This is a genomic window from Bradyrhizobium sp. 521_C7_N1_3, assembly GCF_052075975.1.
GTDB classification, from domain to species: Bacteria; Pseudomonadota; Alphaproteobacteria; order Rhizobiales; family Xanthobacteraceae; genus Bradyrhizobium; species Bradyrhizobium japonicum.
This window is the reverse complement of record NZ_CP197232.1, coordinates 6,916,846-7,029,085: the sequence shown is the minus strand read 5'-3', so window position 1 is coordinate 7,029,085 and position 112,240 is coordinate 6,916,846. Positions and strand designations below refer to the sequence as shown.

Sequence of the window (112,240 nt, the reverse complement as noted above, 5' to 3'; positions counted from 1 at the left end):
GGTATCGATGCGCTGGTGGTCCCGACCGCACCGCGGCCGTTCACACTGGAGGAGATGGATCGCGATCCGATCACCCTCAACAATCGCCTCGGCTACTACTCGTACTTTGCCAATCTGCTCGATCTCTGCGGCGTGGCGGTTCCGAACGCGACATTGCCGAACGGCATGCCCATGGGCGTGACCCTGCTGGCGCCGGCTTGGCATGATCGCGCGCTGATCGGACTGGCGCGGCGGTTCGAGGCCAGTGCAGGCCGAGCGGCGTTCGAATTGAAGTCTAGCGGCTGAAGGCGGAATCTATTCCATCTCTTGCTCGAGCATCGAAAGATTCAGGATCGAGATCACGGATCTGTCGTACCTGATCACGCCTTCCTCTTGGAGCCGTGCGAGCTGTACTGTCACCCATTGGCGGGTGGATCCGATGAGATTGGCGAGATCGCCGTGGGTAAACGGCATCCCGATGACGATCTCGCCGCCGCGCTTCACGCCGTAGACGTGCGACAGGAAGATCAGCAGGCTATGCAGCCGCTCGGTCACCGAGCGCGTCCCGAGCATCTGGGCCATCGCCGAATAGCATCGCGCCTTGAATGCCAGGGCATCCAGCAAGGCGACGGCGATCGCCGGCGATTCCAGCGCAAGCCGCCGCAGCGCCAGTCCCGGCATGAACGTCAACAGGCTGGGTTCGGCCGCAACCGATGACCACATGTGCGGGCCCGTTCCGAATATATCGGGGCCGCCGACGAAGTTGCCGGGAAACCAGTAGGCGAGCGTGACCTCGCGCCCCGACGGCGCCGCATAGTAGCTGCGTATGCGTCCCTCGCTGATCAGGTAGATCCCAGCCTGTGTGTCGCCCTGAGACCAAACCAGTTGGCCGGCTTCCAGGGCCTTCTCGCGTCCGATCGCACGCAACCGATTGCAATCAGCCCGGTTGAGACCGTCCAGCAAGCCGGGCAGCGGCCTGACGAGATTGTCCGACTCCGCCAGCATCACGCCTGCCGCTATCGCGCTATTGGCCCTGTGCATCGCCGGCTCCACTGTGAGACCCGGCATCGATTATTCAAGAACCATGCCAGCGTGCTGCGGGCTGCTTCTCGATTTCCAAGTTCTGGGCGATCAGCTCACGTCCGACTGATTGAATGCCCGCAACCCTTCTGCGCGGATGACGTCGAGACAATCCTTCTTGAGGGAAAGATAGGTTGGCTCGACCATGACAGAACTCGACCGCGGGCGCGGCAGCTTGACCGCGACTTCGCGCAGGATGCGGCCGGGCCCCGCGCTCATGATGAGAACGCGGTCGGCCAGCACGATGGCTTCATCGATGTCATGCGTGACGAACACGATCGTCGCCTTGATCCGGTCGCGCAGCTCGAGCAGGTTGTCCTGCATCACCGCCCGGGTCTGCGCATCGAGGGCCCCGAAGGGCTCGTCCATCAGCAGCACGCGGGGCTGATTGGCCAACGCTCGCGCGATCGCTACGCGCTGTTGCATGCCCCCGGACAGCGTGTTCGGATAGGCGTCGGCGAAACGCTTGAGACCGACCATCGCGATCAGATCGTCGGCGATGGCATTCGCTTCCATCCTGGACTTCCCAAGCATCCTGGGGCCATGGGCGATGTTCCTGCGGACCGACTTCCAGGGGAAAAGATGCGGCTGCTGGAACACCATGCCGACATCGGGGCGCGGGCTGTAGACACGCGAGCCCTCTACCAGGATGTCGCCTTCAAACGGTACTTCCAGTCCGGCGATCGTATTGAGCACCGTCGATTTGCCGCAGCCGGAGGGCCCGACGATGCAAACGAACTCGCCGGGCGCCACGTCAAAGGACACGCGATCCACCGCGATGGTCTGCCCGCGGCGGGTGTCAAAAACGATGCTCAGGTTTGAGACTTGAATGGCCGGTTGTTTCCGCGCCGGTTCGACGGAGGCCGGCGAACTTGCCAGAGCCAGTTTCATGATCGATCGAGCTCCCGACATCAACGCCACCAGACAGTACGTTCCGCAAGAGCCGAAAACAGCCGGTCGGCAGCGAACGAAATCAACCCGAGCGCTGCGAGCCCGCCCATGACCTGGCCGGTTTGCAAATTCTGCTGCGCGATCTCGATCCTGTAGACAATGCCAGCGAAAGCGCCTGCGAGTTCGGCCGCGACAAGCGTGTAAAACGAGATGCTGACGGCGGTGCGCAACCCGACCACGATGTATGGAAGCGCGCCCAGCAGCACGATCTCCTGGAGCATCTGCCGCCGGGGCGTGCCGAGCATCAACGCCGCCCGGATCAGGCCGCGGTCGACCTTCTGCACGCCGATGTGGGTCGAAAGCCAAACCGTGAAGAACACGCCCCATACGACCAGGAACAGTTTTCCTGCCTCCGACAGGCCGAACCAAAGGATGACGATCGGCACGAAAGCAATCGGTGGAATTGGCCGCAGGATATGGAATAGCGGGGACAGCAAGCTCGAAACAACAGGGAATTGGCCGGTGAGGATACCGAGCAGGATACCGAGCGCGCCGCCCAGGATGAACCCCGTGGTGACGCGAAAGAGGCTGGCCAGCAGATCGCCAAGGAACTGTCCGCTTCGTATCCACTCAAGGACCGCCGCAGCAACCACCGTCGGCGGCGGAAACAGCACCATGTTGACGGCCCCGGAACGGGAGACCAGTTCCCAGAGGCCGACGAACAGCGGAAGCGAAAGCGCCCCGACCAGAATATTGAGGCGGCGTAGACGAGCTGAATCCGGCCGCCGACCGCGACCGCCAGTGCGGAGGGCAATCTCCTGTCCTGCTGAAGCGCCGTCCTGCATGGCCGTGCGGGTGCCTATTTCCACGAGAGCGTGACGCGTGCGGGGTCGACCTTCTTCAGCGGCTCGGCGACGACGACCTTGCTGAAGTCGGGCATCACCGCTCCCGGAGGATGGTTGCCGCTCTCAAGGCGCCATGCGGAGTGGGTCTTGAGAATCTCGATCAGCCGGTCGTCGAGACGCACCCGGTAAACATAGTCGGCCCAGATCGGAGCGAGGTCGTCCCGCTTCATGCCGACCGCTTCCGCCACGACCGTGATCGCTTCATCCTGGTGTGCCTTCATCCAGACCTCGGCGTCGATCAGCGCGGCGATGAACTTCCCAACCAGCGCCGGGTTGGCATCCAGATAGGTCCTCATGACAACGATGTTGAACGTTTCGGAGTAAGTGCCCTTTGTATCGAGTTCAGCGGCGGCTTCGCCGAGGGCCTTCTTGGCGTTGGCGATGTGGGGTTCCCAAGTGTCGATTGCGTCGATGCTTCCGGCTGCAAGCGCCGGCAGCATCTCCTGCGGCCGCAGATTGACGAGGGTGACATCCTTGGGAGTCAATCCAGCCGACTTCAGCAACGTCGCCGTGTAGACCTCGCTGCCGGTGCCGGCAGTGAATCCGATTCGCTTGCCGCGCAGGTCTGCCTTGGTCTTGACGCCGGCCTTGGCCGCGACGACCGTCTTGAGGTCGGAATATTCCATGCCGGCGACGAAGGCGATGGGCTGGTTTGCCATCGCCGAAGCGGTGACCGGCGCCTCCGCCGTTGTCGCGATGTCGGCGCCGCCCCCGATCACGGTGTCCAGGCATTGCTTGCCGGACGTGAAGTTCGAGACCGTGATGTCCAGTCCGTGCTTTTCAAAAATCCCCTTGGATTTGGCGATGATCGCAAGGCCGGAGATCGGCGCGAGGTTTTGCGCAAGCCGGGCTTTGAGCAATTCCGCGGCCGCGGCGCAGCCCGGACTGATGGCAAGGCAGCAAAGCGCGGCATAGCCGGCAATTGCCGCAATTGGGCGGACGGTGTTCCAGTGCATGACGATCTCCCCTCGCGCCGCGCCCGGCGGCAGCCCCGATGTGATCGCGGATGCCGCCCTGAACGGCCCCACAGCAGACTCCCGCGTCCTCTCCTAGGCGATCTCTTGAGGATCGGCCCCACGTTGGTATGCTCGCCCGGCGCTACGGTCTCGGGAAGCAATTAATCGACATGGCCCTCGGGGCGACCGGTCGTGCGCCGCCGCTCGAGCTGATGCGCGTGCGGCGGATGGCCGCTGGAATAATGTCTGTCGCGACGGGTTCATGTCAGCGGATCAAAGACCGTCCAGCCAGGCGCAATCGCAGGAACAATCGGGAGGATAGGATGAGCATTATTGCCAGGGTCATCGTGCCAGCAGGCGTTGCGCTCGCGGTCTTCGCAAGTCCATCGGTGCGGGCGCAGTCAGCCGACATGACGTTCTTCGTGACCTCGAGCGGCCCGGGCAAGGGCGCCGACCTCGGCGGCCTGGAGGGAGCCGATGCGCAGTGCCAGAAGCTGGCGCAGGCCGGCGGCGCCGGCGCCAAAACCTGGCGCGCCTATCTCTCGGTGCAGGCCGCTGACGGCAAGCCTGCCGTCAATGCCAAGGACCGCATTGGCAAGGGACCGTGGCAGAATGCCAAGGGTGCGGTGATTGCCAAGGACGTTGCCGACCTGCACGGCGCGGCCAATAATCTCACCAAGCAGACCGCGCTCAGCGAGAAGGGCGAGGTCATCAACGGCGCCGGCGACACGCCGAACCGGCACGATATCCTCACGGGATCGCAACCGGACGGCACCGCTTTTGCCGCGGGTGACGACAAGACTTGCAGGAACTGGACGTCGAGCACGCAGGGCGCGGCGGTCGTCGGCCATGCCGATCGCAAGGGCCTGCGCGACGACGAGCCGTCAAAGTCCTGGAACAGCTCTCACCCCTCGCGCGGTCCCGACGGTGGCTGCTCGCAGGCCGATCTGAAGAGCACGGGCGGCGACGGCCTGCTGTATTGTTTCGCGGCGAATTGAGTTAGGGCGCGCAGCTCTCTCCCCGCGTCATTGCGAGCGTAGCGAAGCAATCCAGACTGTCTCCGCGGAAAGATTCCGGATTGCTTCGCTACGCTCGCAATGACGGAGTATGTGTGCCGCCGTTCCGTCTCGCTCTCACGGAATCTTCGGCCGCATGCTACATTGGTCCGACCGCTTCCACGCTCACGGACCCCTCCCATGAAATACGAGCTCTACTACTGGCCCGAGATCCAGGGCCGCGGCGAATATGTGCGGCTGGCGCTGGAGGAGGCGGGGGCGGCTTATGTCGACGTCGCGCGGGGGGCGCGCGGAACAGCTGCCATGATGAAGATGATGGACGCGCATGGCGGCACACCGCCTTTTGCGCCGCCGTTCCTGAAGGCGGGCAAGCTCGTCATCGGCCAGACCGCCAACATCCTGCTCTATCTCGGCGCCCGTCATGGGCTCGCGCCGAAGACGGAAGCGGGCAAGCTTTGGGTGCACCAGCTTCAGCTCACCATCACCGATCTCGTGGGCGAGATCCACGACACCCATCATCCGCTCGGGCCTTCGATGTACTATGAAGATCAGAAGGCACCGGCGAAGAAGCGCACGGCCGAGTTTTGGGACGAGCGCGTGCCGAAATATCTCGGCTATTTCGAAGAGCTTCTCGCCGATAATGGCGGTGTCTATGTCACCGGTCGCAGGCTGACTTACGTCGATCTCTCGCTGTTCCAGATCGTCGCCGGGCTGCGCTACGCCTTCCCCAAGCGCATGAAGGCGTTCGAGGGAAATATCCCGGGCCTCGTCGATCTGCATGACCGCATCGCCGCGCGGCCGAACATCAAGGCCTATCTGGCGAGCGCGCGCCGGATCCCCTTCAACGAGCAGGGCATCTTCCGCCGCTATCGCGAGCTCGATGGCTAGAGCGTTTTCGAGCGAAGTGGATACCGGTTCGCGTGAAGCAAACGCGTCGAAATAAGAAACTCTAGCCGGTCCGGACGGAGGCTGGCGGCAGCCCCCGTTCCCGACCGGCCGTTTCAGGCGCGATCAATCGCCCGAACGCGTCGTGGCTCCCGAGCGGCGCTAAAGGCCTCGGAGCCACTCGATCGTCTGAAGAGTCGGAAACGAGAGCGAGATCAAGCTCGTCGGGGCAGGGGGGCTTGCAGAACACCGTCGCGTCTCCCGTAGTGGCTGCGGGGCTCCCTCTAGCGAGGTTCGGTTGCGGCGACGTCAGTCGATCGGAGGAGAGAAAACGCTTTTCCGTGCAGGGCCGAAGGGAGTGATGCCCTCACCACACGCCGGGTAGCAGGCGATAGCGCACGCGCGTCATATAGTTGGAATAGCCCGGCAGGCCCTCGCGCAGCGTGCGCTCCTCGATGCCGATGCGGACAGCAAACAAAACGACGATGACCGGCGCCATCACGAGGCCCCACCACGAGCCCAGCAGCAGCGGCACGCCTGCGAAGAACAGGATCATGCCGCTGTACATGGGATGGCGCACATGCGCGTAAGGCCCCGTCGAGACCACGCGTTGCGCGCGGTCGGCCTGGAGCTTCACCACGGGCGCGGCGAACGAGTTCTCGCGGAACACCCACAGGATGAACAGCGTCGACAGGACGAACAGCACGAGACCGAGCGCCTGGAATGCGACGGGCATATCGGAGAATTGCGTGCGCCGGTCGAGCCCCATCGCAGCCAGCCAAGCCAGCATCGCAATGACGAAGACGATCATGAAGGCCTTGTCGGCGGCAGGCTGGTCCTTTTGCAGGACCGGCCGCAGACGTTCGGCGAGCAGCGCCGGATCGACCCGATAAAGCCACCAGCCGCAGAGCGGGCCGAGCAGGGCGCAGGTGGCGAGGAACACCCAGGCCGAAGGCCAATGCATCGTCCCGGCGCAAGCGAACAGCAGCGCGCCCATACCGGCGGTGGTGATCGTGTTCTGCAACAGCAGTTTTGCGATCATGTTCGATCTGGTTCAGTCATACGCCGGTGCATTGACAACATTGTTCGGGCAAACATGCGGCCGGTGCGACAGGATTGGCTTCAGATCTTGATGGGCGATGTAAAGGCCGCCACCAGCCGAACCAGATCCGCCTGTCGTTTGGTTCCCGTCTTCGTGAAGATCCTGGTGAGATGGGTCTTGATCGTCGTTTCGGCGATGCCCATGCTTCTCGCCACGTCGGGAACCCCGCCGATTTCGACGATGGCCAGGAAGACGCGCAGCTCGGCCGGCGTCAGCTTGAAGAGCTTCCGGATGAGGTCAGGCGCGACGATCGTCTCGAGCGCTGCCTTGCTGACGAACAGGACGGCACAGGCCTCATAGCTGGCCCCGAACATTTGCCGGCGTCCAGCGGTGAGCGGCAGGAGATTCCCGACATAATGCGAGCCGTTGCGGGCCGTCAGATGCAGTGGGATGTTCGCGCGCATCATCGACCGGTCGCCGAGAGCCGTGCCCGCCAGTGCCTGCCGCAGCATCCGATCTGCATTCAGGTCCGACGTCACGAGCCGGCCATGAACCGAACGAAGGACGTCGGCCTCGTCCAGAATCTCTCTCGCGCTTGCATTGGCGTGCGTGACATGACCGTCGGCATCGAGCAGCAGAACGGCGGTGCGCAGAGCGTCGAGCGTGCGGACCGACGTCATCTCCAATGCATTCTGCTGCTGCAGCTTCTGTCTGACGAGCATGGCCCGTTGCATGTGTGGCGTGAGGTGAGAGATGGTCTGATACATTCTGCGATCGACCGGACCGCCGCCCTTCATGATCGAGAGGCGGGATATTCCCTCGACAGACTTGCCGATCAGGATGTTGGCGGCGTCCTCGAGCCCCTGCGGCCGCGCCCATTCGTTGTAGAATGTGGTCGTCCGGAATTCGTCGACGTCGATCCAGTCCCTGATCGTCTGGATTTGGCCGACCGCGGCGTGGAGCACGCTGCGCGACGGATCGAATGGCTCGTAGGTTTCGATGTAGGACTGAACATAGGCGGGTTCGACACCGACGGCATGCGAGATCACTGCCTCGCCGGCTGCCCCGATCCAGACCAGACCGCCACTCTGGCCGCCCGCAAGGTCGACGATGCTGCCAAGTGTCGCCGTCCATCGGGAATCGTCGAGCGCTGCATCGCAAATGTCCGCCACCAGCGAGAGCAGCTTTTCATTCAGTTCCATAGGCGTGTCCATGAACGGATGGATGGGCTCGTTCGGCCCCACAGATGAGCACGCCGGATGTGGAAATTTGATGAGCCGGATCACATTTGAAGACGCTCTCGCAGCCTTGGCGGGCGCTGAGCGAGGTGCCGGGAGGAACGAGCCGGACGGAAGTGGCGCGGTCAGGCCGAAGGCCAGTGCATCGTTCCGGCGGAAGCGAACAGCAGCGCGCCCATGGCCGCGGCGGTGATCGTGTTCTGCAACGGCAATTTTGCGATCATGCGCAGGTCAACCGCGCACGATATTGGTCCCGCTATCCGGCGAAGATGCGGCCGGACACGCGAAAAGCCCGATCGACCGGATCGGGCGTTTCATCTTTGACCGGCCCTGATCAGGCGAGCTGATCGATCCGCGTGCCCTGACCCGGCGGCAGCGGCGCGGGCGGCGGCGGCTTGTAGGTCGGGTCGTTGTCCTTGGTCGTCTGGTCGTCCTGCTGCTTGGTCGTGTCGTAGCTCGGCACCACGATCGCGATCGGCGGCGGCGCAACGGTAGAGACGCTCATCCACAAATCCTCACACATGGAAACAATCGACCTTGCGCTGCGAGGAGCGAAGCTTCCGTCAAGCCAATCGTTAAAATGCGAGGGAGTTGGTGCGGTGGGATGCGGTTCCTGGTCCCGCGAATGCGCGATCTGAGAGGACCGCGGCTCTCTCATCATTGCGAGCGCGGCGAAGCAATCCAGACCGTCACCGCGGAGGGATTCTGGATTGCTTCGCTTCGCTCGCAATGATGGAGCGCGTGGAAAGAGTGAGTGTCGTCTACTCGTCCTTGCCGCGCGTGATCGCGATGGACGCATCCGTCTTGGTACGGGTGCATTCCATGTTGAGCCGGCGGTAGCGCATGACGATCTTGTCGCCGCGCAACAGTCCCATCCGCTTCAGGCAGCGTGTCGCGCCCGTCGTGGTGTCGTCCTTCGTGACGGTGAAGACGATCGCCGCCATCGACCCCACGAGTGAAAAGAACTCCGGCGTCGGTTTGCGATCGCCCTTGGCATAGAGCTCGATGGAATATTTGTCGCCGCGGCAACCCACGGACAGCTCCTTGGCCGCGGGGTGCGAGAGGTAGACGATGTTGGCGGCCCGGAAATTCACCTTGAGGCGCTCGACCTGGTTGGCCAGCTCCTTGGCGCTGTCGTCGCAGCGATCCGCGCGGGCAGGCGAGGCGAGGGTCACAAGGCCGGTGATGGCGGCGGCGACCAGGATCGCGCCGCGGACGTTCAGTTTGAAAATCATGATGAAAAGCCCCTTAGGCCGCGCATTCAACCTTCGTCGCGCGCCGAGCGCAAGGGGTGCACCCAGCGCCTGCCGGGGACGGTCATCGCCACCTGGCTTCCGGCCGACGCCAACCAAAAAGGGCCGTTGTGACGCCGAATCGGGATGCCTCGGCCGCGCCAGAACGCCTTCCATTCGCGGCAAAAAAGCTTAGAACGCTTCTACGCTTAGAGGCCCGCGAGGGCTCCAAAACCCCGAGATTTGCCCATGAACGCTCCCACCGCCTTCCCCGATCCCGCAAAACCCGTTCCGCCCTACAAGCACACCCCGCTGTTCCCGTTGGGCAAGGACGAGACGCCCTACAAGAAGATCACGGCCGAGGGTATCAGGGTCGAGAAGGTCCTGGGGAAGGACATGCTGGTGGTGTCGCGCGAGGCGCTGCGGGCGCTGTCGGAGGCGGCTTTCGGCGACATCAACCACTATCTGCGCCCCGGCCATCTGAAGCAGCTCCGCGCCATCCTGGAGGACGGCGAGGCGAGCCCGAACGACAAGTTCGTCGCGCTCGACTTCCTGAAGAACGCCAACATCGCTGCCGGCGGCGTGCTGCCGATGTGCCAGGACACCGGCACCGCGATCATCATGGGCAAGAAGGGCTGCAACGTCATCACCGACGGTGACGACGAGGCGGCGCTGTCGGAAGGCGCGCGCGACGCTTACCTGCGCCGCAATCTGCGCTACTCGCAGGTCGCGCCCTTGTCGATGTACGAGGAGAAGAACACCGCCAACAACATGCCGGCGCAGTGCGAGATCTACGCCGAGGGCGACGACGCCTACAAGTTCATGTTCATGGCGAAGGGCGGCGGCTCTGCCAATAAGAGCTTCCTGTTCCAGGCCACGCCCTCGGTGCTGACCAAGGACCGGCTGCTCGCCTTCCTGAAGGAGAAGATCCTGACGCTGGGCACCGCGGCGTGCCCGCCCTATCACCTCGCCATCGTGATCGGCGGCACCTCGGCCGAGCTCTGCATGAAGACGGTGAAGCTCGCCTCGGCCCGCTATCTCGACGCGCTGCCGACCCACGGCTCGCCCGACGGCAACGCCTTCCGCGATGTCGAGATGGAGCAGGAAATCCACAAGATGACGCAGTCACTCGGCGTCGGCGCGCAGTTCGGTGGGAAGTATTTCTGCCACGACGTGCGCGTGATCCGGATGCCGCGCCACGGCGCCTCGCTGCCGATCGGGCTCGGCGTGTCCTGCTCGGCCGACCGCCAGGTGCTCGGCAAGATCACCAAAGACGGCGTCTATCTCGAAGAGCTCGAGCACAATCCGGCGCAATATCTGCCGCAGGTCGAGCAGTCGCTCGGCGGCGAGGTCGTCAAGATCGACCTCAACCAGCCGATGAAGGACATCCTGGCGACGTTCTCGAAGTACCCGACCAAGACGCGGGTCTCGATGACCGGCACCATGATCGTCGCGCGCGATAGCGCGCATGCCAAGCTGCGCGAGCGCCTCGAGAGGGGCGAGCCGCTGCCGGACTATTTCAAGAACCATCCGGTCTACTACGCCGGTCCCGCCAAGACGCCCGAGGGCTACGCCTCCGGCGCGTTCGGCCCGACCACCGCGGGCCGCATGGATTCCTTCGTCGACCAGTTCCAGGCCGCCGGCGGCTCGATGGTGATGGTGGCCAAGGGCAACCGTGCGCCTGCCGTGCGCGAGGCCTGCAAGAAGTATGGCGGCTTCTATCTCGGCTCGATCGGCGGTGCGGCTGCGAACCTCGCCGAGCACTGCATCAAGAAGGTCGAGGTGCTCGAATATCCCGAGCTCGGCATGGAAGCGATCTGGCGCATCGAAGTCGTCGATTTCCCGGCGTTCATCATCATCGACGACAAGGGGAATGACTTCTTCAAGGAATTGAATCTGGGCTAATCAAGCTCGCCCACCGTCCGCCGGTCCCGGACCGGCGGATGGTGAGGGCGCAGGCTCAGCGCTTTATCTTGAACGACCGGGCACCGCCATTTTCGACGCTGTCGAACATGACGAGGACGCGGATGCTGGTTGCGTCTTCCTCGAGCGGAAGCAGAATTTCCGCCTTGGCGCCTTCCTTGACCTTGCTCAGGTCGAGCGTCGCCAGGGGCTTGGCGGCAGTCTCGTTGCTGCCGTCCCACAGCCAGACGGTATAGGGAACGTCTTCGTCGCGCGTCGGGCCTGCGAGTATCAATATGCCGTCCTTGACGACGGCAAGGTCCCGGATCCCGGTATTCTTCCCGAGTTCGAGCGATGCGGTGTCAGGCTTGAGATCGCCGTGTTTGGTGAAGAGCGCATCAGCGTTGATGCTGAGCACGTAGGCGCGACGCTTCACCGAAGGTCCTCGCAGTCCGAAATACATGCGGCCGTTCCTGACCGCTATCCCTTCGATGTTGACACCGCCCTCTGCCAGCGGCTCGTTGAAATACGCTTCGACGTCGTCGTCGTTCTTAAGCACCTTGCGCAGCCGCGAGCTCGACTCCACGCCATCGACGTTCCCAGCGTTAGGTTTGGTCTTGGGAGCCCCGGTTCGCGAATCCACGGCAATCCGAAACACGACGTAACTCGATAGATTTTTCTTGTCACTGTGACGGCTTCGGCCATGCGAGCCGGTCACATAGAAGAAGCCGTCGTCATAAGCGACGCCCTCGGCATCGGGGTCCTTGTCTTCATCCGAAAGCAGAACGACGTCCCGCGGAACGAGCATCTTGTCTTCGATCGAGAAGAACTGCGCATATTTCTGCTGGTCATTGGCAATCAGGCACGATGTGAATTTCGGCGTGGTCGGTACGCAAGCGGCACCGCTCAGGTTGATGCGCGGCTGATCCTTGAATGTCTCGCCCTTCTCATTCTCCTTGAAGATCGAGGCGGGCTTCCAGGTCGTTGCCTCCGGAGCAACCTTCGGCGGCAATGGTTCGCCGCGCGCGGCCGACATTGTTGCTGCCAGCAGAATGCAAACGAACGCGGCCGTCAGTGATCGGTGAGATACGCGCGTGATGCTGTCGGGCATGCTTTCCTCCCGGGCGCCATCCTCAAATACAATCCTGAATTGTGAGGAAGGCAAGGGTGAGAATGTCGCGGAGCACGGTCTCCCGTCAGCTGCAGTTCGTAACCTGGTTCGAGCACAGCGAGCGCCACCAGCCGCGGACGCCGTCCTGGCTCTCGACGAGGCCCCAAAGGCCGCTGCAGGCGAGCAGGCGCTTCGGGCCGCCGTCGGTGTCGATTGGGGCCGCCGAGCTCGCGCTGGGCCGGCATCCATTTCGCATCGACGAACGGCGCCTGGAAAAGTCCGCCCATGCGTGTCGCGCCATTGGCATAGGACGCGCCGACCTTGTTGGACGCGACCCAGCCGCGCCCCGCATAGGGTTTTGGCGCGCTGCGTGGATATCTCTTCTCGTCCTCGTAATCCTTGCCCGGCGGCTTGGCGCCTTCGATCAGGAACCAGCCGTCCTTGAAGCCGATGATGCGGAATTCGGTGAGCCAGCCGCCATCGGGCGTGTTCTCGGCGCCGCCGAGCTTCGGCCGATAGGGCGGCGGCAGCGTGCCGAGCACGCGCGCCTTCACCGAGGGCTCGGCACGCACGTTGAGGCCATCAGGATCCTTGTCGATGGACCAGGCGCCGAGATCGCACGGCTCGGTGCCATCGGGCAGCGTCGCGCGCCTGGCGGCGAGATCGGCGTGGAGCTTTGCGAAATCGGTATCGTCGTTGTCAGGATCCGGCCCGCTGCGCGGCTTCAATTCGGCCGAGACCGCGCGCGTCGCATCCGGCGTCAGCGTGACGACGAGGGCCTGGCGCGCAGCGAACACGCTTGCCGATGTCTTCGGATCGTTCGACGAGGCCGGATAGACCGCGAGGTAGCCGGTCGATCCTTCGGTCCGGTAGGCCGTGCCGGCGACATAACCCGCCGGCACCATGGCGAGCGCACTTGCGCGCCACGCCGGTTCGGTGTCATCCGCGCGCGCCGCTTGCGTCGCGACACACAGGATCGTTGCCGCGATGAGACGGAGCGCGCGCACGGTTCGCAACGAGCCTATGTGCGCGCGCCCGTGAACGGAAAGCTGCCCATCGGGCCGATGCCCATCTCGCCGCTCATGCTGTCGCCGGACACCGTTCCGATGAACTCGAGCGTCAAAGGCATCGGATTGGTGATCGAGACTTTCCAGTTGACGGCGTCGCCGCTGATGGCGCCGTCGAAGATCTCGGCCGAATTGCCGTCGGCGCCCTGCGTTCCGGTCAGCGTGCCGCCGGAGCTCAGCAAGGTCAGCGTGGCCTTGCGCTCGCCCATGGGCGTCGTCATGGTCAGAGTCCAGTTGCCGTCCACGGCCATTCGTGTCTCCCAGAAATCCCGGCGGGCAGCGACGATCCGCGACCCTTCCCTGACCGAGCGTATAGCGCAACTCGCAGCAGCTGCCTAACCCTCACTTGGAGGCATTTAGGCGCGGGCGGCTGCACGGCGCCGGCTGGTGACAATGAGGCGAAGCACGACATACTGCACGGCAAAGGCGAGGATCTTGGCGCCGCCTGCGACCACCGTGATGTAGAACGCCCATAGTTTCAGATCGCCAGTGGAGGCGACCGCGATCATGCCGGCGCCGATCACGAACATCAGCAACGCCCAGGCATAGCCCGCGGCCGTGACATATTCCGGAACGGTCTCGACGACGATCGGCGGCATGTAGCGCAGCATCCAGCCGCGCTTGAGCATGATGGCGCCGATGGCGAAATGCGCGATCGAGGGCTTTGCCAGCATGAAGCGGGGATCATTGGTCAGCAGGGTGACGGTGCCCAGCACGACGACGAGCGCGAGGCTCGCATAGGTCATGTAATTGAGCTGCTGCCGCTTCACGCGCGCGTAGATCACCTGCGCGATCGCTCCGGCAATCGCCACCGACGTGGCCAGGACGACGTTGTCGGTGATGAGGTAGATGACCAGGAAAACGATGGCGGAGAGGAAGTCGGAGGCGAGGCGGGCGAATACGTCCTTCATCGTCTGTCCTGTTCAGCGGGTGTTGGGCATTGCGCTGGCCGGCGCACCGTACTTGATCTGGCGATACTCGGGATACCATTTTGTGAAGTAGATCGCGCTGTTGCGGGCGGCGAAGGCGACCGCAAGGCCCGACCAGAGCGGCAGGCCGGGGACGTAGAGCAGCGCGATGTTGGCGGCCATCATCAACAGCGCGGCGGCGGTCCAGGCGCCGGTAATGACGTAATTGGCGGTGAGGAATCCGGGCATCGCCGCCGTCTCGGCCGGGACCGTTTCAACCGCATATTGCAACGTGAACGGGTGGCGGACCAGCATCGAGCCGAGCGAGATGACGAAGATGCCGATGTCGACCGACAGCTTGACGCCCAGCGTGCCGAGCTTCGGGTCGATCAGCGCGAGGTAGAGGCCGATTGCGGCGAATACGATTGCCGAGCCCATCGCCAGGATCTTCACGGAGCGGCCGCGTGCGACATCGATTGTGATGGTGGCAAGGCAGATTGCAGACGCGGCGAACACGCTGATCGTGGCCGACGTCACCAGCATCAGGAAAGTGTAGGCGCCATAGGGCGCGAGGATCAGGAAAATCGCCATGAGCCGCCTCGGTCTGGCTTATCTTTACGATGTAAAGATAAGTAAATCAGGAGCGATGCCGGGTCAAGCGAAATCTTTACAGTGTCAAAATAACGTAGGTAACTTCCAAAAAATGAAGTGCTGCAATGGCTTGGTCGGATGCCTCGTCGGCGAATTCCGCCCAGGGCAGGCGTGACAGGATCGGCAGCGCGGCGGCGAGCAGGAGGCCGACCGAGAGCAAGATGCCTCCGTTGAAGATGACATGGCCGCTCCGTCGCAGCCGGATCATCCGGAGTGCAAGCGCGGCGCAGGCCAGGGCGAGGACGGCAAGGCAATCCGCGGTGATCGAGGGCATGTACATGCGAGGCTTCTTTGGTGACATCCGCGATGTCATTCCGGGGCTCGCGACGTCGTCGCGCCCCGGAATGACAAGAGTTACTGCGCGCCCACCCAATTGCCGTGAAAGCCGTCGGGCACGCGGTGGCCGAGCTGCACCAGCGCAACGGGACCGGCTTCGACATCGGTGGCATTGAACACGGCGAGGTCGCTGCGGTTCTCCCGCGCGCGCCAGACCACCGCCAGCAGCCAGCCGTCGCCTTCTGCTGCATCCGTCGCGCGCTCGACGAACACCGGCTCGGAGATGGTATCGCCGGCCGGCAGCAGATAATGACCGAGCCGTCTGCCGTTGCCGTCGACATGGACGACGCCCGACAGCGCGCCGAACATCGGCAGCCGCGGATTGGCGCAGGCGTACCAGCCGTGACGGCTTTTCAATCCGGCGCGGCGGTCGTCGATGCGGGGGAATTCGCCGGTGAGATCGTCGAGATAGGTCTGCTGGAAGCGGTCGGTCGTCCCTGAGAGATCGAACGTCCAGCGGCAATGGCGGGCGCGTGATTTCTCCGGATCCGTCGGCCGGCCATCGGGATGCGGAAACAGCGGCGCTTCCTCGAACTGCATGACGTCGGCGATGATGCGGTTGCCGTCCTCCCACGCATTCATGATGTGGAAGACGTAGCAGGCTTCACCGCGGAACCAGACGATGTCCTTGGCCGTGCCGTTGCGCTTCATCACGCCGACATAGGCGCCCTTGTCCGGCTCCCAGGCATAAGGCGGCCGTCCGCTCATCGCGCGCTCCATGCTGCCGGTGATCGGGAGGATCGGAAACAGCACATGGTTCTCGGTGACGATGAAGTCGTGCACCATGCTGGCATAGGGCGCCTCGAAACGTTCGAAGCGTGTCGCCTTGCCGGAGGCGTCGATCGATCCGTAGGAGAGGGCAGGCGTCAGCGGACCCGCGGCGTTGTAGCCGAAGAACACGAGTTCGCCGGTGACCGGGTCGACCTTCGGATGTGCCGTGAAGCTGCCGGCGACGCGACCCTGATAATTGTGATAGCCGCGCGTCGCCAGCGTGCCCGGCTCGATCTCGGTCGGCAGATGCGCTTCTTCCAGCGCGAGTAGCTTGCCGGCATGAAAGATGATGTTGGTGTTGGCGACGCCGCCGTCGGTGAGGTTTTGCGGCGCATCCGGCAGCTTGCGGCCGAAGCCGCCGAACAGCGCGCGGCCTGCATCGTGCTCGGCCAGCCATTTCGGCGTGCGGACCCAGCGGTTGCGATAGCTGGCGCGGCCGTTCTCGAGGTGGAAGGCGTGCAGCATGCCGTCGCCGACGAACCAGTGTGCACCGGGCGCATCGAACTGCGGATTGGGACCGTTGCGATAGAGCACGCCATTCAGATCGCGCGGCAATTCCCCGACAATTTTGAGGAATGGCGCGTCGGCTTCGAATGGAATCGGACCGAGGTTATGGCGACGTTCGGTGACGGCGTCGTTCTGCACGGCGAATCCCTCCCTATCTTTACATCGTAAAGATCGGATAATGCCGATTGCCGGATTCGTCAAGCGAAATCTTTACACTGTCAATATTGCGTCATATAGCTTGCAAATGGGCAAGAGCGACACCAAAAGCGAAACAGCGCGCAAGCCGCGTACCCCGCGCAAGACATCGTCGGCCGCGAGCGCGCAGGCGCGTTCCGCACGCCGTCCGGCAGTAGCGAAGACGGAGACGCCGTATCATCACGGCGCCCTGCGCGAGGCACTGCTCCAGGCCGCCGAACGGGTGCTGGAGCGCGACGGGCTCTCCGGCCTGACCTTGCGCGCAGTGGCGCGCGAGGCGGGCGTCTCGCATGCCGCGCCGACGCATCATTTCGGCGATCTCACCGGCCTGCTCAGCGAGCTCGCGGCCGTCGGCTTCCGCCAGTTCAACGCGGCGATGGCCTCGTCCTGCGACGCCGCCACCACGCCGCTGGAGCGCGCGCTGGCGCGGCCGAAGGCCTATGTCGCCTATGCGCAGGCCCATCCCGGCATGTACGGCATCATGTTCCGCACCGAACGGCTCGATTATTCCAGGCCCTCGCTGCACGAGGCGGCCGAAGCCTCTTTCGCCGGCCTTGCCAATGCGATCGGGATGATGCGGCAGGAGCAGATCAGCGGCGACGCACTGACGCTGAACCAGGGCGCCGCGATCGCGCGCGCCTGGTCGATGGTGCACGGCTTCACCATGCTGCTGCTCGACGGCCGTCTCGAAGACATTCTGGGGCGGCTGCCCGAGGGGACGACGGCCGAACAGTTGCTCGAGGCGATGCTGACGGCGCCGATCACGGCGAAGCTGCCGGTATAGCGCATTCGGGCCGGCACTGCCCTAGGGCTTGCCGATCTGGCGGCAGTCTTTTGGCGCTGTGGAGGAATAGGTGCTGCCCATGGATTGGGCGGCGACGTGATCCGCGCTCAGGCAAGTCAGCAGCACGGTCAGACAAGGGAACGCGATACGCTTCATGACGACGCCTTGATACGGAGGGAACTCGCTCCATCAGACGTCTTCATTGTGGGCAAGGTTCAAACAGAGGCGGGATGTACCTGACAGCGGCGCGGAATCGTTCTAGAAGGGCGCCTTCCGCTGCGCTTACCGCGCTTCGTCCGCGACATCTTATTCGATCATGCCAGCCATCGCTTCCAGCAAATCCTATCGCGTCGGCCGTTCCAAGACCGGACTTGGCCTCTTCGCCACCATGCCGATCAAGAAGGGGACCCGGATCATCCGCTATTTCGGACCGATCTTGGATTCGCGGATTCCCGCGCACGACGAGATCGAGAACAAGTACCTGTTCGAGCTCAACAACCGCTGGACCATTGACGGCTCGGTGCGCAAGAACCTCGCCCGCTACATCAACCATTCCTGCCGCCCCAACGCCGAGTCCGACGTCCGGCCGCGCGAGCGCAAGGTCTTCATCCGCGCCATCAGGAACATCGAGCCGGGCGACGAGATCAATTACGACTACGGCACGGATTATTTCAAAGCCTATCTGAAGCCGATCGGCTGCAAATGCCCGTCTTGCGAGGCCAAGCGCAAGAAGCAGCGCGCCGAGGCCCGCGCCGAACGCGCCAAGGTGAAGGCGCGCACGGAGGCCAAGGCCAAGAAGACCGGCGCGAAGGCCGGCAAGAAGAAGCTCAACGGCCACGCCGTTGGCAAGAAGAACGGTCGCGCACGGGCGTAGCAATGTGGTGATGGCCCACCTCCGCTGTCATGCCCCGGCTTGACCGGGGGCATCCAGTACGCCGCAGCCCATCCGCACACGTCTACCGTCTCTGGAATACCGCGCCGCCCGGTCAAGCCGGGCGACGACTGAGAATGCCTGCGCCGCGGTCTCACGCCGCCACCACACTCCCGCTCTTCCGCAATCCCACATATTGCAGCTCGGCAAACACACCGGTTGCAATCGCCTGCGCGACGACCATGAGCTCGCCGCCGATGTTCGGCGACACCGCGCCAGAGAACAGCAGCGCGATGCTGCCGACCGTCCAGGCCGCGTTGCCGACCAGGACCAGCAGCACGAGCGGCCTCGCCACGGAGGCGCGCGAGGCAAGCCAGCCGACCAGCGCGGCGTAGGCGATCAGGAACAGGCCGGTCTCACGCAGCAGCGCTTCGGGAAGGTTGAACAGCGATGCGAACGCGCTTGCACCGAAGGTGAAGCCGAGGGCGGCGACGCCGCTGAAGATAGCATCGGCGAGAAGCGCGCGGCGCAGGAAGGTGGATGCGTCGATCATCGTGGTCTCCATGGTTGGGTTGGGCTTGGGGGTGAATTCAGTGTCGTCCGCGCCACCAGGCGCGGAGCAGGCGGGCGAGGCGGAACGGGCAGAGGCTCTTGCCGACGCCGTGCTCGAAGGCTGTGACCTGCGCGACGACATAGTGGCCAGTCGAATGCACCAGCGGCTCGGTCATGTTGAGGCTGCGAGCCAGCATGCGGGTCGCGAGCGTCACGGCCCAGGGAACAAGGTGGTCGGCGATGGTCCGGTAGAGCAGCAGCGCGATCATGGTCATCTCCTGTTGCGACCGAAGATGCGCCGTGGCGGGGACCAATTCGATTACCTCGCGGGTAAAAAATGCGCCCGTTCGTGACAGCGTTTGGCGAGGTGATGCTGCCACACCTCATGAGTTCGCGGTCTTGAGTTGTTGCTGCCAACGCATACGATTTGCCGCCGGTCGGCTTCCGCGATGGTCAGTGCGATCTGTCCAATGATGGATTGGAGCGAGAGTTCAAGTTTTTCAATCGGTTAGAAGGCGGCATGTGCGCGATGTGTGCACCGGGAGATCAAAGAAGATCTCAGTACAGCCAACGGGCGTGGCAGCTGGTTGAGTGTGTGTCGCTTGCCAGGCGATGCTCTTGTTGCACAGGAGCTGCAATCGAAAATTGGAAGGCTGTAGACGCGTCGGTGACGGTGGGCGGGGCAATCATCTGCAGAACGATCGGCTAAGGAATGATCGCTCTCAGCCTCCTGCAATTGCGCGATGGACGAGCGCGATGACCTCGTCGGCTTCCTGTTCGGTGCTGTCAAAGCGAGCCACGAACCGGATTACGTCCTGGTCCCGGCGCGCGAATTGCAGCCCGCTTGCTGCAAGACGGTTGATGGCCAAAGCGGGAAGGTTGATGAAAACCAGATTGGCTTCCACTGGCGCAATGAGCTGAACGTCGGGCAGCGCAGCGAGACCCGCTCCAAGACGCGCGGCCACGGCATTGGCCTTCGCCGCGAGCCGCAGGTAAAGGCGATCCTCGACGTAGGCGAGAAGCTGTGCCGACGCAAAGCGCATCTTCGACGAGGTCTGGCCGGCACGGCGAAGCCGATAGGACAGGGATTCGACGAGATCCTGGTCGAACACCACGATCGCATCCGCCGACATCGCCCCGTTCTTGGTCGCCCCGAAGGACAGGATGTCGACGCCGGCGCGCCAGGTCATGTCGGCCGGGCTGCAACCGAGCCGTGCTAGCGCGTTGGCGAACCGGGCGCCATCCATGTGCAGCGACAGATTCCTGTCGTGGGCGATTGCTCCGATTTCGGCGATCTCGGCGAGGGGATAGATCGTTCCATATTCGCTGGCCTGAGTGATCGACACCGCATCGGGCTGGGAGCGGTTGCGGACTCCCCAGGCCGCCCGGCCCAGCGCTTCGCGCAGGCTCGACGGCTCGATCCGAAAATTTCGGCCGGACATGGCGACGAGCTTCGCGCCACCGGTGAAGGCTTCGGTCGCGCCGCCTTCCGCGGTGTGGATATGCGCCTCTTCGTGACAATAGATGGCGCCATAGGGCCGCGCGCAGCTCGCGAGTGACAAGGCGTTGGCCGCCGTACCGGTCGAGACCGGGAACACGGTGACCGCGGTCTCGAACAGCTCCGAGAAGCGCGCATTCAACAATCTCGAATAATCGTCGTCCCCATAGGCGGCGGCCGGGCCGCGATTGGCCTCGGCGATCGCTCGCAGAATCTCGGGGCTGACCGGCGCGACATTGTCGCTGCGGAAATTCGGGAGCGTCGGGACTGCGTCGTTCATACCGTCCTGTCCTGCCGTCATATCACGGTTGATTCCTGCTTGTTGATGCGCCGATTGATCAGGAGCAACGGGATCGCGGTGACGAGGATAAGCACCGCGGCCGCGGCGGCCGCTAGACCCGCGCCGGTGCCCTCGATGGCATGGTACATCACGACGGTCGTCGTGACCCAGCCGCTCGCATAGAGCACAATGGTCGCGCTCAACTCGGATGCCGCGGTGATCCAGACCAGCACCAGCCCGCCGACAAGGCCGCTGGCCATCAACGGCACGGTCAGGGTCGCGAAGGTTTTGCTTGGCGAGACCCCGAGATTGATCGAGGCTTCCTCGAGCGAGGGATCGAGCTGGTGCACGATGGCCGAGGACGACCGGATCGCGAAGGGGAGCTTGCGGACGACATAGGCGATGACCAGGATCAGCCAGCCGCCGGTCAGAATCAAGGGACCGCTGTTGAACGCGATGATGAGCCCGATCGCCAGGATCGTGCCCGAGACCGCAAACGGCACCATGCCGACGAAATCGAGCAATCCCGACAGGCGCGAGCGGTGCCGGGCCACGACATAGCCGATCGGAGCGCCGATCAGCATGGTGGCGACGGCCGCGATGCTGGCGAGTGTCAGCGTGTTGAGCAGCGGCCGATAGGAGCCCGACAAGAGGGTGGCGTAATTGCCCAATCCGAGCTCCCAGGTCAGGACAGGGCCGCGAAAGCGCAGGAGGGAGATCATCAACACGGCCGCGAACGGCAGCAGCGAGGCAATCACGATGCCCCAACTCACGATCGTGGCCGTGAGCCGCAGTCCCGGCGTCAGCGGCAATTTCGCGGGCGCGCTGCGGGCATTGGTCGAAAACCGGCGCTTGCCGAGGTAGTGCCGCTGAACGAGCAGCGCGATCGCCGTGCAGGCGATCAGGAGCACGCTGAGTGCGCCCGCCGCGGCCGGGTTGGCATCAGATTCGCCGGCGAACAGCTTGAAAATGTCGACGGCCAGGAACGGCCGGTCCTCAGCCAGCACCGCTGGCACGCCGAAATTCTCCAGTGCCTCGATGAACACCAATAGTCCGCCCGCAAGGATCGCCGGCATCACGATGGGCAGCAGCACGGTGCGGATCACATAAGGCCGTGAGCCGCCGAGATTGCGGGCTGCCTCCTCCATCGAGGCGTCGACTGCCTGGAATCCGGCCAGCACGGGCATGACGACGTATGGATAAAGCGTCAACGTGAACACGATGACGATGCCGGGCACGCCGTAGATCGATCCGATCGGGATGCCGATCCCGCGCAGAGCGGTCGTGACGACGCCGGCATGGCCGAACAGCAGCACGAGGGCGTAGGCGCTGACGAACGAGGGCAGGACCAGCGGCAAGGACGCAAGCGTCAGCAGCAGCGCGCGGCCCGGTATGTCGATCCGGGCAAGGCAGAAGGCGAGCGGGATGCCGATCGCGCATGCGAAGACCGTCGCGAGCGCGGCGCAGAAAAGACTGTTGCCGATGCTGCCGAGATAGTAGCGGCTCTTCACAATCGCCGCATAGTTCCCAAGTGTCAGGCCGCCCGTGCCGTCGATCCGAAAGCTCGCATCCAGGACGAGCGCCAGCGGGTAGAGCAGAAACACCGCGAGTAGCACCAACGCCGCCAGCGTCACGATGGTGGCGAAGCGTTTCATGGTGCTGGATACGCCGTGATCTGGGCAGGGTCGTAGGCAAGGGTGAGCGGCGCGCCGGGCAAGAGATCGAGCGCCTGGCCGCCGAGCGCCGAGATCCGAATCTGGGTGCCGTCCGGCAGGGTTGCGTGGAGGCGTTGTACCGGGCCGAGAAATTCACGCAGCGCCAGACGCGCATGCACAAGCGAGTCACCGAGACCGTCTCGCAGCTGCAGGGCCTCCGGCCTGACCGACAGCAACACCGGTGCGCCTGGCGCTGCGACCTCGCCTCTCACCGTGAATTCCGTTCCGGCTGCTGCGACAGGCGTGTTACGGCCGTCGAAAGCTCCCGCGATGCCCGGCACCATATTAGTCGAGCCGAGGAATTCGGCGACGAAGGCAGTCTGCGGCATCCGATAGATGCGCTCCGGCGTGTCCACTTGCTCGATCTTGCCGTGACGCAAGACGGCGATGCGGTCGGAGATGGCGAGTGCCTCCTCCTGATCATGCGTCACGTAGATCGCAGTCAGGCCGAGCGCCTGCTGCAGCTGTCGGACCTCGATCCGCATTTCGGTGCGCAGCTGCGCGTCGAGGTTGGACAGCGGCTCGTCGAACAGGAGCACGGCGGGCTCGATCACGAGCGCGCGGGCGATTGCCACGCGTTGCAGCTGACCGCCGGAGAGCTGGTGTGGTGACCGCGGACCGTAACCTGCAAGGCGCACCCGCTCGAGCGCCTTGTCGACGCGCGATGCGATCTCGGCAGCCGGAACCTTCCTGGCCTTCAGCCCGTAGGCCACGTTTTCGGCGACGGTGTGGTTCGGGAAGATCGCGTAGTTCTGAAACACCATGCCGGTGTCGCGGCGATGCGCGGGCAGAGCATCGATGCGCCGACCGTCGAAGCAAATGGAGCCGGATTCGACATCGACGAAGCCTGCGATCATGCGCAGCAACGTCGTCTTCCCGCAGCCTGACGGCCCAAGCAGCGTGAACAGCTCGCCATGCCTGATGTCGAGCGAGATGTCGTCCACGGCCCGCACCGCGCCGAAGGTGCGGGTCAGGTTTTCAATCCGGATCGTCGTCATCGGATCAGCGCGTGTTCTGGATCGTGGTCTTCAGCCGCGCGAGGGTGTCGCGACGGGCCGCTTCCCATTTGGTGTCGTCATAGGGCAGCACCTTGACCGCCGAGAACGGCAGCATCCCCGGCGCGACTGCCTCGAGCTCGATATCCTGGCGGGCAGGGCGCCGGAACGTCGCCTTCAGCAACATCTCCTGGACCTCCTTGCTGGCCAGATAGTCGACCAGCCGTTTGGCAGGCTCGGGGTTCGGTCCGCCTTTCAGGATGGCCGCGCCCTCGACGCCCGCATAGGTGCCCTCGGCCGGATAGGCGACGCTCACCGGCGCACCGTTATGGGCCCACAGGAAGCCGGCGTATTCGAGCGTGATGCCAAGCGGATATTCGCCGCTGCCGATCCCGTCGAAGACCTGGGTCGAGCGGTTGAGCACCTTTGCATTCGCAAGCAGCCCGTCCATCTTGGTCCAGGCTGCGTCGTCCGCGCCCCACAGCGAGAGAAGCGTGGTCGCGGCCGCATATGAGAATCCGGAATTGGCAGGGTCGGTAAAGGCGAGCTTGCCTTTCCATTTCGGATCGAGGAGGTCCGCCCAGGCTTTGGGCCCGCCGGCCTTGTCGATCGCCTTGGTGTTCTGGCCGATCACAACGACCTGGATGTTGGTGCCCAGCCAAAGGTCGTTTGGATCGCGAAATTGCGCCGGCACGGCTTCGCGACCCTTCGCCGCGTAAGCCTGAAGGTGCGGGCTCGCCAGCCGCAGCAGCGTCGCACTGACGCCCCAGATCACGTCGCCCTGCGGATTGGCGGCCTCGGACGCGACGCGGCGCACCAGCACACCTGATCCGGTCGAGACCACGTCGACCTTGATTCCGGTCGCCTTGGCGAAGCCTTCGGCTACAAGCTTGTTCACGGTGTCGTCGTTGGCCGAATAGAGCACGACGTTCTGCTGGGCCGAGGCCAGCCCGGCCGCGAACAGCGATGCCGCGAGCGTCACGACTCGGGCGAGGATGGAGGCAGGAGATCTCATCGTGGTTCGCCCTCGTGGGTTCAGCGATTGCTCATGCGGTTGCGGCGAGGTACTCGGTGGCCGCCTTGAGCCCGGCGCCGCGTTCGATCGGCAGGCCGAACTTCGTGAGTGCGTCCTCGAGATGCAGAAGGTCGGTCAGAATGGTCCCCGCGCTCAAAGCACCCATCGTGCCAAACCGGATGACACGGCCGGAGAGACGGTTGCGGGCGCCTGCGATGACCGTGCGGTGATCCTGGTAGAGCTGCCGCACGATGGCTCCGCCTTCGAGCCCGTCGGGGACCTTGAAAACCACGACCGTGTTCGAGCGTGGCTCATCGCGGCAAAAATCTGCGAGTCCGAGCGCCGCGCCGCCGGCGCGCAGCGCGGCGGAGAGCTTCTTGTGGCGCGCGAGCACATTGGCGAAGCCTTCCTCGTGCATCATCGTCAAGGCCTCACGCAGGCCATAGATGAGGCTCACCGGTGCCGTGAACGCGGTCTCGTTCTGCTCCGCGGATTTCAGCGCGCGACGGAAATCCCAATAGAAGACCGATCGTTGCTCGTCCTGCCCGATCACGCGCCACGCCTTGGCGCTGACGCTGGCAAGTGCGAGGCCGGGCGGGCACATCAGGGCCTTTTGCGAGGCCGAGACAACGATGTCGACGCCCCATTCGTCCTGCCGCATCGCGATGCCGCCGAGACCGCTGACGGAGTCTGCGATGAGCAGCGTTGGCCGGTCGCGCACCAGTGCGCCGAGCGCCGCGAGATCGGCCACGATCCCGGTCGAGCTCTCATTGTGCACGACGACGACGGCGCGATAGGCGTGCTCGCGCAATCGGGCTTCCACCGCGGCGACATCGATCGCCTGGCCCCATTCGATCGCGACCGTGTCAACGGTGATGTTCATGGCCTTGGCGATCGTGGTGAAACGCTCACCGAATTGACCATGCTCGACTACGAGGATCCGATGGCCCGGTCCGGCCACGTTGACGAGCGCAGCCTCCATAACGCCGGTCCCGGAGCTCGCAAAGAACAGGACGCGGTTCGTCGTGCCCAGAATCGGACGGATCATTTCCTCTGCCTCGCCGATTGCAGTCCGGCATTCGGGTCCGCGATGGTTGACCATCACCCGAGCCATCGCCTGCCGCACTCGCTCGGGGACTTCGGTTGGGCCGGGAAGCCGAAGACGGTATCCCGTCGCAGCGATGGCGTTTGGAGTGTTTGTGGTCGTCATAGCTTGAAGTCACCGTTCTGACGCATGTAGGGAACGAGGCCGCCCGCGCGCAGGATCGCCAGCATGATCGGCGGCAGCGGCTCCGGGCTGAGTGTCTCACCGCTGCGTTCGTTGCGGATCGCGCCGGTGCCGTCGGAGATCAGGATGTCGCCCTCGCGAATCCCGCCGGTTTCGCAGACAAGCGGCAGCAGGCCGTTGTTGATCGCGTTGCGGTAGTAGGTGCGCGAGAAGCTTCGCGCCAGCACCGCCGGAATGCCGGCCCCGAGCACGGTCGTGACGGCAACCTCCATCGCCGAGCCGCAACCGAAATTCTTGCCCGCCACCAGGATGTCTCCGGGCTGCACAGAGGCTGCAAAGGTCGGGTCGACATGCTCGAACAGGAATTGCCTGAGAACGGCGGGGTCGAGGCTCTCACGCTTGCGGGTCGAACTGATGATCGAGTCGGTGTTGACGTCGTCGCCGACGAGTCGTGCGCGTCCTCGCAGAGCTGTCATCGGGACACCTTGCGAGGATCGGTTACGGCGCCGCGCGTTGCGGCGGCTGCGCAAGCGGCCGGGGAGGCGAGGTAGATCGATGCCTTGGCGTTGCCCATGCGGCCCTTGAAGTTGCGGTTGGCGGTCGAGATCACCGAAACCCCGTCTCCGGGGATCACCCCGCAGGTCCCGCAGCAGGAGCCGCAGCCCGGCTCGACCACGGTGGCGCCGAAGCCGACCAGGGCGTCGAGTGTGCCATCGGCCGCCATGGCGTCGCGGACCTCGCGCGATGCCGGCGTGACCACGAGCTGCACGCCGGGTGCAACGCCTCCACCGGCCTCGAGCACGGCGAGAGCCTGATGGAAGTCGCGTAACCTGCCGCCCGTGCAGGTGCCGAGATAGACCATCTGTACCGGCGTGCCGGCCGCATCCTCGAGCGCCACGACCTGGTCCACCAGATGCGGCAACGCGATCCGCGGAGCGAGGGCGTCGAGCGCGATCTCGACGGTCCGGCTGTAGTGCGCATCCGGATCCGCTGCGACCGGTTCGAAAGCCTGGCCGGTGCGGCCCTGCAGATAGGCGACGGTTTCAGCATCGGCCGGGAAGATGCCGGTCTTCGCGCCCATCTCGACCGCAAGATTGCTCAGGACGAGGCGGTCCTCCAGCGCGAGGGTGGCGACACCCGGTCCTGCGAATTCGAGTGCCTGATAGGCGGCACCGTCAGCGCCGAGCATGCCCGCGAGGGCCAGTGCGATATCCTTCGCATAGACGCCGCCCGGCAGTTGTCCGGTCAGGACGACGCGGATCGAATCCGGCACGCGCAGCCAGATCCGGCCACACAGCATGACCGCGGCGAGATCGGACGAGCCGATCCCGGTCGCAAAGCAATTCAGTGCCCCGTATGTCACGGCATGGCTGTCGGCTCCGACGACCAGACCACCCGGCAGAGCGCGGCCCGTCTCCACGATGAGCTGGTGGCCGATTCCTTCGCCAGCTTCATGCAGTGTGATGCCAAACCGCGTGGCAAAATCTCGCATGAGGTGGTGTAGTTCGATCGTCTTCGGGCTCGTCGCCGGCACGTAATGGTCGAGCGCAAAGACCAATCGGGCGGCATCGCGCACGTTCTCTCCGCCCATCGCCCTGAAATAATCGAGCGCCATCGGGACCGAACCGTCGGTGCCGAGCGCGCAATCGACCTCGCAGACCACGAGGTCCCCGGCATGCGCATCCTGCCCGGATTTTCGAGCGAGGATCTTCTCGGAGATCGTGCGCCCGGCCATCGCTAGACCTCTGGCATCTCGCAGCCGAGACGGCGGAGCGAGGCGTCGACCCAGCTACGATCGAGCGTACCGGCTTCGATCGCCGCCATTTGCTTGGTCTCGGCAGCCTGCTTGGCTTCGGCCGCCTCGATCACCGCTCGGCAATCGTCGATGGCGACGGCCAGCACGCCGTCGTCGTCGCCCAGCATCAAATCGCCGGACTGGATGACCATGCCGCCGATCGCGATCGATCCGTTGATCTCGCCCGGACCGTCCTTGTACGGACCGCGATGGGTGACACCCGCCGCGAAAACGGGAAGGGGGTTCGCCCGGATCGCAGCGGCATCGCGGATCGCGCCATGGATAACGATGCCGGCGACGCCGCGCCGGGCGGCCTGCGCGAGCATCATCTCGCCGAAGATTGCGTTGCTGAGGTCGCCGCCCGCATCGACCACGATGACGTCACCGGCAACCGCGATATCGAGCGCTTTGTGGACCATCAGATTGTCGCCGGGGCGCGTCTTCACGGTCAAGGCGGGACCGGCCATGCCGCCAGCCGCATGCATCGGCCGGAGCGCGGCGCCGCCCGCGGCCATGCGCGACATCACATCGCTGATGTTGGCGACCGGAAGGGCGCGAGCCCGTTCGACCCATTCGCCTGCGACAACGCGCTTGCGGGAAAGGATTCTGAACCCTACGGCCATATCAACCCCATTGAAAATGGAACGCCGTTACGCATAGTGTAACGGTGATGAGCCGAGGTCAACCGAAAATCGGCAGGACAGGGATTTCGATGCCCAAGACGCAAGGGGTCGCCGCCGTGCAACGGGCGTTGGCGATCCTGGATACCTTCGCTGGAGCCGGGTCGCGCAGCCTGGCCGACATCGCCAAGATCACGGGCTTGGCGAAACCGACTGTGATGCGCTCGCTGGTGTCGCTGGATGAAGCCGGCTACGTCGTCCGCCTCAGCGACGGCCGCTACGCGCTCGGCGCAAAGACATTCCAGCTCGGCACCACCTATCGGGCCAATTTCAATCTCGAACAGCATGTGCTGCCGGTCCTTCAGCGGCTAAGCCAGGAGACGTTGGAGAGCAGTGCGTTCCACGTGCGTGAACGCGATAGCCGGCTCTGTCTGTTTCGGGTGGATTCGCCGCAGCTCGTGCGCGACGTCGCGCGGCCCACCAATCTCGCGCCGCTCGATTTGACCTCGACGGGACAAGTGCTGCGGACGGCGCGCTGGGCAGACCGCACGGATGACGGCGTGCAGGTCTTCGTCAGTTCCGGAATCTACGACGCTGTGACGGCCTCGCTCTCCACCGCCGTTTTCGGCCACGACGGAGCGCTGGTGGGCGCTATGACCGTGAGCGGCCCAATCGAACGCATCCGTCAGGCCGACCTCCAGGCGCTGGCGTCCCGGTTGACCGACGCCTCGTATCGGCTCTCACTTGTGCTGGGCGCGCCATTGTCCCGCGAGGTCGGCACGCCGCGGATCATCAGTTTGCCATCGGCCGAAACAGGCTCTCCCTGACGCGCCCCGTTCGGGGCAGGGCGCCATTTCGACCGGCAAGCTCGTGAATAGACGCCGCTCAGGTCTACAAGGTGTTCGTAGCTGCGCGTGGGGGAATGCCCTTTGCCGCAATCTCCGCTGATAGCTCTTCGATCGTCTTGCGCTGTTCCATGGCGGCTCTGCGGATCAACGCAAAAGCGGCGGGCTCGGCGAGCGCGTGCGAGTGCATCACCTGAAGAACGGCGGCAAGCACGATGCGGCGGGATCGCAGACGCTGCTCCAGTTTGAGGATCTGCTGCTTCAAGTCGTTGGTGCGTTCGTTTCGCTCGAATGCCATGACGACTGCCGCATAAATGCCGGCCGAGCGTAGCGGCTTGACTAAGAACGACGCCGGATCGAGGTCGAAGACGAGCTTCAAGCGGCTCGGCGTCTCCGTGCCGAGCAGGGCGATGACCGGACAGCGCCCCAGGAACGGGGCTTCAAGTGGAAGAAGTTCATCGTCGATCAATGTCACGTCAGGCGCGAAGTCAATCGCCTGGCCGGGCGCCCATGCAGTGCTGTCGATCCCGAGACGTTCAAACTGGCGTCGCACGATCGATGCGTCGCGTTCGTCCTTGATGGCGACGAGTGCTTTGCGTCCGCGCAACGAGAATGAAGACAGCTTGCTCATTTCACCACCCGCAAATGCGGCGCATTCGGCGATGTGCCGCCCTTTGATGTCTCCCTGAAGGGAGGGGCGGCGACGTCGAGCTGCGTCAGGTAAGGATCAGGCTTAACGGGCGCGTCGGCTTCCCAGAAGATGTCAAACTGTCCCCGTGCATTGGAGACTGCCAGTCGCGGCGTAAGGACGCAATGATTGTTGCTGCCGTCGATCCAGACCGGTCCTTGCGGCGAATTGTAGCGATAACCGGCCGCGGCGCGCCTGACCTCGCCGATGTCAGACGTGCCGGCCCGCTGCAGCGCACGGGCCAGCAGATAGACGGCGACATAGGCAGATTGTCCGTCGACGGAGGGGCTACTGTCCTCGCCGTAGCGCGCTTTCCAACGTGCGACGAATGCACGGTTCTCGGACAGTTGTATGCTTTCGAAATAGGCCGATGATGTAATGCAGCCCGCCGAGGCCGGTCCGACGATCGCGAGTTCCGGTTCGCACAAGCTGCAGCTCAACATCGGAATGTCGAGGCTCGCAGCTTCGGCGGCAGCGCGGAAGGCGCGGATGAAGTCGTAGCTCGAGCTTCCGACCAACGTGTTGAACACGATCGGCGGCTTGCGGCGGATGATCTCGTCGACGATATGCCCGACGGCGCTTTCGCCGAGTTCGAGCAGCCGTTCGGCCAGGATGTGGCCTTCTGCTGCACTCACTAATTCGCGGGTGACGCGATTGGTCTCCCATGTCCAAACGTAGTTGGAGCCGACGCAGAAAATCTCGCGCGACAGATTGTCGAGCACGTAACGGACGAGCGGCAAGACGTTGTGATTGGGCGATGCTCCGACATAGATGACGTTGTCGGAGCACTCGAAGCCCTCGTAGCGCGCAGGATACCAAAGCAGGCGATCGGTACGTTCCACGATCGGCAAGACCTGCTTGCGCGACGCAGAGGTATAGCAGCCGATGATGTGCTCGACGCCGACATTGCGGATGAGATCGTCGCAGACCGTGTGGTATTCGGAGATGATGCCGCGAGGATCGCGGACATGAGCGGCGATCGAGAAGTCGAACTCGGCTTGATTGTTGATCTCGTCGACCGCCATCATGGCGCTCTTGAGGATCTCGCGGCCCATGGCCTGATAAGGCCCGGACTGCGAACAGATGATACCAACGGGAACGGACGGCTTTGTCATCTATGGCTTTCGGCGACGCGACGCGGCAGGAAACCATCATGACTGATGTTGGTGCAAGAGGGGGTGCTGATTTGCTGCGCATGCACATTGCGAAATTTGTGCAACTGGCCTCGTTGACAAGGTGCTACGCACATCCTTAGAATTTTGTACTACGGGCTTCCACTCGAACCCTGCGCGCGTTGATCTGGCCGATGACGTCCTGGTCTCTGCACAAAGTGCTTCGTTCGATTCCGGATCCGATGCGATAGATCATAGACGCGGCATTTGAGCCATTCGTCACCTCATTCGCGAGGGACGGGTGGCTTTTTTCGTTTTGCCGCTAAGAAAATTGGCGATGCGTCCGCGTCGCCAAGCCGATGGCGCGCGCGACGATTGCCATGCCTGCGCTTGCGTCGGCCAAAACGTGGGGAGACGATGGCGATGACAGATCTTCATTATCTCGGGCTCGTCGAGGTCGGACAGCAGATTCAAGCCAAAAAGCTGTCGCCGGTCGAAGTTACCAAGGCGATGCTCGGGCGGATCGAACAGCTCGACGTAAAACTCAAGAGCTACGCCTATCTGATGGCGGACTCGGCCCTGGCACAAGCGGTCGGGGTCGAGAAGGAAATCGCATCGGGCAAGATCAAGGGGCCGCTGCATGGCGTTCCGGTTGCGGTCAAGGATCTCTGCTGGGCCAAGGGCGCACCGGCGGCGCACGGCATGACGATTCATCGCGACTTCCGTCCAGTCGAGGATGCGACTGTCGTTGCGCGGTTGAAAGATGCCGGCGCTATCATCCTCGGCAAGCTGCAACAGACCGAAGGCGCCTACGCCGATCATCACCCGAAGATCGACCCGCCGAAGAACCCGTGGAACGCGGATCTCTGGCCCGGCGCATCCTCGAGCGGCTCCGGCGTCGCTACTGCGGCGGGCCTCTGCTTCGGCTCGCTCGGCACCGATACGGGTGGATCAATCCGCTTTCCGTCCGCGGCTAACGGCGTCACCGGGCTCAAGCCGACCTGGGGACGCGTCAGCCGCTATGGCGCATTCGAGCTTGCGGCGACGCTGGATCATATCGGCCCAATGGCAAGGAGCGCGGTCGATTGCGGCGCCATCCTCGGCGTGATCGCGGGTCAGGACCCCAAGGACACGACGTCGGTTCCGCTGCCCGTGCCTGACTATCTCGCCAGTTTGTCCGGCGACCTTCGCGGCGTGACGATCGGCGTCGACCGGCGCTGGACCAGCGAAGGCACCGATGGCGATGCGGCTAAGGTGTTGACCGAGGGTCTGCGTGTCGCGGCCGATCTCGGCGCGAAGATCAAGGAGATCACGTTCCCCGATTCCAAGGCGGTCATCGACGACTGGTTCCCGCTTTGCGGCATCGAGGTCGCTGTCGCGCACGAGGACACCTATCCCGCGCGCAAGGACGAGTACGGCCCGGCACTCGCTGGCCTGCTCGATCTCGGTCGGCAGCAGTCCGGCATGGACTATCAGAAGATCGTGCTCCGGCGCGAAGCGTTTCGTGGCGCAGTGCGTATGCTGTTCGAATCGGTCGATCTCCTCGCAGTGCCGGCCCAGGCATTCGCTGCGCCGACCCTCGCCAAGATGGCGGCGCTCGGCGAGGACGCCTCGCTGATCGCAGGCTTGCTTCGCTTCACATGCCCGTTCGACATGACGGGAAGCCCGACCGTGACGTTGCCCGGCGGCTTCGCGGCAAATGGCGGTCCGGTCGGCTTCCAGTTCGTCGGCCGCCATTTCGACGAAGCCAGCCTCGTCCGCGCGGGCGATGCGTTCCAGCGCGTTACCGACTGGCACAAGCGTCATCCCGGGATCTGAGTTGAGGAGCCGATCATATGCCCGCAGAAGACTGGTTGAAGACATCCATCATGACCAAGCGTGCGGTCGCCAAAGGCGCGACCGGGGCGACGCATAGCCTGACGATCGAGCAGCAGGGCGGCTTCCATTACGTCTATGGTCCCTATGCCAAGCCGACTCTGTCGATCGATCCGGGCGGAGTGGTCGTCGTCGAGACGGAGGATGCGTTCGGCGGTGTGCTCACCAGCGAGAGCGACAGCCCCACCGCCAAACTGAACTTTCCCTATCTGAACCCGCAATGCGGGCCGATCGCGGTTAAGGGCGCCAAGAAGGGCGATTGCCTCGCGATCTACATCCGCGACGTCGAGACCCGCGGCGAGCAGCCGGCCGGCACGACCTGCATTATTCCTGAGTTCGGGGGACTCGTCGGGACAAGCTCGACGGCACTGCTCAATCCGCCATTGCCGGAGCGCGTGAAGAAGCTGCATGTCGACAGGAACGGCGTGCGCTGGAACGACAAGATTACGCTGCCCTACGAACCGTTCATCGGTACCATTGGCGTCTCGCCGGAGATCGAGGCGATCTCCTCGCTGCAGCCGGATTACCACGGCGGCAACATGGATCTGCCCGACGTCGCGCCCGGCGCGATCATCTATTTCCCGGTGCATACCGACGGCGGAATGCTCTACGTCGGCGATTGCCACGCAACACAAGGTGACGGCGAACTTTCCGGCGTCGCGATGGAGCAGCGCGCCACGGTCACACTGCAGGTCGACCTGATCAAGAACTGGAGCTTCGCCTGGCCGCGGCTCGAGACCAAGGACTTCATCATGACGATTGGCAGCGCTCGTCCGCTCGAAGACGCGGCCCGCATCGCCTATCGCGAGCTCGTGCGCTGGATGGCGGCGGATTACGGCTTCGACGAGATCGACGCCTACATGCTGCTCAGCCAGGCCGGCCGCATGCGCCTCGGCAACATGGTCGACCCAAAATACACGATGGGGGCATCGATCCTGAAGAATTACCTCAAGCCATGACATCCAGCCGCTTTCAGAAACAGGGGACATCGCGATGAATTCGGGACGTAAGCTCGGAATGGTCTTGCTCGGCGCTATGCTCGGTACAGCGGCGGGGGTGAGTGTTGCTCGGGCGGCGGAACCGCCATTGAAGGTGGGTCTGCTCGAGGACGTGTCGGGCGACCTCGCCTTCATGGGCATGCCGAAGCTGCACGGCTCTCAGCTGGCCGTCGAGGAGATCAACAAGAGCGGCGGTATCCTTGGTCGGCAGATCGAGTTGATTCACCTCGATCCGCAGGGCGACAACGCGCGCTATCAGGAGTTCGGCCGTCGACTGCTCAACCGCGACAAGGTCGACGTGTTGATCGGCGGCATCACCTCGGCCTCGCGCGAGGCGCTGCGTCCGATCGTCGATCGCACCTCGACACCGTACTTCTACACCAACCAGTATGAAGGCGGCGTCTGCGACGCCAGCATGATCAGCATGGGCGCGGTGCCGGAGCAGCAATTCTCGACGCTGATTCCATGGATGGTCGAGAAGTTCGGCAAGAAGGTCTATGTCATCGCCGCCGATTACAATTTCGGTCAGATTTCGGCGGAGTGGAACCGCAAGATCATGAAGGATCTCGGCGGCGAGGTCGTCGGCGAGGAGTTCATTCCGCTCGGCGTGTCGCAGTTCGCGCAGACCATCCAGAATATCCAGAAGGCGAAGCCGGATTGGTTGCTCACGATCAACGTCGGTGCTGCCCAGGATTCGTTCTTCGAGCAGGCGGCTGCGGCCAACCTCAACCTGCCGATGGGATCGTCGATCAAGGTCATGCTCGGCTTCGAGCACAAGCGGTTCAAGCCGCCGGCGCTCAACAACATGCATGCGACTGCGAATTGGTTCGAGGAGATCGACACGCCGGAGGCTACCGAGTTCAAGAAGCGCTGGCACGCGAAATTCCCTGACGAGCTCTACATCAACGACATGGGCTACAATGCCTATAATGCGCTCTACATGTACAAGGCGCTGGTCGAGAAGGCGAAGTCGATCAAGCTCGACGACATGCGCAAGGTCATCGCGACCGGCGATGCATGCATCGACGCTCCCGAAGGCAAGGTGTGCATCGATCCGAAGAGCCAGCACACCTCGCACCGCATGCGCCTGATCTCTGTCGGGCCGAAGCATGAGGTGAAGGTCGAGAAGGACTATGGGACGATCGAGCCGTACTGGCTTGGCGAGATCGGTTGCGATCTCACCAAGAAGAACGACAAGGACCAATACACGCCGAGCCATCTCCCGAAGAAATCGTGACGCCTGACGGGCACGGATTTTGCTCGTATTGAGAGTTGCGCTCTTGGACAAGGCCGGCGCCGCAACGATGCGGCGCCGGGATCGGCAAAGGGACCAAGATGTCGGCTGAAGTATTCTCGGTATTCTATCAGTTCGCCGATGTGTTCGCGTTCCTCATTCTCTCGGCCGCAGGTCTCGCTATCGTGTTCGGCATGATGGGCGTCATCAATATGGCGCATGGCGAGTTCATCATGTGCGGCGCCTATGTCACCGTCGGCCTGGTGAATCTGGGCGTTCCGCTTGCGATTGCCCAGATCCTGGCCGCGCTGACGGCGGGGCTCATCGGTGTCGCCGTCGAGTTCCTGATCGTGCGGCGCTTCTACAAGCGGCCGCTGGATTCTCTGCTCGCCACCTGGGGGCTCAGCCTCATCGTGACGCAATCGATGCTCCTGATTGTCGGTTCAGCCGTGCGGGGCATCGGAACGCCGGAAGGAAGCTTCGCAATCGGCGGCTATACGTTTTCGACCTATCGTCTGGTTCTGTTCGGTTGCGCGGTGGCCGTGCTGGGCGGCCTCTACATCGTTTTCATGAAGACGCGCTTTGGTGTGATCGCCCGCGCGACGATGCAGAATGCGGCGATGGCGAAGGCGCTGGGCGCGCGAACGGGCCGAATCTATTCGGTCAGCTTCGGGATCGGCACCGGCCTTGCCGGACTTTGCGGGGCGCTCTACGCGCCAACGATGACGCTGATCCCGACCATGGGCGCGACCTTCGTGGTCGAAAGCTTCGTTACGGTCGTAATCGGAGGGGCAAACGTGCTGCTCGGAACAGCGCCGGCCGCTGTGTTCCTGGCGATGATCCGGATGGCGCTGAACGCGAGCTACGGCCAGATCATCGGACAGATTGGCATGCTGGTCGCCGTTATTTTGATCATTCGGGTGTTGCCCGAGGGGCTCTCCAGCGTCCTGGTTCGTCGTGGGCGCTAAAGGGAATTTGTGATGTTCAAGCTGCTGGAAGGTCCGCAGACGCTCGGACGTGGCAAGGTCTTCTGGTCCTGCTTCCTTGCAGTGCTCGCGGGCGCACTGACATATCCTCTGTTCGCGGACTCCTATGATGTGGGGAATTTCGCCTATTTCCTGATCTGGATATTCATGGCGCTCGGCCTCTGCCTGATGTGGGGCTATGGCGGGATGCTGTCGTTCGGCCAGACCTTGTTCTTCGGGATCGCCGGTTACGGTTATGGCGTGCTCGCGATCAACATGGGCGGCGGCACCGCGACGATCGCCGCGCTTGCGCTGTCCGTTGTCATTGCGATGGCGGCGGCCGGCATCCTCGGCTATTTCATGATCTGGGGTGGCATCAACGGCATCTTCTTCGGGATCGTGACGCTGTCTGCGACGCTGGTGCTTGCCTTCTTCCTCGGCCAGACGGCGGGGCCGGAATGGCACATCGGCCCGGCGCGGCTGAATGGCTTCAACGGCATGAAGGGCATGGACCCGCTCGCCGTCGGCGACTTCTATATCGAGGGATCGGCGCTCTACTACGTCATGATCGCGCTGATCGTGATCGTCTATCTGGCGTTGCGCATGCTCGTGAATTCGGGCATCGGCAACGTCATCGTGGCGACGCGCGAGAACCCGCAGCGCGCCGAGATGCTGGGTTATGACGTCCGGAAATACCAGCTCCTGACCTTCGTGATCGGCAGCGGCCTCGCAGGGCTGAGTGGTGCGCTGTACACGTCCTGGGGCCAATTCATCACGCCGTCCAGCATCGGCCTGCCTGCGGCGGCGATGCCCATCGTATGGGTGGCTTTCTCTGGACGGAGCGATCTGACCGCAACTCTGGTCGGATCGTTCCTGCTGCTGTTCGGCTTTCAGACCATCACGGTCTACAGCCAGCAGGCAGCACTCGTGCTGATGGGAGCGCTGCTGCTCGCCACGGTGATGCTGGCGCCGCAGGGTTTTGTGCTCGGCATCGGCAAGCTTGCTGCCGATTGGTGGAGCGGGCGTCGGCGGCGCGATGATAGCCCCGTCATGGCGGAGGCTGGTCGCTTGCAGTCGGAAGAGTCCTGATCATGTCGCTGGTCGAAGTCAAAGGCGTATCCAAGCGTTTTGGCGGATTGACCGCAGTCTCAGACGTCGACCTCACGGTCAACGCCGGCGAGGTCCACTGCCTGATCGGACCCAATGGCGCCGGCAAGAGCACATTGTTCAAGCTGATCGTGGGTCTCTATCCGCCGAGCCAGGGCAGCATCCTGTTCGATACCGTCGATATCACCAAGGAGCGTCCCTACGGACGCGTTCAGCGAGGCATGAGCATCAAGATGCAGGCTCCGAGCGTGTTCAAGGAGCTGCCGGTTCGGCAGAACATCCAGATCGCGCTCCAGGAGCGACTGTCCGGCGCGGAACGCATCGCCGAGGAGGATCGCCTGCTGACTCTGCTCAACCTGGGGCAGGACAGCGATAAGCTCGCGGGTGCGCTGTCGCATGGACAGCAGCAATGGCTCGAGATCGGGATGGCGCTGGCGCTGAAGCCGCAGCTCCTGCTGCTGGACGAGCCGACTGCCGGCATGTCGCCGGAGGAAACCTTCAAGACCGGCGAACTGATCAAGTCGTTCAATGCCGAAGGCACGACGGTGCTTGTCGTCGAGCATGACATGGCCTTCGTGCGCCAGGTCGCCCAGCGCGTCACGGTGCTGCATCTCGGCAAGATTTTCGCACGCGGTGATCTCGAAAGCATTTTGCAGGACGCGAAAGTCGCGGAAATTTATCTCGGTAAGACGCATGCTCACTGAAGCCAATCCCACGAACCGGATTCTGGACGTATCTGAATTATGGGCGGGATACGGTGCGACGCCGATTCTGCAGGGCGTCACCATGTCGGTCTCCCGCGGCGAGATTGTCGGCGTGATCGGCCGTAACGGTGTCGGCAAGTCGACGCTGATGCGGTGCCTGATCGGTTTGCTGCAAACCTGGCGTGGCACGATCAGCTTCATGGAGCGGGACGTCACAAAGCTCGAAGCCGACGCGCGGGCGAGGGCGGGCTTCGGATACATCCCGCAAGGGCGGGATGTCTTTCCGCAGATGACCGTCGAGGAAAACCTGCAGGTCGGCGAGTTGATCGGCGGTCCCGGCGGTAAGAAGCTGCCAGAGCTTGTCTATGAGTATTTTCCGCGGCTGAAGGAACGCCGGCGGCAGGCTGCAGGCACGATGTCGGGCGGCGAGCAGCAACAGCTCGCCATAGGCCGCGCGCTGATCGGCAATCCGTCCTTGATGATCCTGGACGAGCCGTCCGAGGGCATCCAGCCCTCGATCGTCCAGCACATCTGCCAGGCGCTGAGATCGTTCCGGGACGAGCTCGGGACCACCATCATCTTCGTCGAGCAGAACCTCGACACGATCCTGGCAATCGCCGAGCGTTGTTACATCATGGAGAAGGGCAGGATCGCGCAGTCGCTGGCGGGTGGCGAGGTTAACGAGGACAATGTCCGCGATCAGCTCCTGCTCTGAACGGCCGCATGGCATGTTTTCAAGTCGTCAATAGGGAGGGAATGGACATGGATCTGGGACTCAAGGGCGCAAAGGTTCTCGTCACCGGCAGCACCAAGGGGATCGGCAGGGCGATCGCCGACACATTCGCGGCGGAAGGCGCGGATGTCGGCATCTGCGCGCGCAACAAGGCCGATGTCGATAGCGCGGTCGCCGCGATCAAGGCGAAGGGCGTCGCCGCCTTTGGTAGTTCGGTCGATGTCTCCAACGGCCCGGCGCTCAAGGCCTGGGTCGAGGACATGGCCTCGAAGCTTGGCGGCATCGACGTCGTGGTCGCCAATGTCAGTGCGCTGTCGATCGGACAGGACGAGGAGAGCTGGGAAAAGGAATTCTCCACCGACATGATGGGCACCGTGCGGCTGGTCAACGCTGCGATGCCGTATCTGGAGAAGAGCAAGGCCGCCGCGATCGTCACCATTTCCAGCGTGTCGGGCCGCGAAGTCGATTTCGCCAGCGGCCCCTACGGCACGTTCAAGGCCGCGATCATTCACTACACACAGGGGCTCGCCTTTCAGCTAGCCAGCAAGGGCATCCGCGCCAATTCGGTGTCGCCGGGCAACACCTATTTCGAGGGCGGTGTCTGGAATCAGATCAAGGACGGCAATCCCGAGCTTTACAAGACCGCGCTGGCGCTCAACCCGACCGGCCGCATGGGCACGCCGCAGGAAATGGCGAACGGTGCGGTGTTCCTTGCCAGCAAGGCCGCGAGCTTCATCACGGGGACCAACCTCGTGGTCGATGGTGCCCTCACGCGCGGGGTGCAGTTCTAGGCGCTTATTGAGTAGCGCAGCCACGAGACCGGGCCGTCTGCGGCGCCGGTGGGCGAAGCCGTTTCCGACAACAGCAGGGCTGTCAGATGTCAGCAGATCCAATTCACTACAAGTCGATCATCGAAATCTCCGAGCTGTTCCGCCGCGGCGAGCTTCTCCCTTCGAAAGTGACCGAGGTGATGCTGGGCCGGATCGCGAAGCTCGATCAGAAGTTTCACGGCTACGCGCTCGTTCTCGCCGAGCGGGCCATGGCGCAGGCCAAGCGCTGTGACGCCGAGCTTGGCAAGGGCATCTGGCGCGGGCCGCTGCACGGCGTGCCGATTGGATTGAAGGATCTCTGCTACACCACTTTCGCGCCGACCGCTGGAGGTACCACGGTCCACGCTAGGTTCGTCCCCTCCTTCAACGCGACGATCGTGGACCGGCTCGAACACGCCGGCGCCGTCACGCTCGGCAAGCTAAAAATGACCGAGGGCGCCTATACGAGCCATCATCCCGACGACCAGGCGCCGCTCAATCCCTGGGGGACCGACTACTGGGTCGGCTCCTCCTCAAGCGGATCGGGCGTGGCCACTTCGGCGGGACTTTGCTTTGGCTCGATCGGCAGCGACACCGGCGGCTCGATCCGGTTTCCGTCGGCGACGTGCGGGCTGACCGGGATCAAGCCCACCTGGGGACGTGTGAGCCGCCACGGCGTCTTCCCGCTGGCTGACTCCCTCGACCATGTCGGGCCGATGTGCCGGAGCGCAGCCGATGCCGCGGCCATGCTCGGCGTCATCGCGGGCGCAGACGTCAATGATCCGACCGCCCTTCAGGCGCCGGTGCCGAACTATCTGGCGGGGATCGGTGACGGCGTGCGGGGCTTACGCATTGGCGTGGACCGCAGCTACACGCAGGACGGGATCGATCCGCAGGTGGTCGCCGCCTTGCTGGAAGCGGAGCGTACGCTTGCGGACCTCGGCGCCGATATTCGTGAGGTCAAGTTCCCAGCTTACGAGAAGCTCGTGAGCATGTGGATTCCGATGTGCTCCATCGAGACCGCAGAGGCGCATCTCGAGACCTATCCGTCGCGGAAGTCGGAATACGGTCCCGACCTGGCGCAGCTGATCGAGCAGGGCAGATCGATCGGCGGCGTCGAGATCGCTCAGATCCATCATGAGCGGTTGAAGTTCTGCGGCAGCCTCGCGGCGCTGTTCGGCGATATTGACCTGCTCCTGATTCCCACCATGCCCGTGCCGATCCCAACGCTGACCAAGATGGGCGAATACGGCGCCGATCCGAACGTGCTGCTCAGCATCCTGCGCTTCACGGCGGTATTCGACTTCTCGGGCAGCCCGACCATCACGCTACCGAACGGCATGGCGGCGGACGGGTTGCCGCTCAGCATGCAGCTCGTCGGCCCGCATCTGTCCGAAGATATGCTTGCCCGCGCCGGGTATGCCTTCCAATCAGTGACGGATTGGCACACGCGACGCGCCCTTGGCGAATGAAGATCTTCGGAAATCTAGGGTGCCCATCCGAAAATCAATCATGGGTCGAGTTCAGAGCGGGGAGACACAGCACGTCGAAACGAAAATTCGTCAGCGGAACCGATGGGCAAGCGCAATGGAAGTGGTTGGGTTGCCAGCCGGCGGTCGCCGTCGCCGAGAGAGCCCGCGTGTGCATGATCAGCGCTGTTGCTCGTGCAGGGGCGCGAGTGGTGAGATTCGCGTAGCGTTCAATAGTAATCCCGCGCGGCGGGAATGATGCGACGAGCACGACGTATCACGGGGATTGTCGTCCACAGAATTGGAGCGAAGTGTCGCGCGCGCTCTAGTGCGCTTGGCTGAGGCCGCCTCATCGCCATGGCTGTCACGCGTCGCCTATGCATCTACCTTTCTGTCGGCACACGCTTGCGCTGATCGATCGCGGGGCCTGCCTCCTCTAGCTTTGATGATCGGGTGTTGCGGCCAGGACCGAATAGAGCGCGTCGTGATGCCTTGGTCCGCTCCTGATGTTGAACAGATCCGCGCTGGGAAAGCCGGCTGTCTGTACTGACGTTCGCAACCGCACAAATCGAGATAGGGCCAGGGCTGGATCCGGCCCCGCGGCGTGATCCGCCATTGACAGGTCGGCGGAGATGATAGAATTATAACAGGATAAGTTGCAAAAATAACAATATGTCACCATCGTACCAGCGTCTCGCGGGGCGACGGGAGGAAAGTTTGGAACTGTCCGGTCCGGTTGCAGCAGAACCTCGGTCGTCGACCTCGCTTGTGATGGTCAGTGGCATCAACAAGCGCTTCGGCGGCGTGCGAGCGCTGCGTGACGTCAACCTCGAGGTTCGCGCCGGCGAGGTCCATGCGCTACTGGGCGAGAACGGCGCGGGAAAATCTACCCTGATCAAGATTCTCAGTGGTGTTCATGCCCTCGACAGCGGCACGATCGCGATCGCCGGCAGGCCGGTAGAATTCGACAGCCCGGCGAAGTCGCGCGAGGCGGGGATCGCTGTCGTTTATCAGGATCTCAGCCTCGTCGAATCCTTGAGCGTTGCGGACAATCTGTTGCTCGGCCGTGAGCCGCGTGCGCGTTTCGGCTTCGTCCGGCAGCGCGCGCTGATGGCCAGGGCCGAGGCGTTCCTGAACGCGCTCGGCATTCCCCTGGATACGAGAGCGGCCGTCGGCTCGCTGCCTTTCGCCTATCGCCAGATGACGGAGATCGCCAAGGCGCTGATGGGCGAGGTCCGGCTTCTGATCCTCGACGAGCCGACCTCCTCGCTGACATCGGATGAGGTTCGGATCCTGTTCGATGCGATCGGGAAGGCGACGCGCCGCGGAGTCGGCGTGATCTATGTGACCCATCGGCTCAATGAGGTGTTCGAGATCTCGCAGCGCGTCACGGTGCTGCGCGATGGCGCTAACGCGGGCACGTTTGTCACCGCCGAGACCGACATGAAGCGGCTGGTGAACGCGATCGTCGGAACCGATCGATCGGCACCCGCGGGCCCGCGCACCGAACCTGTCGCGAAGCGTGAATTGGCTCCGTCGCCGGTTCTGTCGCTGTCCGACGTGTCCAACGACCGGCTTCGCGCCGTCGATCTGTCCGTGCTGAAGGGCGAGATCCACGGCCTCGCCGGATTGATCGGCAGCGGCCGCACGGAGATTTTGGAGACAGTGTTTGGCCTCCGGCCGCTCGAGAGCGGCGCAATCGAGATCGAGGGCCGGCGATGGCTGCCGAGAGGGCCTGCCGATGCGATCGAGCAGGGCATCGCGCTGGTTCCGGAAGACCGGCATGTGCAGGGTCTGGTCCTGGACCATTCGATCGAGCGAAACGTCACCTTGCCGCGAATTCCCCATTTCTCGCGCTGGGGCTGGATGCAGCAACGCGCCGCGGCCAGGCGTGCGGAAACCGCGGTCGCCAGGCTTTCGGTGAAGGCGCCGGGCGCGTTCAGCCTGGTCAGGACGCTCTCCGGCGGCAACCAGCAAAAAGTCGTGTTCGGAAAATGGAATGATCCGCGGCCGCGCGTGCTGCTCCTGGATGAACCGACGGTCGGCGTCGACGTGGGCGCGCGCGAGGAAATCTATGCCGTGATCCGGAATGCCGTCCGCGACGGCAGCGGGGTCCTGGTCGTCTCGTCCGATCTCGTCGAACTGATCGAGCTCTGCGACCGCATCTCCGTGATCGTCAACGGGCGTGTGGCTCGCACGCTGTCGCGCGGCGAGATCGATGATGCCGAAGAGCTGCATCATCTCCTCCAGATGTACCAGGCCTCCGGGCCGGGCCACTTGCAAGAGCTTCCCGCATGACCGAACTGACTGCTCCCAACGTGGTCGCCTCGTCGACCCCATCTGATCGCCGCCGCAAGATCCTCCAGAATTTGCTGCGGGGCGAGCGGCCGTACATGCTGTACATCGCCTTCGTGATCCTGCTGGTCGTGTTCAGCCTGTCTTCGCCCTGGTTTCTCTCGGTCGACAATTTCCTGAACATCGGGCGCCAGACCACGCTGGTGTCGATCATCGCGGTCGGCATGACCTTCATCATCATCGCGCGTCAGATCGATCTGTCGGTTGCCTCGACATTGGCGCTGTCGGGCATGGCGGCTGCTCTCGCGATGAGCCAGATCAACAACAGCTGGATCGTGGGCGCCGTGGCCGGGCTCGGCACCGGTGCGCTGGTCGGGCTGCTCAATGGCATCCTGACCACGCAGCTATCGATCCCGTCGTTCCTGGTGACGCTGGGCTCGCTGAGCATGGCGCGGGGATTGGCGATGATGGTGACCAACACCAAGCCGGTGATCATCACCAACGAAACCTATTTCGCGATCTTTGGCGAAGGCACGTTCCTCGGCATACCAGTTCCGATCGCCTGGACTTTGGCGGCGATGACTATCGGCATCCTGCTGCTGCACTACAACGTGTTCGGCCGGCGCATCTATGCGGTCGGCGGCAACCCGACCGCGGCACTCTATTCCGGCATCAACACCAAACGGATCACGACTGCGGCCTTTGTCCTGACCGGCACGCTGGCCGGATTGGCGGCGCTGGTACTGTCGGCGCGTTCACATGCGGCGCGGCCAGATGTCGTGCAGGGCATGGAGCTCGACGTCATCGCCGCGGTGATCCTCGGCGGTTGCAGCCTGTTCGGCGGGCGCGGCTACATCCTGGGGACGCTGTTCGGCAGCTTGATCATCGGCACGCTCAACAACGGCCTTGTTCTGCTCGGCGTGAGCTCGCCGATGCAGCTCGTGATCAAGGGCGCGATCATCGTTGCCGCGGTTGCGTTCACGAAACGCTAGTCGACGTCAGGCGCGGCGCATGAACAACAAGTTCATTGCGCTGCGCGGGTAGGGGCAAGGTCGCTGGCCCTCCGGTGAATCGGCGACCAAAAAATGGAGGAAACAATGAAACCAATCTTGCGACAAACCTTGCCTTTGACTGCGTTGGTGGCCGCTGCCGCCCTCTCGATGATCCCGTCGGCCCGCGCCGAAGTGCCCGCGACCTGCGTCAAGAGTGTCGATCTCGCGAAGCTCGGGCCGAAGTCGATCGTCGGCCAGGGACCCCACGGCGAAAAGGCGGCTTCCCCCGAGGTGCTCGCGCTGTCGGAGGCCGACGCCGCCAAGATCAAGGAGAAGAACTTCAAGGTCGGCATCTCCATGCAGACGGTCAACCTCGACTGGTCGCAGCTCCAGATCCAGGGCATCACCGATACGCTGAAGAAGTACGGCGTGACGGTAACGGGCGTCGCGTCCGCCGAATATCAGGTGGACAAGCAGATCGCCGATATCGAGAACACGATCCAGCAGCATCCGGACGGCATCATTTCGATTCCGGTCGATTTCACCGCGACCGCGCCGACCTACAAGAAGATCGCCAAAGCCGGCATCAAGCTCGTGCTGATGGACAGCATCCCGACTGGTCTGAAGCATCCCGAGGAATATGCGACGATGGTCTCGGCCGATAGCCAGGGCAATGGCCAGATCGCGGCACAGATCCTGGCATCCTGCGTGGCGCAGGGCGGCACCATCGGTCTCGTCAATTTCGGCGTCGACTATTTCAGCACCAACGAGCGCACCAAGGGCGTGCGGGAGTGGATGAAAGCAAACCGGCCCGACATCAAGATGAAGCAGGTCGACTTCACTGATCCGCCGAAGGTCTCGCAGATCGCGGGCGACTTCCTGACCGGCAATCCCGACGTCAAGGGACTGTACGCGGTGTGGGATCAACCGGCGCTCGACACGCTGAGCTCGATGCGGGCTCAGGGCGTCGATATTCCCATGACGACGGTCGACCTCGGTCTGCAATCGGCGATCGAGATTGCCAAGGGCGGGCCGCTGAAGGCGACCGGCTCGCAACGTCCCTACGATCAGGGGGTCGCCGAGGCGATGGCGATGATGAACGCGCTGCTGGGTAAGGAAACGCCTGGCTGGATCGGCGTGCAGTCGCTGCCGGTGACGCAGTCGAATGTGCTGGAGTCCTACAAGACCGTATTCAAGAAGGACCCGCCGGCCGAGCTGACGGATGCCTGCAAAAAGGCGAAGCCCGCCTGCAACTAGCCTGAAACAGCGATGCGCGATCCACCGAGACCGCGCATCGCTCAGCAAGCCTGATCCGGGCGAACCAGCCCCCGTCCGGATCAGGCCGTGCTGGTGACGTATTCGACGGGGAGGCTGCGGAAGTGCTTGCGCGTGTCTGCCGACACGGAGCCACCGACGATGATCCGCGAGAATGAGCTGACGTCGGAGAAGAACGCCGGCTTGAGGCTGCCGAGCTTGCTGGCGTCGACCACGAGGATGCTCTCCATCGCGGTAGCGATGACGGCCTGCTTGACGGCGACTTCGTGAAAGTTCGAGCAGCTGGCGCCGCGGGTCCAGTGCAGGCCGCCGGCCGAGATGAAAGCCTTGTTGACCCCGAGCCGCCGCAGGTAGGACAGGCCGTCATCCGACGAGAACGACTGGGACGACGGATGGTAGAGTCCGCCCATCAACATCACCTGCGTCGCTGGCCGGTGGGTGACGATCGAGGCGACGTTCAGCGAATAGCAGATTACCGAAAGCGGCATGTCCTCGGGCAGGCAATCCGCCAGCGACTGCATGGTGGTGCCGCAGTCGATGAAGATGGTGTCACCTTGCTTGATCGAGGCGGCCGCGGATCGGCAGGCGAGGCGCTTGTCCTGCGTGTGCTGGTCGATTTCCTGTTCGAATGTGTACTTGATCCCGGTCGGCGCCGCCGCGTTGACGACGTAGCCGCCGAGCAGGGCGAGCGCCGCCTCGGGCCCGGCAAGATCGCGCCTGACCGTCATCTCCGACACCTTCAGCAGCTCTGCGGCGTCCTTCAGATGCAGTGCGCCGCTCGTCTCGACGGCGCGTCGCAGCCGTTGCAGCCGCTGGACGCGGGTCTCGCTGGAGCGTGCGGTCGGTGTTTCAGTCATTTTCGTCACCGAGCTTGCTTATCCGGTTGACAATGATCTTACAATGATGTGAGTTTAGCAACGTCAATTTGTTACAATAATAACATCTGGTCCGAGGGGCGTTTCGCTGTCAGCGATGGCAGGCAGCAGAAGCTCCAGCGGGCAAGGGATGGGAGGATCGCATGCTGCAATCGGCACATTCAGTCTATCTGCCGTTTCAGCCGATTCGCTAGCATTGCGCGGCGTACCGATGGCGCAGGGCGTCTTGATATCAAATCCATCCGCGGTGCCGGCGCAGCCCCATGCGCGGGATCACAATCATCCGCATCCGATCGCGCGCAACAGCGGCCGCGCGCTCGAGATGGACTGGGTCGATGATATCCGGATCAATCTGTCCGCCGCCGAGCGCCGCGTTGCGAGCCTGCCGGGCCGGCGCACCGTCAAGAAGGACGCGCAGGCGGCGTGGTTGCTTAAGGCGATCACCTGCATCGATCTGACAACACTCAACGGCGACGATACGGCCGAACGGGTGAAGCGACTCTGCGCCAAGGCGAGGGCGCCGATACGCAGCGATCTCCTCGAAGCGCTCGGCTTTGCCGGGCGCGGGCTGCACACGGGCGCGATCTGCGTCTATCACCGCTTCGTCGCAACCGCGGTCGAAGCGCTCGATGGGTACGACATTCCGGTCGCTGCGGTTTCGACGGGATTTCCGGCAGGCCTCGTGCCTCACGATCTGAAACTCAAGGAGATCGAGGCGTCCGTCAGGGACGGTGCGCAGGAGATCGACATCGTCATCACGCGTGAGCATGTGCTGACCGGAGATTGGCGCGCTCTCTACGCCGAGGTCAGGGATTTCCGCGCAGCCTGCGGCGACGCGCATCTGAAGACGATCCTGGCAACCGGTGACCTCAAAACGCTGCGCAACGTCGCCAAGGCGTCGATGGTCTGCATGATGGCTGGCGCTGACTTCATCAAGACCTCCACCGGCAAGGAAGGCGTCAATGCCACGCTGCCGGTGACGCTGGCGATGCTGCGCATGATCAGGGTCTATGAGGAGCGCACGGGCTTCAAGATCGGCTTCAAGCCGGCCGGCGGAATCTCGACGGCGAAGGATGTGCTCAACTACCAGTTCCTGATGAAGGAGGAGTTGGGACGCGATTGGCTCGAGCCGGATCTGTTCCGCGTCGGCGCCTCAAGCCTGCTCGCCGACATCGAGCGCCAGCTCGAGCATCACGTCACCGGCCGCTACTCGGCCTTCAACCGTCATCCCGTGGGCTGAGCATGAGTATCGCACATTACTACGAGACCATGGATTATGGTCCCGCTCCCGAGGCGGACGGCGAGGCGCGCGCCTGGCTGAAGCGGCACGACGCGACGTTTGGGCATTTCATTGCCGGTAAATTCGTCGCGCCGGCTTCGGGCAAGCATCTGGCGACGATCGAGCCTGCCACCGGAAAGACGCTGGCCAAGATCGCGCAAGGCATCGCAGCGGATGTCGAGGCCGCCGTCGGCGCCGCGCGATCGGCGCAGTCGTCATGGGCAAAGCTCGGTGGTCACGGTCGTGCCCGTCATCTCTATGCGCTCGCGCGCATGCTGCAACGTCATGCTCGTCTGTTCGCGGTGTTGGAAGCGATCGACAATGGCAAACCGATCAGGGAAACCCGCGATCTCGACGTGCCACTCGCTGCGCGCCACTTCTTGTATCACGCCGGCTGGGCGCAATTGCAGGACCGCGAATTCGCCGACCACGTCCCCGTCGGTGTGATCGGCCAGATCATCCCCTGGAACTTTCCGCTGCTGATGCTGGCCTGGAAGATCGCGCCCGCGCTGGCGACCGGCAATACCGTGGTGCTGAAACCGGCAGAGTTCACATCGCTCACCGCGCTGCTGTTCGCCGAGCTTGCGGCGGAAGCCGGCCTGCCGCCCGGCGTGTTGAATGTGGTGACGGGTGATGGCGCCACCGGCGCGTTGCTCGTCGAAAATCCCGGTATCGACAAGATCGCCTTCACCGGGTCGACCGAGGTCGGTCGATTGATCCGTCAGTCGACCGCAGGCAGCGGGAAGTCGCTGACGCTCGAGCTCGGCGGCAAGTCGCCGTTCATCGTATTCGACGACGCCGACATCGATGGCGCCGTGGAAGGCGTGGTCGATGCGATCTGGTTCAACCAGGGCCAGGTCTGTTGTGCCGGATCGCGGCTTCTGCTGCAGGAAGGGATCGCAGAGACATTCCGCAAGCGCCTCATCCGCCGCATGGAGACGCTGCGCGTGGGTCCGCCGCTCGACAAGGCGATCGACATGGGCGCGGTGGTCGCACCGGTGCAGCTCGAGCGGATCAAGGCGCTGGTCGAAACCGGCGTCAAGGAGGGCGCTGAGAAGTATCAGGCGCCGGGGCCGATCCCCGCTGAGGGATGCTTCTATCCCCCGACCTTACTTTGGAACGTACATCCGTCATCGACCGTGGCGATCGAGGAGATCTTTGGCCCGGTGCTGGTCGCGATGACGTTCCGCACGCCGGACGAGGCGGTGATGCTCGCCAACAACACGCGCTATGGCCTTGCCGCCAGCGTGTGGAGCGAGACCATCGGACTGGCGCTCGATATCGCGCCGAAGCTTCAGGCCGGCGTGGTCTGGGTCAATGCGACCAATTTGTTCGATGCCAGCGTCGGCTTCGGCGGCTATCGCGAGTCCGGCTTCGGTCGCGAGGGCGGCCGGGAAGGTCTCTACGAATATCTCAAGCCGAAAGCCTGGAGCGGGCGGAAGGCGCGCGCGAAGGTGCCGCCGCCATCCCCGGCGGCTTCTAACGACGGCACCGGATTTGGCACGCCGTCGATCGACCGAACCGCCAAGCTGTTCGTCGGCGGCAAGCAGGTTCGTCCCGACGGAAATTATTCGCGCGCGGTGCTGTCGCCGAAGGGGAAGCACCTCGGCGAAGCCGGCGAGGGCAATCGCAAGGATATCCGTAACGCGGTGGCCGCTGCGCGCTCGGCCGAGGGCTGGGCGCGGGCGACGACGCATAATCGCGCCCAAATCCTCTACTACCTTGCCGAGAATCTGTCCGCGCGTGGCGACGAGTTCGCCCGGCGCATCGGTGATATGACTGGCGTTTCGCCCGCCAAGGCGCGCGCGGAGGTCGAGGCGAGTATCGAACGGCTGTTCAGCTATGGGGCCTGGGCCGACAAATACGAGGGGACGATCCATGCACCGCCGTTGCGCGGCGTGGCACTTGCCATGCACGAGCCGATCGGCGTGGTCGGGGTCGCCTGTCCGGACGAGGCCCCGTTGCTGGGCTTCATCAGCCTGGTGGCACCGTTGATTGCAATGGGCAACCGCGTCGTCGCCGTCCCAAGCGAGCGGCATCCGCTTGCAGCGACGGATTTCTATCAGGTGCTGGAGACGTCGGATGTGCCGGCAGGCGTCGTCAATATCGTCACCGGCGAGCGCGATGCGCTTGCAAAGGTCCTTGCCGAGCATGACGACGTCGATGCGCTCTGGGTGTTCGGCTCGCAGGAGGCCTCGACTGCTGCGGAGCGGCTGTCGATCGGCAACCTCAAGCGCACGCTGGTCGACCACGGGCTGGCGCTCGATTGGTACGACCGGGCGGCGAGCGAAGGTCCGATCCTGCTCCGCCACGCGGTGCAGGTGAAGAACATCTGGATTCCCTATGGGGACTAAAGACGTCACCTTGCGGTGATACGGGTTGGCATCCGGACCATCAGAGTTCGGGCGATTTTTTGAAGACAAGGGAGAGACGCAACATGCTCAAGGGCATCAATCCACTGCTCAATGCCGACGTGCTTTATGCCTTGCGCGCAATGGGGCACGGGGATCGCCTCGTGGTGTGCGACACCAATTTTCCTGCCGACTCCATCGCGCGCCAGACCGTGTTCGGTGAGCTGCTTCGCATCGACAATGTCAGTACCGCAAAGGCGATCGAAGCCATCCTCTCGGTGTTGCCGCTCGATACGTTCGTCGACGATGCCGCGATCCGCATGGAGATTGTTGGCCAGCCCCAGGAGGTGCCGCCGGTGCAGCGCGAGGTGCAGGCCGCGATCGACCGCGCCGAGGGACGCTCCTGGCCGCTGGTCGGGGTCGAGCGCCATGCCTTCTATGAAAAGGCCAAGACGGCCTATTGCGTGATCGCCACCGGCGAGCGGCGCTTCTACGGCTGCTTCCTGTTTTCCAAGGGCGTCATCGCGCCGGACGGAGAGTGATGACCATGAGCAAGACTGGCGTCGCAGTGCTCGGCATCTTCGTCGTCGATCTGGCCTTCCGGGCCGGCGACATGCCCGCGATCGGTGAAACGATCGCCGGCTCGGGATTTGCCATGGGACCAGGCGGCAAGGGGTCGAACCAGGCCGTGGCCGCTGCGCGCGCGGGTGCGGACGTGACCTTCATCTCCCGGATCGGCCGCGACGCCTTCGGTGATCTTGCCATCAAGACGTGGGAGACGGAAGGAATTCGGCCGCGCGTCGCCAGGACCGCGGAGGCGCCGACCGGCGCGGCCTTCATCTATGTCCACGAGACACGCGGCGACAACGCCATCATCGTGGTGAGCGGAGCGGCCGACGGTCTCAGCCCCACCGACGTCGATGCGGCGGCGGAGGCGATCCGCTCTAGCCGCGTCTTCGTGACCCAGCTTGAGCAACCGGCCGCAGCCGCGCAGCGCGGCCTCGAGATCGCGCGCGCCGCGGGCAGCATCACCGTGTTCAACCCGGCACCCGCGGGCGCATTCGACGACAGCCTGTTTGCCTTGTGCGACTACGTCGTTCCCAACGAGACCGAGGCCGAGGCACTGACGGGGATCGCGGTGAGCGATCTTGTCGGCGCCCGCCGCGCCGGCGACGCGTTGCTGGCCAAGGGAGCGGGGATCGCGCTGATCACGCTCGGCGAACGCGGAGCGCTGTTTCACGGGCGAGATCGCTCGCTGCACGTGCCCCCGTTCGCCGCCGGCAAGGTGGTCGAAACCGCGGGCGCGGGCGATGCCTTCGTCGGCGGCTTCGCTGCAGCGCTCGCGGGCGGCGCCGATCCCCTGGAAGCGGCGCGCTTCGGCTCCGCCACGGCGGGGATTTCCGTGACGCGCGCGGGGACTGCGCCTGCCATGCCGCGGCGCGCTGAGATTGAAGCCCTGTTGAAGGGATGATCTGCTCATGATGCGGAACGATCCGATCAAGCATGTCTTCATCTGGCCGGCGGTGCTCGTCGTGCTGGCGATTTCGATCTTTCCGCTGATCTATTCGTTCACCACGAGCTTCCTCAGCTATCGCCTGATTCCGCCGATCCCGCCGCGGGTCGTGTGGTTCGGCAATTACGCTACGCTCCTGCAAGAGCCGCGCTTCTGGAATGCGATCTTCACGACGACGCTGATCGCGTTCATTGCCGTCGGGTTGCAATACGTGATCGGGTTTGGCGTTGCGCTCGCGCTGAAGGCGCGCGTTCCGGGCGAGCGGCTATTTCGCGTGGCCTTGCTGCTGCCCATGCTTCTGGCCCCGGTTGCCGTCGCCCTTGTTGCTCGCATGATCTTCAATCCGACCATGGGGCCGCTCAACCAGTTCCTGTCCATGTTCGGCATGGCGAACCTGCCGTTCCTCACCAACGGTCATTGGGCGCTCGCCTGCATCATCGCTGTTGAGATCTGGCAGTGGACCCCGTTCGTCATCCTGATGATGCTGGCTGGCCTGCAAACGCTCCCCGAAGATGTCTACGAGGCGGCCGAGCTCGAGAACGCCAGCGCCTGGCAACAGTTCTGGGGCATCACCTTCCCGATGATGCTGCCGATCTCTGCCGCGGTTGTCTTCATCCGCCTGATCGAGAGCTACAAGATCATGGACACCGTATTCGTGATGACGGGCGGCGGACCGGGTGTGGACACCGAGACCCTGACCTTGTTCGCCTATCAGGAGGGTTTCAAGAAGTTCAATCTCGGCTACACGTCGGCGCTCAGCTTCCTGTTCCTGATCGCCATCACGATCATTGGCGTCACTTATCTGGCGCTGCTGCGGCCGCATCTGGAGAAGCGCCGATGAGCGGGCAGGGCCTTACCGGACTGTCGCGCTGGAGCCGCCGCCTGGTCGCGGCCGGTGTCTTCGCATGGTGCCTGATCTCGGCGTTTCCGCTCTATTGGGTGGTCGTGACGGCGTTCAAGACCCCGCCGGGCGTGGTCGGCGGCCCGACCTATATTCCGTTCGTCGATTTCACGCCGACCCTGCAGCCCTTCATTGATCTCTATCAGGGTATCCGTGGCGAGTTCTTCCGGACCTTTTTGAACTCGACAATCGTTGGCTTGTCGGCGGCGGCGATCGCGACTGCAGTCGGCGCAATGGCGGCCTATGCGCTGGTGCGGTTCGAATTCAGGGTGCGCTTCGGCGCCGGCCTGATCTTCTTCCTGCTCGCGCTCGGCGGCTATCTGCTGTTCAACAATTCGCTCGGATTCACCCGCGCGCAGGCGCTGCTGCTGGCGTTCCCGATCGCGCTTGGCGCTGCAATCCTGGCCAACCGCCTGCCGCTGCCGGGGCCGATCCTCGGCAATGAAGACATCCTGTTCTGGTTCGTCAGCCAGCGCATGTTTCCGCCGATCGTCACGGCTTTCGCGCTGTATCTCCTCTACAGCGAAATCGGCCGGCTCGGATTCCAGCTCATCGACAGCTATGTCGGCCTGACGCTGTGCTACGTCGCGTTCTCGCTGCCGATCGTGGTCTGGCTGATGCGCGACTTTTTCGAGGCCATTCCGATCGAGGTCGAAGAAGCCGCAATGGTCGACAACGTGCCGAGTTGGCGCATCTTCCTCGGCATCGTGGTGCCAATGTCGATGAACGGACTGCTGGCGACTTTCATGATCACGCTCGCCTTCGTCTGGAACGAGTTCCTGTTCGCGCTGTTCCTGACCAATTCCAGGTGGCAGACGCTGCCGATCCTGGTGGCGGGACAGAACAGCCAGCGCGGCGACGAATGGTGGGCGATCTCGGCCGCGGCGCTCGTCGCCATCATTCCGATGATGATCATGGCAGGCCTGCTCAGCCGCATGATGCGGTCGGGCCTGCTGCTCGGAGCGATCAAATAGCAAAAACCTATGTAGGGAGGACTGGACGATGTTGCGACGGACGTTTCTGATGCTGACCACCTCGCTCGCGATGGCTTGCACCGCGAGCCAGGCGAACGCTGCCTGTAGCCCGGATTACTCCGGCGTCACCCTGACTGTGGCGTCGCAGACCGGACCGTATATCGCCTCCGCGCTCAAGCTCGGCGCGGACGAATGGACCAAGAAGACCTGCGGCAAGGTCAATGTGGTCGAGTTCCCCTGGTCGGAGCTCTACCCGAAGATCGTTACATCGCTTACCGGATCGGACGCGACATTCGATCTGGTCAGCTTTGCGCCGGCCTGGCTGCCCGACTTCGTCACCTATCTCAGCGAGATGCCGAAAGAGATGCAGTCCGGCAAGGATTGGGACGATGTCGAGCCGGCCTACCGTGAGCGCCTGATGGTGTGGGAAGGCAAGATCTATTCGCAATCGATGGACGGCGACGTTCACACCTACACCTATCGCACCGACCTGTTCAGCGATCCCAAGGAGAAGGACGCCTTCAAGGCCAAGTACGGCTACGACCTGGCGCCGCCAAAGACTTGGAAGCAATATCTCGACATCGCGGAGTTCTTTCAGCGCCCCGACAAGGGACTCTGGGGCACGGCGGAGGCCTTCCGTCGCGGTGGCCAGCAGTTCTGGTTCTTCTTCAGCCACGCGGCGGCCTATACCAACAACCCGAACTATCCGGGCGCGATGTTCTTCGATCCTGAAACGATGGATGCCCAGATCAACAATCCGGGCTGGGTGAAGGGATTGGAGGAATATATTCGCGCTTCCAAGCTTGGCCCGCCCAATGCGCTGAACTTTTCGTTCGGCGAGGTCAATGCCGCCGTCGCCGGCGGCCAGGTGGCCGAGTCGATCGGTTGGGGCGACACCGGCGTGATCGCCGCCGACCCCAAGCAATCGAAGATTTCCGGCAAGGTAGGCTCTGCAGTGCTGCCCGGCTCTGACGAGATATGGAACGCCAAAACCAAGAAGTGGGACAAGTTTCCGGCAGTGCTGCCGGCACCCTTCATGGCGTTCGGAGGATGGCAGATTGCCGTGCCAAAGGTGGGCAAGAACCAGCAGGCCGCATGGGATTTCGTCAAGACGCTGACAAGCCCCGAAGTCTCCGGCAAGGCCGCGATTACCGGTGGCACGGGTGTCAACCCATACCGCAAGTCGCACACCACGAATCTGGAGTTGTGGAGCAAGATCTTCTCGCCGACGGAAGCCAAGGAATATCTCGGCGCCCAGGCCGACTCCATTAACGGCAAGAACGTTGCGCTCGACATGCGTTTGCCCGGCTATTTCTCCTACACTGAAGTTGTGGAGATCGAGCTTGGCAAGGCGCTGGCCGGCCAGACCACGCCGCAGGCCGCGTTGGACGCGGTCGCGAAGGAATGGAATCGCCTGACCGATGAGTTCGGCCGTGCGAAGCAACTCGCCGCCTATCGCGCGGCGATGGGCCTCTCACCGAAGAACTAGCTTCCCGCGGAGACTGCCCCGGATGATGCGTGAGCATCATCCGGGCTTTGTTGGCCGTCGATATAGGGGACGGAAAAAGGAATCCATGGCGCACGTCGAGATCGAGAACGTCAGCAAGGCATATGGGCCCTACAAGATCATCGAGGGGCTTAATCTGAGTGTGGCCGACGAGGAGTTTGTCGTGCTTGTCGGACCGTCCGGCTGCGGCAAGACCACGACGTTGCGCATGATCGCGGGATTGGAGACGGTCACCAGCGGAACCATTCGTATCGGTAGTCGCGATGTGACGCAGCTGCGCCCAGGCTTGCGTAATTGCGCGATGGTGTTCCAGAACTATGCGCTCTATCCGCATATGACTGTTGGCGAGAATATCGGCTACGGCATGAAGGCGCGGGGCGAGTCGCGCGCCAGTATCGCGAAAGCCGTCGAGGACGTGGCGCGGGTTCTCGACCTCGAGCAATACGTGAACCGTCGGCCCAAGCAGCTCTCCGGTGGGCAGCGTCAGCGCGTGGCGATCGGCCGTGCCATCGTGCGCAGCCCGGACGTGTTTCTCTTCGACGAGCCATTGTCAAACCTCGACGCCAAGCTCCGCATCGAGATGCGGACCGAGATCAAGGCATTGCATCGCCGCCTCGCCAAGACGATCGTTTACGTCACGCACGACCAGGTCGAAGCCATGACCATGGCCGATCGGGTCGTGGTGATGAATCGCGGCCGCATCGAGCAGGCAGCTGACCCGATCACGATCTATGAGAAACCAAGCAATCTCTTCGTCGCGGGCTTCATGGGCGCGCCCAGCATGAATTTCATCCACGGGGAGATTGCCGCTCGCGACGGTGCACTGATCTTCACCGAACCCTCGGGTACGGCGTTGAGATTGCCGAAATCCCGAGAGGCGGCCTATGCAGGGAGCATCGGCAAGCCGGTTGTGCTCGGCGTGCGGCCCGACCACGTGCTGCGGCAAGATGCGCCATCGGGCTCCTCCGTCCGCATGATGGTGAAAGACGTGGAGCCGCTCGGGCCGCATACTCTCGTGATTGGAACCGTGGGCGCATTTCCATTCACGGCGCAGATGCAAGTCGGTGTTTCTGCGGCGCCGGATTGCCCGATAGATGTCGCCATCGATCTGGAGCGAACGCACCTTTTCGACAAGGTTTCCGGGGAGGCCGTTTCATAATCGGCGGTCCTTTCTTCCAGCGTGCGCATGCCTCATCGCGGTCACTCGCGCTGCGGCGAGCTCGCACGTGATGCGGACGACGTTGCAACCTTCTTCGCAAACTTTGCTCGTCCGGTATTGGTGTCGAGCAGAATTTGCGAAAAGAGATTAAGCGATTTCAGATGGTTACATGCCAATATTCATTACCTCGCGGGTAATGGAAGGGCTGAAATCCGCGTGCTAGGTTTTCGAGCATGAACGCACATGCATCCACAGCACAGGCCGAACGCAGCCAGCCCGTCCATATCGGCGACCATTTGCGCGAATGGCGGCAACGCCGCCGCATGAGCCAGCTCGATCTGGCGGGCGAGGCCGAGATTTCCGCGCGGCATTTGAGCTTCGTCGAGACCGGCCGCGCTGCGCCCTCGCGCGACATGGTGCTCAGGCTCGCCGAACGTCTCGAGGTGCCCTTGCGCGAACGCAACGTGCTGCTGGTCGCGGCCGGCTATGCGCCGGCGTTTCCTCAGCGCCCGCTGGAGGATCCCGCCTTGAAATCAGCTCGCCAGGCGATCGACCTCGTTCTCAGGGCGCATGAGCCCAATCCGGCGCTGGCCTATGACCGGCACTGGAATCTGGTGTCCGCCAACCGCATGGTGGCGCCGCTGCTCGAAGGCATCCCGCAGCGGCTGCTCGGCCAGCCCTTCAATGTGCTGCGGCTCGCGTTTCACCCCGAGGCGCTGGCGCCGCGCACGGTCAATCTCGCGGAATGGTGCGGGCACCTGCTGGAGCGGCTGCACCGGCAATGCGAGGCAACGGCCGATCCTGAGCTGATCAAGCTCTATAACGACCTCAAGACCTACCCCATCCCGGCGCGCTCGGGGCCTCTGTCGAACGACAATGTCGCGATTCCCTTCAAGCTGCGCCATGGCGGAGAGATACTAAGTTTCTTCTCCACCACCATGGTGTTCGGCACACCTGTCGACATCACGCTGTCGGAGCTGGCGCTGGAGACGTTCTTCCCGGCCGACGAGCGCACCGCCGAGCGGCTGAAGCAGATGGCAGCAGCTATGACCTAGCGCCCTTGCCTCTGGGCGGGTTCGGCTTATCTTCGGCTTATCTTGGGTCAAACCCGCATCGCCCGAAGGAGGCGCTATGAGCACGTTGAAACCGCTCCAGATCGATGTCGTCTCCGACGTGGTGTGCCCCTGGTGCTATATCGGCAAGCACCGGATCGAGAGCGCGCTAGCGCTCGTGCCCGACGTTCCCGTCAAACTCAATTTCCGTCCCTTTTTCCTCAATCCCTGGGTACCGCGCGAGGGCATCAGCCGCGAGGACTATCTGACCACCAAGTTCGGCTCGGTCGAAGCCTATAAGGGCATCGCCGGCCGCGTCGTCGCGGCGGCGAGCGAGGAGGGCCTCGTCTACAAGCCCGAGCTGGTCGCGCGCCAGCCCAACACCACCGACTGTCACCGCCTGATCCTCTGGGCCGAGGCGATCGGCAAGGCGCCCGAGATGAAGCAGCGGCTGATGGAGCTGTATTTCCGCGACGGCGGCGACCTCACTGACGTGAACGTGCTGGTGCAGGCGGCCGCCGATGTCGGCCTCGATGCCGACGACGTGCGCAAGCGCCTCGCCACCGACGAGGACGTCGCGCGCGTGTCGGCTGATGCGCAGGAGGCCGCCGAGAAGGGTATCTCCGGCGTGCCAACCTACGTGTTCGCGCAGAAATATGCCGTCTCCGGCGCGCAGGATCCGAACCTGCTCGCCCGCGCCATCCGCGAGGTCTCGGCGGAGATCAACGCGCAGGCGGCGGAGTAGCTTTCGCTTATTTGCGGAGCAGACGCACCACGCGTCGCGCGGCCTTGTGCGCGACGTTGAGGCCAACCAGCGCCGCGTGAATGAGCGCGACGACCGGATCGTGACGCCGCAGCGGAATCAGCACGTCGCCGATGGCGAAGCGTCCGCGCCAGATCGGGTTGATCATGGGGTGGTCGGCGCTCGCCGTGGAGTCCGCGCTGGTGATGGCCGGATCGGCGCAGAGATGCCGCGTGAGGTCGACCGTGAGCTGCACGCCCGGCGAATATCTTGCAAAGCGTTCGTCGATACCGAGCTTGAAGAAGAAGGCGCGGTCCTGGTGGCGCAGCACGATGCCGGCTGCCACCGGCGTCGTGCCGGCGCGCAACGTGATGACCTCGCACTGCGCGGTCTCTGCCAGCGCGGAAACCGCGCGTCGAATGAAGGTCGCATCGCCCGCATGCTGGATCAGCGCAGTGCCGCGCTTGCCCTTCCAGCCACTGGCTTCGAGTTGCATGAACGTTTCGAGCGCCGGCCCGATCTCGTCGGGCTTGCGCGCGACCTCGAAGGCGACGGGCCCGTGCTCTTCGAGGCGATGGCGCTGGCGACGCAGCTCCTTGAGCTTCTTGGCGCCGAGCGCGCCATGCAACAGCGTTTCACCATCCTGCGTCGCGTCGAGGCTCGCGCGGATGTAGGAGGAAAGGATACGCGGCTTCAGGCCGTCGCGATTGAGAACGTCCTTGAGCGAACTCATCGCCGCGCCGTCGAGCGCAACGTCGTTCAGCACGAGCGCATGCGCACCGGCCTCGCGCGCCTGCCGCAACAGGCGCGTGGCCGCTTCGATCGGAGCATCGCGGTCGATCAGCGGGCTGCACAGGGTGCCATAGGGATGCGCACTTACCAGCGCGGGCAGGGGGATCTTCCAGGCGCGCCAGAGCGAGACCACGGGCATCAGCCCGATCAGCCGCGCCGATGAGCCGTCGAAGGCGGGTAGCGCAGAGGCGTCGGTGCGGTCGCGTGCGGCCTCGCTCACGGCGAGCTCCCAACCCGGCAGGTAATAGCCGTTCGGCTCGACCACGCGCTGAGCGAGTGCGCGCCATTGGCCGGGATCGATGGACGTGAGGGGGACGAGCGCGCGCGTTGCCGCGGCAGCCCTTGCCGATGCCGGATTGATCGCCGCCTGATGCGCGATATCGACCACGTCCCGTCGTTCCCCGTTCAGAAGGTCATGCTTAGCGCAAAGATTGGAAAATTCCGTTGGGACGCCGCTTCAATTCGAATGGTAATATTAACGTCTCATTGAGCATTCGGGCGGCAGGCCGCCGCGTGCCATGATGGAAGCTCTCGAGCTGGAGGATCACAATGATCGCCACACCTTTCACGCCGATGGCGTCGCTTCTTGGTGGCGCGTTGATCGGACTATCCGCCGTGCTCCTGATGTGGGCGATGGGACGGATCGCCGGTGTCAGCGGCATCGCGGCGCGGCTGTTTCCGCCTTACGAGGACCGCGAGTTCGCCGGCCGGCTCGCTTTCGTCGCCGGCCTCGTCGCCGCGCCCATCCTGCTGCGCATTGTCAGCGGAAGCCTGCCGGTGCAAACGATTGCGGCGGGAACGCCGGTGCTTATCGTCGCCGGATTGCTTACGGGCTTCGGTGCGGTCTGGGGCAGCGGCTGCACGTCCGGCCATGGGGTCTGCGGCCTGTCGCGGCTGTCGCTGCGGTCGCTGGTCGCGACCATCTCCTTCATGTCGGCGGGCATCGCCACTGTCTTCGTGATGCGGCACTGGGGCTGACGACGATGGCAATCCTCATTCAATTCGCGATCGGCCTCGTCTTCGGTATCGGGCTCATCGTCTCCGGCATGTCGAATCCGGCAAAGGTGCTGAACTTCTTGGACGTCGCCGGCATTCCCGCCGGAACGTGGGATGCGAGCCTCGCCTTCGTGATGGCAGGTGCGGTCGCGGTGACCTTCATCGGCTTCAGGCGTGTCTTGAAACTCGCGCGACCGCTTTTCGCGGATCGCTTCTACTTTCCGACGCGAAAGGACATCGATCCGAGAATTGTCGCCGGTCCTGCCATCTTCGGCATCGGATGGGGGCTCGCAGGCTTTTGCCCGGGTCCCGCGCTCACCGCGCTCGGATTTGGCTCGGCGTCCGCTTTCATCTTCGTCGCCGCGATGTGCGCCGGCATGGTGCTCGCGCGCTTCATCGCGCAGCTCCCGTCGTCAACGCGCTTCGTCGCGCCGGCCGATCCGCTCGAAACCTAACATGGACAGGACCGGGCGAGTGGATCTCGTCCGGTCCTGCCCTGTTACAGCTTCATTGATTACCAGCGGTCGCCGCCGACACCGACGCCGACACTGACGCCGGGCGCGCGAATGCCGACGCCGCCGCGCGGACCATCGTCCCAGTCGCGATAGGTGCGGCGCTCGTAATAGCGATCGCGCGGCACGGCGTTGTAGGAGTCGCGTACGATCACGCGCGAGCCGCCGCGGGTGCGATAGCAATTGCCGGCGTCATCGCACACAAGTCGGACTTCCTGAACGAGCTCAGGGTTCGCGTATTCGCTGGTCGTATAGATGTCCGCGGCCTTCGCGCCGCTCACCGCAGCGAGGGCGCCGACGCCGGCCAGTAGTGCGATCGTGAATGTCCTCATCGTGTCCTCCTCCGAAACTGCCCTCGGGGGTAACAAGAAGGGGAGGCGGTGATCGTTCCGGGTCGAATTACAGGTTTTTCCCGGAACCGGACCGCGTGCCGGCGTGATTTGTTCCTAGATCGGCTCGTAGGTTTCCGTCCCGCAGATGTCGTCGGCTTCCGCGCGGCGGCGATCGACCACTTTTCCGCCTGAGATCGTCACGATGTAAATCTGGGTGCCGAGCGTGGAGCCGGTGGCGGAGGTGAGCTGCGCGCGGACGCAGGCGGTCCAGCCCGGTCCCCGCACCTCCCGATGGGGCGGGGCGACCTGCACCTCGCGCGGATAGGACGTGTTGAGGAAGACCACGTTGATCTGCTCGCGGACCACGCGCTTGACGTCAGGGGGCGCTTCGGGGGGCGGCTGCTCGGCTTCCTTCAGGCGCATGAACTCGGGCACCGGCGCGCGGCTGTCGGCGAAGCCGCAACAACCGAGTGCGAGGGCGCTGGCCAGCAGCGCCGCATGAGCAACAATCCGCAACATCCGTGAAGGTCCCCTGCGGGCCAACAGATAGGCAGGAATGCGATTCGGCAAAGTCCCGGTCGATCAAGATTTGCTGAAATCCCGGCCCCCCCGGCATTTGCTATTACGGGATTGCAGGCTAATTTGTGCCCCAGACGAGGGGGATTGCATCAATGAGGGTTTTGGTCATCGCGGCCGCCGTGCTCGCGCTAACGGCTGCGTCGGCGCAGGCGCAGGGCCGCAGCAGAGGCCAGCCGAACGAAGCAAAGTCGGACAACAAGCCCAAGGTCGACGAAAAGGCCTACAAGGCCGCGCTCGAGCGCATTCCGGAGCCCAAGGAGAAATACGACCCGTGGAGCGGAGCCCGTCCGGCTGAACCTGGCAAGAAGCCCAAATAAATGAGGGGGGCGTTGGCGACCCGTCTGTGTCGGTCGGCCACCGCCATCGTGCTCCTCCTGTTTTCGTCGTGGCCAGGCATCGCCTGGGAGAGCTGGGGTGGCGATCCCGGCGGCTCACGCTTCTCGCCTTTGCGGGAGGTCACGCCCGACAATGTCGGCAATCTGGTTCGGGCCTTCGAATTCCATACCGGCGATCTCGCGGCGCGGCCGCCCGAGGTGATGCGGCGAACCAAATTCCAGGCGACGCCATTGTTCGTCGAGGACAGCCTGATCTTCTGCTCGCCATTCAACGAGGTGATCGCGCTCGATCCCGGCACGGGCGCGCAGAAATGGCGCTTCGATCCGAAGATCGCGACCAATCAGCGGCCCGCCAACCGCTATGTCTGCCGTGGCGTGACCTACTGGATCGACGATGAGGCGCCCGCGAATGCCGCCTGCCGATCGCGCATCTTCATGGGCACGAACGATGTCCGCCTGATCGCGCTCGATGCAAAGACCGGGATTCCCTGTGCCGGTTTCGGCACTGGCGGTGAGGTCAGGCCGGATATCGGCATGAAGCTGGACTGGCCTGGCGAATTCCAGATCACCTCGCCGCCGGCGGTCGGCCGCGGTGTCGTCGTGATCGGCTCCGCGATCGGCGACAACCGCCGCGTCGACGCGCCGAGCGGCGTGGTGCGCGCGTTCGATGCGCGCACCGGCCAGCCGCGCTGGACCTTCGAGCCGCTCAAGCGTGACGGTGTCGAAGCCGGTCACGCTAATGTCTGGGCGCCGATGTCGGTCGACGCGGCGCGCGGGCTGGTTTTCCTGCCGACGTCCTCGCCGTCGCCGGACTTTTGGGGCGGCAAGCGGCCGGGCAATAACGAGCACGCCAATTCGGTGGTCGCGCTGCGCGTCGAGACCGGCGAGCTCGTGTGGGCATTCCAGACCGTGCATCACGACGTCTGGGATTACGATCTGGCGTCGCAGCCGACGCTCACGCGTATCGACACCGGAGACGGCCAGCGCGATGTCGTGATTCAGCCGACCAAGCAGGGATTTGTCTTCGTGCTCGACCGCGATACCGGCAAGCCGGTGTGGCCGGTGGAAGAGCGCGTCGTGCCGCAAGGCGGCGCGGAAGGTGAACGACTGTCGCCGACGCAGCCATTCCCGACGCATGTGCCGCCGCTGACATCGCAAAAAATCTCGACTGAGGATGCGCTCTCGCTCCTCCCTGGCCTGGGTCGCTCCACTTGCGAAAGGCAGTTCGCGGAGGCACGTAACGAGGGGTTGTTCACCCCGCCCTCGACGCAAGGCACGGCGGAGTTTCCCTTCACCGGCGGCGGCGTCAACTGGGGTAGCGCAGCCTTCGATCCGGTCAACCAGATCCTCTACGCCAACATCGGCCGCGCCGTTCATCTCATCAAGCTGATCCCGCGCGCGGAGGCGGCTGGATTCGATCCGCCTCCCGGTCATGATTTCGGCCAGCAGAAGGGCGCGCCGTTTGCGATGTCGCGTGCGGTGGTGACGTCGCCGCTCGGGCTTCTTTGCAACAAGCCGCCTTGGGGCGAGATGGTCGCGGTCGATCTGAAAGCCGGCAAGATCCTCTGGCGTTCGACGGTCGGCACCACGGAAGACCTTGCGCCGCTCGGCGTGCCGCTGCCGTGGGGCGCGCCGCTCGTCAACGGGCTCGCGGTCACCGCAGGCGGCCTCGTCTTCACCGGCGCGATGGATGCCTATCTGCGCGCCTTCGATGCGCGAAGCGGCCGGGAGTTGTGGCAAGGCCGGCTGCCGGTGCCCGGCGTCGCCAACCCCATGACCTATCTCTGGAAGGGCGAGCAGTATGTCGCGATCGGCGCCGGTGGCCACTCCGAGGTCGGCACCTCGATCGGCGACAGCGTCGTTGCATTTCGCCTGGCGCGGCCGGGTGAAGGGCCGTCGCTATGGTCACGCACCATCGATCGTCCGGGCGGACGATTTTGGGTGTCGTCGTCAGCAATTGCGCTCGCGATCATCGTGCTGATTATCGCGAGCCTACGCTGGCGTCGTCGACGTCGTATAAAGCAAGCGTGATGCTGCGTTGTGTATGTGGTGCGAACGGTTGTTCACATCGCGCGCGCTATCGTACGAAAGCGAGGCCGATGCGCCTGTCATTGCGCCAGACGGTGCGGCAATTCCGTACGAAATTGTCGCGCGCGATCGAGAGCGTGAATGATTGCGGCAATATGACGGGGGAATCGAGCTCGATCGCCGCGCCGCCTTCCGACATGTTTCGTACCGTGCACGCGATGCCGTTGCTTTCAAAGGTGATCGTTCCACCCTTGAAAACACGGTAACGCTGCACTGCTCGTTTCTCGATCATCGGCATTAATCCATAACGATGATTGTGAAGTAGTGCATAGAAATTACGTTGAAATAAACTCAATACTGGCGCTACTTGCACAGCGCTTCAGACTTCGTTTACGACGTTGGAGCGGTGAGTCACTTCCCGCCGACTTTCCTCACAAGCCCTTCCTTTATGGCGTTACGCGCCGATGGAGAATATTGATGAAGACCACGCTTTCGCTTCTGTTCGCCGCAGCGCTCTCGCTGTCATCGATGCCCGCCCACGCCGTCAAGTGGGACCTCTCGACCATGACCTGCAAGCAGTTCCTCGAGAGCGGCGAAGACAACATCGCGGTCGTGCTGACCTGGATGGACGGCTGGTACAAGGGCGACGAGGACAACGCGATCATCGACACCGAGGTGTTCATCGAGAACGCCAAGAAGTTCGGTGCCTATTGCGGAAAGAATCCGACCGTCAGCGTCGTCACCGCGGCTGACGAAATTCTCGGCAAGTAATTCCTGGAGCGGACCGAGGCGCGGACGCGATCGCGCTTCAGTCCCTCGCTTCGATGCGAAATTGATTGGAGAGCCGCGGAGCGCCTTGCGCGCTCACGCGGCTCTCTTCCTTTTGGATGATGCTCAGCCCGGCAGCATCGCGAACGCGCTCGACACCATCGCCACCTGCTTGTTGTCGGTGGCCGAAAGCAGTGTGACGCGGCCGAAGCTCATGGTGCGTCCGAGCCGCACCACGCGGGCATCAGCCAGAACGTCCGACGAGGAGACCGCACGCATGAAATGCGTGGTCTGGTCGACCGTCGTCATCGGACGATAACCGCGATTGGCGGCGAGGTTCGCGATCACCATCGCGGTATCGGCGAGCGCCATCAGCGCCTGACCGCAGACCACGCCGCCGTTGCGGCACAGCCGCTCCGAGAATGGCATGCGCAGGAGCGCGCCTGGCTGCCAGTCCGGCACGTCCGGCGGCGGCAGGTGCTCGACGCGCTCGACGGCGAGGTTGAGATCCTGGACCCAGGGCGCAAAGACCTCGCCGAGTATGCGTCTGGCCTCAGCGATGCCGAACTCGGCTTCTGGCTGCAATGGCATTGCTGTCGGTCCCCCCCTGTGTTGCCGGATGTTTCGGCCATTCTGCGCGCATCGGCGCGGCAAAGTCACCCGATCTTCGGTCGGCGCTGTCGGCTTGAAAATGCCTGACTTGGCCCGATATGATACCGGGCTTGGGAACGCGGGGCGATGTTGCGTGTGTCCCTGTGTTTGGGTTGATAGCGCTGGGTCTCGCGCTGGACGGGTGCACCAGATGCGGCCCGATTTGGGACGACTGGCTGCAGGTGCCGAAATCGTGGAGATCGGACCGGCTCTAGCGCGCCATTCGGCCTGAGCGGGCCGTTGACAAAGACGACAAGGCGCGGTTGACCCGCCCTTCATGGATGATCAAGGAGTCGATGATGAAGCTTTTCCGTATGGCGGCGGTGCTGCTGGCCGTGCTGGCGGGCCCGGCCTACGCGCAAATGCCCAATCTCAACTTGCTGCAGGAAGGTCCGGGCAAGACCCCCGAGGAAAAGGCCGCGGAAGCCGAGCGTGACAAGGCCTACAAGGAAACGCTGAAGAAGATTCCGGACTCCAAGGCGTCCAGCGATCCCTGGGGCGGCATGCGTTCCGACCCGCCGAAGCAGGCGGCTTCGCCGAAGGCGTCGGCCGCAACCAGCGCGCCCAAGAAGAAGTCCGGCACGACCGCCAATTGACCTTCTGCCGGATCGGAGGCGGCTGATGCCTCCGGCTAGGGACTCCTCTTCGGCCAGCCTGCTCCCTACATCTTCGAGAGCGTATTGCGTTGAGGAGGAACGGCATGGCCGATCGTCCGCGGGATCTCGCCGAGCGGATGGCGCGCCGGCGCAAGATGGGCGGCAAGCCGGGCGAGCGCGGCGGCGATGGCTTTTTGCGTGAGACGTTCACGCTGCCGCGCCCGGCGGCGCGGGCGAGGGCGGAGGCTTTCTTCGCCCGCTACCCCAAGGCCGGCTATATGAGCGCGGTCGAGACCTGGCGCGAACTGCCGGGCGGCGAGATCGAATTCACCATGCGGCGGCTGCCAAGCGCCGACTAGGCCTCAAGTCTCCTCGAAGGATTCCGCGACGATGCGGATCCGGAACACGGGTTCCTTGGCCTCGTCCAGCAGCTCCATGTGCCATTCGGAATTTTCGTTGAGTTTGCGCGCGAGGCCGGCGGCCATGTCGGCGCAGATGCTGGTCATCATCTTCCAGGCCGCATCGTGATCGGCAAATTCCGTCGCCTGGTCCGCGCAGCCGGAATAGCGGCCGTTCCGAATTCGAAAGAAGTAGAGCGGCATGGCTGGCACCGGTCACATGATGGTCCCGCCTCCCGGGCCATGGGCGCGCGCAGTCCAGTCCCAAACCAGGGACAGATCAATTCCGGGCCGCTACGGACGAGACCTCGCGGGGGCGCGCGTGGCTGCGGAAACCCGGCTCGGGTGGCTTGTTCATGCGGTCTTGCGCCCGATCGCCTTCAGCTCCCGATCGATGCGCAACTGCACGCGCCGGATCGCCAGCAGATCGATCTTCGTCTCGGTCTTGCCCGTCCTGATCTCGTCACCGATGCGGAACTGCCACTGCCAGACTCCGGGAAGCGCCGTCTTGGCAACGGTGAACTCAACGCCCCTGTGATTCATGGTCACCTCCACGATTCACTCTCCATCACCATGAACATGTTGGGCGTCGCTCTATTCCGGCGACAAGCGAAATTTGGCGGTAAGCCTTGGATAGTTCACGGTAATCTTTGGAACCGCAGGCGGTCCGAAACAAACGAAATCGAGCTCCGAAATCCGTGCATGGAATTCGGGCAAGGCATGGCAAATTCACCCGGTCTTGCCGTGCAACCGTCCGCCCCGAGGAACTCTGTTCATGGTCGGAGAACCCCGGAACGCGAGATTGGCGCATGAACCCAAAACGGCGCGCGATGCTGCCGCCGCTCTTCGAAGCGAACAGGTGTGGTCGATACTTTTCCACTTTTGCGTGTCATGTATCTATGCTCTGCTTGTGAATGACGGTTCGAACGCGATGTCACGAAGGGGAAGGTGTGGGCTGGCTGAGACATCTTGTGCTGCGCTGGGGTGCACGGAATTTCTCGCTGACCTGTCCCCATTGCCGGCATCCCGCTTCCTCATCGAGCTTCAAGCGCGCGCGTTTCATGCTCGGTGACGAGAAACTCGTCTGCGAAGAGTGCGGCGAGACCAGTGTCGTCACGTTCTGGCGTTTCGAAGGACTATCGAGCCGGCCAGATTGCACTGAGGCGAGGCGGCGCGCGCCGCGGTCCGATTCGCGGCACTGATCCAGCGCCGGCCTTGTGCGTCGAAGTCCACTCCATGCGTGCTGCGGCACATGCCTTGCTTGGCCTCGTGACGGCAAACAATATGGGCGCGTCATGCTCGGCATTCCTCGCCGCTACTCTCATTTCGTCTTCGGTGTCATCCAGTCCGGCCTGACCTCGCTGATCGCGGCGGGCATCGCCAGCTTTCCCGCTTCTGGCGCGACGGTCTTCCTCGCGCACTGGATGGTGTCGTGGCTGATCGCGTGGGCCGCGATGCTGCCGATCGTGCTGCTCGCGGCGCCTGCGATCCGCGCCTTCTCGCTGCGGCTGACGCGAGAGGAGAGGGCCCGGTGAGGCGGCCGGCGAGCATGAAAAAACCCGCTTGGGGAGAGCCAAGCGGGTGAAAGGTTATTGGAGGCTGAGGTGCTGGGCTGCAACACCGTAGCCAGACGACCCTAGCCGGTTGAGCTTACGACAGCCTGACAGGGCCGGCAGATCGGCTTTCAACCTGCCGCGTGTCCGCGCCCGCAAACAGAAAACCCCGCTCGGGGCGGAGCGGGGTCCTCGACTGTGTATGGAGGCCCGGTGTTGGTCCACCGGACACAGCCAGACTAGGAGACCAGGCTTACGGGTGCCTGACGGCCGGCGCCGAAATCCGCGGCGCGAGGCCGCAGACTGGCCCCGCACGCGTCCCAATTTGGCCACCCGATCGCACCACTGGAGCCACACCGCTCGGCGAGATTTCGCATCGTCGGCGACGCCATGGGGGAAACGTGGTGCGCCGGCAGCGGGGTGGCATCATGGATAACGTAGAGCGGTCATTCGCCGCCGCGACCGCGGCTGGCTTCGTCGTGCTGGTGATCGGCCTCGTGCTGCTGGCGCTGCTGTAAGGCGGACCGGCGGACGGCAGCCGAGGCCGGCCCGGGCTAAAGCAGGCGCTTCGATCCTGGGTGGGCACCCAGGATGCCGTCGCGCCCTTTCAAAACATGGAAAACAACCCCATGCACCGTAGGGGGTCGGGCGATTTCGTCGTGCGATCAATGGCTTAGTTAAGGTATCTGGGTACCATTATTGCGCGCGACGCGCATTCCGGACGGCCGGTACGGCGGCTACCGCCCATCGCGGCGCAGCCTTGGTCAGATCCGATGCCAGTCGGCAGGCTCAGTGGACCTTGATCTCACTCAGGGGAAGGCGGAGTTCGGCGGCGCGCTCTTCGCGATCCTTCTTGCGAAACTCGTTTTCCTTCCGTTCGAACTTCACCATCTCCTCGTGCGCCGCCGCCAGGAGGTGAGTGCGCCTGACAGCATTGGGGTGCGCGTCTTCCGTCATGTTCCAGGTCCCCATCGTTGCGATCCCATCTCGAAGAAAACCGGGCATCGCAGAAAGGCTCGATGCCGCAGGATTGCGGAATTATGACGGCGCCCGGCATATGCGTCTTTGATGCGCGTCATCTTCAGTCGAAGGGTGGGCGAAATGCGCAGGATCGGCAAAAATCAAAAAAGGCCGCCACCCGAGGCGGCCTCTCATCATCTTTGAATCACTTGATCTTTGAATCGCTTGCCCGCTAGCGGCAGGGCTTCTAACTGCACGGCAGCGCTCAATTCAAGTTCGATCGGAGGCATGACGACGAACCGCCACCCTCGCGGCGGATCGAGGTGGGGGCAAAGTGAGATAGATCGCTTATCCCAGATGGGCGGGGCGAGCGCTCCGCGGAATGGACCGATCAGGCGGCCTTGCTTCGTCGCGACATGCATGCCCAATGTGGCGAGCCGTGGCGGCCTATTCCTTCGTCGTCGGCGGCTCGAAGATGAGGGCGGCTTGGAACACCCGCCCGGCGTCGGTGCGGACTTCGATGGCAACGTCTGTTCGATCCTCGTGTGCCGCCAGGTCGCGCGCGAGGCCGCTCAATGTCTGCGTCGCCTCGATCTCGGCTTCGCGCTGGGTTTGAAACTCCAGTCCCTCTTCGTCGGCATAGAGGCCGGTGTCGTCCCGGATATCGAAAAAGTACCGGACCATGATGGCGCCGCCTCTCAGAGAGAGTATCGCCGCCAACCCCGCCTTGAGAGGACCGTTCCTAATTATTTCGGCGGCTGGAATCCGGGTGCCGTCCCAGCCCCGGCCCGTGGTTGGCGTCCCGTTGGCCGATGAGAATTCTAGGACCGCCGCTTGCAGGTTGGGGAATCATAGACCCGGACGCGGGGCGCCGTTGAACCAGGTCAATCAAAGCTGCCTTTACGGACGGTCTGGATCCGCCTTGCGTCCGCCTACAGCTGTGGCGGCGTGACCCTTGCTTCGTCTCTCGTGAGGGCGGCCAGCCTGTCCAATTGGCTAGCCACGCCAGTGAGGCTCCGGGCGATGTTCTTCAACAGGAAGGCCCTCTCCGCCGAAACCCCGGATGCTTGAGAGAGGACCTTGTAATGATTTGCGAGTTCCTCGCATTTAGCAGCGTCGATCATAATTGAGCCCATCTATGAAACGGGTCAACAGCTCAACCCTAATACGGTTCCCACGCGGGCGCTGACGACCCTTGGCGTTGCAATGCCTCGTATCCTACCACAGGTATTCGTGGTCAGGTTGTGTTCTGCGCCACAAAACGGGTCACTCCCGAAATCAAAGGCCGCCACGCCAGGAAACAGGCTCGTCCCTGACGACGGCCCCGGCCGGTGGGGCTTGATAGGGGTGAAGGCCGGGGCCGCTTGGGGATGCTTGGCCCTTGGCAAAGACCAAGCGAATCCGAGTTTAGTCGACCCTCACCACGGCTCTGTTCGTTTCAGCACATAATTACCGAATTATCCTGACCCGATTCGCATGCGCAAATGCATCTCGAGGGCGGCACGGTTTCTCTATCGTCTTCGATTCGCAGACGACGGGGACGTGCGTATTTGCCTGAGCGAGTTTTCATTCGGATGGATGGCATTGGTTGGATGGTCGCCGACCGAGCGCGCAGGCGCCTGGCGATCATCGAACAGCTGCGCCCGATGTCTTTGCGGGCGCACGGCAGTCAAGTCCGCCGCATTGCCAAGAATTCCCGCGACCGATGGGCCACGGCGGACCCTGCTGCGGCCTTCGCATGGGCCGCCAACCGGGGCCTAAATTCATCTTGCGAAGCTTCCGGATGATCTCCCGCGGATCGTCGGCATACTTTAGGTCACCTGTCTCGGTGCGCCAAACGCAGCTGCGGCAACTCTGACACCGGAACTGCCGAATGATCTCACAGGAAATCCGTGCAATGAGCGATCCCCGGTAAGGTTGCAATCGCACCCGGTGCACGCGACCAGGCTCGGATCGCCAGGTTGGCCGCCTTCAAAACCGAGGGGCGCAAGATTTGAAGCGCATCGCGGATCGTTGCGCTCAAGGGCTGCTGAAGGATCCGTGTGCGCAGCCGGGCAACCCGCAATGCACGCACCATCGTTTCAGGATCGGGAAGTCCGCGCTTATCCTCCAGAAGGCTCCAGGCGAGGTGCTTGAGTTCGATGGTCTCCTGGTCAATCTGAGGGAACGATCCCAATGCCGTGATGCTCGCGTGGTTGGTCGTGTCGTAGAACACAAGACCGTCGTCGATCGCCACCATGTCGCCCTGGCAGGCGAGATCGAGAAAGAACAGTTGGTCCACGCCCCAACTGATCGACTTGTAGTTTCGCATCAGGCAACCGGACCGGATGACCTTGCCGTTGATCAGCAGGGTCGATGGGACAATTCCAAGCAATCGGGTCTTGCCCGCCAGATAGAGATCGGTCAGGCACTGCTGGCCCGAATACAGATAAATTTGGTGTCCTCGCCGGTACTTTATGCCGCTGTCCTGAACGAGATGAGATGTGGAGGTCATGAACGCAGCGGTGGGATACGTCCTCGCCAATTCCGCAAAAGTCGCAAGCGATCCTGGCGTGAGCCAGTCGTCGTCGTGCAACACTTTGATCCAGTCGCCGCGACATGCGAGCATCGCGTTGTTGGTATTCTCAACTTGGCCCCGGCCGCGGTGGTTCTCGATAACGCGAATGCGCGGGTCGCTCCGCGCATGCTCGGACAGGATGCTCCAACTCGCGCCCTCTGGACCTTCGTCGTCGCTGATCACCATTTCCCAGTCGGCGTGCTCCTGCTGCAGCACGCTTTCAATCGCACGGCGCACCATCTCCGGTCGGCGGAAGGTGGGTATTGCCACTGAAATGAATGGGCGGTGTTCCGAACTCTGGGAGCTATCGAACCGCTCGGCGTACAATTGATCCATTCATCGTACCTCGTTGATTGAAGCGGTCGCGGCTGGAAGTGGCAGACCCTTCTTCGGCTTGCGCCTATTCGCAGAGCATCTTGAATCGAACCGAGCGAACGAGGCGCGTGAATGCTAGGGAGACGATCTCGACGCGGTCATCGTCCATTCGCATGAACTTTGTTCCCGCAGGCCGCGACGTTTCGAAGCGGCCGCTTGTCCGCCTTGGTGAAAGAGTATCCTGGCTCCCCTCGGTTTCTGTCGCTGCAGCAGCCGCGCCAACGCGGTGACGGATCAAGATGGGAGCGGCCAATCGAGGCGCGTTGGTTCAGTTTCTTGCGGAGCGCCTGAAGGATTGCGCGAAGCTCTGCCGCGTTGCTTCTTTCCAGAGGACAGCGAGGCGCGAGCGTGATGGCGTTCTCAATCAACGGTAGATGCCGAGGGCCGCTCGGTGACGGGTGGAGGCGACTGCGCTGCGTCCTGCCGCGGCGTGCTGTCTCACATCGCGACAATGGAACGACGTCAAATCCGGCCACCGCTCGTTTCAAAATCGGACAGTGAGGTCGAAAACAGGCGGGTGCCCAAACCCGGGTGCTGTCCCAATCAGGACATTCGGAACATCAAGTCAGGACAGGTTGCTTGTTGGGCTTCGGAAGCAAGAACGCCGTCCGCTTAAATGAAGCGCGGACGGCGGCTTACCAGCCCCGGGAGGGAAACTGCAAAATCCCGATATCGTTATGTCAGCACGTCTCGTGCCAAGGTTCATCGGGACACCCGCAGAATTTGGAAAACCTTCATCCTCAAGCGTTGGTGCCGCCAACGCGAATGACCACGCCGGGGCGAATCCGGATCTGTGCCGGGCAACGCGATCGCTCAGGCGCCGTCTGCTTCTAGGCCGGCCTTGGCGGCTGAAGCCCTGGCGATGTCAGCCACTCGCTCATGTGCGAGCCGGTCTCGGCTTGGCGCGCGTAAGAACTTTCAAGATCAAGCCGCTTCGAAATTCGCCATGGACCAGGGAGGTCGGAAGCAGGCCGGTATCCAAATCCGGATGCTGTCCGAATTAGGACAGTGGGACTGTCGGATTTCGACATCAATAAAAACGCCGCCCGCTTAAATGTCGCGCGGGCGGCGGCTTTCCAGCCCCGGAGAGGTGGATGCAAAACCCCGGTGATGATGAGTGTGCACAACCTGTGCCAAGGTTTTATGTCACGCTGCGGGACACCTCAGAGGGGATCGGGCCACCGCCTGCAACGGCTGCGATCGTCTGATCATCAGAATATCCGGATGAAAGGACGTTGTTGGCCAGGCGTGCAGCGATGGTTCGGGAGGTCGGCGAGCTCTCCGCCCATCTGGTGGTCTAGGCCGAGGTTGGACGGAGAGCCGCGCGCCGGACCCCCGTCGCGTGACAATGCTAGGAACGTGCCATGACAGTCGTGTGAAATTGTCGGCGCCGCTCAGTGGAGGTTGATCTTATCCAGAGGCAGACGAAGCTCCGCCGCGCGCTCCTCGCGATCTCGCCTGCGGAACTCATTTTCCTTGTGTTCGAATTTGATCATTTCCTGGGTGGCGGCTTGCAATAGCCGATTGCGCCTGTCCGCCTGCTGCTGCGTGTTTTCTGTCATCACCCGGACTCCCTCAACGACTAGCGGCACCATCCTCAGACAGGCCGGACACCGCAAAAGATTCGCTAGGGATTGCGGATTTATGACGGCGACGTTCCGCTCGCGGATACACCAATCGTAGCCCCGAGAACAAAACGGGGCACTTTCGTTTTCAAATCAGGCCGCTTAGGCCGGGAACAGGCGCGTGGCGAAATCCGGGTGCTGGCCGAAATGAGGGTTTTGCGCTGTTCCTGCGCAAAGCAAAGCGAAATGCAGATGTCTCGCGTTTGGTCGATGAAGTCAGCGGACGCGACAAGAAAGGTGTTTTTGAATGAATGAGGCCGCCAACTAAGGCGGCCTCTCTTGCTAGCGCTTATCGGCCTGTCCGTGGTTGGTCCCACTTTCGGGACCGATGTAGATGCCGGTTTTCATGCACTGCTTCCACGCGCCGTCGCACCGTTCTGGCTTAGCGGCCTTGGACATGCAGATGGCTTTGTAGTCAGAGCACGACCTGGCTTGAGCTGGATGTGCCGCAATGATCCCGACCGAGCCAACAACCGACAAAAGCAACCACTTCTTCATGACGTCTCCTTCGTTGCAATTCGGAGAGCATGTAATTGGCGAGTGGTACCCGTCGATGTGCACAACCAAAAATCCACAAATGAATTAGGAGGACGCCCTCTGACGGTGCCCCTAATCCGTTGGAGGCATGAACAGACCTTGGCCAAATGTCGGCCAACGTGAACAGCGGTCATGAACAGAGCTGGGCGCGTTTTGGCCCGAACGAGAACAAAATAGGCCACTGCCAAATTCAACTTAGGCCACTGGGGGTTAAAACAGGCCAGCGCCAAAATCCGCGAAAGAACATATTGCGAACCTGGAACAAATAGGGTACATTGCTTTTATCGACGACCCGCCGCGCCAATCGTTTGTCCCGCACCCGAATCCTCGCCATAAGGAGCACGACCCAATGTCCAACACTGCCCTGCGTATCGTCGAAGGATCCTCCATGGACAAGAGTAAAGCTCTGGCCGCCGCGCTCTCCCAGATCGAGCGCCAGTTCGGCAAGGGCTCGGTGATGAAGCTCGGCAAGAACGACCGGTCGATGGATGTCGAGGCGGTGTCCTCGGGCTCCCTCGGGCTCGACATTGCGCTCGGGATCGGTGGTCTGCCGAAGGGACGCGTCGTGGAAATCTACGGGCCGGAATCCTCGGGCAAGACCACGCTGGCGCTGCACACGGTGGCGGAAGCGCAGAAGAAGGGCGGAATCTGCGCCTTCATCGACGCCGAGCACGCGCTCGACCCGGTCTATGCGCGCAAGCTGGGCGTCAACATCGACGAGCTCCTGATTTCGCAGCCGGACACGGGCGAGCAGGCGCTGGAGATCTGCGACACGCTGGTGCGCTCGGGTGCGGTGGACGTGCTGGTGGTCGATTCGGTCGCGGCTCTGGTGCCGAAGGCCGAGCTCGAGGGCGAGATGGGCGATGCGCTGCCGGGTCTCCAGGCCCGTCTGATGAGCCAGGCGCTGCGCAAGCTGACGGCCTCCATCAACAAATCCAACACCATGGTGATCTTCATCAACCAGATCCGCATGAAGATCGGTGTGATGTACGGCTCGCCGGAAACCACGACCGGCGGCAACGCGCTGAAATTCTATGCCTCCGTCCGTCTCGACATCCGCCGCATCGGCGCGATCAAGGAGCGCGACGAAGTGGTCGGCAACACCACGCGCGTCAAGGTGGTGAAGAACAAGCTGGCGCCGCCCTTCAAGCAGGTCGAATTCGACATCATGTACGGCGAGGGCGTCTCCAAGATGGGCGAGATCCTCGATCTCGGCGTCAAGGCCGGCATCGTCGAAAAGTCCGGCGCCTGGTTCTCCTATGACAGCCAGCGCCTCGGCCAGGGCCGCGAGAATTCGAAGGCGTTTTTGAAGGCCAACCCCGACATCACCGCCAAGATCGAGACCTCGATCCGCCAGAACTCCGGCCTGATCGCCGAGCAGATTCTCGCCGGCACCCCCGAGCGCGACGCTGACGGCGAGGAGCCGGCGGACGAGTAAGACCTAACGCGAAGAGTTTTCGCGAGGAGCGGGCGCTGAGGACGTTGAGTTGCCGACGTCGTCAGTGCCCGTTTCGTTTTGGGGGGCGTTCGCGATGAAACGCGTGATCCTGACCAGTTCGTCCGGCGTCGGTCTTGCCCATGCGGATCGCGCCGACATGGTCGTGCCGTTCATCTTTCGCTTCGTTTCGGGGCCACTTCCGTCGGCTGAGCACCTCAATCGCTATCTGGGTGGACGCGCGCTCAGAATTTTCGAGGAGATCATCTGGTCTGATTGCGTCCGCCAACTGCCCTATGTTCAGCGCCTGGATCGGGAAGGGGCACTACTCTGGTTCTGCGAGACTTACGGCGTCGAGTTGATCGAGCTGTGGTTCGACCCTGAACCCAACAGTCAATTGCAATTGATCTGGATCCTCGACTACCTGCGTTCCGAGCCATCTATCGCAGCGAGTCTGAGATTACGACGTGTCGATTTCGACCTGCGTGGAGCAGATCCGACAGAGCTTCGTCATCGTGACGTGCGGGAGCTCGATATCGAAGAAGGCGATTTCGAGATCGCGAGCCTGGCCTGGGAGGCCTACCGCGCGCCGACGCCCGAGCTGTGCTCCGGGCTGCTCGACAGGCCGCTCGGCAAGTTGTCTTTCCTGAAGCCGGCCATGGAAGACCTGCTCGCAGAACTGCCGTCGCCGACGACGGGACTGGGGGCGACCGAGGCGCGGCTTCTCGAATTGATCGCGAGCGGACACAATCGTACCGACCAGCTGTTTCGACCGGGCGCGCTCAAGACGCGCGTGTTCGATCCGTGGGAGTTAGGTGCGCTGCTCGAAGGACTCGCTTTCGGCCCGACGCCCGCGATTGCAGGTTTGGATGGCAAGCTGGCGACGCTCGACCCGGACAATGGACGAGGTCGCAACGCGGCCTTTCGCCGGAGCCGGCTGTCGCTAACCGAATTCGGCCGAGCGGTCCTTGATGGCCGGGAGGATTTCCGCCGTCGCAACCCGATTCGGCGCTGGTGGGGTGGTACGCTTCTCACCAACGAACGGCTCTGGCGGTGGGATGCGCGGAGGCGTTCGCTGGTGGCGCCTTAGATACCGTTCGGGGGCGTAGGGTGGGCAAAGGCGTGTAAGCGCCGTGCCCACCATATTCGAACGCGTACAAAGGTGGTGGGCATGCTCCGCTTTGCCCACCCTACGAAGCTTACGATCCCTTACTCCGCCGCTTCCGCGTAGTCGCTGACCGGAGGGCACGAGCACACCAGGTTGCGGTCACCGTAGACGTTGTCGACGCGCCCGACCGGGCACCAATATTTGTCGGTGCGCGAGGTGCCCGCGGGGAAGCAGCCCTCGGCGCGGGTGTAGGCGCGCTTCCAATCGTCGTCCGCAATGTCGTGCACGGTGTGCGGGGCGTGACGCAAAGGCGAAGCCTCGATCTTGAAGCGGCCGGCCTCGACCTCGGCGATCTCCTTCCGGATCGCGATCATGGCGTCGCAGAAGCGGTCCAGCTCCGCCTTCGATTCCGATTCGGTCGGCTCGATCATCAGCGTGCCCGGCACCGGGAAGCTCATGGTCGGGGCATGGAAGCCGTAATCGATCAGGCGTTTTGCGATGTCGTCGACGGTGACGCCTGAGGTCGTCTTCAGCGGGCGGGGATCGACGATGCACTCATGTGCGACGCGGCCCTTCGCGTTCTTGTAGAGCACCGGGAAGTGCGCATCGAGGCGCGCGGCAATGTAGTTGGCGTTGAGGATCGCGATTTCGGTCGCGCGCTTCAAGCCGTCGCCGCCCATCATCAGAATGTAGATGTAGGAGATGGTCAGGATCGACGCCGAGCCGAATGGCGCGGCCGAGACCGGGCCGACCGATGCGTCCCCATTCGTCGCCGGGTGACCGGGCAGGAACGGCGCGAGATGCGCCTTCACGCCGATCGGACCCATGCCAGGGCCGCCGCCGCCATGCGGGATGCAGAAGGTCTTGTGCAGGTTGAGATGGCTGACGTCGGCGCCGTAATCGCCGGGCCTGCTAAGGCCGACCTGCGCATTGAGGTTGGCACCGTCCAGATAGACCTGGCCGCCATGGCCGTGCACGATGTCGCAGATCTCGCGAATGTGCTCCTCGAACACGCCATGCGTCGAGGGATAGGTGATCATGACAGCGGCGAGATCGTTCGAGTGATTCTCGGCCTTGGCGCGGAGATCGTTGACGTCGACGTCGCCGTTCTTTTCGCAGGCGACCACCACCACGTCCATGCCGACCATCGCGGCCGAGGCCGGATTGGTGCCGTGGGCGGAGGAGGGGATCAGGCAGATCTTGCGATGCGCCTCGCCGCGTGCGGCGTGATAGCCGCGGATCGCGAGCAAGCCGGCATATTCGCCCTGCGCGCCGGAATTGGGCTGCAGCGAGATCGCGTCATAGCCGGTGATGTCGCACAGCCATTTCTCCAGCCGCGCGAACAGCGCGTGATAGCCCTTGGCCTGCTCGCGCGGGGCGAAGGGATGCAGGGACCCGAATTCCGGCCAGGTCAGCGGCATCATCTCGGTGGTCGCGTTCAGCTTCATGGTGCAGGAGCCGAGCGGGATCATGGCGCGGTCGAGCGCGAGGTCGCGATCGCTGAGCTTGCGCATGTAGCGCAGCATCTCGGTCTCCGAGCGATGCGCGTGGAAGACGGGATGGGTGAGGAAGGCGGTGGTGCGCTTCAGCGCTTCCGGCAGCGCCTCGCGCGTGGTGGCGTCGATCTCGGCGTAAACGAGCGTGCCGCCGAATGCGCGCCAGACCGCCTCGACGGTCGCCGGCGTGGTGGTCTCGTCGAGCGCGATGCGGAGCGCGGTTTCGCCGATACCGAGGTTGATCTGCTCGGCCGCCGCGCGCGCGACGATCTCGGCGCGCCTGGCACCGGCATCCACGCTCAGCGTGTCGAAGAAGCTTTCGGACTGCGGCGCGAAGCCGAGCTTGCACAAGCCGCTAGCGAGCACGGCGGCGCGGCGATGCACGTTGCGCGCGATCTGCGCAAGCCCCTCGGGGCCGTGATAGACCGCGTACATCGAGGCGATCACGGCGAGCAGCACCTGCGCGGTGCAGATGTTGGAGGTCGCCTTCTCGCGGCGGATGTGCTGCTCGCGGGTCTGCAGCGCGAGGCGATAGGCAGGCATCCCGCGCGAGTCCACGGAGAGGCCGACGATGCGGCCGGGCAGCGAGCGCTTCAGCGCATCGCGCACCGCCATGTAAGCGGCGTGCGGCCCGCCATAGCCCATCGGCACGCCAAAGCGCTGCGCCGAGCCGATCGCGATGTCGGCGCCGAGTTCGCCGGGCGAGGCGAGCAGCGTCAGCGCCAGGAGATCGGCGGCAACGATCGCGAGCGCGCCCTTGGCCTTCAAGGCCGCGATCGCAGGCCTGAGGTCGCGCACGGCGCCCGAGGAGCCCGGATATTGCAGCAGCGCGCCAAGCACGTCGGCCTTGTCGAGATCGGTGAGGGGATCGCCGACGATCAGGGTCCAGCCCAGCGGCTCGGCGCGGGTGCGCATCACGGCGAGCGTCTGCGGATGCACGTCCTTGTCGACGAAGAAGGCCTTGGCTTCGACCCGCGAGTGCCGCTCCGCGAGCGCCATCGCTTCGGCCGCGGCGGTCGCCTCATCGAGCAGCGAGGCGTTGGCGACGTCGAGCCCGGTGAGATCGCAGATCATGGTCTGGAAGTTGAGCAGCGCCTCCAGCCGGCCCTGGCTGATCTCGGGCTGGTAGGGCGTATAGGCCGTGTACCAGGCCGGGTTCTCCAGAATGTTGCGCTGGATCACCGCGGGCAGGATCGTGCCGGAATAGCCTTGGCCGATCAGCGAGGTGAAGACCTGGTTCTCTCGCGCGAGCTCGGCCATGTGCGCGATCGCCTCGGTCTCGCTCAAGGGCTTGCCCAGATCGAGCGGAGCGGTCTGCCGGATCGAGGCCGGCAGCGTCTCCGCCATCAGCGCGTCGACGCTCTTGGCGCTGACGGCCTCCAGCATGGCGGCGACATCGCGGGCGGAGGGGCCGATGTGGCGGCGAACGAAACTGGCGGTGTCGCCGTTGGATTTGCGGTGCGCGGTCATCATGGGTCCTCGCTAGGAGTTGCTGTCATCGCCCGCGAAGGCGGGCGATCCAGTACGCCGCGGCCTCTCGGGTCTAGCCGAACCGGCTGCGTTGACTGGATGCCCCGCCTTCGCGGGGCATGACAGTGAGTATGTTGAGGCTCGGCTCATAATCCTCACGCCGTATGTGCCTTGTAGGCGGCTTCATCCATGAGGCCGCCGAGCTCGCTCTTGTCGGCCATCCTGATCTTGAAGAACCACGCCTTGCCTTGCGCATCCGAGTTCACCAGCGCCGGCTCGGCGGCGAGCGCGTCGTTGGTCTCGAGCACTTCGCCCGTGACAGGCGCGTAGACGTCGGAGGCGGCCTTCACCGATTCCACGACGGCGGCGGCTTCCGCCTTCTTCAGGCTGCGGCCGACCTTGGGCAACTCGACGAATACGACGTCGCCGAGCTGCGACTGCGCGTAGTCGGTGATGCCGACGGTGGCGACATCGCCGTCGATGGCGAGCCATTCGTGGTCGGAGGTGTACAGCGTCGTGGTCATTTTCTCAGTCCTCAGCGTTTGTAGGTGTTTTTCACGAAGGGCATGGCGGCGACCGTGAGCGGCAGCCGCTGGCCGCGCACTTCGGCGAAGAGTTTTGTATCGAGCGCGCTCGATGCCGTGGGCACATAGCCCATCGCGACCGGCGCGTTCAGGCTCGGGCCGAAACCGCCCGAGGTGACCTTTCCGATCGGCTCGCCGCCTGCGGCATCCGCAAACAGCAGCGCGCCCTCGCGCACCGGCGCGCGGCCCTCCGTGCGCAGGCCGACGCGGCGGCGGCTCGCGCCGTTGTCGAAATGGGCAAGAATCTTCTCGGCGCCGGGAAAGCCGCCGGCGCGGGCGCCGGCGGTGCGGCGGCTCTTCTGCACCGACCATTCCAGCGCCGCCTCGACCGGCGTGGTCGCGGTGTCGATGTCGTGGCCATAGAGGCAGAGCCCGGCCTCCAGCCGCAGGCTGTCGCGGGCGCCAAGGCCGATCGGCATCACGTCGGGGTTTTCAAGCAGCGTCCTGGCGAGGTGCTCGGCGTGCGTGGCGGGGACCGAGATCTCGAACCCGTCCTCGCCGGTGTAGCCGGAGCGCGAGACGAAGCAGTCGAGGCCGGCAACCTTGTGCGGGCCGGCGTCCATGAACTTCATGGCGGGCGCCTCTGCACACAATTTCGCCAGTGCGGCTTCCGCCTTCGGGCCCTGCAGCGCGATCAGGGCGCGGTCTTGAAGCGAATCGATGATGCAGTCGCCCGAGAGATGCGCGCGCAGATGCGCCTCGTCCGCTTCCTTGCAGGCGGCATTGACGACCAGGAACAGATGGTCGCCGAAATTGGCGACCATCAGATCGTCGAGAATGCCGCCGTCCGGATTGGTGAACTGGGCGTAGCGCTGCCGTCCCGGGGCAATCGCCACGATATCCTGCGGCACCAGCCGTTCCAGCGCGCGGGCGGCGTCCTCGACCTTGCCGGATTTGGGCCGGAGCGCGAGCTGGCCCATGTGGGAGACGTCGAACAGGCCGGCGGAGGAACGGGTATGGAGGTGCTCTTTCAGGACGCCCGCAGGGTACTGCACGGGCATGTCATAGCCCGCGAACGGCACCATCTTGCCGCCGAGGGAGACGTGAAGCCCGTGAAGGGGCGTACGTTTGAGGGAATCTTGGTCGTCGCGCGCAAGCATTACGGGGCCCTCGGCGGTTCCCCGGGGACGATTCCCCGGTAGCAACCAGTCGAAGCCCCATCTGTCGCTGTGCCTGAGAGTATTATCCCGTCGGCGGACGCTGTCCGGGTGTTATGCCCGTCGGCGCCTCTTTCCAGATGTCGTCAAAGCCACGCGGTCCTTTTGCCTGAGAGTTTCCGGGGCGGTTGCTCCTTCGGCGCCGGCACCAAAGCCGGTCTCTCCCGACGTGGCCGTACGATACAGATGGGTACAGACCACAGGCCGGCCAAGCCTGTCAACGCGCACCTGACGGCTTTCAACGGGATTGCAAACGGGATTGCGCGCCTGCGGCAACTCACTGATCTCCTTGCACAGTTTCTGGACAGCGCAGCTGGCCTTGTCTAAAAGCGCTTTGACCCGCAGATATCAGCCCAAATGCCCGGTTTGGATGGCAAATCAGCGGGTCCAAGCACACCCGATTGGATGAACATGAGCGGCGTCAACGAGATCAGGTCGACCTTTCTGAACTTCTTTGCCGAGAACGGCCACGAGATCGTGTCGTCCTCGCCATTGGTGCCTCGCAACGATCCCACGTTGATGTTCACCAATGCCGGCATGGTGCAGTTCAAGAACGTCTTCACCGGCGTCGAGAAGCGGCCCTATCAGCGCGCCACCACGTCGCAAAAATGCGTGCGCGCCGGCGGCAAGCACAACGACCTCGACAATGTCGGCTATACCGCACGCCATCTCACCTTCTTCGAGATGCTCGGCAATTTCTCGTTCGGCGACTATTTCAAGGAGCGCGCGATCGAGCTGGCCTGGACCCTGATCACGCGGGAGTTCGGGCTCAAGAAGGACAAGCTGCTCGTCACCGTCTACCACACCGACGACGAGGCGGCCGGCCTGTGGAAGAAGATCGCCGGCTTCTCCGACGACCGCATCATCCGCATCCCGACCTCGGACAATTTCTGGGCGATGGGTGACACCGGTCCGTGCGGCCCGTGCTCGGAAATCTTCATCGACCGCGGCGATCACATCTGGGGCGGACCTCCGGGCTCGCCGGAAGAGGACGGCGACCGCTTCCTCGAATTCTGGAACCTGGTGTTCATGCAGTACGAGCAGGTGACGAAGGAGGAGCGCGTGGATCTGCCGCGTCCCTCGATCGACACCGGCATGGGGCTGGAGCGCATGGCCAGCGTCATGAAGGGCGTCGACAGCGTGTTCGAGACCGACCTGTTCCGCCACCTGATCGACGCGACCGCGTCCGCGCTCGGCAGCGGGCCGAACGAGCAGACCGTGGCCTCGTTCCGCGTCATCGCCGACCATCTGCGCTCCTCGGCCTTCCTCGTCTCCGACGGCGTGCTGCCGTCGAACGAGGGCCGTGGCTACGTGCTGCGCCGGATCATGCGCCGCGCGATGCGCCATGCGCAGCTGCTCGGTGCCAAGGAGCCGCTGATGCACCGCCTGGTCTGGGCGCTGGTCCGCGAGATGGGCCAGGCCTATCCCGAGTTGATGCGCGCGGAAAACCTGATCGAGGAGACGCTGCGGCTGGAAGAGACCCGCTTCCGCAAGACGCTGACCCGCGGCCTTGCGATCCTCGACGAGAAGAGCGCGTCGTTGAAGAAGGGCGACATGTTCGATGGCGACGTCGCGTTCACGCTGTACGACACCTACGGCTTTCCGCTGGATCTGACACAGGACGCGCTGAAGTCGCGCGGCATCAGCGTCGATCAGGCCTCGTTCACCGACGCGATGGAGCGGCAGAAGGCCAAGGCGCGCGAGTCCTGGAAGGGTTCTGGCGAGGCGGCCTCCGAAGCAATCTGGTTCCCGCTGCGTGAGAAGCTCGGGGCCACCGAATTCCTGGGCTATGAGACCGAGAGCGCCGAAGGCGTGGTCTCCGCGCTGGTGAAGGACGGCCAGGAAGCCGCCAGCCTCAAGGCCGGCGAGACCGGCGCGATCGTGCTCAACCAGACGCCGTTCTACGCGGAATCAGGTGGCCAGGTCGGCGACACTGGCTTGCTCAGCGGCGAGGGCGGCATCAAGTTCCGCGTCACCGATACGCAGAAGAAGCTCGGCGATCTCTTCGTTCACGTCGGCACCGTCGAGAGCGGCGAGCTGAAGCTCGGTACCGCGCTGCAGCTCGAGGTCGATCATTCGCGCCGCTCGTCGATCCGCGCGCATCATTCGGCGACGCATCTCATCCACGAGGCGCTGCGTCAGGTGCTCGGTGATCACATCGCCCAGCGCGGCTCGATGGTCGCCCCCGACCGCCTGCGCTTCGACTTCGTGCATCCGAAGCCGATCACGGCGGAAGAGCTCGCCCGCGTCGAGGACATCGCCAACGACGTGGTGCTGGAGAACGACGAGGTCACCACGCGCGTCATGGGCGTCGACGAGGCCCGCGAGGCCGGGGCGCGTGCCCTGTTCGGCGAGAAATATGGCGACGAGGTCCGCGTCGTCTCGATGGGTAGGACCGCGCGTGAGCGCGGCGCCAATGCGCTCGGCTGGTCGGTCGAGCTCTGCGGCGGCACCCATGTGAAGCGCACCGGCGACATCGGCCTGATCACGCTGACCGGCGAGAGCGCGGTCGCCTCCGGCGTGCGCCGCATCGAGGCGCTGACCGGCAATTATGCGCGCAGGCACGCCAACGAGACCATGGCGCTGGCGAAGAGCGCGGCCAACGAGCTGCGCACCTCGGTCGACGACGTGCCGGTGCGCATCGCCGCGTTAATGGAGGAGCGCAAGAAGCTCGAGCGCGAGCTCTCCGACGCCCGTAAGAAGCTCGCGATGGGCGGCGGTACGTCCGTCGGGAACGGCGGAGCCGCAGGCGTGCGTGAGGTCGGCGACGTCAAGCTGATGGCGCGCGCAGTCGAGGGCATCGAGATGAAGGATCTCAAGAGCCTTGCGGACGACGGCAAGAAGCAGATCGGCTCCGGCGTGGTCGCCATCGTCGGCGTCACCGAGGACGGCAAGGCCGGCATCGTTGTCGGCGTCACCGCGGATCTCACCGCGCGCTTCAATGCCGTGAACCTCGTGCGCGTCGCCTCCGAGGCGCTCGGCGGCAAGGGCGGCGGCGGCCGGCCCGACATGGCGCAGGCCGGCGGCCCCGATGGCGCCAAGGCGCCCGAGGCGCTCGCGGCGATCGAAAAAGCGATGGCAGGCGCTTAAAGACTCATGCGCCTCGTTCCGCGAGGACGTGGCCCGGCCGATCCCAACCTAAGGGATCGCCTGTACGAATTGCTGGAGCACGATCCGCTCGCCTACTCGATCGGGTCGCGCTTCATCCAGATCATCATCGGCGTCATCGTGCTCGACGTCGTCGCGATGATCCTTGCCTCGGTGCCGGAGCTCGACGCGCGGTTCGACACGCTGTTCAGCGCGGTCGCCGTCCTCGCCGTCATCGTGTTCGCGCTCGAATATTTGGCGCGGCTGTGGACCGTGGCGGGGCACACCCAGCGCAACGGCTCCGCGCTGTCCGACCGGCTCTCTTATGCCTTCTCCGCGCTCGGCATCATCGACCTCATGGCGTTCCTGCCGGCCGCGATCGTGCTGGCCACAGGCCGGCACGCGACGCTGGCCGGGCTCGGCGTGCTGCCGTTCTTCAAGCTGATCCGTTATTCGCCGGCAATGCGCTCGCTGCTCGCGGCCATCCATGCCGAGCGGCGTGCGCTGATCGGCTGCATCGTCATCCTGATCGGTGTGGTCCTGACCTTCGCCTCGCTGCTCTACGCTATCGAGCGCGACGTGCAGCCCAGCAAGCTCGGCACCATTCCAGACGCGATGTGGTGGGCGATCGTGACGCTCGGCACCGTCGGCTATGGCGACGTCGTGCCGGTGACGCCGCTCGGCAAGTTCATCTCGGTATTCGCCATCATCAGCGGCTTTGCCATGATCGCGCTGCCGGTCGCGATCATCTCGACCGCCTTTGCCGAGGAGGTGAGGCGGCGCGATTTCGTCGTCACCTGGGGCATGCTGGCGCGGGTGCCGCTGTTCTCGCATCTCAGCGCAGCAGAGATTGCCGACATCATGCGGCTGCTCCGCGCCCGCACCATCGAGCAGGGCGAGATATTGGTCCGCCGCGGCGATGCCGCTTCCTCGATGTATTTCATCACTGCGGGCGAGGTCGAGATCGCGCTGCCGAGCCAGCAGGTGCGGCTCGGCGACGGCACCTTCTTCGGCGAGATCGCGCTGCTGCATAAGACCAAACGCAGCGGCACGGTGACGGCGACGTGCAAGACGCGGCTGCTGGTGCTCGACGCCCAGGATTTTCACGCTTTGATCGAGCGCATGCCGACGCTCGCTGCCCACGTCCACCAGACCGCGAAAGCCCGGCTGGAGGAGACCGGCGACCTCGCGGCGGCGGAACTGGCGCAGGCGGAGCGCGACGACACCGACCGCTAAGCGGTCAGCCCTTCTTCAGGAAAATGTAGTCCGCCGAGTACGGCGCGCTTTTGAACTCGCCGGCCTTGTCGCAAGAACCCTCGAGCTTGCCGCCGTGGGTGTTGATGCGCTGGACGGTGGTGACCGGCGTCAGGATGCCGCTGCCGCGGCGGGAGGCGACCTCCAGCTTCAGCCAGGGGATGTCGGCGGCGGTTGCGCCCGGCGCGTTGCCGATGGCCTTGCCGGCCACGCCGCTGCCGTCGGCAAGCTCCCAGTTCGGGCCGGCGTAGTGGCGGCCGACGGTCTTGCCCTCGACGAGCAGCGTCGCCACCGGCTCCCGGAAAGCCCAGGTGAGCTTGCCGTCGGCGGCTGCCTTGCAGTCATAGACCTGCGCGCCTTCGGCGTGAACGCTAAGCACGACGGTCTCGCCGGGGGCGGCGATGGCGTCGGGGAGCGGCTCCGCGGCCGCGGCGGGTCCGGCCACGGCCGCGAGCAGCAGGCAGGGGACGGCGAACTTGACGATGGACATGGGTGGCCTCCGCAACGGGGTCAAAATGAATGGGCCGCGCCTAAGCGCGGCCCATAACGATGTCTAACCCCGATCAGACGAAAATAATGCGCGGGCTTACGCCAACGCTTTCGTGAGATTCTCCGAGACCTTGTCGAGGAAGCCGGTGGTCGAGAGCCAGCGCTGGTCGGCACCGACCAGGAGCGCGAGATCCTTGGTCATGTAGCCGGCCTCGACGGTGTCGACGCAGACCTTCTCGAGGGTGGTGGCGAACTTGGCGAGCTCGGCATTGTTGTCGAGCTTGGCGCGGTGCGCCAGGCCACGGGTCCAGGCGAAGATCGACGCGATCGAGTTGGTCGAGGTCTCCTTGCCCTTCTGGTGCTCGCGGTAGTGGCGGGTCACCGTGCCGTGGGCGGCTTCGGCTTCCACGGTCTTGCCGTCGGGGGTGAGCAGCACCGAGGTCATCAGGCCGAGCGAGCCGTAGCCCTGCGCGACCGTGTCGGACTGCACGTCGCCGTCGTAGTTCTTACAGGCCCAGACATAGCCGCCGGACCATTTCAGCGCCGAGGCCACCATGTCGTCGATCAGGCGGTGCTCGTAGGTCAGGCCCTTGGCCTCGAATTCCTTCTTGAACTCGCGGTCGTAGACGTCCTGGAAGATGTCCTTGAAGCGGCCGTCATAGACCTTCATGATCGTGTTCTTGGTCGAGAGATAGACCGGGTAGTTGCGCAGCAGGCCGTAGTTCAACGAAGCCCGGGCGAAGTCGATGATGGAGTCGTCGAGATTGTACATCTGCATCGCGACGCCGGAGCCCGGGGTCTTGAACACTTCCTTCTCGATCACGGTGCCGTCCTCGCCGACGAACTTCATCGTCAGCGTGCCCTTGCCGGGGAACTTGATGTCGGTGGCGCGGTACTGGTCGCCGTAGGCGTGGCGGCCGATGATGATCGGCTTGGTCCAGCCGGGAACCAGGCGCGGCACGTTCTTACAGATGATCGGCTCGCGGAAGATCACGCCGCCGAGGATGTTGCGGATGGTGCCGTTCGGCGACTTCCACATCTGCTTGAGGTTGAACTCCTTCACCCGGGCCTCGTCCGGGGTGATGGTGGCGCACTTGACGCCGACGCCGACCTTCTTGATCGCCTCGGCGGCGTCGATGGTCACCTGATCGTTGGTGTGGTCGCGGTACTCCATGCCCAGGTCAAAATAGAGCAGCTCGACATCGAGGTACGGGTTGATCAGCTTGTCCTTGATGTACTGCCAGATGATCCGGGTCATCTCGTCGCCATCGAGTTCGACGACGGGGTTGGACACCTTGATTTTTGCCATGATCGGGGAAGCCTCTTGGGAACGGCGCTTTGGCGCGCCACGGGAATATCCGCCGCCTCTTAGCACCTGATAGCAGCGGGCGAAAGCCAAGGGATTATGCACTTTTAGCTCATCCAGCTTGCCCAGATGGGGGGCGGGACGGGCCCTGCCGCGGGGGCGGGCCTCAGGCTTCAGAGGAGATTCAAAAGTCGAATCCAACCCGTTATTTCCCTTGAGAATTTCGTCAGGACAGGCAAACGACAGGCGAACGGGCAGCCGGCCCCTGGGCCGGCTTTGAATCAATTCCTGAAGAACGCCTTGCCAAGGCCTTGAGAACCCAAGGCCTTGCAAACCAGTGTGAAAGCGAAACGAGATGTCGGGGACTGACAAGAGCAAGGCGGGCCTTTCCCTCGACGGTCCCATCGTGATCCTGGTCGAGCCGCAGCTTGGCGAAAACATCGGCATGGCCGCGCGCGCCATGGGCAATTTTGCGCTCAGCCGATTGCGCATCGTCAATCCCCGCGACGGCTGGCCGAATATCGCCGCCCAGCGGGCCGCGGCCGGTGCCGACTACATTCTGGAAAAGGTCGAATTGTTCGACACGGTCGGCGAGGCGGTCGCCGATCTCGACCTGCTGTTCGCCACCACGGCTCGCCCCCATGACCAGGCCAAGCCGGTGGTGGGGCCCGAGGCAGCCGCGACCGAGATCTCGGGGCACATCGCCACAGGCGGCAAGGCGGGCATCTTGTTCGGCCGCGAGCGCTGGGGGCTGACCAACGAGGAGGTCGGGCTCTCCAACCGCATCATCACCTTCCCGGTCAATCCGGGTTTTGCCTCGCTCAACCTCGCCCAGGCCGTGCTGCTGGTTGGCTATGAATGGTTCAAGCGGGCAACCTCAGGCGAGCTGCCGCACAGCATGCCCGAGCGTTCCGAACGCGCCTCGCAGCACCAGATGCAGGCCTTCTTCGACAACCTCATCCGCGAGCTCGACCGGGTCGAATTCCTTCGCCCAGCCGAGAAACGCGACACCATGCTGGTCAACCTGCGCAACATCTTCAGCCGCATGGAGCCGACCAAGCAGGACATGCACACCCTGCACGGGGTGGTGATGGCGATCGCGGAAGGGCGCAAGGGCCCGGCCAAGGGCGGCGTGCTCGACGGCGAGCAGGCCACGCGCCTGCGCGCGCTGCTGGCCGAACACGGCCAGGGCGGCGGCGTGCCCGACAGCGGCTCGACGGTGCGCGGGCTCGCGCGCCTGCTCCGCCGCAACCCCACCGACGCCGAGCGCCTGCTCTGGCAGGCCCTCACGCGTGATCGCCGCTTCGCAGGAGGGTTCAAACGCCAGACCCCGGTCGGCCGGCACATTCCCGATTTCGTCTCGTTCCCGCACCGGATCGCGATCGAGCTGGTCAACCCGGGCGAGGGCGAGACCATCGCCGCCGATCGTGCGGGCCGGCGGACGTGGCTCGAGGCGCGCGACTATCGCGTGCTGGAGATCCGGGCGGCGGATGTGGAGCGCGATCTCGAGGCGGAGCTGGTGCGGCTGCAGGGGATGATCGAGCAGAGCGTGTAGTCGTACTGCGTCAGGCGGCGCTTGCGACCAGGGCTTTCGGACCGCTCTGCTGGAGGCGACGTATCGCGCCGAGGTTGGTCTCGACGGAGGCCAGGCAGCAACGCGATTTGCCGCCTGACTTCGCCTCGTAAAGTGCTGCATCGGCGACCGCGAGCAATTCCTCGACTTCGGCGCCATGATCCGGCGACATCGCAATGCCGACGCTGGCGCCGACACCGGCGCGCACCTCGCCGCCGAGCTCATAGGAGACGGCAACCTCGCTGATGAGGCGGTATCCTGCCTCCTGGGCCATTTCGGCCGTGACGCCGTCGACGAGCACGACGAACTCGTCGCCGCCCATCCGGGCGACCACCGCGCCGTCCGGCAGCGCCCGGCGCACGCGCCCGGCCACCGCTTTCAGCACCTCGTCGCCCGCCGCATGTCCGAACGTGTCGTTGATCGGTTTGAAGTCGTCGAGATCGAAGAACATCACAGCGAACCGTCGTTCGGCGTGGGCTCTAAGTCTGGCGCTGAGTGCCTCGACGAAGCCCGCGCGATTGAGCAGCCCCGTGAGTGCATCATGATGCGCGCGATGGCTGTTCTCGCGTTCGGCGCGCATGGTGGTGATCAGCATCCGATTGAGGCGGAAGGCGGCGGCCGTCATCGCGGCCAGATACATCGGCACCTGGAGGTAGACGATGTAGAACAGCGGCTCGCCGGCGAACGCAGCACCGGGGATGATGGGACCGAGGCTCAGCAGGATCATGGTCCCGGCCAGCCGCGGCGCGCCGAAATTGCGGAAGCAGATGCCGCCGACCATCGCCGCCGCCGAGAGCGAGGCCAGCATGGCGACGACCCAGTCACCGCTGGCCAGGCTGGCAACGACGCCAAATCCGACGCTGGCGCTCCAGGCGACCGCGAGCAGGAGATGAAGGTCGGTCGGCGTCGGGCGGTGGGCACGTGCCCTGCGATGCGCGCTGACGAGCACGGCGAGGCGGGCCAGGCAGATCGCGATCTCCATGACCAGCCAGACAATGAATGGTGCAGTCTGCTTGCGGCCAGCGATCACGGCGGCGACGGCAATGGTGTTGACGGCGCCGGCAGCAAAAACCGGCAGCGATCCATAGAGCTGGACAATGAGCGCAGCGCGGATGTCGTCGGGAACACCTAGCCCCGGCTCGGCGAGCCAGCGTGTCAGGCGCCAGCGTGGCGCGCTGTAGAGTCCCTCGTCCGATTGCATTGCAGAGCGTCCCCGTATTCCGGGCGCCAACAACGATGACCGCTCCTAATAGCCTTTTAAGGGAGAAGCCGATTGTGTCGGCCGTGCTTGACGCAAGGTAAATGGGCGCTGCCGGGGCTGTGGCCGTGCAGGAAAGTGCGGGTTGGTGCAGGTGTGGCGTGGGGTGGACCCGGGCTGCGTCGAGTGCAGCGGCTTCGCCGCAGCTCGAAGAGCGAAGGCGGAAGCGTGCCCGCCATAAGCGGCGGGCTAATCCTCCCTGCGCACATCTTACCCGCGCCCAAGCAGCACGTCGCGGTCGACCGCAATCCAGGTCGTCTTCGCCACGGCCAGCAACCTGCCGCCTTCATCATGGAGCGCGGCGTCGGCTGTCCGCTTGCGGCCGTCGCGGCCGGTCGGCCAGGCCGTGATGATGCAGGGCTCACCAGGGCGCGGGCGGGCCTCGATCCGGGCGGACATCCGTCCCAGCAGGAGCGGCGTCTTGTCGTAGGTGCCGCTCTGCTGATTGCAATTGCAGGCAAAGCCGGTGGGACAATCGAGTGCCGACCAGAGAAATTCCGGCGCGACGCGGCCATCCTCGGCGGCCAAGTTTGGATCGGGCGTCCAGGTCGCCGCGAGAACGGCGTTCTGCGCACGACGTTTGAGCGGCCCGGTGAAGATGCGCAGGCCGTCGCCTTGCGCACGCGCGGGACCGCAGACGAAACAGTTCGGCAGCGGATGCTCGTGCGGCTCGAACAGCGTCAGCAGTTCGGCGGCGCGTGCTTCCTGCAAGCTGGCTGTCTCGAGCTGCGCGAGCTCGACATTCGCCGCTTGCCCTGTCGCAACGACCTTGGCGCCGTCGCGAAGCTCCCATGTGCCGTCGGCCGTCGCGGCCGCATCGAGGGATTTGTCGAGGGGAGGCGGTGCGCGCAGCGTCACCTCGGCGCTGCCGGAAATGTGGCGGGCCAGCCGGCCGCAGACATAGCCGCCGTTCCCGGAGTTCGGAGGACCGCAAAAGCGCTTGTCGATGATGATCTTGGTCATCGGTTCTGTCCTCTCTTCCTCGTCGGGCGCAGTCTACCTGATCTTGAGGACAATTCGTCCCTGAACCGTGCGGTTGGCTATGGCGCGCATGGCGTCGCCGGCCTCCTCCAAAGGGAGGACGCGGTCGATGTGCGGGCGGATCTTTCCGTCGGCCAGCAATTGCATCAGCGTATCATTCATGCGCGCGGCCTCCGCGGAGAATTTCTCCGCCCAGGCGCCGACAAAGACCCCGATGATGGCGTAATTTTTCAAGAGGGGCAGGTTCATCGGGATCTGTGGAATCTCGCCGCCGGTGAAGCCGATCGGCATCAGCCGTCCGCCCCACTTCATCGATCGGGCCATCTGCTCGAAAATCGCGCCGCCGACATTGTCGAAGCCGATATCGATGCCGTCTCCCGATGTGATCGACTTGATCCGGTCGCGCAGGTCCTCGCTGCGATAGTTGATGACCTCGCTGGCGCCGTAACCGCGCACCAGATCGGCCTTGTCGTCGGAGCCGACACCGGCGACGACGCGCAGGCCGAGATGGCGGCCGAGATCGACGGCGGCAAGGCCAACCCCGCCGGCTGCGCCGGTGACGAACAGCGTTTCCCCGCGTTGCGCCCGTGCCCGCTCGACCAGCGCATAATAGGCCGTGCCGTAATTGTGCAGCACTGTCGCCCCGGCTTCGAACGCGACACCATCAGGCAGCCGCACGCTCTTTGATTCCTTCGCGATCATCCGTTCGGCGTAGCCGCCGGTCCAGGCACTGCATGCCACGCGATCGCCGGGGGCGAACGTCGTGACGTTGTCGCCGATCGCGACGACGACGCCGGAAGCTTCCGTGCCGGGCACGAATGGCGTCGGCGGCCGCATCTGATAGAGGCCCGAGACCAGCAACTGGTCCATGAAGCTCACGGACGCCGCATGGACCTCGATGAGGATCTCGTCGCCGGCAGGCCGCGGCGTAGCGATCTTACCGAGGCGCAGATCCGCAGGGCCAGTGAACGAATTGCACAGAACCGCTTTCATCGGGGCGCTCCAAAAAGACGCGGCAACAGCATGGGAACGCGCCGGCGGTAGTCCTGATAGGTCGTGCCGAACTCGGCGATCAGGTCCCGCTCTTCGAACTGCAGGGCGACCAGGATGTAGGCCGTGTTCGCGATCGCGAACAGCAGATGGCCGGCGGTCATCTCGGGCGTCGCCCAGAACGCGAGCAGAAAGCCCAGCATGAGCGGATGCCGCACGATCTTGTAGAGCAGCGGCGTCCGGAAGGATTGACCTGATATCTCGGCTCCGCGCAACGTGACGAGAGCCTGGCGCAGGCCGAACAGATCGAAATGATCGATCATGCAGGTCGAGGCGAACGCGATCAGCCAGCCGAGCCAGTGCACGCCGGTCAGGAGCCACGCCGTAATGCCGCTGGCCTGCCAGACCGGCGCCGGGATCGGACGCCACTGCCAGAACAGCAGCAGGAGGATCAGGCTGGAGAGCAGCACATAGGTGCTGCGCTGGCAGGCCACGGGAAGAAATTTGGCCAACCATCGCTTGAAGGCCGGGCGCGCCATGACGCTGTGCTGGATGGCAAACAGGCTCATCAGCAGCAGGTTGACGACGATGGCCTCGCTCAAATTCGCGGGGGCGCCGACGTCGATCGACTTGTCGATTGACTTGGGCACGACATAATTGCCGACGAAACCGAGCGCGTAGAGGAATGAAGCCGTGAAGACGGCGTAGCTCATGATGGCGTAGAGCAGGATTGCGAGGCGGGCGAACATGGTTTTTCCTATTGTGCCGATGGCGGCGGTGCCGCATTCAGGAGCCTGAGCTCATCGTTGGAGAGCGGGCTCGATCTGGCCTGAATGCTATCGCTGGACCGTCCCCTGCGCGTCCCCCGGGGGCGCCGACGGGGGAGGGAGGATCTCCATGACGGCCTTTTCGCTGGGGACGTTCGGGTTCCCCGAGGTCCATGCCGACGGCCGCCCGATCAAGCTGGCCTTACGCAAGGGGCTTGCGCTGCTGGTCTATCTCGCGGAAGCCAAAGGCCCCGTCGCGCGCGACGTCATCGCCACGCTGCTATGGCCCGAGACTCCCCGCGAGACCGGCCTTGCACGATTGCGGCGTCTGCTTCACCGCGTTGAGCTCGCGCTTGGCCAGGCGGTTTTCGAGACCGACCGCACGAGCTTGCGTTGGTCTCCGGAGGTCGAGCTCAAGATCGACTCGCATCAGTTCGAGCGCGCCTGCGATCGCGGTGCGTTTGAAGAGGCCTGCCGGATCTATCGCGGTGACTTCCTGGCGGGCTTCTCCCCGGACGACTGTCCTGGGTTCGACGATTGGGCGTTCTTTCGCCGCGAGGCGTTGCGGGGACGGCTTGTGCAGGCGCTCGAGCGTCTGGTGCAGGACAGGAATGCTGCCGGCCATCATCTCGCCGCGACAGTGCATGCGGGGCGCCTGGTCGAGCTCGATCCGCTCAGCGAGGTGTATGGCCGGCACCTGATCCGCAGCCTGCTGCTGGCGGGCGACCGAAGCGCGGCCGAACGGCATCATGCTGCACTGGCGCAGCGGCTGCGTGACGAGCTTGGCGTCGCGCCGGAAGCCGAGACCGAAGCGCTCATGAGCCGTGCGGCCGCGCCGCTGCGCGATGCTCTTCCAGCGACACGCTATGTGAAGGGCGCCGGCGTGCATCTGGCGTATCAGACCTATGGCAGTGGTTCGCTCGACATCCTGGTCATGCCCGGCTTCGTCTCGCATGTGGAGCGCGTCTGGGAGCATCCGGCGAGCCGGACGTTCCTGGCCTCGTTGATGAGGCTCGGGCGGCTGATCGTTTTCGATCGCCGCGGCATCGGCCTGTCCGACCGGGTCGGATCGGCCCCTGGCATCGATGTCACCGCGGAAGATATCGGCACGGTGCTACGGGCGGCGGACTCGCGCCGCGTCGTGCTGTTTGGCGCATCCGAGTGCGGGCCGGCCTGCATCAAATTTGCGGTCGAGGAATCCCGCCATGTGGCCGGGCTCATCCTGTTCGGCGCACTGGCCAAGGGCTGCTGGTCGGAGGACTATCCGCACGCGCTGCGCGCCAGCCAGTATGACGCCTGGAGCAAGCACCTGATTGCGCAATGGGGCGGCCCGGTCGGGATCGAAGCCTTCGCGCCGAGCCTTGCCAATGATCCTCAAGCGCGCGCCTGGTGGGCGGGGCTGTTGCGCGCGGCGTCCAGTCCCGGCGGAATCTCCGCCGTGCTCGAGGCCTTTCGCGACGCCGACGTGCGACACCTACTGGCGCAAATTGCCGTGCCGACGCTGGTGCTGCATCGGCGGGACGACAAGGCCGTGCGGATCGCGGCCGGGCGCGACATCGCGAGCCGGATCACCGGTGCGGAATTCGTCGAGCTCGACGGCAATGACCATTGGTTCTTTGCCGGCGACCAGCAGCCGGTGCTCGAGGCGATCAAGCGGTTCACGGAGGCTTTACCGCGTGAGGGAAGGTCGAGGCGGTGACGCCTCAAGCCTCATTTATTGGCACGTTTCGTGCCTCCCAAAGCGGCACAAACGACGTGACACGATGCCTGGCCAAGGGAGACCCTGACATGAAACGCGAAGACCTCACCGAAAAGCTGCTCGACATCAAGCGCGAGAACGGCTGGAGCTGGAAACACATCTGCGACAAGGTCGGCGGCTATTCCGAGGTGCTGATCGTCGGTGCGATCCTCGGCCAGATGAAGCTGACGAAACCGCAGGCCGCCAATGCCGGCGAGCTGTTCGGCCTGTCGAAGGCCGAGACCGCGATGCTCAACGAGGTGCCGATGCGCGGCACCGGCACGCCGATGCCGCCGACCGATCCGCTGATCTATCGCTTCTACGAGATGGTGATGGTCAACGGCCCGGCGTGGAAGGCGCTGATCGAGGAGGAATTCGGCGACGGCATCATGTCGGCGATCGACTTCGACATGGCAATGGAGCGCGTCGCCAACCCGAAGGGCGACCGCGTCAAGATCACCATGAGCGGCAAGTTTCTGCCGTACAAATATTACGGCGCTAGCGGCAATGTGCCGGAATACGGCTTCAAGGAGGGGTGATCAAGCTCACCGTCGTTCCGGACGCCGCGTTAGCGGCGATCCGGAATCTTGAGATTCTCTGGTGCGCAACTGCGCACCAGAGTTCGGTCCTGCGGACCGCCCGGGAACGACGGTGTTGGGGGGCTTATTTTCCCGCCTTCACCTCGGCCGCCGCCACGGCGATCAATTCGCTCATCTTGGCGCGAATCGCCTGCTCGGTGATGGCGACGTTCTTGGCGGCGAAATCGGCCATGACCTTGCGCAGGACGTCGGCGTCGCCGGCCTCCTCGAAATCGGCCGCGACCACTTCCTTGGCGTAGGCGGTGGCGGCCTCGCCGGTGATGCCGAGCTTCTCGGCGGCCCAAAGGCCGAGCAGCCGGTTGCGGCGGGCTTCCGCCTTGAATTTCTGCTCCTCGTCGAGGGCGAACTTCTTCTCGAAGCCTTCCTCGCGCTTGTCCAAACTGCTCATGCCTTTTCCAATTCCCTGCTGACTGGATCCGGCGGCCGTCGTTGCGACGGCCCCGGCGCATGCCTAGATAGGGGGCATGAATCGGCAAAACAACGAGCCGTTAAGCCGCAGGCAAGACGGTATAAGTTGATGCCGGACGGCCGGATCGATTGTGCTGGGACAGCCAATCGGATAGGTTGCCTGCAGGCTTGGTTCCCGTTCTGTTTCCAAGGGGTTATAGACGGGTTCCCAGCCGTTCACGGCAGCTCCGCTGTGGGTCGTAACCTAGTAACCGGAGCACACCAAATACATGGATTTCAACAAAACACGGTACATCCCCATGAGCCGTCGGCGTCGTATTTATGAAGGCAAGGCAAAGGTTCTTTACGAAGGCCCCGAGCCCGGTACCCTGATCCAGCACTTCAAGGATGACGCCACCGCGTTCAATGCGAAAAAGCATCAGGTGATCGAGGGCAAGGGTGTCCTCAACAACCGGATCTCGGAGTACCTGTTTCAGCACCTCAACGACATCGGGGTGCCGACCCATTTCATCCGCCGCCTCAACATGCGCGAACAATTGATTCGCGAGGTCGAGATCGTGCCGCTGGAAGTGGTGGTGCGGAACGTTGCCGCCGGCTCGCTGTCGCAGCGCCTCGGCATCGAGGAGGGCACGCAGCTGCCCCGGTCGATCATCGAATTCTACTACAAGAACGACCAGCTCAACGATCCCATGGTGTCGGAAGAGCACATCACCGCCTTCGGCTGGGCCACGCCGCAGGAGATTGACGACATCATGGCGCTCGCCATCCGTGTCAACGATTTCCTCACCGGCCTCTTCCTCGGCATCGGCATCCGCCTCGTCGACTTCAAGATGGAGTGCGGCCGGCTGTTCGAGAACGAGATGATGCGGATCATCGTCGCCGACGAGATCTCGCCGGATAGCTGCCGTCTGTGGGACATCAAGTCGAACGAGAAGCTCGACAAGGACCGTTTCCGCAGGGATCTCGGCGGCCTGCTCGAGGCCTACACCGAAGTCGCAAAACGCCTCGGCATCCTGATGGAGAACGAGCGTCCGCAGGGCACTGGCCCGGTGCTGGTGAAGAGCTAAGAGGGATTTGACGTGAAGGCACGTGTTACCGTTACCCTGAAGACGGGCATCCTCGATCCGCAGGGCAAGGCCATCGAAGGCGCGCTGAAGTCGCTCGGCGTCGACGGCGTCGCCAGCGTGCGCCAGGGCAAGGTGTTCGACATCGAGCTCGCCGTCGCCGACAAGGCCAAGGCCGAAGCCGCGCTGAAGGAGGCGGCCGACAAGCTGCTGGCGAACACCGTGATCGAGAATTATCGGGTGGAGATCGTCTAGCCCGCGCGGCGCTTCACAGCCATCCGACGCGGCGGAAGCGCCAGTAGAGCGCGGCGCATGAGGCGAGCATCACGCCGAGCAGCACGTAATAGCCGTACTCCCAATCCAGCTCCGGCATGTGCTTGAAGTTCATGCCGTAGATGCCCGCAAGCGCGGTCGGGATGGCGATGATGGCTAGCCACGAGGCGAGCGTCTTGGAGACCGCCGTCTCCTGCGCCTGTCCGACCAGCAGGCTCGCTTCGAAGGCGAAGGCCAGCACCTCGCGCATGGAATCGATGCGCTCCTGGATGTTCCGGACGTGGTCCGTGACGTCGCGGAACAGCGGCTGCATCGTCGCGCGCACCATCGCAAGCTCGTCATGCTCGAGGCGGCGGCAGACTTCCACCAGCGGGCCGATCGCGGTCCTGAGCCGCAACAGGTCGCGGCGCAGCATGTAGAGCCGCTCGATCTGCGCCTTGCTGATCGGCTTGGAGAGCACGTTGTCCTCGATGCCTTCGACCTCCTCGTGGATGCTCTCCAGCACGGGCGAGTAGTTATCGACGATGAAATCGAGGATGGCGTAGAGGATGTAGTCCTCGCCGCGCGCCAGCGCCCGTGGGCAGCTTTCACAGCGTTCGCGCACCGGCGTGTAGGATGTCGAGGCGCCATGGCGCACCGAGACCAGATAGCCTTCGCCGACGAAGATGTGCGTCTCGCCGAAGGCGATCCGGCCCTCGATCAGTTGCGCCGTCCGCGCCACGATGAACAGGGCCTCGCCATATTGCTCGATCTTCGGCCGCTGATGGGCGTTGTTGGCGTCCTCGATGGCAAGGTCGTGCAGGTCGAACTGCTTCTGCACGGCGCCGAGCAGCGCCATGTCAGGTTCGTGCAGCCCGATCCATACCACGTGGCCGGGCTTGGCCCGCCAGCTCGAAGCCTCGCTGATGGCGATATTGGCGACGCGCCGGCCGTCGACATAGGCGCCGGCAGCGATGACGCCCTGAGTGGACACCGGTTCGGAGGAGGAGACGGGCAGCGACGGGACGTTCATGGCTTCAATCCCGGGCAAGATCGTCAGGCAAAAGTGCCGTGGCTATGGCCTGTGTACAAGGCCGCCCGGCGAGGCTAGCACTGGTAAAATCCCCGTCAAATGGCTATGTCTCTTCACGATTTTGGCCCTCTCTGGCCAGCCCGATTCCCATCACCGTCGGAGCCCGAACCATGAAAGCCGCCATCCTCGTCTTTCCCGGAATCAACCGCGAGCGCGACATGGCGCGCGCATTGAGGCTGATCTCCGGCAGCGAGCCCGCGATGGTCTGGCACGCCGAGACGTCGCTGCCCGCGGGCACCGACCTCGTCGTGGTGCCCGGCGGCTTCTCCTACGGCGACTATCTGCGCTGCGGCGCGATTGCGGCGCGGTCGCCGGTGATGGACGCGGTGCGCGACTATGCGGCCAAGGGCGGTCTCGTGCTCGGCGTCTGCAATGGTTTTCAGATCCTCTGCGAATCCGGCCTGCTGCCGGGCGTCCTGATGCGCAACGCGCGGCTGAAATTCATCTGCAAGGACGTGCATCTGCGCGTCGAGCGTTCCGACACGCCGTTCACCCGCGGCTACAATGCCGGCCAGGTGATCCGCGTGCCTGTGGCGCATGGCGAAGGCAATTACGAAGCGGATGAAGAGACCATCAAGCGGCTCGAAGGCGAGGGGCGGGTGCTCTATCGCTATTGCTCCGCCGACGGCGTGGTCGACGAGGCCCATAACATCAATGGCGCGGCGCAATCCATCGCCGGAATCGTCAACGACAGGGGCAACGTGCTCGGCATGATGCCGCACCCGGAGAACCACGTCGAAGACATCATGGGCTGCACCGATGGCCGCGGCCTGTTCGCCGGCCTCACTGCCCATCTGGAAAAGGCCGCGTGATCTCGTCGGTGGGGAAGCGGGCTCTCGCCGCGATCGCGGCGCTGTCGCTCGCGACATTTTCGCTCGCGACCGCCGCCTTCGCGCAGGATTTCCCCAAGCGCCCGATCACGATGATCGTGCCGTTCGCGGCCGGCGGCACGTCGGACGTGATCGCGCGCACGGTCGCCGAGCAGATGGGCATCGCGCTCGGCCAGACCATCGTGATCGAGAACGTCGCCGGCGCCGGCGGCTCGACCGCGCTGGCGCGCGCTTCCCGCGCCGAGCCTGACGGCTACACCATCGCGATCGGCAATGCCGGCACCAATGCCGCGACCTATACGATCTATCCAAAGCTGCCGTTCACGCCTGAATCCTTCGTACCGATCGCCATGGTCGCGAAGACATTCGGCATCATCGCGCTGCGCAAGGATTTCCCGGCGAAGGACCTGAAAGAGTTCATCGCCTACGCCAAGGCGAACCCGGGCAAGATCAATCTCGGCCACGCCGGTGTCGGCTCGTCGAATTACCTCATTTGCAAGAGCTTCGTGACGGCCGCCGGCATCGATGCGACGCTGGTCGGCTATCGCGGCGCGGCGCCTGCGCTCACCGACGCGGTCGGCAGCCAGATCGACGGTGTCTGCGATGCCGCCGCCTCCGTCTCGCAGTCGATCAACGAGAAGCTGGTGCGGGGGCTCGTGGTCGGCTCGACCGTGCGGCTGGCCACGCTGCCCGATCTGCCGACGTCTGCCGAGGCAGGCCTGCCGGACTTCGAGGCGCAGGGCTGGAATGGCCTGTTCGCACCCAAGGGCACGCCGCAGGCCGTCATCGCCAAGCTGAATGCAGCCGCGCGCGCCGCCGTGGAAACCGACGCGGTGAAGAAGCGTTTTGCCGATCTGTCGACCGTTGCGCCCGATCCCGACGAGCATACGCCCGAGGTGCTCCAGAAGCTCGTGACGCGCGACGTCGAGAAGTACCGGAAGATGCTCGCGGACGACGCCAAGTAGACGCCAAGTAGCGGCCGCCCAAGTCATAGCCGCCCAAGTCATAGCGGTTTTGGGCTTGCTGTCTCATGAACCTCAATCGCGTTTGAGACGACTGACTCCTCGTCGCCATCAAGGCGCGCCTCCGGGGTCGCTGATTTCCGCGCGGGTAGACGCAACTCAAAGTTGTTTCGCCGCGCGAGTTGCGATATCAGGAAGCGTGCGCTGTCGTTGTGCTCCCGGATGTCACATGCCCGTCGCTTTTGTCGTTCTGCTGCTCGATATCACGCTGATCTATCACGCGTCGCGAACCGGGCGATTGCGGCCCTGGGCTTTCATCATCCTGCTGGTGCCGATGATGGGCGCGCTCGCCTATATCGCGGTCGAGCTCATCCCGGAATGGTTTTCCAGCCCCGGCGCGCGGCAGGCGCGTCAACGCGTCGCCAATCGGCTCGATCCGGAGAAGCGCTACCGCGAGCTGTCCGACCGGCTGGTTGTCACCGATACCATCGCCAATCGTGCGGCGCTGGCCGAGGAGTGCGCGAAGATCGGGCGCTACGGTGAAGCCGAGCAGCATTACGATCATATTTTGGCGCTGCCGATGGGCCACGATCCCGCCTACACCTTCGGCAAGGCGCAAGCCGAATTCTCCGCCAAGCGTCCGGCCGATGCGCTGGCGACGCTGGACGATCTTCAGAAGCAATGGCCGGATTTCGATTCCGCCGATGCGCATCTGCTCTACGCCCGCGCGCTCGCCGAGGTCGGCCGGCTCGACGAGGCGCTGGAGGAATATCACGCAGTCGCCGGCTATTTCCCCGGCGCCGAGGCGCGGGTGCGCTACGGCATGCTGCTGCAGATGGTCGGCCGCACTGCCGAGGCACGCGTGGTCTTCAACGAGCTCCTGATCCAGATGCGGCGCGCGCCGAAATATCTGCGCGCGGCGCAGGCCGAGTGGCTCTCGATCGCCGAGAAGCAGATTTCGACCTGAAGGGGCATGCCAGGCGGAATGGCTTCAGGTCGGGAATCTCATAGAAACACCAGCGATATCCAGGGCAAGAAGGTGATCAGCAAGAGGCCCAGGAACAACCAGGCGAGATAGATCCAGATCCGGCGCATGCCGGCATCCGGCGACACGCCGCCGATGCTGCAGGCGGCGTAGTAGCAGAGGCCAAACGGCGGCGCGAACAGGCCGAGGCCCATGGCGAGGATCACGACCATCGCATAGTGCACCTCGTTGATGCCGAACTGGGCTGCCACCGGAAACAGCAGTGGACCAAACAGCACGATCGCCGGAATGCCTTCCAGCACGCTGCCGAGCACGATGAAGGCGACCACCGAGATCAGCAGGAAGCCGTAGGCGCCGCCCGGCACGCCGGCCATGCGCGCCGCCAGATCATGTGAGAAGCCGGATTGCGCCAGCGCCCAGGCCATAGCGCTCGCAGCGCCCACGATGAACAGGATCGAGCCGGACAGCGAGGCGGTCTGCACCAGCATCGGCAGCACATTCTTCCAGACCAGGCTGCCGCGATAGATGATCAGGCCGAGCACGAGGCAATAGGCGATGCCGATGGTCGAGACTTCGGTGGCCGTCGCGTAACCCTCGACCACCGCGCTGCGGATCAGGAACGGCAGCGTCAGCGCCGGCAAGGCGACCCACAACGTCTTCGCCACCACCGACATCGGCGCTCGCGCGATCTTGAGCGCGGCGTTTTCCTCCGCGCCCGCCCGGTAGCGCGCGACGAAGGCGAGCACGATCGCCAGCACGATCCCCGGCAGGATGCCCGCGGTGAACAGGGCCGCGATCGACACGCCGGTGACGGAGGCGATCGCGATCAGCACGATCGAGGGCGGAATGGTCTCGCTCATCGCACCAGATGCCGCGAGCAGGGACACCAGCTCGCCATCCTTCATGCCACGCTTGCGCATTTCGGGGAACAGCACCGGCGCGATCGCCGCCATGTCGGCAGTCTTGGAGCCGGAAATGCCCGAGACCAGCAACATGGCGCCGAGCATCACGTAGGACAGCCCGCCCCGGACATGGCCGAGCACGGACGCGAGGAACGCGACCATGACGCGCGCCATGCCGGTCTGCTCGACCAATTGTCCGAGCAGCACGAACAGCGGCACCGCGAGCAGGATCAGCGAGCTCATGCCCTCGTCGATCCGCCCGACCACGACCAGCAGCGGCGTCCGTGTCGTGGTCAGCAGGAAAGCGACGGTCGCCAGACAAAACGAAAACGCGATCGGCACACCCGCCATCACGGCACAGCCGAGCAGGCCGACGAAGAAGAACAGCAGATTCCAGTTGCCGAGCGATTTCAGCGAGGGACCTGCGAGATAGAGCACGCCGGCAATCGCCGCAAACAGGACGGCGACGGCAAGCAGGTCCTTTGCCGACCGCTTGACGAGCGTGAGGCAGATGCTGGCGAGCGCGATGATGCAGCCGACGGGAATCGCGGCCGCGCGAACCATGCCGGACCAGCCGAGCGCCGGCGTTTCCACGAAGGCCTGGTCTTCCACATAATCGAGCGCCGGATGCAGGATGATCGCGAGGAACAGCGCAACCCCGCCGGCGGCGAGCGTCGAGGCCCACGCCTCGGCGCGCGGTGACAGATACGACGTGAAGAACGTCAGACGCATATGCGCCGAGCGCTGCACGGCGATCGCGCTGCCGAGCATCGCCAGCCACAGGAACAGGATCGACGCCAACTCGTCCGACCAGATGATCGGCCGGTGAAAGATTCCACGCGCGACGATGCCGGCGAACAGGATGACGACTTCGGCAACGACGGCGATCGCAGCCGGGATCTCGACCAGCCAGCGCAGCGACTGCTCGAGCCAGCGTCCGCGCAACGGCTGTGCTTCGCCGAGCGTCACCGTTTCCGGCATGCCGACCACGGCGCTCATGCCAATGCTCCGGCCGCGGCCTCCAGCGTCTTCCAATTGTCCTCGCCGAACTTGGCGCGCCATTCCTTGTAGAAGCCGGCGGCCGACAGTCCCTTGCGGAACGCCTCCTTGTCGGAGACCTCGAAAGTTATGCCCTTGGCGATCAGCTGGTCCTTCAGCGTCAGATTGAGCTTTGCGGTGTCCGCGCGCTGCTCCATCGCGGCCTGGTCGAACTCACGCCGCACGATCGCCTGCAACTCGTCGGGCAGCGCCTTCACCGAGCGGCGGTTGCCGAGGATGAAGAACGGATCCCAGATGTGGTTGGTCTCGGAGATGTATTTCTGCACCTCGTAGATCTTGCCGGCCTCGATGGTGACGAGGCCGTTCTCCTGGCCGTCGACGAGATGGGTCTGGAGCGCCGTGTACAATTCGTTGAAGTTGATCGAGGTCGGGTTGGCGCCGAGCGACTTGAACAACGAGGTGAAGATCGGCGACACCGGCACGCGGATACGGTAGCCGGCGAGGTCGGCCGGCGTCTTGATCGGCCTGGTGAACGACGAAATCTGCCGGAACGTGTTGTCGGCGGGCTTGGCCACCACCAGCGCGCCGGTCTTCTCGATCTGGGTTGCGATCAGCTTGCCGAGGTCGCCATCCATCGCATTCCAGACCTGGCCGTAGTCCGAGAACGCGAAGCCGACATTTGCGATGCCGGCGGTCGGCGCCACCGTCGACAGCACGGAGCCCGCGATGTTGAGGAAATCGACGCCGCCGCTGCGGATCTGGGTCAGGAGATCGGTGTCCGAGCCGAGCTGCGAGGCGGGAAAGAACTTGATCTCCAGCCGGCCGCCGCTCGCTTCCTTGATCCGCTTCACGGCCTGATCGAGGCGGGTGTTGATCGGCTGGGTCAGCGACTGGCCGGTGGCGAGCTTGTATTCGAACTCCGCGGCCTGCGCCGGCCGGGTGCGGATCGCGACCAGTGGAACGGCCGCAGCCGCCACCATGAAGTTGCGGCGTGAAAGCGTGTGGTTCTTGCCCGACATCGTTGGTCCTCCCTGATGGTCTCGTTCGGCGCCTTTGTCGGCGCACGTGGTCGTTGCGGCGCGCAGGCTTTGCTGCGCCGGTGTCGTCAAAATCGCTTGTCTGGTGAAAGGCCTGGCCTTGCGTTCCTTCCCCCGGGGCGGACCGGCGCTCTGCGCCGTCCTGTTTCCTCGCCGGCACCCGTCTGTCGCGGGTTGCCTTGAGGTTGAAGCCTAGATCGCTGGTCATGCACGACAATTGAATTATATTCGCCGTCACTTTAGCTGGCCTAAAAGGTTTCCTGATGCAGATACCCTTCCGCGCCATCATCGTCTTCCACGCGGTGGCGCGCGCGGGCAGCATTTCCCGTGCGGCGGATGAATTGCGGGTGACGCCGTCGGCCGTCAGCCAGCAGATTCAGGCGCTGGAGCTGCATCTCGGCACGGCGCTGACCTCGCGGGTCGGGCGCAACATCACGCTGACCGAGGCCGGCGAACGCTATTTCGAGATGATCAGCCGCGAGATCGAGCACGTCACCGACGTCACGCAGCATGTCCGCGGCATCCGTTCGGCCACCACATTGACGGTGCGCGCCGCGCCGAGCGTATCGAGCAAATGGTTGCTGCCGCGGCTTGCCAGCTTCGTCGACGCCAATCCGGACATCGAATTGCGGCTCGACGGCACCAATGAGCCGACCGATTTCCGCAAGGAGAATGTCGATTTGGAGATCCGCCACGGCGAGGGCGGCTGGGCCGGCCTGTTCGTCGAAAGCCTCGGCAAGGAGCGGTTCTTTCCGCTGTGTGCGCCTTCGTCCTTTGCGGCGGGCAGCCTCGCAGCCCAGGACCTGCTCGAGCACCGGCTGATCCATTCGGTGAAATCGCAGATGCAATGGCCGCGCTGGTTCACGGAGGCCGGCATCGAGCCTGCGGAACGCTGGAAGCGCGTGCTGTTCGACCGCAGCCACATGGCGATCGACGCTGCCGTCGACGGCCTCGGCATCGGGCTGGAGAGCGAGCTGCTGGCCTGGCGCGAACTACGTGACGGTCGCCTGGTTTGCCCCGTGAAGAACCCGCCGGAGGTCGCGCTGACCACACAGTGGATCGTCTGTCCGCACGGCCATCTGCGCCACCGCAAGACCCGCACCTTCCTCGACTGGTTGCGCGGGGAACGCGACGCCTGGAGCGCGCGCCAAGGCGCGCGGATCATTTAGCGCGCCTAAATCGTCGCGGCAGATAATCTGAATTGCCCTTGGATTCACCGCTGCCTAACGTTTGCTGCGAAACGGCGGACACAGCCGTCGTCAGAGGAACGCCAAGGAAAAAATCCCATGAATCTCCATCGCATGCTGCTGGAGCGCAAAGCTGCCGGCAAACCGATCACCATCGGCCTGATCGGGGCCGGAAAATTCGGCCTGATGTTCCTGTCGCAGGTGCGCCAGACCGACGGCATGCATCTCGTCGGTGTCGCCGACCTGAACACGGCCCGCGCCCGGTCGCAGCTCAAGCTCGGCTGCTGGCCCGAGGAGCAATATGCGGCTGCTACGATCGACGATGCGCTGAAACACGGCCGCACGATCGTCACCGACAATGCGGACGCCCTGATCACCCATCCCGCGATCGAGGTGATCATCGAGGCGACCGGCGATCCCGGCGCAGGCATCCGCTTCGCGATGAAGGCGATCGAGAACGGCAAGCACATCGTGATGGTCAATGTCGAGGCTGATGCAGTCGCAGGCCCGATCCTGGCGCGCAAGGCGAAGCAGGCCGGCGTCGTCTATTCACTCGCCTGGGGCGACCAGCCGGCGCTGATCGCCGATCACGTCGATTGGGCCCGCGCGGCCGGCTTCAAGGTCGTCGCCGCCGGCAAGGGCACGCGCTACCACCCGACCTATCACCAGTCGACGCCGGATACGGTCTGGGACATCCTCGATAAATACATGAAGATCAGGGATCGCAACTCGATCAACCCGAAGATGTTCAACTCTTTCGTCGACGGCACCAAGTCGGGCATCGAGATGACGGCGGTGTGCAATGCGACCGGGCTGCATGCGCAGAGCGAGGGCCTGTCGTTCCCGCCGGCGACGCGGTTCGAGCACGCCGAAATCTGCAAGCCGAAATCCGACGGCGGCATGCTGGAGAAGTCGGGCGTCACCGAGGTCACGTCCTCGGTCTATCGTGACGGCACCGATGTCCCGCAGAGCCTCGTGATGGGGACCTATGTCGTGTTCGAGGCCGACAGCGCCTATTCCGAGGAATGTTTCCGCGAATACAGCATGCTGCCGGACAAGACCGGCAAATATGCCTCGCTGTACCGGCCGATCCACATGATCGGGCTCGAGCTCGGCATCTCCGTCGCCTCCGCGGCGCTGCGCAAGGAGCCGACCGGTGCGCCGATCGTGTTCAATTCGGACGTGGTCGCGACCGCCAAGCGCAAGCTGAAGGCCGGCGAGATGCTCGACGGCGAGGGCGGCTTCTGCGTCTGGGGCAAGCAGACCCCTGCCGACGCTTCACTGAAGCACGGCTATTTGCCGCTCGGTCTCGCCCACCATGTCAAGCTCAAGACCGATATCGCGCCAGGTCAGCGCCTGAAATGGGAGGACGTGGAGTACGATCCCAATGGTCTCGCCGTGAGGGTGCGCCGCGAGATGGAAGCGGCCTTCCGGCAACCAAACATGGTTGCCTGATCGGTACAAAGGCGCTCGGCCCGCGCCCGACCAAAGCGCGATGACATCGGATGAATCGTCATCGCGCTTTGGCGTATTGCGTGGTCTCCGTACTGCGCTAGCGCAGCTTCAGCCGTTCCGCCGGCACCGTCATGGCGGCGACGCCGGCCATGACCAGCAGCAGTCCCAGCGCGAGGTTCGACGGCACGCTCTCGCCAAGCAGCAGCACGGACAATCCGACGCCGATCGGAATGCGCAGATAGCCTTGTGCGTTCGTCGTCAGCGTGCCGAGCCGGCCGAGGCAGACGTAGAACAGCATCAGCCCCAGCGCGCTGGAGACGATGCCCATGACGATGGTGGCGACGATCGCCGTCGGCGTCGGGTGCAGCGTCCAGGGCTGGTCGATGATCAGCGCGGGCGGCAGCAGCACGAGGCCGCCGAACAGCAGCGAGCCAGTCGCCACCACCATCGGGTCGTATTCGGAGAGCCGCAGGCCGAAGATGGTCGCACAGGCAAAGGAGATGGTGGCGAGCAGGATCGCGATCTCCGCCACGATCTCGCTGCCGAAGCCGCGCAGCGCGTCCAGCCCGACGATGGCGATGGTGCCGGCGAGGCCGAGAACTGCGCCCGCGAGCTTCAGCAGCGTGGCCGGCTCATGCCGCGTGATCAGCGAGGTGATCAGGAAGGCGAAGATCGGCGTCGTCGAGGCCAGCACCACCGTGTTCGAGGCCGGGACATATTGCTGCGACCAGGTGATGACCAGGAACGGGAAGGTCGAATTGATCAGCTGCTGGGTCGCAAACAGCTTCCAGGCCTTCACGTCGGTCGGCAGTTTGACGCCGCGCATCCACAGGATCGCGGACAGGAAGGCGAACGCGATCAGCGAGCGCGCGGAGATGAAGGTGATGGGCGGGATCGTGGGAAGCGCGAGCTTCGCCAGCGGATAGGTCGAGCTCCAGCAGCAGGCGAGCGCGAACAGCAGCGCGTAGTCGCGCCAGTTGCGCGCACCGGTGGCGATGATGGATGGCGACGATGATGCGGCGGCCGCCGTGCGGCCCGACGATGTGCTCTGCGGCACCTTGTTCCTGCTCCCCCGCGCCAGCGCGCTTGTCGCAAGTCTGGGCGAGCGGGCGCCAAAAGGGAAGGCGTCGAGCTATGCGTTTGGCTGGAGTGCCGGCTTCCGCTTCACCCGCTTGATCGTCCCGGAGAAGGTGAACAGCGGCCGCCCGGCCGAGGTCAGCTTGCCCCGCAGGAAGATCAGCGAGCCGCCGGCGCGGGACACTTCGCCGACGCATTCGACCAGCTCGCCCTCGCGGGCCGCGTCGAGGAAATCACAGGCGAAATTCGTCGTCACCGCCGGGCCATCCAGCTCGTGGGTGGCGATCGCGAACAGGCAATAGTCGGCGAACGCCATGAAGCAGCCGCCATGGACGTTTCCGGAGCCGTTGAGGTGCTTTTTTTCGACCCGGAACGCCGAGCGGACGCTGCCGTCGTCCTCGATCTTGTGCCAGAACGGGCCGATATGGCTCTCAAAACTGTCGCGAATCCAGGTCCGCCAGCCCGTGAACTCGCCATCGGTGGCGACGTGCAGGTCCGGGCGGCGGGTGGAGGGGACTTTGGTCAATTCGTGCAAGGAAATGGGCCTTCAATTACGGGTCTTTAGTCCTTAAATCCGATCCGTTAGCGCCTTGCAATTCCCGTTCCCGCCGACCGCCTGCCCGCAAAACGTGGGACAGCGGGAAAATGCGCCATAAAGGGCTTTTCGTAGGCCCCCGATCTTCCTAAGAACGGCAAAACGCCGCCGAAAGCCCCGAATCCATGAAGAATGAACCCAAGATCACCCCCGAACTGGTTGCCGCCCACGGGCTCAAGCCCGACGAGTATGAGCGCATCCTGAAGCTGATCGGGCGGGAGCCGACCTTTACCGAACTCGGCATCTTCTCGGCGATGTGGAACGAGCACTGCTCGTACAAGTCCTCGCGCATCCATCTGCGCGGCCTGCCGACCAAGGCGCCCTGGGTGATCCAGGGCCCCGGCGAGAACGCCGGCGTGATCGACATCGGCGACGGCCAGGCCGTGGTCTTCAAGATGGAGAGCCACAACCACCCGAGCTACATCGAGCCCTACCAGGGTGCGACCACCGGCGTCGGCGGCATTCTGCGCGACGTCTTCACCATGGGCGCGCGTCCGATCGCCTGCCTCAATGCGCTGAGCTTCGGCGCGCCCGAGCATGCCAGGACGCGGCATCTCGTCTCCGGCGTGGTGGCCGGCGTCGGCGGCTATGGCAATTCCTTCGGCGTGCCGACGGTCGGCGGCCAGGTGCGCTTCCACACCCGCTATGACGGCAACATCCTCGTCAACGCGATGGCGGTCGGCCTCGCCGATGCCGACAAGATCTTCTATGCGGCTGCCTCCGGCGTGAACATGCCGATCGTCTATCTGGGCTCCAAGACGGGCCGCGACGGTATCCACGGCGCCTCGATGGCCTCGGCCGAGTTCGACGACAAGTCCGAGGAGAAGCGCCCCACCGTGCAGGTCGGCGATCCCTTCGCCGAAAAACTGCTGCTCGAGGCCTGCCTCGAGATCATGGAGAAGGGCTGCGTCATCGCGATCCAGGACATGGGCGCGGCCGGCCTGACCTGCTCGGCCGTCGAGATGGGCGCCAAGGGCGACCTCGGCGTCGACCTCGATCTCGACGCGGTGCCGACGCGCGAGACCGGCATGAGCGCCTACGAGATGATGCTCTCGGAAAGCCAGGAGCGCATGCTCATGGTGCTCAAGCCCGAGAAGGAAAAGGAAGCCGAGGCGATCTTCAAGAAGTGGGGCCTCGACTTCGCCGTGGTCGGCTACACCACGCCGAGCAAGCGTTTCGTGGTCAAGCATGGCGGCGACGTCATGGCCGATCTCCCGATCAAGGAGCTCGGCGACGAGGCGCCGCTCTATGACCGCCCGCATGTCCCGTCCGCCGCGCTGCCGGTCGTGCATGCGCGCGAGGTGCCGGCGCCGATGGGCGTCGGTGCCGCGCTGGAGAAGCTGATCGGCACGCCCGACATGTGCAGCAAGCGCTGGGTCTGGGAGCAGTACGACCACGTCATCCTCGGCAACACCATGCAGCGTCCCGGCGGCGATGCCGCCGTGGTGCGCGTGCAGGACGGGCCGAAGGGCCTGGCACTGACCGTCGACGTCACGCCGCGCTATTGCGAGGCCGACCCGTTCGAGGGCGGCAAGCAGGCGGTGGCGGAAGCCTGGCGCAACATCACCGCGGTCGGCGGCAAGCCGCTCGCGATCACCGACAATCTCAATTTCGGCAATCCTGAACGGCCCGAGATCATGGGCCAGTTTGTCGGCTGCCTGAAGGGCATCTCGGAAGCCTGCCGCACGCTGGACTTCCCGGTCGTGTCCGGCAACGTCTCGCTCTACAACGAGACCAACGGCCGCGCGATCCTGCCGACACCTTCGATCGGCGGCGTCGGCCTGCTTGACGATTTCACAAAGTCCGCTTCGCTGGCCTTCAAGGCCGAGGGCGAGGCGATCCTTCTGGTCGGCGAAACCCACGGCTGGCTCGGCCAGTCGGTCTACCTGCGCGACATCTGCGGTCGCGAGGAGGGCGCGCCGCCGCCGGTCGACCTCGCGGCCGAGAAGCGCAACGGCGACTGCGTGCGCGGCATGATCCATGCGGGCACCGCGACCGCGGTGCACGATCTCTCCGACGGTGGCCTCCTGATCGCGCTCGCCGAGATGGCAATGGCCAGCGGCATCGGCGCAAGACTGCTCGCGGCGCCGGCGGCGCTCGTGCCGCAGGCCTATTGGTTCGGCGAGGACCAGGCGCGCTATCTCGTCACCGTGCCGGAAGCGGAAGCCGGCCGCGTGCTGGCCAAGATGCGCGGCTGCGAGGTGCCCTGCGTGCGCATCGGCACCACCGGCGGCGATGCGATCGCGATCGCGGGCGAGGCGCCGGTGTCGATCGATAGCTTGCGGAAGTCGTTCGAGCGCTGGCTGCCGGAATATATGGGTGGGAAGGCGGCATAAGCCGCCGCCTCAATCTCGGACCCGTATCTCGGACCCGTAGCCCGGATGGAGGGCAGCGTAATCCGGGACCGATGTCGCTTGTGGCAAGACCCCGGATTGCGCCGCGCTCCATCCGGGCTGCGGATCTCGCTCTGACGGGAGGCCGTGCATCTACAACACATGCGACGCTCGCGGAATCTTCCGCGAGCCCGGTTCATCCGGGCTACAGGGTCACAGCACCTTCGTTGCCCCGGGGATCTGGCGCAAGGCGCGCGTTAGCGCCCAACTGAACGCGACTGTCAGCACGAACCCGATCGTCGCCTTGACGATCGCCGGCAGGTCATAGTCGAACAGCCAGTATTGCAGCCACAGTGCGATCGGATAGTGCACCAGGAACATGCCGTACGCGTCGCTCTGCATTGGATCGAGCAGCTTGGCTGAGCCTGACTGCCTGAACCTCTGGAAAAAGGCCAGGATCAGGAACATGATGGCCACGCTGAAGACAGTGAAGCAGATGGCATAGAGCGCTTCATACCAGTCCGGCAGCGGCGACGGATTGCCCAGTATTTCGCGCTTGATGAAGATCAGCACCCACAAGAGGCAATACGGAACGATCGTCAGCACCATCCAGTCCCAGCTGACCTTTGCCATACGGCCGTCTGCGGCGAGCAGCCCGCGATCCATTTGCGCAACGCCGATGCCAGCACCGAAAAAGAAGTAGGTCGCGTAGAGCATCACGCGCCCGTGCTGGACCGAGAACGGCCCGAACTCGAACCAGCTGCTTGATCCGAAGTGAACCCGCCCGGGAATGTAGAACGCCGCGGTGACGGCAAGCATGACCGCGAAGAACACGGCGGGCCGACGGCGACCGTGCAGCGAGAGGCGATTGATCGGATCGAGCAGATTGGGCGACAGCCGGTGCAGCAGGCAGGCAACCAGATCGAAGGCGAACAAGACCCAAAGGAACCAAATTGGCCCGCTCGGCCACGGGCCCTTCGTGATCATACTCCAATAGTACTCCGAAAAGCCGATCTCGGGATGGTGCCGCAGTGAGATGGCGTAATAGGCGAGCGGAATGACCGTGAAGGCGCAGATCACGAATGGCAGCGCGAGCCGAAGCAGGCGATCCTGCAAATAGTTCAGCGCTCCCTTCCGGGCGATACCAGACCAGGCGAACAGTCCCGACAGGAAGAAGAACATTGCCATGAAGAAGCTGTCGGTGGCCAGCACGATCATGTCGAAGCCGAAGAAGTACTTCGGATCGGTATGACCGAAATAAGTATAGGGGATCACCGCGTGATGCAGCAGCACCACCAGAGTCAGGAAGGTGCGGGCGCGATCAATCGCCAGATTGCGCGCCTTGGCCTTTGGCGCGACGTGCGCCTCGGCGCCGATCGTCGCGGAATGTGACATCGTCATCATGGTCGCCCCGATTGCGCTCCTGCCCCGGCCGGACTGTGCCGCCGGGAACCGGATTCAGCAAGCCCAGTTTGTGCCGCGCCTTGCCCGGCGACGCCCTCAGGAACCAGTTCCGTGCAGCGAAGTTAGCGTTCCCGAATGGGTTGAGGGCCGCAAAGCATGCGGCATCCAAGTCGGAGTTGGCCATGACGATCCTGAAATGGGCGCTGATCTTCCTCTTGGTCTCGATCGTGGCCGGTGTGCTCGGCTTCACCGGCCTCTCGGCCGCTTCGGCCGATGTCGCCCGCTTCCTGTTCTATATCTTCGTCGTGATCTTCCTGGTGCTGCTGATATTGGGGCTCACGATCTTCAGGGCGTAGCGGGCCTCCGGCCCTCAATTGCCTGCGAGCGGTCTCACGTGGGTGACCAACTCCGCCAGGAACTCGTTGGGACGCTCGAATGGAATGAAATGGCTCCCGCCGTGTACCCAGACAAATTCCTTATGCGGGGCCGTGATCTGATTGAAGAGTTGTTCGGCCGGCCCAGCCGGTGTGTTGTAGTCCGTGTCGCCCTCGATGAAGATCACCGGAATCGGAAACGCGAGTCCCAGTGAAGCGACGTCGCGCTTGAACATGGGGCCCTCTCGTCCGCGCAGATATTTTGCGGAGAAGGCCATGCCTTTGCGCCAGTTGTGCCAGTCCAGCAGCGAGAAATCCGGCATGAACGGGGGCGGGATGGGACCCGCCAACTGGACGCTCTCGATGGAGGGTAGCCCCAGCGCTTTGCTCCACTTGTCCGCAACCAGTCGATTTTGTGGATTGATCAGAGGCCGCGCGACAATTGGCGCCAATTCCGCCTGGGCCTCGCTGTTGCCAGCGGACTGCGCCAACGCTTGCAGATGCGCGATCGTGATTTCGAATTGCTTCTCGAACGTCACCCTGCCGACCACCTGTCCTGTGCCGACATAGGCGTAAAACAGATCGGGGCGCTGCTTGACGATGTGAATGCCCAGGAACGAGCCCCAGGAATGCCCGACCAGGACAATCTTGTCCTTGTGCAGATGGGTTCGCAGATACTCGGCCAGCTCGACACCGTCCTGTGTCATCCGCTCGAGCGTCATGGTTGGCGCGAGCGCGTCTCCTGCCGCGCCATAGGTCCGCCCGGCGCCGCGCTGGTCCCATTGCACGATAGTGAAATGCTTTTCCCAGGGGCGCCAGCCCGAAGAGATCGCCAAGGTTGAGCCTCCGGGCCCACCGTGGACGAACAGCAGGACCGGGTTATCCCGATCCTCGCCGCGGATTTGAATCCATTGCTTG

Annotated in this window: 110 protein-coding genes, 2 pseudogenes and 1 riboswitch (2 of these 113 running past the window's edge); of the genes and pseudogenes, 53 read left to right on the top strand and 59 right to left on the bottom strand. The window is 64.0% G+C overall.

Annotation, left to right across the window (positions count from 1 at the left end; all coding sequences use genetic code 11):
• On the top strand, window positions 1-285 hold the 3' portion of the coding sequence (gene atzF, locus AB7008_RS33290; RefSeq protein WP_441260159.1) for an allophanate hydrolase. 1,101 nt of this gene lie to the left of the window's left edge; the window shows 285 of its 1,386 coding nt (coding positions 1,102-1,386); its start codon lies beyond the left edge, outside the window; the stop codon is at window positions 283-285.
• Window positions 286-294: 9 nt separating this feature from the next.
• Here atzF and AB7008_RS33285 read toward each other — a convergent pair whose 3' ends face one another.
• From AB7008_RS33285 to AB7008_RS33270, 4 genes are all read right to left on the bottom strand, one after another.
• On the bottom strand, window positions 295-1,020 hold the full coding sequence (locus AB7008_RS33285) for a Crp/Fnr family transcriptional regulator (RefSeq protein ID WP_028158340.1): 726 nt from the start codon (window positions 1,018-1,020) through the stop codon (window positions 295-297).
• Between the two features lie 90 nt (window positions 1,021-1,110).
• Entirely contained in the window at window positions 1,111-1,950 is an 840-nt protein-coding gene (locus AB7008_RS33280) for an ABC transporter ATP-binding protein (RefSeq protein WP_304490536.1), read from the bottom strand.
• A gap of 20 nt (window positions 1,951-1,970) precedes the next feature.
• Complete coding sequence (locus AB7008_RS33275; protein WP_441260158.1) at window positions 1,971-2,819, bottom strand: ABC transporter permease; 849 nt, start codon at window positions 2,817-2,819, stop codon at window positions 1,971-1,973.
• Complete coding sequence (locus tag AB7008_RS33270; protein WP_304490534.1) at window positions 2,810-3,811, bottom strand: NrtA/SsuA/CpmA family ABC transporter substrate-binding protein; 1,002 nt, start codon at window positions 3,809-3,811, stop codon at window positions 2,810-2,812. Before AB7008_RS33270 ends, AB7008_RS33275 begins: the two co-directional genes overlap by 10 nt.
• Window positions 3,812-4,134: 323 nt before the next feature.
• On the opposite strand from AB7008_RS33270, the gene AB7008_RS33265 reads away from it, so the two are divergent.
• Complete coding sequence (locus AB7008_RS33265; protein WP_304490533.1) at window positions 4,135-4,809, top strand: lectin; 675 nt, start codon at window positions 4,135-4,137, stop codon at window positions 4,807-4,809.
• 198 nt (window positions 4,810-5,007) lie between these two features.
• Window positions 5,008-5,715 carry a glutathione S-transferase gene (locus tag AB7008_RS33260; protein ID WP_248878708.1) on the top strand — a complete coding sequence of 236 codons (708 nt, stop codon included), beginning with the start codon at window positions 5,008-5,010 and terminating at the stop codon, window positions 5,713-5,715.
• A 364-nt stretch (window positions 5,716-6,079) separates the two neighbouring features.
• Here AB7008_RS33260 and AB7008_RS33255 read toward each other — a convergent pair whose 3' ends face one another.
• The 5 genes and pseudogenes from AB7008_RS33255 to AB7008_RS33235 form a co-directional block, all read right to left on the bottom strand.
• A complete protein-coding gene (locus AB7008_RS33255) occupies window positions 6,080-6,754 on the bottom strand; it encodes a methyltransferase family protein (RefSeq protein ID WP_304490532.1) in 675 nt (224 codons plus the stop codon).
• Between the two features lie 80 nt (window positions 6,755-6,834).
• Window positions 6,835-7,956, bottom strand: a complete 1,122-nt coding sequence (locus AB7008_RS33250) for a helix-turn-helix transcriptional regulator (RefSeq protein ID WP_441260157.1) — start codon at window positions 7,954-7,956, stop codon at window positions 6,835-6,837.
• Window positions 7,957-8,120: 164 nt separating this feature from the next.
• Window positions 8,121-8,216, bottom strand: a pseudogene (locus AB7008_RS33245) (isoprenylcysteine carboxylmethyltransferase family protein); the annotation flags it as partial.
• Window positions 8,217-8,326: 110 nt separating this feature from the next.
• Window positions 8,327-8,497 carry a hypothetical protein gene (locus AB7008_RS33240; protein ID WP_304490530.1) on the bottom strand — a complete coding sequence of 57 codons (171 nt, stop codon included), beginning with the start codon at window positions 8,495-8,497 and terminating at the stop codon, window positions 8,327-8,329.
• A 256-nt stretch (window positions 8,498-8,753) separates the two neighbouring features.
• A complete protein-coding gene (locus tag AB7008_RS33235) occupies window positions 8,754-9,227 on the bottom strand; it encodes a hypothetical protein (RefSeq protein ID WP_028158348.1) in 474 nt (157 codons plus the stop codon).
• A 246-nt stretch (window positions 9,228-9,473) separates the two neighbouring features.
• On the opposite strand from AB7008_RS33235, the gene AB7008_RS33230 reads away from it, so the two are divergent.
• Window positions 9,474-11,129 carry a fumarate hydratase gene (locus AB7008_RS33230; RefSeq protein WP_028158349.1) on the top strand — a complete coding sequence of 552 codons (1,656 nt, stop codon included), beginning with the start codon at window positions 9,474-9,476 and terminating at the stop codon, window positions 11,127-11,129.
• Window positions 11,130-11,184: 55 nt separating this feature from the next.
• On the opposite strand, the gene AB7008_RS33225 is transcribed toward AB7008_RS33230, so the two are convergent.
• The 7 genes and pseudogenes from AB7008_RS33225 to AB7008_RS33195 form a co-directional block, all read right to left on the bottom strand.
• Window positions 11,185-12,237, bottom strand: coding sequence for a DUF3616 domain-containing protein (locus AB7008_RS33225; protein ID WP_304490529.1), 1,053 nt, complete (start codon window positions 12,235-12,237; stop codon window positions 11,185-11,187).
• Window positions 12,238-12,322: 85 nt separating this feature from the next.
• Window positions 12,323-13,244 (bottom strand): annotated as a pseudogene (locus AB7008_RS33220) (SH3 domain-containing protein).
• 14 nt (window positions 13,245-13,258) lie between these two features.
• Window positions 13,259-13,555 (bottom strand): hypothetical protein, encoded by a 297-nt coding sequence (locus AB7008_RS33215; RefSeq protein WP_028158352.1) that lies wholly within the window; start codon window positions 13,553-13,555, stop codon window positions 13,259-13,261.
• 105 nt (window positions 13,556-13,660) lie between these two features.
• Window positions 13,661-14,215: an inner membrane-spanning protein YciB gene (locus tag AB7008_RS33210; RefSeq protein WP_304490527.1), complete on the bottom strand. Its 555-nt coding sequence runs from the start codon at window positions 14,213-14,215 to the stop codon at window positions 13,661-13,663.
• A gap of 12 nt (window positions 14,216-14,227) precedes the next feature.
• Window positions 14,228-14,803, bottom strand: coding sequence for a hypothetical protein (locus tag AB7008_RS33205; protein ID WP_014494043.1), 576 nt, complete (start codon window positions 14,801-14,803; stop codon window positions 14,228-14,230).
• A gap of 76 nt (window positions 14,804-14,879) precedes the next feature.
• Complete coding sequence (locus AB7008_RS33200; protein WP_028158353.1) at window positions 14,880-15,143, bottom strand: hypothetical protein; 264 nt, start codon at window positions 15,141-15,143, stop codon at window positions 14,880-14,882.
• A gap of 74 nt (window positions 15,144-15,217) precedes the next feature.
• Entirely contained in the window at window positions 15,218-16,615 is a 1,398-nt protein-coding gene (locus tag AB7008_RS33195; RefSeq protein WP_304490525.1) for a carotenoid oxygenase family protein, read from the bottom strand.
• 106 nt (window positions 16,616-16,721) lie between these two features.
• On the opposite strand from AB7008_RS33195, the gene AB7008_RS33190 reads away from it, so the two are divergent.
• Complete coding sequence (locus tag AB7008_RS33190) at window positions 16,722-17,456, top strand: TetR/AcrR family transcriptional regulator (RefSeq protein ID WP_038933866.1); 735 nt, start codon at window positions 16,722-16,724, stop codon at window positions 17,454-17,456.
• A gap of 21 nt (window positions 17,457-17,477) precedes the next feature.
• Here AB7008_RS33190 and AB7008_RS33185 read toward each other — a convergent pair whose 3' ends face one another.
• A complete protein-coding gene (locus AB7008_RS33185; RefSeq protein ID WP_304490524.1) occupies window positions 17,478-17,612 on the bottom strand; it encodes a hypothetical protein in 135 nt (44 codons plus the stop codon).
• Between the two features lie 160 nt (window positions 17,613-17,772).
• On the opposite strand from AB7008_RS33185, the gene AB7008_RS33180 reads away from it, so the two are divergent.
• Window positions 17,773-18,330: an SET domain-containing protein gene (locus AB7008_RS33180; protein ID WP_304490523.1), complete on the top strand. Its 558-nt coding sequence runs from the start codon at window positions 17,773-17,775 to the stop codon at window positions 18,328-18,330.
• A 151-nt stretch (window positions 18,331-18,481) separates the two neighbouring features.
• Here AB7008_RS33180 and AB7008_RS33175 read toward each other — a convergent pair whose 3' ends face one another.
• From AB7008_RS33175 to AB7008_RS33130, 10 genes are all read right to left on the bottom strand, one after another.
• Window positions 18,482-18,880 carry a hypothetical protein gene (locus AB7008_RS33175; protein WP_304490522.1) on the bottom strand — a complete coding sequence of 133 codons (399 nt, stop codon included), beginning with the start codon at window positions 18,878-18,880 and terminating at the stop codon, window positions 18,482-18,484.
• A 37-nt stretch (window positions 18,881-18,917) separates the two neighbouring features.
• Window positions 18,918-19,148 (bottom strand): hypothetical protein, encoded by a 231-nt coding sequence (locus AB7008_RS33170; protein WP_441260156.1) that lies wholly within the window; start codon window positions 19,146-19,148, stop codon window positions 18,918-18,920.
• Between the two features lie 453 nt (window positions 19,149-19,601).
• On the bottom strand, window positions 19,602-20,657 hold the full coding sequence (locus AB7008_RS33165; protein WP_441260155.1) for a threonine aldolase family protein: 1,056 nt from the start codon (window positions 20,655-20,657) through the stop codon (window positions 19,602-19,604).
• Between the two features lie 17 nt (window positions 20,658-20,674).
• Window positions 20,675-22,312, bottom strand: a complete 1,638-nt coding sequence (locus tag AB7008_RS33160; protein ID WP_441260154.1) for an ABC transporter permease — start codon at window positions 22,310-22,312, stop codon at window positions 20,675-20,677.
• The gene (locus AB7008_RS33155) at window positions 22,309-23,370 is read right to left on the bottom strand and encodes an ABC transporter ATP-binding protein (RefSeq protein ID WP_304490519.1); all 1,062 of its coding nucleotides are present in this window, start codon (window positions 23,368-23,370) and stop codon (window positions 22,309-22,311) included. Before AB7008_RS33155 ends, AB7008_RS33160 begins: the two co-directional genes overlap by 4 nt.
• Before the next feature lie 4 nt (window positions 23,371-23,374).
• Entirely contained in the window at window positions 23,375-24,382 is a 1,008-nt protein-coding gene (locus AB7008_RS33150) for an extracellular solute-binding protein (RefSeq protein WP_248878692.1), read from the bottom strand.
• A gap of 31 nt (window positions 24,383-24,413) precedes the next feature.
• Complete coding sequence (locus AB7008_RS33145; RefSeq protein ID WP_304494235.1) at window positions 24,414-25,484, bottom strand: pyridoxal-phosphate-dependent aminotransferase family protein; 1,071 nt, start codon at window positions 25,482-25,484, stop codon at window positions 24,414-24,416.
• 104 nt (window positions 25,485-25,588) lie between these two features.
• Complete coding sequence (locus tag AB7008_RS33140; protein WP_041954793.1) at window positions 25,589-26,086, bottom strand: LeuD/DmdB family oxidoreductase small subunit; 498 nt, start codon at window positions 26,084-26,086, stop codon at window positions 25,589-25,591.
• On the bottom strand, window positions 26,083-27,345 hold the full coding sequence (locus AB7008_RS33135) for a 3-isopropylmalate dehydratase large subunit (protein WP_304490518.1): 1,263 nt from the start codon (window positions 27,343-27,345) through the stop codon (window positions 26,083-26,085). Before AB7008_RS33135 ends, AB7008_RS33140 begins: the two co-directional genes overlap by 4 nt.
• A 2-nt stretch (window positions 27,346-27,347) precedes the next feature.
• Entirely contained in the window at window positions 27,348-28,028 is a 681-nt protein-coding gene (locus tag AB7008_RS33130) for an RraA family protein (protein WP_304490517.1), read from the bottom strand.
• Window positions 28,029-28,117: 89 nt separating this feature from the next.
• Here AB7008_RS33130 and AB7008_RS33125 point away from each other — a divergent pair, with 89 nt between their 5' ends.
• Window positions 28,118-28,852, top strand: a complete 735-nt coding sequence (locus AB7008_RS33125) for an IclR family transcriptional regulator (protein ID WP_014494059.1) — start codon at window positions 28,118-28,120, stop codon at window positions 28,850-28,852.
• 64 nt (window positions 28,853-28,916) lie between these two features.
• On the opposite strand, the gene AB7008_RS33120 is transcribed toward AB7008_RS33125, so the two are convergent.
• Both AB7008_RS33120 and AB7008_RS33115 read right to left on the bottom strand, forming a co-directional pair.
• A complete protein-coding gene (locus AB7008_RS33120; RefSeq protein ID WP_014494060.1) occupies window positions 28,917-29,501 on the bottom strand; it encodes an ANTAR domain-containing response regulator in 585 nt (194 codons plus the stop codon).
• Window positions 29,498-30,673 (bottom strand): transporter substrate-binding domain-containing protein, encoded by a 1,176-nt coding sequence (locus tag AB7008_RS33115; RefSeq protein ID WP_304490516.1) that lies wholly within the window; start codon window positions 30,671-30,673, stop codon window positions 29,498-29,500. The genes AB7008_RS33120 and AB7008_RS33115 overlap by 4 nt, the downstream gene beginning before the upstream one ends.
• A 414-nt stretch (window positions 30,674-31,087) precedes the next feature.
• Here AB7008_RS33115 and AB7008_RS33110 point away from each other — a divergent pair, with 414 nt between their 5' ends.
• From AB7008_RS33110 to AB7008_RS33055, 12 genes are all read left to right on the top strand, one after another.
• Window positions 31,088-32,488, top strand: coding sequence for an amidase (locus AB7008_RS33110; RefSeq protein ID WP_441260153.1), 1,401 nt, complete (start codon window positions 31,088-31,090; stop codon window positions 32,486-32,488).
• 17 nt (window positions 32,489-32,505) lie between these two features.
• The gene (locus AB7008_RS33105; RefSeq protein WP_304490514.1) at window positions 32,506-33,504 is read left to right on the top strand and encodes an acetamidase/formamidase family protein; all 999 of its coding nucleotides are present in this window, start codon (window positions 32,506-32,508) and stop codon (window positions 33,502-33,504) included.
• Between the two features lie 58 nt (window positions 33,505-33,562).
• A complete protein-coding gene (locus AB7008_RS33100) occupies window positions 33,563-34,780 on the top strand; it encodes an urea ABC transporter substrate-binding protein (RefSeq protein WP_196236562.1) in 1,218 nt (405 codons plus the stop codon).
• Between the two features lie 98 nt (window positions 34,781-34,878).
• The gene (locus tag AB7008_RS33095; protein WP_304490513.1) at window positions 34,879-35,745 is read left to right on the top strand and encodes an ABC transporter permease subunit; all 867 of its coding nucleotides are present in this window, start codon (window positions 34,879-34,881) and stop codon (window positions 35,743-35,745) included.
• A gap of 12 nt (window positions 35,746-35,757) precedes the next feature.
• Window positions 35,758-36,831, top strand: coding sequence for a branched-chain amino acid ABC transporter permease (locus tag AB7008_RS33090; RefSeq protein WP_304490512.1), 1,074 nt, complete (start codon window positions 35,758-35,760; stop codon window positions 36,829-36,831).
• Window positions 36,832-36,833: 2 nt separating this feature from the next.
• On the top strand, window positions 36,834-37,553 hold the full coding sequence (locus AB7008_RS33085; protein WP_441260152.1) for an ABC transporter ATP-binding protein: 720 nt from the start codon (window positions 36,834-36,836) through the stop codon (window positions 37,551-37,553).
• The gene (locus AB7008_RS33080; RefSeq protein ID WP_304490510.1) at window positions 37,543-38,268 is read left to right on the top strand and encodes an ABC transporter ATP-binding protein; all 726 of its coding nucleotides are present in this window, start codon (window positions 37,543-37,545) and stop codon (window positions 38,266-38,268) included. Before AB7008_RS33085 ends, AB7008_RS33080 begins: the two co-directional genes overlap by 11 nt.
• A 47-nt stretch (window positions 38,269-38,315) precedes the next feature.
• Entirely contained in the window at window positions 38,316-39,077 is a 762-nt protein-coding gene (locus AB7008_RS33075; RefSeq protein ID WP_304490509.1) for an SDR family NAD(P)-dependent oxidoreductase, read from the top strand.
• 86 nt (window positions 39,078-39,163) lie between these two features.
• Window positions 39,164-40,567 (top strand): amidase, encoded by a 1,404-nt coding sequence (locus AB7008_RS33070; RefSeq protein ID WP_304490508.1) that lies wholly within the window; start codon window positions 39,164-39,166, stop codon window positions 40,565-40,567.
• Window positions 40,568-41,281: 714 nt separating this feature from the next.
• Complete coding sequence (locus tag AB7008_RS33065) at window positions 41,282-42,862, top strand: sugar ABC transporter ATP-binding protein (RefSeq protein ID WP_441260151.1); 1,581 nt, start codon at window positions 41,282-41,284, stop codon at window positions 42,860-42,862.
• Complete coding sequence (locus tag AB7008_RS33060) at window positions 42,859-43,851, top strand: ABC transporter permease (RefSeq protein ID WP_028158378.1); 993 nt, start codon at window positions 42,859-42,861, stop codon at window positions 43,849-43,851. Before AB7008_RS33065 ends, AB7008_RS33060 begins: the two co-directional genes overlap by 4 nt.
• Before the next feature lie 105 nt (window positions 43,852-43,956).
• Window positions 43,957-45,108: a substrate-binding domain-containing protein gene (locus tag AB7008_RS33055; RefSeq protein WP_304490506.1), complete on the top strand. Its 1,152-nt coding sequence runs from the start codon at window positions 43,957-43,959 to the stop codon at window positions 45,106-45,108.
• 80 nt (window positions 45,109-45,188) lie between these two features.
• Here AB7008_RS33055 and AB7008_RS33050 read toward each other — a convergent pair whose 3' ends face one another.
• Window positions 45,189-45,983, bottom strand: a complete 795-nt coding sequence (locus tag AB7008_RS33050; protein ID WP_304490505.1) for a DeoR/GlpR family DNA-binding transcription regulator — start codon at window positions 45,981-45,983, stop codon at window positions 45,189-45,191.
• Between the two features lie 340 nt (window positions 45,984-46,323).
• Here AB7008_RS33050 and deoC point away from each other — a divergent pair, with 340 nt between their 5' ends.
• The 10 genes from deoC to AB7008_RS33000 all read left to right on the top strand — a co-directional run bounded on the left by deoC (window position 46,324) and on the right by AB7008_RS33000 (window position 57,482).
• Window positions 46,324-47,241 carry a deoxyribose-phosphate aldolase gene (gene deoC, locus AB7008_RS33045; protein ID WP_244463988.1) on the top strand — a complete coding sequence of 306 codons (918 nt, stop codon included), beginning with the start codon at window positions 46,324-46,326 and terminating at the stop codon, window positions 47,239-47,241.
• A 2-nt stretch (window positions 47,242-47,243) separates the two neighbouring features.
• Window positions 47,244-49,634: an aldehyde dehydrogenase family protein gene (locus tag AB7008_RS33040; RefSeq protein ID WP_304490504.1), complete on the top strand. Its 2,391-nt coding sequence runs from the start codon at window positions 47,244-47,246 to the stop codon at window positions 49,632-49,634.
• Between the two features lie 83 nt (window positions 49,635-49,717).
• A complete protein-coding gene (locus tag AB7008_RS33035) occupies window positions 49,718-50,173 on the top strand; it encodes an RbsD/FucU family protein (RefSeq protein ID WP_014494077.1) in 456 nt (151 codons plus the stop codon).
• Between the two features lie 5 nt (window positions 50,174-50,178).
• Window positions 50,179-51,102, top strand: coding sequence for a ribokinase (gene rbsK, locus AB7008_RS33030; protein WP_441260150.1), 924 nt, complete (start codon window positions 50,179-50,181; stop codon window positions 51,100-51,102).
• 7 nt (window positions 51,103-51,109) lie between these two features.
• Window positions 51,110-51,985 carry a carbohydrate ABC transporter permease gene (locus AB7008_RS33025; protein WP_441260149.1) on the top strand — a complete coding sequence of 292 codons (876 nt, stop codon included), beginning with the start codon at window positions 51,110-51,112 and terminating at the stop codon, window positions 51,983-51,985.
• Window positions 51,982-53,019: a carbohydrate ABC transporter permease gene (locus AB7008_RS33020; RefSeq protein WP_304490501.1), complete on the top strand. Its 1,038-nt coding sequence runs from the start codon at window positions 51,982-51,984 to the stop codon at window positions 53,017-53,019. The genes AB7008_RS33025 and AB7008_RS33020 overlap by 4 nt, the downstream gene beginning before the upstream one ends.
• Window positions 53,020-53,068: 49 nt before the next feature.
• Window positions 53,069-54,508: an extracellular solute-binding protein gene (locus AB7008_RS33015; RefSeq protein WP_306326732.1), complete on the top strand. Its 1,440-nt coding sequence runs from the start codon at window positions 53,069-53,071 to the stop codon at window positions 54,506-54,508.
• A gap of 85 nt (window positions 54,509-54,593) precedes the next feature.
• A complete protein-coding gene (locus AB7008_RS33010; protein ID WP_441260148.1) occupies window positions 54,594-55,685 on the top strand; it encodes an ABC transporter ATP-binding protein in 1,092 nt (363 codons plus the stop codon).
• A gap of 233 nt (window positions 55,686-55,918) precedes the next feature.
• Window positions 55,919-56,740, top strand: a complete 822-nt coding sequence (locus AB7008_RS33005) for a helix-turn-helix domain-containing protein (RefSeq protein WP_441260147.1) — start codon at window positions 55,919-55,921, stop codon at window positions 56,738-56,740.
• 76 nt (window positions 56,741-56,816) lie between these two features.
• The gene (locus tag AB7008_RS33000; protein WP_039152160.1) at window positions 56,817-57,482 is read left to right on the top strand and encodes a DsbA family oxidoreductase; all 666 of its coding nucleotides are present in this window, start codon (window positions 56,817-56,819) and stop codon (window positions 57,480-57,482) included.
• 7 nt (window positions 57,483-57,489) lie between these two features.
• On the opposite strand, the gene AB7008_RS32995 is transcribed toward AB7008_RS33000, so the two are convergent.
• On the bottom strand, window positions 57,490-58,659 hold the full coding sequence (locus AB7008_RS32995) for a GNAT family N-acetyltransferase (protein WP_441260146.1): 1,170 nt from the start codon (window positions 58,657-58,659) through the stop codon (window positions 57,490-57,492).
• Window positions 58,660-58,820: 161 nt separating this feature from the next.
• On the opposite strand from AB7008_RS32995, the gene AB7008_RS32990 reads away from it, so the two are divergent.
• Both AB7008_RS32990 and AB7008_RS32985 read left to right on the top strand, forming a co-directional pair.
• Window positions 58,821-59,249, top strand: a complete 429-nt coding sequence (locus AB7008_RS32990; protein WP_441260145.1) for a YeeE/YedE family protein — start codon at window positions 58,821-58,823, stop codon at window positions 59,247-59,249.
• Window positions 59,250-59,254: 5 nt separating this feature from the next.
• Window positions 59,255-59,722: a DUF6691 family protein gene (locus AB7008_RS32985; RefSeq protein WP_441260144.1), complete on the top strand. Its 468-nt coding sequence runs from the start codon at window positions 59,255-59,257 to the stop codon at window positions 59,720-59,722.
• A gap of 59 nt (window positions 59,723-59,781) precedes the next feature.
• Here AB7008_RS32985 and AB7008_RS32980 read toward each other — a convergent pair whose 3' ends face one another.
• Complete coding sequence (locus AB7008_RS32980; RefSeq protein WP_441260143.1) at window positions 59,782-60,111, bottom strand: hypothetical protein; 330 nt, start codon at window positions 60,109-60,111, stop codon at window positions 59,782-59,784.
• A gap of 114 nt (window positions 60,112-60,225) precedes the next feature.
• Complete coding sequence (locus AB7008_RS32975) at window positions 60,226-60,630, bottom strand: hypothetical protein (protein ID WP_304490496.1); 405 nt, start codon at window positions 60,628-60,630, stop codon at window positions 60,226-60,228.
• A 152-nt stretch (window positions 60,631-60,782) separates the two neighbouring features.
• Between AB7008_RS32975 and AB7008_RS32970 the strand changes: the two genes are divergently transcribed.
• Window positions 60,783-61,007, top strand: a complete 225-nt coding sequence (locus AB7008_RS32970; RefSeq protein WP_441260142.1) for a hypothetical protein — start codon at window positions 60,783-60,785, stop codon at window positions 61,005-61,007.
• Entirely contained in the window at window positions 61,008-63,056 is a 2,049-nt protein-coding gene (locus tag AB7008_RS32965) for a pyrroloquinoline quinone-dependent dehydrogenase (protein ID WP_441260141.1), read from the top strand.
• Window positions 63,057-63,102: 46 nt separating this feature from the next.
• Here the strand turns inward: AB7008_RS32965 and AB7008_RS32960 are convergent, their stop codons facing one another.
• Window positions 63,103-63,345: a PilZ domain-containing protein gene (locus AB7008_RS32960; protein WP_441260140.1), complete on the bottom strand. Its 243-nt coding sequence runs from the start codon at window positions 63,343-63,345 to the stop codon at window positions 63,103-63,105.
• 185 nt (window positions 63,346-63,530) lie between these two features.
• Between AB7008_RS32960 and AB7008_RS32955 the strand changes: the two genes are divergently transcribed.
• Window positions 63,531-63,824 carry an HdeA family protein gene (locus AB7008_RS32955; RefSeq protein ID WP_014494092.1) on the top strand — a complete coding sequence of 98 codons (294 nt, stop codon included), beginning with the start codon at window positions 63,531-63,533 and terminating at the stop codon, window positions 63,822-63,824.
• A 123-nt stretch (window positions 63,825-63,947) separates the two neighbouring features.
• Here AB7008_RS32955 and AB7008_RS32950 read toward each other — a convergent pair whose 3' ends face one another.
• Window positions 63,948-64,412, bottom strand: coding sequence for a PaaI family thioesterase (locus AB7008_RS32950; RefSeq protein ID WP_441260139.1), 465 nt, complete (start codon window positions 64,410-64,412; stop codon window positions 63,948-63,950).
• 359 nt (window positions 64,413-64,771) lie between these two features.
• On the opposite strand from AB7008_RS32950, the gene AB7008_RS32945 reads away from it, so the two are divergent.
• Window positions 64,772-65,068: a hypothetical protein gene (locus AB7008_RS32945; RefSeq protein WP_441260138.1), complete on the top strand. Its 297-nt coding sequence runs from the start codon at window positions 64,772-64,774 to the stop codon at window positions 65,066-65,068.
• Window positions 65,069-65,172: 104 nt separating this feature from the next.
• Window positions 65,173-65,427 carry a hypothetical protein gene (locus tag AB7008_RS32940; RefSeq protein ID WP_014494095.1) on the top strand — a complete coding sequence of 85 codons (255 nt, stop codon included), beginning with the start codon at window positions 65,173-65,175 and terminating at the stop codon, window positions 65,425-65,427.
• A gap of 3 nt (window positions 65,428-65,430) precedes the next feature.
• Here AB7008_RS32940 and AB7008_RS32935 read toward each other — a convergent pair whose 3' ends face one another.
• Both AB7008_RS32935 and AB7008_RS32930 read right to left on the bottom strand, forming a co-directional pair.
• Entirely contained in the window at window positions 65,431-65,670 is a 240-nt protein-coding gene (locus AB7008_RS32935; RefSeq protein ID WP_304490491.1) for a DUF6894 family protein, read from the bottom strand.
• Between the two features lie 150 nt (window positions 65,671-65,820).
• Window positions 65,821-66,009, bottom strand: coding sequence for a hypothetical protein (locus AB7008_RS32930; protein ID WP_028158398.1), 189 nt, complete (start codon window positions 66,007-66,009; stop codon window positions 65,821-65,823).
• Window positions 66,010-66,761: 752 nt separating this feature from the next.
• Between AB7008_RS32930 and AB7008_RS32925 the strand changes: the two genes are divergently transcribed.
• Complete coding sequence (locus AB7008_RS32925; RefSeq protein ID WP_041954813.1) at window positions 66,762-67,001, top strand: DUF2798 domain-containing protein; 240 nt, start codon at window positions 66,762-66,764, stop codon at window positions 66,999-67,001.
• 807 nt (window positions 67,002-67,808) lie between these two features.
• On the opposite strand, the gene AB7008_RS32920 is transcribed toward AB7008_RS32925, so the two are convergent.
• The 5 genes from AB7008_RS32920 to AB7008_RS32900 form a co-directional block, all read right to left on the bottom strand.
• Complete coding sequence (locus tag AB7008_RS32920) at window positions 67,809-67,976, bottom strand: hypothetical protein (RefSeq protein WP_441260137.1); 168 nt, start codon at window positions 67,974-67,976, stop codon at window positions 67,809-67,811.
• Between the two features lie 450 nt (window positions 67,977-68,426).
• On the bottom strand, window positions 68,427-68,663 hold the full coding sequence (locus AB7008_RS32915) for a DUF6894 family protein (RefSeq protein ID WP_014494101.1): 237 nt from the start codon (window positions 68,661-68,663) through the stop codon (window positions 68,427-68,429).
• Between the two features lie 1,195 nt (window positions 68,664-69,858).
• Window positions 69,859-70,872, bottom strand: coding sequence for a glycosyltransferase family 2 protein (locus AB7008_RS32910; protein WP_441260136.1), 1,014 nt, complete (start codon window positions 70,870-70,872; stop codon window positions 69,859-69,861).
• A 1,433-nt stretch (window positions 70,873-72,305) separates the two neighbouring features.
• Window positions 72,306-72,473 carry a hypothetical protein gene (locus AB7008_RS32905; protein WP_441260135.1) on the bottom strand — a complete coding sequence of 56 codons (168 nt, stop codon included), beginning with the start codon at window positions 72,471-72,473 and terminating at the stop codon, window positions 72,306-72,308.
• 345 nt (window positions 72,474-72,818) lie between these two features.
• Window positions 72,819-73,034: a hypothetical protein gene (locus AB7008_RS32900; RefSeq protein ID WP_028158402.1), complete on the bottom strand. Its 216-nt coding sequence runs from the start codon at window positions 73,032-73,034 to the stop codon at window positions 72,819-72,821.
• A 388-nt stretch (window positions 73,035-73,422) separates the two neighbouring features.
• On the opposite strand from AB7008_RS32900, the gene recA reads away from it, so the two are divergent.
• Both recA and AB7008_RS32890 read left to right on the top strand, forming a co-directional pair.
• Window positions 73,423-74,511, top strand: a complete 1,089-nt coding sequence (recA, locus tag AB7008_RS32895) for a recombinase RecA (protein WP_014494106.1) — start codon at window positions 73,423-73,425, stop codon at window positions 74,509-74,511.
• Window positions 74,512-74,605: 94 nt separating this feature from the next.
• Window positions 74,606-75,598 carry a hypothetical protein gene (locus tag AB7008_RS32890; protein WP_441260134.1) on the top strand — a complete coding sequence of 331 codons (993 nt, stop codon included), beginning with the start codon at window positions 74,606-74,608 and terminating at the stop codon, window positions 75,596-75,598.
• A 119-nt stretch (window positions 75,599-75,717) separates the two neighbouring features.
• Here the strand turns inward: AB7008_RS32890 and gcvP are convergent, their stop codons facing one another.
• The 3 genes from gcvP to gcvT all read right to left on the bottom strand — a co-directional run bounded on the left by gcvP (window position 75,718) and on the right by gcvT (window position 80,266).
• Window positions 75,718-78,582 (bottom strand): aminomethyl-transferring glycine dehydrogenase, encoded by a 2,865-nt coding sequence (gene gcvP / locus AB7008_RS32885; protein ID WP_441261262.1) that lies wholly within the window; start codon window positions 78,580-78,582, stop codon window positions 75,718-75,720.
• Between the two features lie 155 nt (window positions 78,583-78,737).
• Window positions 78,738-79,106: a glycine cleavage system protein GcvH gene (gene gcvH / locus AB7008_RS32880; protein ID WP_028158405.1), complete on the bottom strand. Its 369-nt coding sequence runs from the start codon at window positions 79,104-79,106 to the stop codon at window positions 78,738-78,740.
• A gap of 11 nt (window positions 79,107-79,117) precedes the next feature.
• Entirely contained in the window at window positions 79,118-80,266 is a 1,149-nt protein-coding gene (gene gcvT / locus AB7008_RS32875; RefSeq protein WP_441260133.1) for a glycine cleavage system aminomethyltransferase GcvT, read from the bottom strand.
• A 145-nt stretch (window positions 80,267-80,411) separates the two neighbouring features.
• Window positions 80,412-80,500: riboswitch (glycine riboswitch) on the bottom strand.
• A gap of 234 nt (window positions 80,501-80,734) precedes the next feature.
• On the opposite strand from gcvT, the gene alaS reads away from it, so the two are divergent.
• Window positions 80,735-83,413, top strand: a complete 2,679-nt coding sequence (alaS, locus tag AB7008_RS32870; protein ID WP_441260132.1) for an alanine--tRNA ligase — start codon at window positions 80,735-80,737, stop codon at window positions 83,411-83,413.
• Between the two features lie 6 nt (window positions 83,414-83,419).
• Window positions 83,420-84,646 carry a cyclic nucleotide-gated ion channel gene (locus tag AB7008_RS32865; RefSeq protein ID WP_304490484.1) on the top strand — a complete coding sequence of 409 codons (1,227 nt, stop codon included), beginning with the start codon at window positions 83,420-83,422 and terminating at the stop codon, window positions 84,644-84,646.
• Window positions 84,647-84,650: 4 nt separating this feature from the next.
• Here AB7008_RS32865 and AB7008_RS32860 read toward each other — a convergent pair whose 3' ends face one another.
• Window positions 84,651-85,154: a DUF3455 domain-containing protein gene (locus AB7008_RS32860; RefSeq protein ID WP_028158409.1), complete on the bottom strand. Its 504-nt coding sequence runs from the start codon at window positions 85,152-85,154 to the stop codon at window positions 84,651-84,653.
• A 96-nt stretch (window positions 85,155-85,250) separates the two neighbouring features.
• On the bottom strand, window positions 85,251-86,462 hold the full coding sequence (locus tag AB7008_RS32855; RefSeq protein WP_014494114.1) for an NADP-dependent isocitrate dehydrogenase: 1,212 nt from the start codon (window positions 86,460-86,462) through the stop codon (window positions 85,251-85,253).
• A gap of 352 nt (window positions 86,463-86,814) precedes the next feature.
• Here AB7008_RS32855 and AB7008_RS32850 point away from each other — a divergent pair, with 352 nt between their 5' ends.
• Window positions 86,815-88,014, top strand: coding sequence for a TrmJ/YjtD family RNA methyltransferase (locus tag AB7008_RS32850; protein WP_028158410.1), 1,200 nt, complete (start codon window positions 86,815-86,817; stop codon window positions 88,012-88,014).
• Between the two features lie 10 nt (window positions 88,015-88,024).
• Here the strand turns inward: AB7008_RS32850 and AB7008_RS32845 are convergent, their stop codons facing one another.
• The 4 genes from AB7008_RS32845 to mddA all read right to left on the bottom strand — a co-directional run bounded on the left by AB7008_RS32845 (window position 88,025) and on the right by mddA (window position 92,010).
• The gene (locus AB7008_RS32845) at window positions 88,025-89,233 is read right to left on the bottom strand and encodes a GGDEF domain-containing protein (protein ID WP_304490483.1); all 1,209 of its coding nucleotides are present in this window, start codon (window positions 89,231-89,233) and stop codon (window positions 88,025-88,027) included.
• Window positions 89,234-89,500: 267 nt separating this feature from the next.
• Window positions 89,501-90,253, bottom strand: coding sequence for a hypothetical protein (locus AB7008_RS32840; RefSeq protein ID WP_304490482.1), 753 nt, complete (start codon window positions 90,251-90,253; stop codon window positions 89,501-89,503).
• Window positions 90,254-90,286: 33 nt separating this feature from the next.
• Complete coding sequence (locus tag AB7008_RS32835) at window positions 90,287-91,264, bottom strand: NADPH:quinone oxidoreductase family protein (RefSeq protein WP_441260131.1); 978 nt, start codon at window positions 91,262-91,264, stop codon at window positions 90,287-90,289.
• Window positions 91,261-92,010, bottom strand: a complete 750-nt coding sequence (mddA, locus tag AB7008_RS32830; RefSeq protein ID WP_248878635.1) for a methanethiol S-methyltransferase — start codon at window positions 92,008-92,010, stop codon at window positions 91,261-91,263. The genes AB7008_RS32835 and mddA overlap by 4 nt, the downstream gene beginning before the upstream one ends.
• Before the next feature lie 148 nt (window positions 92,011-92,158).
• Here mddA and AB7008_RS32825 point away from each other — a divergent pair, with 148 nt between their 5' ends.
• Both AB7008_RS32825 and cynS read left to right on the top strand, forming a co-directional pair.
• The gene (locus tag AB7008_RS32825) at window positions 92,159-93,727 is read left to right on the top strand and encodes an alpha/beta fold hydrolase (protein WP_441260130.1); all 1,569 of its coding nucleotides are present in this window, start codon (window positions 92,159-92,161) and stop codon (window positions 93,725-93,727) included.
• A gap of 89 nt (window positions 93,728-93,816) precedes the next feature.
• The gene (gene cynS, locus AB7008_RS32820) at window positions 93,817-94,305 is read left to right on the top strand and encodes a cyanase (RefSeq protein WP_014494123.1); all 489 of its coding nucleotides are present in this window, start codon (window positions 93,817-93,819) and stop codon (window positions 94,303-94,305) included.
• A 124-nt stretch (window positions 94,306-94,429) separates the two neighbouring features.
• Here cynS and AB7008_RS32815 read toward each other — a convergent pair whose 3' ends face one another.
• Entirely contained in the window at window positions 94,430-94,753 is a 324-nt protein-coding gene (locus tag AB7008_RS32815; RefSeq protein ID WP_014494124.1) for a DUF1476 domain-containing protein, read from the bottom strand.
• Window positions 94,754-95,072: 319 nt separating this feature from the next.
• Between AB7008_RS32815 and purC the strand changes: the two genes are divergently transcribed.
• Window positions 95,073-95,840 carry a phosphoribosylaminoimidazolesuccinocarboxamide synthase gene (gene purC, locus AB7008_RS32810; RefSeq protein WP_172782948.1) on the top strand — a complete coding sequence of 256 codons (768 nt, stop codon included), beginning with the start codon at window positions 95,073-95,075 and terminating at the stop codon, window positions 95,838-95,840.
• 12 nt (window positions 95,841-95,852) lie between these two features.
• The gene (gene purS / locus AB7008_RS32805; RefSeq protein ID WP_304490478.1) at window positions 95,853-96,092 is read left to right on the top strand and encodes a phosphoribosylformylglycinamidine synthase subunit PurS; all 240 of its coding nucleotides are present in this window, start codon (window positions 95,853-95,855) and stop codon (window positions 96,090-96,092) included.
• Window positions 96,093-96,105: 13 nt separating this feature from the next.
• Here the strand turns inward: purS and AB7008_RS32800 are convergent, their stop codons facing one another.
• The gene (locus AB7008_RS32800) at window positions 96,106-97,122 is read right to left on the bottom strand and encodes a magnesium and cobalt transport protein CorA (RefSeq protein ID WP_028158416.1); all 1,017 of its coding nucleotides are present in this window, start codon (window positions 97,120-97,122) and stop codon (window positions 96,106-96,108) included.
• 170 nt (window positions 97,123-97,292) lie between these two features.
• Here AB7008_RS32800 and purQ point away from each other — a divergent pair, with 170 nt between their 5' ends.
• From purQ to AB7008_RS32785, 3 genes are all read left to right on the top strand, one after another.
• The gene (purQ, locus tag AB7008_RS32795; protein WP_212453709.1) at window positions 97,293-97,994 is read left to right on the top strand and encodes a phosphoribosylformylglycinamidine synthase subunit PurQ; all 702 of its coding nucleotides are present in this window, start codon (window positions 97,293-97,295) and stop codon (window positions 97,992-97,994) included.
• Window positions 97,991-98,977, top strand: a complete 987-nt coding sequence (locus tag AB7008_RS32790) for a tripartite tricarboxylate transporter substrate binding protein BugD (RefSeq protein ID WP_441260129.1) — start codon at window positions 97,991-97,993, stop codon at window positions 98,975-98,977. Before purQ ends, AB7008_RS32790 begins: the two co-directional genes overlap by 4 nt.
• A 226-nt stretch (window positions 98,978-99,203) precedes the next feature.
• Window positions 99,204-99,941, top strand: coding sequence for a tetratricopeptide repeat protein (locus AB7008_RS32785; RefSeq protein WP_441260128.1), 738 nt, complete (start codon window positions 99,204-99,206; stop codon window positions 99,939-99,941).
• Window positions 99,942-99,979: 38 nt separating this feature from the next.
• Here AB7008_RS32785 and AB7008_RS32780 read toward each other — a convergent pair whose 3' ends face one another.
• Together AB7008_RS32780 and AB7008_RS32775 are read right to left on the bottom strand one after the other, a co-directional pair.
• The gene (locus AB7008_RS32780) at window positions 99,980-101,860 is read right to left on the bottom strand and encodes a TRAP transporter large permease (RefSeq protein WP_441260127.1); all 1,881 of its coding nucleotides are present in this window, start codon (window positions 101,858-101,860) and stop codon (window positions 99,980-99,982) included.
• Window positions 101,857-102,879, bottom strand: coding sequence for a TRAP transporter substrate-binding protein (locus AB7008_RS32775; RefSeq protein ID WP_028158421.1), 1,023 nt, complete (start codon window positions 102,877-102,879; stop codon window positions 101,857-101,859). The genes AB7008_RS32780 and AB7008_RS32775 overlap by 4 nt, the downstream gene beginning before the upstream one ends.
• A gap of 281 nt (window positions 102,880-103,160) precedes the next feature.
• Here AB7008_RS32775 and AB7008_RS32770 point away from each other — a divergent pair, with 281 nt between their 5' ends.
• Together AB7008_RS32770 and AB7008_RS32765 are read left to right on the top strand one after the other, a co-directional pair.
• The gene (locus tag AB7008_RS32770; RefSeq protein WP_441260126.1) at window positions 103,161-104,066 is read left to right on the top strand and encodes a LysR substrate-binding domain-containing protein; all 906 of its coding nucleotides are present in this window, start codon (window positions 103,161-103,163) and stop codon (window positions 104,064-104,066) included.
• 117 nt (window positions 104,067-104,183) lie between these two features.
• Window positions 104,184-105,539 (top strand): NAD(P)H-dependent oxidoreductase, encoded by a 1,356-nt coding sequence (locus tag AB7008_RS32765; RefSeq protein ID WP_441260125.1) that lies wholly within the window; start codon window positions 104,184-104,186, stop codon window positions 105,537-105,539.
• A 97-nt stretch (window positions 105,540-105,636) separates the two neighbouring features.
• Here the strand turns inward: AB7008_RS32765 and AB7008_RS32760 are convergent, their stop codons facing one another.
• A complete protein-coding gene (locus AB7008_RS32760) occupies window positions 105,637-106,596 on the bottom strand; it encodes a DMT family transporter (RefSeq protein ID WP_304490472.1) in 960 nt (319 codons plus the stop codon).
• A 75-nt stretch (window positions 106,597-106,671) separates the two neighbouring features.
• Entirely contained in the window at window positions 106,672-107,151 is a 480-nt protein-coding gene (locus AB7008_RS32755) for a PaaI family thioesterase (protein WP_028147494.1), read from the bottom strand.
• Window positions 107,152-107,336: 185 nt separating this feature from the next.
• Between AB7008_RS32755 and purL the strand changes: the two genes are divergently transcribed.
• Window positions 107,337-109,547: a phosphoribosylformylglycinamidine synthase subunit PurL gene (gene purL, locus AB7008_RS32750; protein ID WP_441260124.1), complete on the top strand. Its 2,211-nt coding sequence runs from the start codon at window positions 107,337-107,339 to the stop codon at window positions 109,545-109,547.
• A 210-nt stretch (window positions 109,548-109,757) separates the two neighbouring features.
• Here the strand turns inward: purL and AB7008_RS32745 are convergent, their stop codons facing one another.
• Window positions 109,758-110,948 (bottom strand): acyltransferase family protein, encoded by a 1,191-nt coding sequence (locus AB7008_RS32745; protein WP_304490470.1) that lies wholly within the window; start codon window positions 110,946-110,948, stop codon window positions 109,758-109,760.
• A gap of 182 nt (window positions 110,949-111,130) precedes the next feature.
• Between AB7008_RS32745 and AB7008_RS32740 the strand changes: the two genes are divergently transcribed.
• Entirely contained in the window at window positions 111,131-111,304 is a 174-nt protein-coding gene (locus AB7008_RS32740) for a DUF1328 domain-containing protein (RefSeq protein WP_028158427.1), read from the top strand.
• 14 nt (window positions 111,305-111,318) lie between these two features.
• Here the strand turns inward: AB7008_RS32740 and AB7008_RS32735 are convergent, their stop codons facing one another.
• Window positions 111,319-112,240: the 3' portion of an alpha/beta fold hydrolase gene (locus AB7008_RS32735; RefSeq protein ID WP_304490469.1), read on the bottom strand. The gene runs 179 nt beyond the window's last position; the window shows 922 of its 1,101 coding nt (coding positions 180-1,101); its start codon lies off the right edge, out of view — the gene reads right to left on this strand; the stop codon is at window positions 111,319-111,321.

Coding starts and splice junctions, on each gene's coding strand:
- AB7008_RS32740 (WP_028158427.1), top strand. CDS start 111,131: ATGACGATCCTGAAATGGGCGCTGATCTTCCTCTTGGTCTCGATCGTG.
- AB7008_RS33085 (WP_441260152.1), top strand. CDS start 36,834: ATGTCGCTGGTCGAAGTCAAAGGCGTATCCAAGCGTTTTGGCGGATTG.
- AB7008_RS32970 (WP_441260142.1), top strand. CDS start 60,783: ATGAGGGTTTTGGTCATCGCGGCCGCCGTGCTCGCGCTAACGGCTGCG.
- AB7008_RS32965 (WP_441260141.1), top strand. CDS start 61,008: ATGAGGGGGGCGTTGGCGACCCGTCTGTGTCGGTCGGCCACCGCCATC.
- alaS (WP_441260132.1), top strand. CDS start 80,735: ATGAGCGGCGTCAACGAGATCAGGTCGACCTTTCTGAACTTCTTTGCC.
- AB7008_RS33180 (WP_304490523.1), top strand. CDS start 17,773: ATGCCAGCCATCGCTTCCAGCAAATCCTATCGCGTCGGCCGTTCCAAG.
- AB7008_RS33120 (WP_014494060.1), bottom strand. CDS start 29,501: ATGAGCAAGCTGTCTTCATTCTCGTTGCGCGGACGCAAAGCACTCGTC.
- AB7008_RS33125 (WP_014494059.1), top strand. CDS start 28,118: ATGCCCAAGACGCAAGGGGTCGCCGCCGTGCAACGGGCGTTGGCGATC.
- AB7008_RS32785 (WP_441260128.1), top strand. CDS start 99,204: ATGCCCGTCGCTTTTGTCGTTCTGCTGCTCGATATCACGCTGATCTAT.
- AB7008_RS33175 (WP_304490522.1), bottom strand. CDS start 18,880: ATGATCGACGCATCCACCTTCCTGCGCCGCGCGCTTCTCGCCGATGCT.
- AB7008_RS32770 (WP_441260126.1), top strand. CDS start 103,161: ATGCAGATACCCTTCCGCGCCATCATCGTCTTCCACGCGGTGGCGCGC.
- mddA (WP_248878635.1), bottom strand. CDS start 92,010: ATGTTCGCCCGCCTCGCAATCCTGCTCTACGCCATCATGAGCTACGCC.
- AB7008_RS33270 (WP_304490534.1), bottom strand. CDS start 3,811: ATGCACTGGAACACCGTCCGCCCAATTGCGGCAATTGCCGGCTATGCC.
- AB7008_RS33095 (WP_304490513.1), top strand. CDS start 34,879: ATGTCGGCTGAAGTATTCTCGGTATTCTATCAGTTCGCCGATGTGTTC.
- purL (WP_441260124.1), top strand. CDS start 107,337: ATGAAGAATGAACCCAAGATCACCCCCGAACTGGTTGCCGCCCACGGG.
- AB7008_RS32835 (WP_441260131.1), bottom strand. CDS start 91,264: ATGAAAGCGGTTCTGTGCAATTCGTTCACTGGCCCTGCGGATCTGCGC.
- AB7008_RS33250 (WP_441260157.1), bottom strand. CDS start 7,956: ATGGAACTGAATGAAAAGCTGCTCTCGCTGGTGGCGGACATTTGCGAT.
- AB7008_RS32845 (WP_304490483.1), bottom strand. CDS start 89,233: ATGCAATCGGACGAGGGACTCTACAGCGCGCCACGCTGGCGCCTGACA.
- AB7008_RS32890 (WP_441260134.1), top strand. CDS start 74,606: ATGAAACGCGTGATCCTGACCAGTTCGTCCGGCGTCGGTCTTGCCCAT.
- AB7008_RS33190 (WP_038933866.1), top strand. CDS start 16,722: ATGGGCAAGAGCGACACCAAAAGCGAAACAGCGCGCAAGCCGCGTACC.
- AB7008_RS33140 (WP_041954793.1), bottom strand. CDS start 26,086: ATGACAGCTCTGCGAGGACGCGCACGACTCGTCGGCGACGACGTCAAC.
- AB7008_RS33025 (WP_441260149.1), top strand. CDS start 51,110: ATGATGCGGAACGATCCGATCAAGCATGTCTTCATCTGGCCGGCGGTG.
- gcvT (WP_441260133.1), bottom strand. CDS start 80,266: ATGCTTGCGCGCGACGACCAAGATTCCCTCAAACGTACGCCCCTTCAC.
- deoC (WP_244463988.1), top strand. CDS start 46,324: ATGGACTGGGTCGATGATATCCGGATCAATCTGTCCGCCGCCGAGCGC.
- AB7008_RS32945 (WP_441260138.1), top strand. CDS start 64,772: ATGAAGCTTTTCCGTATGGCGGCGGTGCTGCTGGCCGTGCTGGCGGGC.
- AB7008_RS32925 (WP_041954813.1), top strand. CDS start 66,762: ATGCTCGGCATTCCTCGCCGCTACTCTCATTTCGTCTTCGGTGTCATC.
- AB7008_RS33170 (WP_441260156.1), bottom strand. CDS start 19,148: ATGATCGCGCTGCTGCTCTACCGGACCATCGCCGACCACCTTGTTCCC.
- purQ (WP_212453709.1), top strand. CDS start 97,293: ATGAAAGCCGCCATCCTCGTCTTTCCCGGAATCAACCGCGAGCGCGAC.
- AB7008_RS33230 (WP_028158349.1), top strand. CDS start 9,474: ATGAACGCTCCCACCGCCTTCCCCGATCCCGCAAAACCCGTTCCGCCC.
- AB7008_RS32780 (WP_441260127.1), bottom strand. CDS start 101,860: ATGAGCGCCGTGGTCGGCATGCCGGAAACGGTGACGCTCGGCGAAGCA.
- AB7008_RS33100 (WP_196236562.1), top strand. CDS start 33,563: ATGGTCTTGCTCGGCGCTATGCTCGGTACAGCGGCGGGGGTGAGTGTT.
- AB7008_RS33110 (WP_441260153.1), top strand. CDS start 31,088: ATGGCGATGACAGATCTTCATTATCTCGGGCTCGTCGAGGTCGGACAG.
- recA (WP_014494106.1), top strand. CDS start 73,423: ATGTCCAACACTGCCCTGCGTATCGTCGAAGGATCCTCCATGGACAAG.
- purC (WP_172782948.1), top strand. CDS start 95,073: ATGAGCCGTCGGCGTCGTATTTATGAAGGCAAGGCAAAGGTTCTTTAC.
- AB7008_RS32910 (WP_441260136.1), bottom strand. CDS start 70,872: ATGGATCAATTGTACGCCGAGCGGTTCGATAGCTCCCAGAGTTCGGAA.
- AB7008_RS32855 (WP_014494114.1), bottom strand. CDS start 86,462: ATGGCAAAAATCAAGGTGTCCAACCCCGTCGTCGAACTCGATGGCGAC.
- gcvH (WP_028158405.1), bottom strand. CDS start 79,106: ATGACCACGACGCTGTACACCTCCGACCACGAATGGCTCGCCATCGAC.
- AB7008_RS33225 (WP_304490529.1), bottom strand. CDS start 12,237: ATGCCCGACAGCATCACGCGCGTATCTCACCGATCACTGACGGCCGCG.
- AB7008_RS32905 (WP_441260135.1), bottom strand. CDS start 72,473: ATGACAGAAAACACGCAGCAGCAGGCGGACAGGCGCAATCGGCTATTG.
- AB7008_RS33185 (WP_304490524.1), bottom strand. CDS start 17,612: ATGAAGCGTATCGCGTTCCCTTGTCTGACCGTGCTGCTGACTTGCCTG.
- AB7008_RS33265 (WP_304490533.1), top strand. CDS start 4,135: ATGAGCATTATTGCCAGGGTCATCGTGCCAGCAGGCGTTGCGCTCGCG.
- AB7008_RS32975 (WP_304490496.1), bottom strand. CDS start 60,630: ATGTTGCGGATTGTTGCTCATGCGGCGCTGCTGGCCAGCGCCCTCGCA.
- cynS (WP_014494123.1), top strand. CDS start 93,817: ATGAAACGCGAAGACCTCACCGAAAAGCTGCTCGACATCAAGCGCGAG.
- AB7008_RS33015 (WP_306326732.1), top strand. CDS start 53,069: ATGCTGACCACCTCGCTCGCGATGGCTTGCACCGCGAGCCAGGCGAAC.
- AB7008_RS33020 (WP_304490501.1), top strand. CDS start 51,982: ATGAGCGGGCAGGGCCTTACCGGACTGTCGCGCTGGAGCCGCCGCCTG.
- AB7008_RS32940 (WP_014494095.1), top strand. CDS start 65,173: ATGGCCGATCGTCCGCGGGATCTCGCCGAGCGGATGGCGCGCCGGCGC.
- AB7008_RS33115 (WP_304490516.1), bottom strand. CDS start 30,673: ATGACAAAGCCGTCCGTTCCCGTTGGTATCATCTGTTCGCAGTCCGGG.
- AB7008_RS33260 (WP_248878708.1), top strand. CDS start 5,008: ATGAAATACGAGCTCTACTACTGGCCCGAGATCCAGGGCCGCGGCGAA.
- AB7008_RS33135 (WP_304490518.1), bottom strand. CDS start 27,345: ATGGCCGGGCGCACGATCTCCGAGAAGATCCTCGCTCGAAAATCCGGG.
- AB7008_RS33105 (WP_304490514.1), top strand. CDS start 32,506: ATGCCCGCAGAAGACTGGTTGAAGACATCCATCATGACCAAGCGTGCG.
- AB7008_RS33055 (WP_304490506.1), top strand. CDS start 43,957: ATGAAACCAATCTTGCGACAAACCTTGCCTTTGACTGCGTTGGTGGCC.
- AB7008_RS33160 (WP_441260154.1), bottom strand. CDS start 22,312: ATGAAACGCTTCGCCACCATCGTGACGCTGGCGGCGTTGGTGCTACTC.
- AB7008_RS33200 (WP_028158353.1), bottom strand. CDS start 15,143: ATGTACATGCCCTCGATCACCGCGGATTGCCTTGCCGTCCTCGCCCTG.
- AB7008_RS33210 (WP_304490527.1), bottom strand. CDS start 14,215: ATGAAGGACGTATTCGCCCGCCTCGCCTCCGACTTCCTCTCCGCCATC.
- AB7008_RS33050 (WP_304490505.1), bottom strand. CDS start 45,983: ATGACTGAAACACCGACCGCACGCTCCAGCGAGACCCGCGTCCAGCGG.
- AB7008_RS32920 (WP_441260137.1), bottom strand. CDS start 67,976: ATGACGGAAGACGCGCACCCCAATGCTGTCAGGCGCACTCACCTCCTG.
- AB7008_RS33285 (WP_028158340.1), bottom strand. CDS start 1,020: ATGCACAGGGCCAATAGCGCGATAGCGGCAGGCGTGATGCTGGCGGAG.
- AB7008_RS33040 (WP_304490504.1), top strand. CDS start 47,244: ATGAGTATCGCACATTACTACGAGACCATGGATTATGGTCCCGCTCCC.
- AB7008_RS32985 (WP_441260144.1), top strand. CDS start 59,255: ATGGCAATCCTCATTCAATTCGCGATCGGCCTCGTCTTCGGTATCGGG.
- AB7008_RS32860 (WP_028158409.1), bottom strand. CDS start 85,154: ATGTCCATCGTCAAGTTCGCCGTCCCCTGCCTGCTGCTCGCGGCCGTG.
- AB7008_RS33010 (WP_441260148.1), top strand. CDS start 54,594: ATGGCGCACGTCGAGATCGAGAACGTCAGCAAGGCATATGGGCCCTAC.
- AB7008_RS33240 (WP_304490530.1), bottom strand. CDS start 8,497: ATGAGCGTCTCTACCGTTGCGCCGCCGCCGATCGCGATCGTGGTGCCG.
- AB7008_RS32955 (WP_014494092.1), top strand. CDS start 63,531: ATGAAGACCACGCTTTCGCTTCTGTTCGCCGCAGCGCTCTCGCTGTCA.
- AB7008_RS32815 (WP_014494124.1), bottom strand. CDS start 94,753: ATGAGCAGTTTGGACAAGCGCGAGGAAGGCTTCGAGAAGAAGTTCGCC.
- AB7008_RS32960 (WP_441260140.1), bottom strand. CDS start 63,345: ATGATCGAGAAACGAGCAGTGCAGCGTTACCGTGTTTTCAAGGGTGGA.
- AB7008_RS32865 (WP_304490484.1), top strand. CDS start 83,420: ATGCGCCTCGTTCCGCGAGGACGTGGCCCGGCCGATCCCAACCTAAGG.
- AB7008_RS33150 (WP_248878692.1), bottom strand. CDS start 24,382: ATGAGATCTCCTGCCTCCATCCTCGCCCGAGTCGTGACGCTCGCGGCA.
- AB7008_RS33005 (WP_441260147.1), top strand. CDS start 55,919: ATGAACGCACATGCATCCACAGCACAGGCCGAACGCAGCCAGCCCGTC.
- rbsK (WP_441260150.1), top strand. CDS start 50,179: ATGAGCAAGACTGGCGTCGCAGTGCTCGGCATCTTCGTCGTCGATCTG.
- AB7008_RS33035 (WP_014494077.1), top strand. CDS start 49,718: ATGCTCAAGGGCATCAATCCACTGCTCAATGCCGACGTGCTTTATGCC.
- AB7008_RS33145 (WP_304494235.1), bottom strand. CDS start 25,484: ATGGTCAACCATCGCGGACCCGAATGCCGGACTGCAATCGGCGAGGCA.
- AB7008_RS32915 (WP_014494101.1), bottom strand. CDS start 68,663: ATGGTCCGGTACTTTTTCGATATCCGGGACGACACCGGCCTCTATGCC.
- AB7008_RS33090 (WP_304490512.1), top strand. CDS start 35,758: ATGTTCAAGCTGCTGGAAGGTCCGCAGACGCTCGGACGTGGCAAGGTC.
- AB7008_RS32850 (WP_028158410.1), top strand. CDS start 86,815: ATGTCGGGGACTGACAAGAGCAAGGCGGGCCTTTCCCTCGACGGTCCC.
- AB7008_RS33280 (WP_304490536.1), bottom strand. CDS start 1,950: ATGAAACTGGCTCTGGCAAGTTCGCCGGCCTCCGTCGAACCGGCGCGG.
- AB7008_RS33075 (WP_304490509.1), top strand. CDS start 38,316: ATGGATCTGGGACTCAAGGGCGCAAAGGTTCTCGTCACCGGCAGCACC.
- AB7008_RS33000 (WP_039152160.1), top strand. CDS start 56,817: ATGAGCACGTTGAAACCGCTCCAGATCGATGTCGTCTCCGACGTGGTG.
- AB7008_RS33255 (WP_304490532.1), bottom strand. CDS start 6,754: ATGATCGCAAAACTGCTGTTGCAGAACACGATCACCACCGCCGGTATG.
- AB7008_RS33155 (WP_304490519.1), bottom strand. CDS start 23,370: ATGACGACGATCCGGATTGAAAACCTGACCCGCACCTTCGGCGCGGTG.
- AB7008_RS33080 (WP_304490510.1), top strand. CDS start 37,543: ATGCTCACTGAAGCCAATCCCACGAACCGGATTCTGGACGTATCTGAA.
- AB7008_RS33165 (WP_441260155.1), bottom strand. CDS start 20,657: ATGAACGACGCAGTCCCGACGCTCCCGAATTTCCGCAGCGACAATGTC.
- AB7008_RS32950 (WP_441260139.1), bottom strand. CDS start 64,412: ATGCCATTGCAGCCAGAAGCCGAGTTCGGCATCGCTGAGGCCAGACGC.
- AB7008_RS33130 (WP_304490517.1), bottom strand. CDS start 28,028: ATGGCCGTAGGGTTCAGAATCCTTTCCCGCAAGCGCGTTGTCGCAGGC.
- AB7008_RS32800 (WP_028158416.1), bottom strand. CDS start 97,122: ATGAACGTCCCGTCGCTGCCCGTCTCCTCCTCCGAACCGGTGTCCACT.
- AB7008_RS32990 (WP_441260145.1), top strand. CDS start 58,821: ATGATCGCCACACCTTTCACGCCGATGGCGTCGCTTCTTGGTGGCGCG.
- AB7008_RS33205 (WP_014494043.1), bottom strand. CDS start 14,803: ATGGCGATTTTCCTGATCCTCGCGCCCTATGGCGCCTACACTTTCCTG.
- AB7008_RS32840 (WP_304490482.1), bottom strand. CDS start 90,253: ATGACCAAGATCATCATCGACAAGCGCTTTTGCGGTCCTCCGAACTCC.
- AB7008_RS32765 (WP_441260125.1), top strand. CDS start 104,184: ATGAATCTCCATCGCATGCTGCTGGAGCGCAAAGCTGCCGGCAAACCG.
- AB7008_RS32900 (WP_028158402.1), bottom strand. CDS start 73,034: ATGAAGAAGTGGTTGCTTTTGTCGGTTGTTGGCTCGGTCGGGATCATT.
- AB7008_RS32745 (WP_304490470.1), bottom strand. CDS start 110,948: ATGATGACGATGTCACATTCCGCGACGATCGGCGCCGAGGCGCACGTC.
- AB7008_RS33235 (WP_028158348.1), bottom strand. CDS start 9,227: ATGATTTTCAAACTGAACGTCCGCGGCGCGATCCTGGTCGCCGCCGCC.
- AB7008_RS33215 (WP_028158352.1), bottom strand. CDS start 13,555: ATGGCCGTGGACGGCAACTGGACTCTGACCATGACGACGCCCATGGGC.
- AB7008_RS33060 (WP_028158378.1), top strand. CDS start 42,859: ATGACCGAACTGACTGCTCCCAACGTGGTCGCCTCGTCGACCCCATCT.
- AB7008_RS32775 (WP_028158421.1), bottom strand. CDS start 102,879: ATGTCGGGCAAGAACCACACGCTTTCACGCCGCAACTTCATGGTGGCG.
- AB7008_RS33070 (WP_304490508.1), top strand. CDS start 39,164: ATGTCAGCAGATCCAATTCACTACAAGTCGATCATCGAAATCTCCGAG.
- AB7008_RS32980 (WP_441260143.1), bottom strand. CDS start 60,111: ATGAGGACATTCACGATCGCACTACTGGCCGGCGTCGGCGCCCTCGCT.
- AB7008_RS32825 (WP_441260130.1), top strand. CDS start 92,159: ATGACGGCCTTTTCGCTGGGGACGTTCGGGTTCCCCGAGGTCCATGCC.
- gcvP (WP_441261262.1), bottom strand. CDS start 78,582: ATGACCGCGCACCGCAAATCCAACGGCGACACCGCCAGTTTCGTTCGC.
- AB7008_RS32935 (WP_304490491.1), bottom strand. CDS start 65,670: ATGCCGCTCTACTTCTTTCGAATTCGGAACGGCCGCTATTCCGGCTGC.
- AB7008_RS32930 (WP_028158398.1), bottom strand. CDS start 66,009: ATGAATCACAGGGGCGTTGAGTTCACCGTTGCCAAGACGGCGCTTCCC.